Source organism: Bradyrhizobium arachidis (assembly GCF_024758505.1).
Lineage (GTDB): Bacteria > Pseudomonadota > Alphaproteobacteria > Rhizobiales > Xanthobacteraceae > Bradyrhizobium > Bradyrhizobium manausense_C.
In genome coordinates, this window is sequence record NZ_CP077970.1 from 6,650,555 (window position 1) to 6,765,027 (window position 114,473).

101 protein-coding genes and 1 pseudogene (2 of these 102 running past the window's edge) are annotated in these 114,473 nt (G+C 64.1%); 53 read left to right on the forward strand and 49 right to left on the reverse strand.

Annotation, left to right across the window (positions count from 1 at the left end):
• Positions 1–90 carry the 3' portion of a glycogen synthase GlgA gene (gene glgA, locus KUF59_RS30710; RefSeq protein ID WP_249139993.1) on the forward strand. The gene continues 1,299 nt to the left of window position 1, outside the view, so the window shows 90 of its 1,389 coding nt (coding positions 1,300–1,389); its start codon lies beyond the left edge, outside the window; the stop codon is at positions 88–90.
• A 24-nt stretch (positions 91–114) separates the two neighbouring features.
• Here the strand turns inward: glgA and KUF59_RS30715 are convergent, their stop codons facing one another.
• Both KUF59_RS30715 and KUF59_RS30720 read right to left on the reverse strand, forming a co-directional pair.
• Positions 115–1,053, reverse strand: a complete 939-nt coding sequence (locus tag KUF59_RS30715) for an oxygenase MpaB family protein (protein WP_212455927.1) — start codon at positions 1,051–1,053, stop codon at positions 115–117.
• A 66-nt stretch (positions 1,054–1,119) separates the two neighbouring features.
• Positions 1,120–2,271 (reverse strand): patatin-like phospholipase family protein, encoded by a 1,152-nt coding sequence (locus tag KUF59_RS30720; RefSeq protein WP_212455928.1) that lies wholly within the window; start codon positions 2,269–2,271, stop codon positions 1,120–1,122.
• Positions 2,272–2,453: 182 nt separating this feature from the next.
• On the opposite strand from KUF59_RS30720, the gene KUF59_RS30725 reads away from it, so the two are divergent.
• Both KUF59_RS30725 and KUF59_RS30730 read left to right on the forward strand, forming a co-directional pair.
• The gene (locus tag KUF59_RS30725; protein WP_212455929.1) at positions 2,454–3,341 is read left to right on the forward strand and encodes a LysR family transcriptional regulator; all 888 of its coding nucleotides are present in this window, start codon (positions 2,454–2,456) and stop codon (positions 3,339–3,341) included.
• Between the two features lie 255 nt (positions 3,342–3,596).
• On the forward strand, positions 3,597–3,827 hold the full coding sequence (locus KUF59_RS30730; protein WP_212455930.1) for a hypothetical protein: 231 nt from the start codon (positions 3,597–3,599) through the stop codon (positions 3,825–3,827).
• A 95-nt stretch (positions 3,828–3,922) separates the two neighbouring features.
• On the opposite strand, the gene KUF59_RS30735 is transcribed toward KUF59_RS30730, so the two are convergent.
• Positions 3,923–4,639 carry a peroxiredoxin-like family protein gene (locus KUF59_RS30735; protein WP_212455931.1) on the reverse strand — a complete coding sequence of 239 codons (717 nt, stop codon included), beginning with the start codon at positions 4,637–4,639 and terminating at the stop codon, positions 3,923–3,925.
• Between the two features lie 262 nt (positions 4,640–4,901).
• Here KUF59_RS30735 and KUF59_RS30740 point away from each other — a divergent pair, with 262 nt between their 5' ends.
• Together KUF59_RS30740 and KUF59_RS30745 are read left to right on the forward strand one after the other, a co-directional pair.
• Complete coding sequence (locus tag KUF59_RS30740; RefSeq protein ID WP_212455932.1) at positions 4,902–5,384, forward strand: cupin domain-containing protein; 483 nt, start codon at positions 4,902–4,904, stop codon at positions 5,382–5,384.
• Positions 5,385–5,505: 121 nt separating this feature from the next.
• Positions 5,506–6,714, forward strand: a complete 1,209-nt coding sequence (locus tag KUF59_RS30745) for an MFS transporter (protein WP_212455933.1) — start codon at positions 5,506–5,508, stop codon at positions 6,712–6,714.
• Here KUF59_RS30745 and ccoS read toward each other — a convergent pair.
• From ccoS to KUF59_RS30795, 10 genes and pseudogenes are all read right to left on the reverse strand, one after another.
• Positions 6,711–6,893 (reverse strand): cbb3-type cytochrome oxidase assembly protein CcoS, encoded by a 183-nt coding sequence (ccoS, locus tag KUF59_RS30750; RefSeq protein WP_212455934.1) that lies wholly within the window; start codon positions 6,891–6,893, stop codon positions 6,711–6,713. The two genes, KUF59_RS30745 and ccoS, sit on opposite strands and share 4 nt — an antisense overlap.
• Positions 6,893–9,079 carry a cation-translocating P-type ATPase gene (locus tag KUF59_RS30755; protein ID WP_212455935.1) on the reverse strand — a complete coding sequence of 729 codons (2,187 nt, stop codon included), beginning with the start codon at positions 9,077–9,079 and terminating at the stop codon, positions 6,893–6,895. Before KUF59_RS30755 ends, ccoS begins: the two co-directional genes overlap by 1 nt.
• A gap of 25 nt (positions 9,080–9,104) precedes the next feature.
• Positions 9,105–9,551: a FixH family protein gene (locus KUF59_RS30760; RefSeq protein ID WP_249140054.1), complete on the reverse strand. Its 447-nt coding sequence runs from the start codon at positions 9,549–9,551 to the stop codon at positions 9,105–9,107.
• 66 nt (positions 9,552–9,617) lie between these two features.
• Positions 9,618–11,084 (reverse strand): annotated as a pseudogene (ccoG, locus tag KUF59_RS30765) (cytochrome c oxidase accessory protein CcoG).
• Positions 11,085–11,190: 106 nt separating this feature from the next.
• Positions 11,191–12,063, reverse strand: a complete 873-nt coding sequence (ccoP, locus tag KUF59_RS30770) for a cytochrome-c oxidase, cbb3-type subunit III (protein WP_212455938.1) — start codon at positions 12,061–12,063, stop codon at positions 11,191–11,193.
• A gap of 6 nt (positions 12,064–12,069) precedes the next feature.
• Positions 12,070–12,234, reverse strand: a complete 165-nt coding sequence (locus KUF59_RS30775; protein WP_212455939.1) for a cbb3-type cytochrome oxidase subunit 3 — start codon at positions 12,232–12,234, stop codon at positions 12,070–12,072.
• A gap of 13 nt (positions 12,235–12,247) precedes the next feature.
• Entirely contained in the window at positions 12,248–12,982 is a 735-nt protein-coding gene (gene ccoO / locus KUF59_RS30780; protein ID WP_212455940.1) for a cytochrome-c oxidase, cbb3-type subunit II, read from the reverse strand.
• Between the two features lie 11 nt (positions 12,983–12,993).
• Positions 12,994–14,643, reverse strand: coding sequence for a cytochrome-c oxidase, cbb3-type subunit I (gene ccoN, locus KUF59_RS30785; protein ID WP_212455941.1), 1,650 nt, complete (start codon positions 14,641–14,643; stop codon positions 12,994–12,996).
• 165 nt (positions 14,644–14,808) lie between these two features.
• Positions 14,809–15,234 (reverse strand): CBS domain-containing protein, encoded by a 426-nt coding sequence (locus KUF59_RS30790; RefSeq protein ID WP_212455942.1) that lies wholly within the window; start codon positions 15,232–15,234, stop codon positions 14,809–14,811.
• Between the two features lie 37 nt (positions 15,235–15,271).
• Entirely contained in the window at positions 15,272–16,105 is an 834-nt protein-coding gene (locus KUF59_RS30795) for a universal stress protein (protein WP_212455943.1), read from the reverse strand.
• 216 nt (positions 16,106–16,321) lie between these two features.
• On the opposite strand from KUF59_RS30795, the gene fixL reads away from it, so the two are divergent.
• The 4 genes from fixL to KUF59_RS30815 all read left to right on the forward strand — a co-directional run bounded on the left by fixL (position 16,322) and on the right by KUF59_RS30815 (position 19,723).
• Entirely contained in the window at positions 16,322–17,830 is a 1,509-nt protein-coding gene (fixL, locus tag KUF59_RS30800) for a sensor protein FixL (RefSeq protein ID WP_212455944.1), read from the forward strand.
• Between the two features lie 3 nt (positions 17,831–17,833).
• Positions 17,834–18,451, forward strand: a complete 618-nt coding sequence (gene fixJ / locus KUF59_RS30805) for a response regulator FixJ (RefSeq protein ID WP_212455945.1) — start codon at positions 17,834–17,836, stop codon at positions 18,449–18,451.
• A 44-nt stretch (positions 18,452–18,495) separates the two neighbouring features.
• The gene (locus KUF59_RS30810; RefSeq protein ID WP_249139994.1) at positions 18,496–18,915 is read left to right on the forward strand and encodes a response regulator; all 420 of its coding nucleotides are present in this window, start codon (positions 18,496–18,498) and stop codon (positions 18,913–18,915) included.
• A 106-nt stretch (positions 18,916–19,021) separates the two neighbouring features.
• On the forward strand, positions 19,022–19,723 hold the full coding sequence (locus KUF59_RS30815) for a helix-turn-helix domain-containing protein (protein WP_212455946.1): 702 nt from the start codon (positions 19,022–19,024) through the stop codon (positions 19,721–19,723).
• A 71-nt stretch (positions 19,724–19,794) separates the two neighbouring features.
• Here the strand turns inward: KUF59_RS30815 and KUF59_RS30820 are convergent, their stop codons facing one another.
• The 4 genes from KUF59_RS30820 to KUF59_RS30835 form a co-directional block, all read right to left on the reverse strand.
• Entirely contained in the window at positions 19,795–21,075 is a 1,281-nt protein-coding gene (locus KUF59_RS30820) for an MFS transporter (RefSeq protein ID WP_249139995.1), read from the reverse strand.
• 33 nt (positions 21,076–21,108) lie between these two features.
• Positions 21,109–21,624 (reverse strand): PRC-barrel domain-containing protein, encoded by a 516-nt coding sequence (locus KUF59_RS30825; RefSeq protein WP_212455947.1) that lies wholly within the window; start codon positions 21,622–21,624, stop codon positions 21,109–21,111.
• 77 nt (positions 21,625–21,701) lie between these two features.
• Positions 21,702–23,906, reverse strand: coding sequence for an amylo-alpha-1,6-glucosidase (locus KUF59_RS30830; RefSeq protein ID WP_212455948.1), 2,205 nt, complete (start codon positions 23,904–23,906; stop codon positions 21,702–21,704).
• 133 nt (positions 23,907–24,039) lie between these two features.
• A complete protein-coding gene (locus KUF59_RS30835) occupies positions 24,040–25,803 on the reverse strand; it encodes an ABC transporter ATP-binding protein (protein ID WP_212455949.1) in 1,764 nt (587 codons plus the stop codon).
• 278 nt (positions 25,804–26,081) lie between these two features.
• Here KUF59_RS30835 and KUF59_RS30840 point away from each other — a divergent pair, with 278 nt between their 5' ends.
• Positions 26,082–27,152: a glycosyltransferase family 4 protein gene (locus tag KUF59_RS30840; RefSeq protein WP_212455950.1), complete on the forward strand. Its 1,071-nt coding sequence runs from the start codon at positions 26,082–26,084 to the stop codon at positions 27,150–27,152.
• A gap of 151 nt (positions 27,153–27,303) precedes the next feature.
• On the opposite strand, the gene KUF59_RS30845 is transcribed toward KUF59_RS30840, so the two are convergent.
• Together KUF59_RS30845 and KUF59_RS30850 are read right to left on the reverse strand one after the other, a co-directional pair.
• Positions 27,304–29,232: an alkyl/aryl-sulfatase gene (locus tag KUF59_RS30845; protein ID WP_258767305.1), complete on the reverse strand. Its 1,929-nt coding sequence runs from the start codon at positions 29,230–29,232 to the stop codon at positions 27,304–27,306.
• A 46-nt stretch (positions 29,233–29,278) separates the two neighbouring features.
• Positions 29,279–31,099, reverse strand: coding sequence for a flavin-containing monooxygenase (locus KUF59_RS30850; protein ID WP_212455952.1), 1,821 nt, complete (start codon positions 31,097–31,099; stop codon positions 29,279–29,281).
• Positions 31,100–31,254: 155 nt separating this feature from the next.
• On the opposite strand from KUF59_RS30850, the gene KUF59_RS30855 reads away from it, so the two are divergent.
• Positions 31,255–32,235: a Bug family tripartite tricarboxylate transporter substrate binding protein gene (locus KUF59_RS30855; RefSeq protein WP_212455953.1), complete on the forward strand. Its 981-nt coding sequence runs from the start codon at positions 31,255–31,257 to the stop codon at positions 32,233–32,235.
• A gap of 22 nt (positions 32,236–32,257) precedes the next feature.
• Here KUF59_RS30855 and KUF59_RS44540 read toward each other — a convergent pair whose 3' ends face one another.
• The 3 genes from KUF59_RS44540 to KUF59_RS30870 all read right to left on the reverse strand — a co-directional run bounded on the left by KUF59_RS44540 (position 32,258) and on the right by KUF59_RS30870 (position 36,389).
• A complete protein-coding gene (locus tag KUF59_RS44540; RefSeq protein WP_212455954.1) occupies positions 32,258–34,312 on the reverse strand; it encodes a TRAP transporter large permease in 2,055 nt (684 codons plus the stop codon).
• Positions 34,313–34,415: 103 nt separating this feature from the next.
• Entirely contained in the window at positions 34,416–35,417 is a 1,002-nt protein-coding gene (locus KUF59_RS30865; protein WP_212455955.1) for a DctP family TRAP transporter solute-binding subunit, read from the reverse strand.
• Between the two features lie 201 nt (positions 35,418–35,618).
• Entirely contained in the window at positions 35,619–36,389 is a 771-nt protein-coding gene (locus tag KUF59_RS30870; RefSeq protein ID WP_212456025.1) for a methyltransferase domain-containing protein, read from the reverse strand.
• Between the two features lie 134 nt (positions 36,390–36,523).
• Between KUF59_RS30870 and KUF59_RS30875 the strand changes: the two genes are divergently transcribed.
• The 6 genes from KUF59_RS30875 (at position 36,524) to KUF59_RS30900 (ending at position 44,031) form a co-directional block, all read left to right on the forward strand.
• Complete coding sequence (locus KUF59_RS30875) at positions 36,524–37,267, forward strand: SDR family NAD(P)-dependent oxidoreductase (protein ID WP_212455956.1); 744 nt, start codon at positions 36,524–36,526, stop codon at positions 37,265–37,267.
• A 142-nt stretch (positions 37,268–37,409) separates the two neighbouring features.
• Entirely contained in the window at positions 37,410–38,798 is a 1,389-nt protein-coding gene (locus KUF59_RS30880; protein ID WP_212455957.1) for an MFS transporter, read from the forward strand.
• A gap of 97 nt (positions 38,799–38,895) precedes the next feature.
• Positions 38,896–40,221: an ABC transporter substrate-binding protein gene (locus tag KUF59_RS30885; protein ID WP_212455958.1), complete on the forward strand. Its 1,326-nt coding sequence runs from the start codon at positions 38,896–38,898 to the stop codon at positions 40,219–40,221.
• Positions 40,218–41,156, forward strand: coding sequence for a carbohydrate ABC transporter permease (locus tag KUF59_RS30890; RefSeq protein WP_212455959.1), 939 nt, complete (start codon positions 40,218–40,220; stop codon positions 41,154–41,156). Before KUF59_RS30885 ends, KUF59_RS30890 begins: the two co-directional genes overlap by 4 nt.
• A complete protein-coding gene (locus KUF59_RS30895; protein WP_212455960.1) occupies positions 41,153–41,977 on the forward strand; it encodes a carbohydrate ABC transporter permease in 825 nt (274 codons plus the stop codon). The genes KUF59_RS30890 and KUF59_RS30895 overlap by 4 nt, the downstream gene beginning before the upstream one ends.
• A 122-nt stretch (positions 41,978–42,099) precedes the next feature.
• Positions 42,100–44,031: a S9 family peptidase gene (locus KUF59_RS30900; RefSeq protein ID WP_212455961.1), complete on the forward strand. Its 1,932-nt coding sequence runs from the start codon at positions 42,100–42,102 to the stop codon at positions 44,029–44,031.
• A 68-nt stretch (positions 44,032–44,099) separates the two neighbouring features.
• Here KUF59_RS30900 and KUF59_RS30905 read toward each other — a convergent pair whose 3' ends face one another.
• Complete coding sequence (locus KUF59_RS30905) at positions 44,100–44,804, reverse strand: cysteine hydrolase family protein (RefSeq protein WP_212455962.1); 705 nt, start codon at positions 44,802–44,804, stop codon at positions 44,100–44,102.
• 350 nt (positions 44,805–45,154) lie between these two features.
• Positions 45,155–46,108, reverse strand: a complete 954-nt coding sequence (locus KUF59_RS30910; RefSeq protein ID WP_212455963.1) for a hypothetical protein — start codon at positions 46,106–46,108, stop codon at positions 45,155–45,157.
• 182 nt (positions 46,109–46,290) lie between these two features.
• Between KUF59_RS30910 and KUF59_RS30915 the strand changes: the two genes are divergently transcribed.
• Positions 46,291–49,767 (forward strand): indolepyruvate ferredoxin oxidoreductase family protein, encoded by a 3,477-nt coding sequence (locus KUF59_RS30915; protein ID WP_212455964.1) that lies wholly within the window; start codon positions 46,291–46,293, stop codon positions 49,765–49,767.
• 251 nt (positions 49,768–50,018) lie between these two features.
• Here KUF59_RS30915 and KUF59_RS30920 read toward each other — a convergent pair whose 3' ends face one another.
• The 4 genes from KUF59_RS30920 to KUF59_RS30935 form a co-directional block, all read right to left on the reverse strand.
• Positions 50,019–51,746, reverse strand: coding sequence for an FAD-dependent oxidoreductase (locus tag KUF59_RS30920; RefSeq protein ID WP_212455965.1), 1,728 nt, complete (start codon positions 51,744–51,746; stop codon positions 50,019–50,021).
• Positions 51,747–51,805: 59 nt separating this feature from the next.
• A complete protein-coding gene (locus KUF59_RS30925) occupies positions 51,806–52,825 on the reverse strand; it encodes a S1C family serine protease (protein ID WP_212455966.1) in 1,020 nt (339 codons plus the stop codon).
• A 72-nt stretch (positions 52,826–52,897) separates the two neighbouring features.
• On the reverse strand, positions 52,898–53,344 hold the full coding sequence (locus KUF59_RS30930) for a hypothetical protein (protein WP_212455967.1): 447 nt from the start codon (positions 53,342–53,344) through the stop codon (positions 52,898–52,900).
• A 9-nt stretch (positions 53,345–53,353) separates the two neighbouring features.
• Positions 53,354–54,952, reverse strand: a complete 1,599-nt coding sequence (locus KUF59_RS30935) for a GMC family oxidoreductase (protein ID WP_212455968.1) — start codon at positions 54,950–54,952, stop codon at positions 53,354–53,356.
• 204 nt (positions 54,953–55,156) lie between these two features.
• On the opposite strand from KUF59_RS30935, the gene KUF59_RS30940 reads away from it, so the two are divergent.
• Entirely contained in the window at positions 55,157–55,924 is a 768-nt protein-coding gene (locus KUF59_RS30940) for a thermonuclease family protein (RefSeq protein WP_212455969.1), read from the forward strand.
• A gap of 15 nt (positions 55,925–55,939) precedes the next feature.
• On the opposite strand, the gene cyoD is transcribed toward KUF59_RS30940, so the two are convergent.
• Genes cyoD through KUF59_RS30960 form a run of 4 tightly spaced genes read right to left on the reverse strand, consistent with a single transcriptional unit; the run spans position 55,940 to position 59,778 of the window.
• Positions 55,940–56,323 carry a cytochrome o ubiquinol oxidase subunit IV gene (gene cyoD, locus KUF59_RS30945; RefSeq protein ID WP_212455970.1) on the reverse strand — a complete coding sequence of 128 codons (384 nt, stop codon included), beginning with the start codon at positions 56,321–56,323 and terminating at the stop codon, positions 55,940–55,942.
• Positions 56,320–56,961: a cytochrome (ubi)quinol oxidase subunit III gene (locus KUF59_RS30950; RefSeq protein ID WP_212455971.1), complete on the reverse strand. Its 642-nt coding sequence runs from the start codon at positions 56,959–56,961 to the stop codon at positions 56,320–56,322. Before KUF59_RS30950 ends, cyoD begins: the two co-directional genes overlap by 4 nt.
• Positions 56,961–58,961 carry a cytochrome o ubiquinol oxidase subunit I gene (cyoB, locus tag KUF59_RS30955; RefSeq protein WP_212455972.1) on the reverse strand — a complete coding sequence of 667 codons (2,001 nt, stop codon included), beginning with the start codon at positions 58,959–58,961 and terminating at the stop codon, positions 56,961–56,963. The genes KUF59_RS30950 and cyoB overlap by 1 nt, the downstream gene beginning before the upstream one ends.
• Positions 58,951–59,778 carry a cytochrome ubiquinol oxidase subunit II family protein gene (locus tag KUF59_RS30960; protein ID WP_212455973.1) on the reverse strand — a complete coding sequence of 276 codons (828 nt, stop codon included), beginning with the start codon at positions 59,776–59,778 and terminating at the stop codon, positions 58,951–58,953. The genes cyoB and KUF59_RS30960 overlap by 11 nt, the downstream gene beginning before the upstream one ends.
• Before the next feature lie 355 nt (positions 59,779–60,133).
• Between KUF59_RS30960 and KUF59_RS30965 the strand changes: the two genes are divergently transcribed.
• Positions 60,134–60,934, forward strand: a complete 801-nt coding sequence (locus KUF59_RS30965; protein WP_212455974.1) for an SDR family NAD(P)-dependent oxidoreductase — start codon at positions 60,134–60,136, stop codon at positions 60,932–60,934.
• Positions 60,935–61,345: 411 nt separating this feature from the next.
• On the opposite strand, the gene KUF59_RS30970 is transcribed toward KUF59_RS30965, so the two are convergent.
• Both KUF59_RS30970 and KUF59_RS30975 read right to left on the reverse strand, forming a co-directional pair.
• Positions 61,346–61,519, reverse strand: coding sequence for a hypothetical protein (locus KUF59_RS30970; RefSeq protein ID WP_212455975.1), 174 nt, complete (start codon positions 61,517–61,519; stop codon positions 61,346–61,348).
• A gap of 123 nt (positions 61,520–61,642) precedes the next feature.
• Positions 61,643–62,968, reverse strand: a complete 1,326-nt coding sequence (locus KUF59_RS30975) for a PQQ-dependent sugar dehydrogenase (RefSeq protein ID WP_212455976.1) — start codon at positions 62,966–62,968, stop codon at positions 61,643–61,645.
• 223 nt (positions 62,969–63,191) lie between these two features.
• Here KUF59_RS30975 and KUF59_RS30980 point away from each other — a divergent pair, with 223 nt between their 5' ends.
• The 5 genes from KUF59_RS30980 to KUF59_RS31000 all read left to right on the forward strand — a co-directional run bounded on the left by KUF59_RS30980 (position 63,192) and on the right by KUF59_RS31000 (position 69,608).
• The gene (locus tag KUF59_RS30980) at positions 63,192–64,382 is read left to right on the forward strand and encodes a urate hydroxylase PuuD (protein WP_212455977.1); all 1,191 of its coding nucleotides are present in this window, start codon (positions 63,192–63,194) and stop codon (positions 64,380–64,382) included.
• Positions 64,383–64,535: 153 nt separating this feature from the next.
• Entirely contained in the window at positions 64,536–66,152 is a 1,617-nt protein-coding gene (locus KUF59_RS30985) for an ABC transporter substrate-binding protein (RefSeq protein WP_212455978.1), read from the forward strand.
• A 24-nt stretch (positions 66,153–66,176) separates the two neighbouring features.
• Complete coding sequence (locus KUF59_RS30990; protein WP_212455979.1) at positions 66,177–67,154, forward strand: ABC transporter permease; 978 nt, start codon at positions 66,177–66,179, stop codon at positions 67,152–67,154.
• A 1-nt stretch (position 67,155) separates the two neighbouring features.
• Positions 67,156–67,986 (forward strand): ABC transporter permease, encoded by an 831-nt coding sequence (locus tag KUF59_RS30995; RefSeq protein ID WP_212455980.1) that lies wholly within the window; start codon positions 67,156–67,158, stop codon positions 67,984–67,986.
• Positions 67,983–69,608, forward strand: coding sequence for an ABC transporter ATP-binding protein (locus KUF59_RS31000; RefSeq protein ID WP_212455981.1), 1,626 nt, complete (start codon positions 67,983–67,985; stop codon positions 69,606–69,608). Before KUF59_RS30995 ends, KUF59_RS31000 begins: the two co-directional genes overlap by 4 nt.
• 8 nt (positions 69,609–69,616) lie before the next feature.
• On the opposite strand, the gene KUF59_RS31005 is transcribed toward KUF59_RS31000, so the two are convergent.
• Positions 69,617–70,984: an NAD(P)/FAD-dependent oxidoreductase gene (locus tag KUF59_RS31005; protein ID WP_212455982.1), complete on the reverse strand. Its 1,368-nt coding sequence runs from the start codon at positions 70,982–70,984 to the stop codon at positions 69,617–69,619.
• A 118-nt stretch (positions 70,985–71,102) separates the two neighbouring features.
• Between KUF59_RS31005 and KUF59_RS31010 the strand changes: the two genes are divergently transcribed.
• From KUF59_RS31010 to KUF59_RS31025, 4 genes are all read left to right on the forward strand, one after another.
• Positions 71,103–71,960 (forward strand): VOC family protein, encoded by an 858-nt coding sequence (locus KUF59_RS31010; RefSeq protein WP_212455983.1) that lies wholly within the window; start codon positions 71,103–71,105, stop codon positions 71,958–71,960.
• Between the two features lie 75 nt (positions 71,961–72,035).
• Complete coding sequence (locus KUF59_RS31015) at positions 72,036–72,311, forward strand: hypothetical protein (protein WP_212455984.1); 276 nt, start codon at positions 72,036–72,038, stop codon at positions 72,309–72,311.
• Between the two features lie 247 nt (positions 72,312–72,558).
• Positions 72,559–73,086, forward strand: a complete 528-nt coding sequence (locus tag KUF59_RS31020) for a hypothetical protein (protein ID WP_212455985.1) — start codon at positions 72,559–72,561, stop codon at positions 73,084–73,086.
• A gap of 207 nt (positions 73,087–73,293) precedes the next feature.
• The gene (locus KUF59_RS31025) at positions 73,294–74,259 is read left to right on the forward strand and encodes a lytic transglycosylase domain-containing protein (RefSeq protein ID WP_212455986.1); all 966 of its coding nucleotides are present in this window, start codon (positions 73,294–73,296) and stop codon (positions 74,257–74,259) included.
• Between the two features lie 13 nt (positions 74,260–74,272).
• Here KUF59_RS31025 and KUF59_RS31030 read toward each other — a convergent pair whose 3' ends face one another.
• Genes KUF59_RS31030 through KUF59_RS31040 form a run of 3 tightly spaced genes read right to left on the reverse strand, consistent with a single transcriptional unit; the run spans position 74,273 to position 77,229 of the window.
• A complete protein-coding gene (locus tag KUF59_RS31030; protein ID WP_212455987.1) occupies positions 74,273–74,656 on the reverse strand; it encodes a cupin domain-containing protein in 384 nt (127 codons plus the stop codon).
• Between the two features lie 23 nt (positions 74,657–74,679).
• Entirely contained in the window at positions 74,680–75,384 is a 705-nt protein-coding gene (locus KUF59_RS31035; protein ID WP_212455988.1) for an SDR family oxidoreductase, read from the reverse strand.
• A 45-nt stretch (positions 75,385–75,429) separates the two neighbouring features.
• Entirely contained in the window at positions 75,430–77,229 is a 1,800-nt protein-coding gene (locus tag KUF59_RS31040) for a thiamine pyrophosphate-binding protein (RefSeq protein ID WP_212455989.1), read from the reverse strand.
• A 228-nt stretch (positions 77,230–77,457) separates the two neighbouring features.
• On the opposite strand from KUF59_RS31040, the gene KUF59_RS31045 reads away from it, so the two are divergent.
• From KUF59_RS31045 to KUF59_RS44105, 6 genes are all read left to right on the forward strand, one after another.
• Positions 77,458–78,387: an IclR family transcriptional regulator gene (locus KUF59_RS31045; RefSeq protein ID WP_212455990.1), complete on the forward strand. Its 930-nt coding sequence runs from the start codon at positions 77,458–77,460 to the stop codon at positions 78,385–78,387.
• A gap of 134 nt (positions 78,388–78,521) precedes the next feature.
• On the forward strand, positions 78,522–79,766 hold the full coding sequence (locus KUF59_RS31050; protein ID WP_258767306.1) for an ABC transporter substrate-binding protein: 1,245 nt from the start codon (positions 78,522–78,524) through the stop codon (positions 79,764–79,766).
• Between the two features lie 33 nt (positions 79,767–79,799).
• A complete protein-coding gene (locus KUF59_RS31055; protein WP_212455992.1) occupies positions 79,800–80,675 on the forward strand; it encodes a branched-chain amino acid ABC transporter permease in 876 nt (291 codons plus the stop codon).
• Positions 80,672–83,212: a branched-chain amino acid ABC transporter ATP-binding protein/permease gene (locus KUF59_RS31060; protein WP_212455993.1), complete on the forward strand. Its 2,541-nt coding sequence runs from the start codon at positions 80,672–80,674 to the stop codon at positions 83,210–83,212. The genes KUF59_RS31055 and KUF59_RS31060 overlap by 4 nt, the downstream gene beginning before the upstream one ends.
• A 332-nt stretch (positions 83,213–83,544) precedes the next feature.
• Entirely contained in the window at positions 83,545–84,216 is a 672-nt protein-coding gene (locus KUF59_RS31065) for a hypothetical protein (protein ID WP_249139998.1), read from the forward strand.
• A 53-nt stretch (positions 84,217–84,269) separates the two neighbouring features.
• The gene (locus KUF59_RS44105; protein ID WP_283844232.1) at positions 84,270–84,479 is read left to right on the forward strand and encodes an HGGxSTG domain-containing protein; all 210 of its coding nucleotides are present in this window, start codon (positions 84,270–84,272) and stop codon (positions 84,477–84,479) included.
• Between the two features lie 209 nt (positions 84,480–84,688).
• Here the strand turns inward: KUF59_RS44105 and KUF59_RS31070 are convergent, their stop codons facing one another.
• On the reverse strand, positions 84,689–86,266 hold the full coding sequence (locus KUF59_RS31070) for a winged helix-turn-helix domain-containing tetratricopeptide repeat protein (RefSeq protein WP_212456030.1): 1,578 nt from the start codon (positions 86,264–86,266) through the stop codon (positions 84,689–84,691).
• A 140-nt stretch (positions 86,267–86,406) separates the two neighbouring features.
• Here KUF59_RS31070 and KUF59_RS31075 point away from each other — a divergent pair, with 140 nt between their 5' ends.
• The 5 genes from KUF59_RS31075 (at position 86,407) to KUF59_RS31095 (ending at position 90,820) form a co-directional block, all read left to right on the forward strand.
• A complete protein-coding gene (locus tag KUF59_RS31075; protein WP_212455994.1) occupies positions 86,407–87,156 on the forward strand; it encodes an SDR family oxidoreductase in 750 nt (249 codons plus the stop codon).
• A gap of 105 nt (positions 87,157–87,261) precedes the next feature.
• Positions 87,262–88,173: a helix-turn-helix domain-containing protein gene (locus KUF59_RS31080; RefSeq protein WP_249140000.1), complete on the forward strand. Its 912-nt coding sequence runs from the start codon at positions 87,262–87,264 to the stop codon at positions 88,171–88,173.
• 174 nt (positions 88,174–88,347) lie between these two features.
• A complete protein-coding gene (locus KUF59_RS31085) occupies positions 88,348–88,851 on the forward strand; it encodes a peptidase associated/transthyretin-like domain-containing protein (protein WP_212455995.1) in 504 nt (167 codons plus the stop codon).
• A gap of 20 nt (positions 88,852–88,871) precedes the next feature.
• Positions 88,872–89,501, forward strand: coding sequence for a ferric reductase-like transmembrane domain-containing protein (locus tag KUF59_RS31090; protein WP_212455996.1), 630 nt, complete (start codon positions 88,872–88,874; stop codon positions 89,499–89,501).
• Positions 89,502–89,851: 350 nt separating this feature from the next.
• Positions 89,852–90,820, forward strand: coding sequence for an IS110 family RNA-guided transposase (locus KUF59_RS31095; protein WP_212457421.1), 969 nt, complete (start codon positions 89,852–89,854; stop codon positions 90,818–90,820).
• A gap of 599 nt (positions 90,821–91,419) precedes the next feature.
• On the opposite strand, the gene KUF59_RS31100 is transcribed toward KUF59_RS31095, so the two are convergent.
• A complete protein-coding gene (locus tag KUF59_RS31100; protein ID WP_212462806.1) occupies positions 91,420–93,333 on the reverse strand; it encodes a winged helix-turn-helix domain-containing tetratricopeptide repeat protein in 1,914 nt (637 codons plus the stop codon).
• Positions 93,334–93,484: 151 nt separating this feature from the next.
• On the opposite strand from KUF59_RS31100, the gene KUF59_RS31105 reads away from it, so the two are divergent.
• The 5 genes from KUF59_RS31105 to KUF59_RS31125 all read left to right on the forward strand — a co-directional run bounded on the left by KUF59_RS31105 (position 93,485) and on the right by KUF59_RS31125 (position 97,565).
• Entirely contained in the window at positions 93,485–93,748 is a 264-nt protein-coding gene (locus KUF59_RS31105) for a DUF1127 domain-containing protein (protein WP_212462807.1), read from the forward strand.
• Positions 93,749–93,838: 90 nt separating this feature from the next.
• On the forward strand, positions 93,839–94,180 hold the full coding sequence (locus KUF59_RS31110; protein ID WP_212462808.1) for a cupin domain-containing protein: 342 nt from the start codon (positions 93,839–93,841) through the stop codon (positions 94,178–94,180).
• A gap of 350 nt (positions 94,181–94,530) precedes the next feature.
• A complete protein-coding gene (locus tag KUF59_RS31115; protein WP_212462809.1) occupies positions 94,531–95,787 on the forward strand; it encodes an MFS transporter in 1,257 nt (418 codons plus the stop codon).
• A gap of 30 nt (positions 95,788–95,817) precedes the next feature.
• Positions 95,818–97,023, forward strand: a complete 1,206-nt coding sequence (locus KUF59_RS31120) for a M20/M25/M40 family metallo-hydrolase (protein WP_212462810.1) — start codon at positions 95,818–95,820, stop codon at positions 97,021–97,023.
• Between the two features lie 5 nt (positions 97,024–97,028).
• Positions 97,029–97,565: a hypothetical protein gene (locus tag KUF59_RS31125; RefSeq protein ID WP_212462811.1), complete on the forward strand. Its 537-nt coding sequence runs from the start codon at positions 97,029–97,031 to the stop codon at positions 97,563–97,565.
• Between the two features lie 6 nt (positions 97,566–97,571).
• Here the strand turns inward: KUF59_RS31125 and KUF59_RS31130 are convergent, their stop codons facing one another.
• Together KUF59_RS31130 and KUF59_RS31135 are read right to left on the reverse strand one after the other, a co-directional pair.
• Positions 97,572–98,057, reverse strand: coding sequence for a VOC family protein (locus tag KUF59_RS31130; RefSeq protein WP_212462812.1), 486 nt, complete (start codon positions 98,055–98,057; stop codon positions 97,572–97,574).
• A 130-nt stretch (positions 98,058–98,187) separates the two neighbouring features.
• Complete coding sequence (locus KUF59_RS31135) at positions 98,188–99,171, reverse strand: Bug family tripartite tricarboxylate transporter substrate binding protein (RefSeq protein WP_212462813.1); 984 nt, start codon at positions 99,169–99,171, stop codon at positions 98,188–98,190.
• 191 nt (positions 99,172–99,362) lie between these two features.
• Between KUF59_RS31135 and KUF59_RS31140 the strand changes: the two genes are divergently transcribed.
• Positions 99,363–100,451: a mandelate racemase/muconate lactonizing enzyme family protein gene (locus KUF59_RS31140; protein ID WP_212462814.1), complete on the forward strand. Its 1,089-nt coding sequence runs from the start codon at positions 99,363–99,365 to the stop codon at positions 100,449–100,451.
• A gap of 104 nt (positions 100,452–100,555) precedes the next feature.
• Positions 100,556–101,704 carry an amidohydrolase gene (locus KUF59_RS31145; RefSeq protein WP_212462815.1) on the forward strand — a complete coding sequence of 383 codons (1,149 nt, stop codon included), beginning with the start codon at positions 100,556–100,558 and terminating at the stop codon, positions 101,702–101,704.
• Positions 101,705–101,904: 200 nt separating this feature from the next.
• Here KUF59_RS31145 and KUF59_RS31150 read toward each other — a convergent pair whose 3' ends face one another.
• The 3 genes from KUF59_RS31150 to KUF59_RS31160 all read right to left on the reverse strand — a co-directional run bounded on the left by KUF59_RS31150 (position 101,905) and on the right by KUF59_RS31160 (position 104,526).
• Positions 101,905–102,417, reverse strand: coding sequence for a phasin family protein (locus KUF59_RS31150; RefSeq protein ID WP_212462816.1), 513 nt, complete (start codon positions 102,415–102,417; stop codon positions 101,905–101,907).
• Between the two features lie 495 nt (positions 102,418–102,912).
• Complete coding sequence (locus tag KUF59_RS31155) at positions 102,913–104,103, reverse strand: extracellular catalytic domain type 1 short-chain-length polyhydroxyalkanoate depolymerase (RefSeq protein WP_212462817.1); 1,191 nt, start codon at positions 104,101–104,103, stop codon at positions 102,913–102,915.
• A gap of 3 nt (positions 104,104–104,106) precedes the next feature.
• Positions 104,107–104,526, reverse strand: coding sequence for a CopG family transcriptional regulator (locus KUF59_RS31160; RefSeq protein ID WP_212462818.1), 420 nt, complete (start codon positions 104,524–104,526; stop codon positions 104,107–104,109).
• Between the two features lie 256 nt (positions 104,527–104,782).
• Here KUF59_RS31160 and KUF59_RS31165 point away from each other — a divergent pair, with 256 nt between their 5' ends.
• Both KUF59_RS31165 and KUF59_RS31170 read left to right on the forward strand, forming a co-directional pair.
• Entirely contained in the window at positions 104,783–104,944 is a 162-nt protein-coding gene (locus KUF59_RS31165) for a hypothetical protein (protein WP_212462819.1), read from the forward strand.
• Positions 104,941–105,165, forward strand: a complete 225-nt coding sequence (locus KUF59_RS31170; protein WP_212462820.1) for a hypothetical protein — start codon at positions 104,941–104,943, stop codon at positions 105,163–105,165. Before KUF59_RS31165 ends, KUF59_RS31170 begins: the two co-directional genes overlap by 4 nt.
• A 266-nt stretch (positions 105,166–105,431) precedes the next feature.
• On the opposite strand, the gene KUF59_RS31175 is transcribed toward KUF59_RS31170, so the two are convergent.
• Positions 105,432–106,496, reverse strand: coding sequence for a HoxN/HupN/NixA family nickel/cobalt transporter (locus KUF59_RS31175; RefSeq protein ID WP_212462821.1), 1,065 nt, complete (start codon positions 106,494–106,496; stop codon positions 105,432–105,434).
• A gap of 191 nt (positions 106,497–106,687) precedes the next feature.
• On the opposite strand from KUF59_RS31175, the gene pdxR reads away from it, so the two are divergent.
• Together pdxR and KUF59_RS31185 are read left to right on the forward strand one after the other, a co-directional pair.
• The gene (gene pdxR, locus KUF59_RS31180; protein ID WP_408918041.1) at positions 106,688–108,160 is read left to right on the forward strand and encodes a MocR-like pyridoxine biosynthesis transcription factor PdxR; all 1,473 of its coding nucleotides are present in this window, start codon (positions 106,688–106,690) and stop codon (positions 108,158–108,160) included.
• A gap of 117 nt (positions 108,161–108,277) precedes the next feature.
• Positions 108,278–108,907 carry an FMN-binding negative transcriptional regulator gene (locus KUF59_RS31185; RefSeq protein WP_212462823.1) on the forward strand — a complete coding sequence of 210 codons (630 nt, stop codon included), beginning with the start codon at positions 108,278–108,280 and terminating at the stop codon, positions 108,905–108,907.
• A 12-nt stretch (positions 108,908–108,919) separates the two neighbouring features.
• On the opposite strand, the gene KUF59_RS31190 is transcribed toward KUF59_RS31185, so the two are convergent.
• A complete protein-coding gene (locus KUF59_RS31190) occupies positions 108,920–110,107 on the reverse strand; it encodes a CaiB/BaiF CoA transferase family protein (protein ID WP_212462824.1) in 1,188 nt (395 codons plus the stop codon).
• Between the two features lie 164 nt (positions 110,108–110,271).
• Here KUF59_RS31190 and KUF59_RS31195 point away from each other — a divergent pair, with 164 nt between their 5' ends.
• Both KUF59_RS31195 and greA read left to right on the forward strand, forming a co-directional pair.
• On the forward strand, positions 110,272–111,159 hold the full coding sequence (locus KUF59_RS31195) for a hypothetical protein (protein ID WP_212462825.1): 888 nt from the start codon (positions 110,272–110,274) through the stop codon (positions 111,157–111,159).
• A gap of 78 nt (positions 111,160–111,237) precedes the next feature.
• Positions 111,238–111,720, forward strand: a complete 483-nt coding sequence (greA, locus tag KUF59_RS31200; protein WP_212462826.1) for a transcription elongation factor GreA — start codon at positions 111,238–111,240, stop codon at positions 111,718–111,720.
• A gap of 25 nt (positions 111,721–111,745) precedes the next feature.
• On the opposite strand, the gene KUF59_RS31205 is transcribed toward greA, so the two are convergent.
• A complete protein-coding gene (locus KUF59_RS31205; protein ID WP_212462827.1) occupies positions 111,746–112,555 on the reverse strand; it encodes a Crp/Fnr family transcriptional regulator in 810 nt (269 codons plus the stop codon).
• Between the two features lie 340 nt (positions 112,556–112,895).
• Positions 112,896–114,473, reverse strand: the 3' portion of a protein-coding gene (locus KUF59_RS31210; protein ID WP_258767307.1) for an isocitrate lyase. Its footprint extends 60 nt past the window's final position; 1,578 of the gene's 1,638 nt are visible here — the last part of the coding sequence; the start codon falls outside the window, past its right edge; it ends in the stop codon at positions 112,896–112,898.

Consider the following 114,473-nt stretch of genomic DNA (forward strand, 5'->3'; position numbering starts at 1 on the left):
ATGCGCCGCAGCGCCATGGCGCGGTCGTTCAGCTGGACCATTTCAGCGTCCTGCTACAGCGCACTGTATCGGAAAATCGCGTCGGCGTGAGGCGGCTGAGCCCGTCACGACGGGTCATCCAATCGAAGACCGTCCGATCCAGGCCTTGTTGAGACATCGCGTCATCCAGCCGGGCTGCGGCCTGCCCTGGAGTCGCGCCTGCGCTTCCTGATAGGGACCGACATAACGCAGCCGATCAGGCAATCGGGGATACACGCGTCGTATCCATGTGAGCGCGCGGTCCGCCGCTCTGTCGTCGGCTTCGTCACAATCCAACCCAAAACCCGCGACCAGTTGCTTCGGCAACATCCGGGCCGTCAGCGCCTGGTACCATTTGGGCGGACGCAGCCAGGGCCGTCCGACGCCCCCGAGAATTTGTCCAGACACCTCGCGCGCCGCGGTGCCGACGGTCAAAACATCCGAGCGGACCATGGCTTCAGTGTACGCGCGAAATGATTGCCAATCCGCCGGCAGGTCGCCCGGGGTCAGCCCGAACATTGCTGCAAAAAGCCGGGATTCGGCCCAGTATCGCTCGCGATCGTCGGTCGAGAGCGGCGGAAAGACGAGATCGTGCGCCATCGCCGCGCTCTCGACGAGAGTGGCGTGAACCCAACGCAGCGCCGCGGCTTCGTTGGCACAATAGCGCGAATTCGCTTCAAACGACCCGATGGCGTCCGGCAAGCGGCCGACGATCGTGGCGTGACGCCGATGCAGCTTGCGGGAAGCCGTCAGCGCCTGATCGAGCGAGCCGAATACCATCGTAAACATGACGTCGAAGGTTCGATGGAAGCGACCGATCGGATCAGCGAGCGTCCTGGAGTGCTCGGCGATGGCCGTAGCGACCCACGGATGCGCCAGTTGAAGCAGCAGCGCGCGGCCGGCTCCGAGAAAAATCACGGCCTCTCGGTCAATTCGCCAGGTCAGCGAGGTCGGTCCAAAAATACCCGCCGTCGATCCAGCTGCCTTGCTCCTAATATGATCGAGTGCAGTCTCCAGGTCATTCTCGGAAATCACTTTACAACATCCGCTTGGGCCAATTGCGAAGATCCCGCGGATGAGCCGATGCTGGACTCCGCCGCGCTACTCCGCTGCGACTGGCAGGATATCAGGATTATCGTGCAGCACCACGCCGGAGAGCGGGTCGAACTCGCCTTCCCACGGCTTGCGTGCCAGCACGGACCGGGTGTGGGCGTAGCCGGCGTCCCAGCGCCGCATGATGCCGGAGGGGCTGAAGTCGATATCCTTGGTGTGGGTCTCGCGGTCGAGCTGCGGAGCAAGCAGCCGCACCACATGCATGCGCGTCGGGCAGCCATAGCTCATCAACTCGCGCACCGCCGGATTGCTCCGCTCGCTCTCGGGAAGCCGTGCCGCCAACTGGTTGATGACGTGACGCAGGCGATGCGCCTGCTGCTGGCGCGCGATCTGGCTCGCGATGCGGCTGGAATACTGCACGTCCTTGTGGCGGTTCAGCACCTCCGCCATCGTGGTCGGTTCGCTGCCGACGGGATTCCAGAGATGCACGGCGAAGATCAGCGAATTCTTACGCGGATTGTCATCGAACACCGCCTCGGTCGGCGTGTTGGAGAGAATGCCGCCGTCCCAATAAAGCTCGCCGTCGATACGCACGGCCGGAAACGCCGGCGGCAGCGCGCCGGAAGCCATGACGTGCTTCACCGTCAATTCGCCGTCGCGACTGTCGAAATAGCGCATCTGGCTGGTGCGCACATGCGCGGCGCCGACGGTGAGCCGCGGCGTGCAGCGATTGACGAGGTTGAAGTCGACGAGCTCGTTCAGCGTTTTCTCTAGCGGCGCAGTGGAATAGAAGCCCGCGTGATCGGCGCCGAGCGGAAAGGAATCGCCGGCATGCGCCAGCGGGTTGGGCCTGAAGAAGCCGGGAATGCCGTTGGTGACAGTCGACCAATAGCTGAGTTTTTCGTTGAAGCCGGGAAATGCGGTGCGCAAGTCCCAGATCGGATTCTGCTCCATCCGTTTCCAAAACTCTCTCAGGCGCGCGAGCCGGTCCCGCGGCTCGTTGCCCGCGATCAGGCTCGCATTGATGGCGCCGATCGAGGTTCCGATGATCCAGTCCGGCTCGATGCCGGCTTCGTGCAGCGCCTGGTAGACGCCGGCCTGGTAGGAGCCGAGCGCGCCGCCGCCCTGCAGCACCAGCACGACCTGGCCCGGCAGGTCTTTTGACCTGATCTTTTGCGTATTGCCCTGCATGCCGTTCATGTCTCGCTCCCGTCGAGCCTGTCTTTTCCCGAACCCTGGGGTTTCGCCAACTCTGAGCAATGGCCCGTCCGAACGGAAATGCCGGCTGGCTTCCGAAACGATACGCGCCCGCTATTGCGGTCGGGATGTCATTCCCCGCCCCGATCGGCTAGGTTCCGGCCAATCCTGCCGGGAGCCGATCCATGGAAATGCACCAGGTCCGCTACTTCCTTGCGGTCGCGCAACTCCTCAACTTCACCCGCGCCGCCGAGGAATGTAACGTGACGCAGCCCTCGCTGACGCGGGCGATCAAGCAGCTCGAGGCGGAGCTTGGCGGCGACCTGTTTCGCCGCGAGCGGCCGGCCGCGCAACTGACCGAGCTCGGCCAGCGCATGCATCCGCTGCTAAAGCAGTGCTATGAGGCCGCCGCCGGTGCGCGCTCGCTCGCCTCCTCCTTCAGAAGCGGCGAGATCGGCGCGCTGCGCATTGCGCTAACGCACGCGATCGATCTTGCGCTGCTGATTCCCCATCTCAACCAGATCCGGCGGCAGTTCAACCGGCTCGAATTCCGTTTCCTGCGCGGCACCAGCCGCGAGGTCGCCGAATATCTGAAGAAGGGCGAGGCCGAGCTCGGCATTGCCGCCGAGATCGACGAGGCCTGGGAGCGGCTCGACGTCTGGCCGCTGTTCACTGAGGGCTTTGAGCTCGTGGTCAGCAAGAGCCATCGGCTCTCAGGGCATGACACGATCGAGTTCGATGACCTGCGTGCGGAGCAATTCCTGAGCCGCGGCTACTGCGAGCATGCCGAGCGCATCTCGGCGAATCTGCGTGAGCACGGCATCGACGTCGACCACAGCCATGAGATTTCTTCGGAGCGCGACCTCATCGAGCTGGTGGAGGCCGACATCGGCGTCGCGATGGTGCCGCACACCTCGCCGATGCCGGATGGCGTGAAGCGAACCGCCGTCGCAGGGCTGGACGCCCGCCGCACCGTCAACCTCTACGGCGTCGCCGGCCGCCAGCGCACCGCAGTCGCCAACGCAGTGATGCGCATGCTGCGCGGCGCGGATTGGCGGGAAATTGCGGGCTAGCGGCGTCGCGAGTGAGACGCGCCGATCGAACTTGCGGATGCCTCATCCGTCGCTTCGCGCCACCTTGCGACGACAATCTCTAAGCAGATCCCGAGTGGCCACGGGTGGTCCCCTGTTCGACGACGCGTGGCGTTCGAAAAAACTGCGGTGACCAAAACGCAGGCAATGGGACCAAAGTACGATGACACGTCGACAGGCACCGATATGATGCGGTTCGTGTGCAATCGGGCCACGGAACCACAAGAGAGGCGATGCATGTTCGTAACCGTCGTTGCTATTCTCTGCCATCTCGCGGCAGCTGGTTGCGTCGAGGAAATTGTCACCGACAGCAACATGACGCCGGAGATCACGTTTCAGCAGTGCATGAAAGGTGCGCAAGCGCCCCTCGCAAAGTGGGTGAGCGAGCATCCGATCTACCACGCGAACTGGCGCGTCGATCGCTACAAATGCGTGCCGGGACACTATGAGATCAGGAGCAGGGCGTAAGACGCGGCAATGTAAGACGATTTGGCGGCGCTCGGCCCCTTCTCGCGCAAGAAGGGCAGACGGAAATGCATCGGCGCCGTCGATATCATGCAGAGCTAATTCTCCCTGCTCGCGCTCTCCAGCGCCTCGAGCAGGTGATCGATCTCCATGCGCTTGCGGAAATCAGGATCGACGAAGCGGGCCTTGACGAGGCCGTCGCGGCCGACGACGAACACGGCCGGTATCGGCAGCATCCAGCCGTCGTTGCCGTGAAACTTTGCCATGTCCTGATAGGACAACAACTGCTGGATCTCGGCGCCGAGCCAGATCGCCAGATTGAGTGACAGCGCATAGCCGTTGTCGAGATCGGTCAGCACCGGAAACGACGCGCCCGAATCGTCCCTGAACTTCTCGGTGTATTCCTGCGTCTCCGGCATGATCGCGACGATCTGTGCGCCCACCGCATTGATCCGGTCCTGCGCCTGGATCACCGCGCGGACGTTCAACCGGCAGTAAGGACACCAGTGCCCGCGAAAGAACATCACCGCGACCGGTCCGCGCTTCAGCAGCGAGGGCAGCGCGACCAGGTGCCCGCGATCGTCGGGCAGCACAAAGGGCGGCATGACCTCGCCCGGACGCGGCGCATTCTCGCCGCCGCCGTTCTGGCCCAGCCGCTCCACCAGGCGATCGACCGCATCGCCATAGGCTGGAAAGATCTCGCGGCCCGCGTCCGCATAGGCACGGAGCTGTTCGTTCAGCGGGCCCTCCATGTCGCGGCAGCGCTGAAAGGCAAGCTTGAGCCGCTCAGCATCGGCTGGTGATAGGGACGTCATCTTCCGCTCCGCCAACAAGAGTTCGCATTATTTTGACATTCAGGCCGCCCTGCAAGGGGGACCCTGCCATCCGACGACAGATCGTCCGGAAGCGGAAATGCCGATCCACAATCGGTTCGATAGCCATGGCCTATCGCCGGCGCGATAGCACGAGGCTATCACGTCGAGAGCGAGACGGCATTTCATTGCAGGGGCCATTTCAATCAGGCTGATCTCATAGCCGGCGACCCGCGAGGTCGCGGCCAACAGAGGAGATTAGTCCATGCCCACGAACTCCAAACTCTCGCGCGCAATCTGGCCCAGCCTTGCTCTCGCCGGGGCCATCGCGCTCACCGCGCAGCCAGCCCTTGCCGGCGAATGCCCGGCCGACAAGATGAAGCCGAACGCGCGCCAGATGGTCGACACCAAGCCGGTCGGCGTTACCGACGTCACGCTCGGCTCCATCAACCTCGAAAAGCAGCCGGCCAACATCAGGGATCGCGAGCTGCGCTTCCGCAAGCTGACCATCGAGCCCGGCGGCATCGTGCCCTGGCATAGCCATGACGACCGGCCGGCGCTGATCTTTGTGCAGCAGGGCGAGATCGTCGAATACGCCTCCAACTGCGTCGATCCGATCGTGCACAAGGCCGGCGATCTCAGGCCCGAAGTGTTCGGCACCTCGCACTGGTGGAAGAACCTCGGCAAGGAGACCGTGATCCTCTATGTCGGCGACGTCCGCAAGGATCCGCACGACCACAACATGTGACGAGTGCAGCCACCAATCTCAGCCCCGTCATTCCGGGGCGCGAAGCGAACCCGGAATCTCGAGATTCCGGGTTCGCTGCTAACGCACCGCCCCGGAATGACAACAAGCGTGGAGCCGTCCCATGACCGATCTGTCTGCACCCATGAAGCCGTCCGAGATGGCGATGCACGAACACTCGCCCGGTGTCGTCCTCCGTTCACTCGTGATCGGGCTGACCGCGTTCCTGACCGTCGTCGACCTGTTCGCGACGCAGGCGATCCTCCCGTCGCTGACCCGCCATTACGGCGTGAGCCCGGCGGCGATGGGCGTTGCGGTCAATGCCAGCACGTTTGGCATGGCGATATCGGGGCTCGTGGTCGGCTTCTTCAGCCCGCGCATCGATCGACGCCTCGGAATATTGCTCAGCCTCACGCTGCTTGCGATTCCGACGAGCCTGCTCGCGGTGGCGCCCAACCTCGCCGTCTTCACGGGCCTGCGCATCGCGCAAGGCCTGTGCATGGCGTCGGCCTTTGCGCTGACGCTCGCCCATCTCGGCGAGCAGTGCAGCGCAATGGACGCCGGCGGCGCCTTTGCCGCCTATATCACCGGCAACGTCGCCAGCAATCTGATCGGACGGCTGATCTCGGCCGCCGTCGCCGACAGTCTTGGACTGTCCTGGAATTTCTACTTCTTCGCAGCGCTCAATCTCGCCGGCGCGGTGCTGGTCTATTTCACCATCCATCGTGTCCAGCCGATGCATGCCATGACGCTCACGGCGTCTCCGCTCGACGCCATGCGCGCGCATTGGCGCAATCCCCGGCTGCGCGCCGCTTTCGGGATCGGCTTCTGCATCCTGTTCGCTTTCATCGGCACCTTCACCTTCGTCAATTTCGTGCTGGTGCGGCCCCCGCTGTCGCTGGGCGTGATGGACCTTGGCCTGGTCTATTTCGTCTTCCTGCCTTCGGTCGTCACCACCCTGTTCGCCGGCAAGGTCGCCGCGCGCATCGGAACACGGCCGACGATTTGGGGCGCGCTCACTGTTGCAGCCTTCGGCCTGCCGCTGATGCTGAGCTCGCATCTGGCGGAAGTGCTGACCGGTATGGTCCTGGTCGGCGTCGGCACCTTCTTCGCGCAGGCTGCCGCGACCGGCTTCGTCGGACAGGCTGCGGCGGAGAACCGCGGCGTCGCCAGCGGCACCTACCTCGCCTGTTATTTCTGCGGCGGGCTGGTCGGCACGGCCGTGCTCGGCCGTCTCTTCGACGCCTTCGGATGGACGGCGTGCGTTGCCGGCGTTGGCGCGGCGCTCGCGGCCGCCGCGTGGCTGACGTTCAGCCTGCGAGATATGCGCTAGCGCTTGGCCTGCGCGAGGTCGGCTTTCCTCTCCGGCGGCGGCTCGTCGTCTGCAATCGCCCGCCAGGCGGCGCCGTCGAGATCGTCATACTGGCCGCTCCGGAGCGACCAGAGGAAGGCGGCGAGGCCGGTGAGCCCCAAGGCCAGCGCCAGCGGAACCAGGATGACCAGGATTTCCATCAGATCCTCCGCGCGGCATTGCGCGCCCGCAGCGCGTTCAACATGACCAGGATGGACGAGCCGCTCATCGCGGCCGCCGCAATCAGCGGGGTGACGATACCACTGATCGCGATCGGCACGGCGAGGAAATTATAGCCGATCGCCAGCCACAGATTCTGCCGCATCAGATGCAGCGCCTTGCGCGAGAAATCGATCGCGACCACGACCGGGGCCAGAGGCTTGCCGAGGAAGACGAGATCGGCGGTCGCCTGGCTCAAATGCGCGGCCGAGATCGGCGACATCGAGACGTGCGCGGCAGCGAGTGAGGGCGCATCGTTCATGCCGTCCCCGACCATGAGCACCTTCATGCCCCGCGCCTTCAGCTCTTCGATCCGCGCGATCTTGTCGGCGGGCGTGACACCGGCGCGCCATTCCACGATGCCGAGCGCGCGAGCGGCCGCCGTCACCGCCGCCTCGCGATCGCCGGACAGGATCTCGACGCCGATCTTGCGGGCCTGCAAGGCAGCGATGACAGCCTTTGCGTCCGGACGCAGGCCCTGACGCACGGAAATGACAAATCTTTCGGCGCCCTTGCTGAAGGCCACGACGGAGGCCTCAGGGTCGAGCTCGGCATCCATGACCAAGTGCTCCGCGCCGCAGAAGGATGGCCTCCCCAAGCGAATCTCGACACCGTCGACCGTCGCACGCACGCCCTGCCCGGCCTCCTCGACCGCACTGAGGATCGGCGATTTCGCGCCGGCGGCTAGCGCGACTGCGGCCGCCACCGGATGATGGCTCGACAGCGCAAGCTGTCCCGCGAGCTTGAAGATATCGGCAGGAATCCCCGACGCGTTGACCACTTCGAGGTCGGGCAGCGTCAGCGTCCCCGTCTTGTCGAAGATGACGTGGTCGGCCTCCGCCAGCCGCTCGATGGCATCGCCGGAGTTGAGCAGCACGCCTGACTTGAACATCGCCCCAGAGGCGACGGTCTGCACCGTCGGGATCGCGAGCCCGAGCGCGCAGGGACAGGTGATGATGAGCACGGCGACGCCAGTGACGATCGCATCGTGCCAGCTCGCGCCCCAAAACACCCAGCCGAGAACGGTGAGGAGAGCTGCGGCATGCACAACCGGCGCATAAAGCCGCGACGCGCGGTCGGCGAGCCGCATATAGCGCGAACGCGCCTGCAATGCGTTGTCGAGCAGGCGCGTGATCTCGGCGAGCAGCGTGGCCTCGGAGGCCGCCGATACCCGCACCCGCAGTGTGCCCGATACATTCATCGAACCGGCGTAGACCGGCGTGCCCTGTTCGGCCGTGACGTAGAGAGTCTCGCCGGTGATCAGGCTCTGGTCGATCTCGGACCGCCCCTCGATCACCGTGCCGTCGACGGCGCAGCGCTCGCCCGGCCGCAGCAGCACGATGTCGCCGGGATGGATCGCTCCGACCGGCACCTGCGAGACCTCGTCAGGGCGGACGAATTTTGCCGCCGTCTCGGCCTTCAGCGCCGCGAGGTTGCCGGCAACCGCGCGAGTCCGCCGCCGCATGTTCTGGTCGAGGAAGCGACCGACCAGGAGGAACGTCAGCAGCATGATTGCGGCGTCGAAATAGGCGTGCTCGGCGTGGTGGATGGTCTCGACCACGGACATGCCGAGCGCCAGGATCACGCCGATCGAGATCGGCACGTCCATGTTGGTGGTCTTGTTCGACAACGCGCGCCAGGCGGAGCGGAAGAAGGGCTGGCCGGCATAGGCCGCCGCCGGCAGCGCGATCAGCGCCGACAGCCAGTGGAAGAAATCGCGCTGCTCGGGCAGCATGTCCGAGACGTTGCCCGACCACACCGGGATCGACAGCATCATCACATTCATAGTGGCGAAGGCAGCAACTCCGAGACAGCGCAAGAGGAAGCGCGATTCCTCGACCTCGGTTGCCTCCGCACTCGCCGTCTCGAACGGATAGGCCTTGTAGCCGAGCTCGGCGAGGCGATCGATGAAGCTGATAGGATCGAGCGTGCCCTCTTTCCATTCCAGTGCGACTCGGCGATTGGTCAGATTGACCCGCGCCAGCGTGACATCAGGCATGGCCGACAGGCCGCGTTCGATCTTCGCCATGCAGCCGGCGCAGTGAACGCCCTCGACCGCAAGATCGATGTGTTGCAGGCCTGGACCTGCCGCCTTGACGTAGTGTGAAAAATCCCGCGTGACCTGCATGACATGAACCTCAGTGACTTGGACCTCAGTTCAGGATCACACGGTTACGCGACTGGAACATGCGCTGCCCGCGCGCATCGGCTTCGATCACGAGATCCCACTGACCGGGCGCGACCGCGCTGGCGCTGCCGCGATAGATGCCAATGCCGACCTCCGAAAGCTCCACAGGCAGGTCGGCACGCTTGTCGATCGGCCGCTCCAGCGTTCCCTTGAAGGTCAGGCCGGTCATTGGCCGCCCGTTGGCGTCGCGCGCTTCGAGCTGGACGACGGCACCGCCGTCGCCCTGACGCTGGATGCGCGCCTCGACCTGCCATTTGCGCGCCGCCTGCTCGCGCGCCGCCATGATCTCCTTCTCATAGGCAAGGCTGGCACTATAGGCGCTGTCGACCTCGGTGCCGGGAAGCGTCGCGATGGCGAGCTTCATCATGGTGACGTTGACGCCAATCACGAGGCCGAAGAAGGCCACCAGCATCAAAAACACCTTGGCGCCGGTCAGCGGCTTCTGTGCAGCGGTTGCCATGGCAAACTCCTTGATGTCTCACGGCGCGACAAAATTGTCGGTGGCGGAAGCGACCTCGCCGAGCCCGATGTCGGTGACGTGGAAGCGAACCGGGATCGACTTCTCCGGATTGAGCTCGGCCGGCGCCGTCACGAGCAACCGCAACTCGCTGGTCTGGTCGCGGCCGATCACGATCATGGGCCGGTTGGGCGTCACCGAATCGACGCCGACGACGTGGACCGTCGCGTTCACGGGGCCGTCGACGTCGATCGCGATGACGCGGTCAAAACCGCTCTTGTTGAGCAGGCGGACGGTGTAGGCGTTGCGGATCGAGCCGTCGCTGAGCTTGACCGCGATCGGATTGCGGTCGTGCAGCACATTCACGTCGAGCAGGCTGCGCGTTGCCAGCGTGTACAGCATGATCCCGCCCACGACCGCAATCAGCGCGCTGTAGGCGACCGTACGGGCACGGACGATGCGGTAGATCGGCTCCTTGCCGGCCTGCCGACGCTCGATGTTGATGTCGTTGTCATAGCCGATCAGCCGGGTCGGCCGGCCGATCTTGGTCATCACGTTGTCGCAGGCGTCGATGCACAGGCCGCACTGGATGCAGCCCATCTGCGCGCCGTCGCGGATGTCGATGCCGGTCGGGCAGACGGCGACGCACTGGTAGCAATCGATGCAGTCGCCGACATGCTCGCCGAGCGCCCGCAGCTCGGCCGCCTTCTTGACCGAGGTGCGCTTCTCGCCGCGATCGTAGCGCTAGGTGACGTTGAGCGCCCATTCGTCGGTGAGCGCGGCCTGGATGCGCGTCCACGGGCACGTATAGGTGCAGACCTGCTCGCGCATGAAGCCGGCGAGCAGATAAGTGGTGGCGGTGAGAATGCAGATCCAGATATAGGCGATCATGGGCGCCTGGAACGTGACGAGCTCCTTCACCAGCGTCGGCGCATCGTTGAAATAGAGCACCCACGCGCCGCCGGTCCACCAGGCGATCAGGAGCCAGATCGAATGCTTGAGCACGATCTCGGAGATGCGCTCGAGCTTCATCGGGTCGGACGACTTGTCCTTCTTCATGCGCTCGCGCCGGTCGCCTTCGATCAGACGCTCGACGGCGTAGAACAGGTCGGTCCATACGGTCTGCGGACAGAGATAACCGCACCAGATGCGGCCGCCGATGGAGTTCATCAGGAACAGCGCGATCGCGGCAACGATCAAGAGGCCCGTGAAATAGTAGACCTCCTGCGGCCACAGCTCGATGAAGAAGAAATAGAAGCGGCTGTTGGGGAGGTCGATCAGCACTGCCTGGTTCGGGGCGCCGAGGCCGCGATTCCAGCGGACGAAGGGCAGGAAATAATAGACGCCGAGGCAGAACGCCATCAGCCCCCATTTGATGCGACGGAAAGTGCCCGAGACGCTCTGCGGGTAGACCTTCTTCTGGGCCACATAGAGTGGCCCGTAGTCGTCGTCCAGTTTGAGGTCGGTGGGGTTCACGGTCTTGTTCATCGCTGGATCCGTTGCGCGTGACCGAACCTAGAGCCAACTCGGAACGGCCGATTGATCCAGCTCAAGCGAGGGCAGGTTCCCCTGCCCTCGTTTGACGGCCGCTTGGCTACTTTCCACCGCCCAGCGAGTGGACGTAGACCGCCATCGCCTTGATGGTGGCGGGGTCGAGCCGGCCTTCCCAGGCGGGCATGACGCCGGAGCGGCCGTTGCTGATGGTCTCGACCAGAGCGGATTCGTCGGAGCCGTAGAGCCAGATCTTGTCGGTCAGGTTGGGGGCGCCCATCTCCTGGTTGCCCTTGCCGCCCTCGCCGTGACAGGACACGCAATTGTCGGCAAAGAGTTTTTCGCCCTTGGCCGCGTCAAAGCCCTGCCGCGTCGACAGCCCCGCCAGCGACCGGACGTGGTTGGCGACCGTCACGATCTCGTCGGCCTTGAGCACGCCGTCCTTGCCGAAAGCGAGCATCTGGCCTTCATGGGTCTTGGAGTGACCGGACCGCACGCCGTACTGGATGGTCTGCATGATCTGGTCGAGGGTTCCGCCCCACAGCCAGTCGTCGTCGTTCAGATTGGGGAAGCCCTTCGAGCCGGATGCTCCGCTGCCATGGCACGGCGCGCAATTGTCGCCGAACACGGTCCTGCCCTTGGCGCGCGCCAGTGCAAGCAGTGCCGGGTCCTTCTCGATATCGGCAAGCGAGGCCACCGCCAGCGTTGCCATCTTCTCGCCGCGGGCCTTTTCGAGATTGGCGAGTTCCACGGCGAGACTGGCGCGTGTCGAATAGCCGAGCACGCCGGACGTATAGCCGGAGATCAGCGGCCAGGCCGGATAGACGATCCAGTAGCCGATCGACCAGATGATGGTGAGGTAGAAGCTGATCACCCACCAGCGCGGCAGCGGCGTGTTGAGCTCCTTGATGCCGTCCCATTCGTGTCCGGTCGTAGACTTGCCGGTGACGGTATCGACTTCGCTATGATCGGTCATGATCTCTTACTCCTCCCGCAGCGGCAGGCGCGCCGCTTCGTCGAAAGCGGCCTTGTTGCGGGGCCATAATGCGTAGGCGATGATCGCGAGGAAGATCGCGACGAAGGCCGGCGTCCAGATGGTCGTCACGAGGTCGGACGCAAAATTGTGGACTGTCAGGATAGCTTTCATCGGTGATGCCTTCTCAGCGAAGATTGGCTTTCTCGTTGTAGAGCTTGAAGTCGACCAGCGTGCCGAGCATCTGCAAGTAGGCGATCAGCGCGTCCATCTCGGTCGGAATGCCCGGCTTGCCGTCGAAGTTGCGCACCGACGCCTTGGCGTAGCGCTTGGTGAATGCGTCGGTTCCGGCGTTGTCCGGATCGGCCTGGGCCTTCATGTCGGCGGCCGCATTGGCGATCTGGTCGTCGGTGTAGGGCGTCCCGACGGCCTTCAGCGTCCGCATGTGGTCGGCGATCGTAGCCGGATCGACCTCGGTTTCCTTGAGGAACGGATAGCCCGGCATCACCGACTGCGGAACGATGGCGCGCGGATTGGTCATGTGGGTGACGTGCCAGTCGTCGGAATATTTGGCGCCGACACGGGCAAGATCCGGTCCGGTCCGCTTCGAGCCCCACTGGAACGGATGGTCGTACATGCTCTCGGCGGCGAGCGAGAAATGGCCGTAACGCTCGACCTCGTCGCGCAGCGGGCGGATCATCTGCGAGTGGCAGAGATAGCAGCCCTCGCGGACGTAGATGTTGCGGCCCGCGAGCTCGAGCGGCGTGTAGGGCCTGACGCCATCGACGACCTCGATCGTGCTCTTCAGGTAGAACAGCGGCGTGATCTCGACGAGACCACCGATCGCGATCACCAGCAGGATGCCGACGATCAGGATGATCGAGTTCTTCTCGAAGATTTGGTGACGTGCCCAGAACGACATTGTTGAACTCCTCATTCCGCCGGCTGAAGAGCGACGGGCGCCTGGACTTCCGATTCGCCTGCGCGAACCGTCATCCAGAGATTGTAGGCCATGATCAGCGAGCCGATCAGGAACAGTCCGCCGCCGGCTGCACGGATGATGTAGAAGGGATGCATCGCCTCGACGGTCTCGATGAAGGAATATTCGAGGAAGCCGAGCGAGGTGTAGGCACGCCACATCAGGCCCTGCAGGATTCCGGACACCCACATCGCTGAGATGTAGAGAACGATGCCGAGCGTGGCGATCCAGAAGTGCCAGTTGACGAGCTTGAGGCTGTAGAGGCCCTTGCGGTTCCAGATCCACGGCACCAGGCAGTACAGCGCGCCGAAGGAGACGAAGCCGACCCAGCCGAGCGCGCCGGAGTGCACGTGGCCGATGGTCCAGTCGGTGTAGTGGCTGAGCGAGTTGACGACCTTGATCGACATCATCGGACCTTCGAAGGTCGACATGCCGTAGAAGGCGACGGAAACCACGAGCATGCGCAGCACGGGATCGGTGCGCAGCTTGTCCCAGGCGCCCGACAGCGTCATCAGACCGTTGATCATGCCGCCCCATGAGGGCATCCACAGCATGATCGAGAAAGTCATGCCCAGCGTCTGCGTCCAGTCCGGCAGCGCGGTGTAATGCAGGTGGTGCGGACCGGCCCAGATGTAGAGGAAGATCAGCGCCCAGAAGTGGATGATCGAGAGGCGGTAGGAGTAGATCGGCCGCTCGGCGCGCTTGGGGATGAAGTAGTACATGATGGCAAGGAAGCCGGCGGTCAGGAAGAAGCCGACCGCATTGTGGCCGTACCACCACTGGAACATCGCATCCTGGACGCCGCCCCATGCGATGTAGGATTTTGAGCCGAACACGGAGACGGGGAGTGCCGGATTGTTGCCGAGGTGCAGGACCGCGATCGTGACGATGAAGGCCAGATAGAACCAGTTCGCCACGAAGATGTGCGGTTCCTTGCGCTTGATGATCGTGACGAGGAAGACGAGCAGGTAGACCACCCAGACGATGGTCAGCCAGAGGTCCGAATACCATTCCGGCTCGGCATATTCCTTCGACTGGGTCACTCCGAGCAGATAACCGGTGCCGGCCATCAGGATGAAGTAGTTGTAGCCGATGACCACGAACCAGGGCGCGAGTTCGCCCGCGAGACGGGCGCGACACGATTTCTGCACCACGTAGAACGAGGAGGCGATCAGCACGTTGCCGCCGAAGGCGAAGATCACCGCCGACGTATGTAACGGCCGCAGGCGGCCGAAGCTGATCCAGGGCAGATCGAAATTCAGCGCCGGCCATGCAAGCTGCGAGGCGATGATCAGGCCGACCAGGAAGCCGGCGATACCCCAGAACATCGCCATGACGGACGAGAACTTGATCGGCCCCATATTGTAGTTGGGCCGGCCGTTGATCTCCTCCGGCGGCAGTGCCGCCGGACGCTCGAAATAGCGATTGATGATGCCGAACACCACGGCAACGCTTGCCGCGGCGCTCAGCGCGGCGTGGAACGCGAAGGGCGCGTCGAGCGCCTTGGCTGCAGCGATCACGCACAGGAAGGCGGTGACCGCGAACAACGCCGCAAGGCCGCTTTCACCGACGGTCATTGACTTGGACATGGAGGGCTGGCTCATGCGGATTCTCTCTGAAAGAACACGAGGCCAGAAACCACATTCGATCTCGCATTAAATTGATCAAGATCAACACAATCGAATTGCTTCAGCACAACGAGCGCCGGCGCGACGCGCGCAAGCGCAAATCCTCCGTGGAACCACGGAGTACCGACTTTGGAAGTAGAATCAGTCGCGCGCGGTCGCCTTCAGCGCGGTGATGACGTCCTCGCGCGCGACAATGCCGACCAGCCGCTGGCTCGCGTCGAGCACGATGATGCTCCTGATCCGGTGCTCGACCATGAGCTGGAGCACGCGGGTCAGTCGCGTGTCCGGGTGGACGTAGATGAATTCGGGCGTCATCACGTCGCCGACCTTGCGATTCATCAGGTCGAGATAGCGCGGCACCATCTGGCTCGGCGTGAAGGCAAAGCACCTCAGGATGTCGAACTTGGTGACGATGCCGACGATCTGCCCGTCTTCCTCGACCGGATAGCTGTTGAAGTCGTCGCGCTCGAACATCTCGCTGAGCTCGAGCATGTTGAGATCGCGCGCCACCGTCTTGACGTTGCGCGTCATGTAACCGTCGGTGGTCTGCTCAAGGAATCTATACACGGCGCATCCTCTTCGATTTTCTTCCGCCTGCCCCGCTTTAGTGCGACAGCAGCACGCAGCGCGCGGATTGGTTGATCAGATATTGCGTGACGCCGCCGAGGATCATCTCGCGGAAGCGTGAATGGCCGTAGGCACCGGCGACGATGAGGCCGGCCCCGACATCGCCGGCGACCTTTTCCAGTTGAGCGGCGGCCGTCACCCCCTGGCCGGCTTCCGATACCCGCGCCGTCGCCGTGACCCGCTGACGGGCGAGCCAGGCCACGACGTCGGTCACATCAGTCATCACGGCCGAGCGATCGTCGTCGCGCTCCACGATCTCGACAACTGTCACCTCCTTGGCCTTGCGCAGCAGCGGCAGCGCGTCAGCCACCGCCCGCCTCGCCTCCGGCGTATCCTTCCAGGCCACAAGTGCGCTGCGCAGATCGAGCCAGTTGACGCCGTCAGGCACGACAAGAACCGGACGGCCGGCCTGCATCACGAGGTCCTTGGAACTTGCGAGCGCGAACGCGTCGGAGAAGGCCGGGCTGCGTCCGCCGCCGACGATGATGTCGGCACAGCGCGCCTGCTCGAGGATGTGGCGCGCCGGAAAATCGATTGCGCCGCGCCATTCCACGTGGCCGCCGCGATTCCTTGTGGCGCCGCGGAATTGCGTCTCCAGCTCCGCAAGGCGTTTCTTGACGGACGTCTCGCCCTCGTCGATCAAGCGCTGGGCTGCCGCGCCGTCAGTGAAATACAATGGCGGGGCAAATTGTGCGGCTGCGACCCCGATGATTGCGGCCTCAAATCGCTCGGCGAGTTCGCCCGCGACCTGAAGGCGCGCCTCGTTGGGCTGGTCAACCGCCAAGCTGACCATCACGGTCGCGTATGTCATCCCGTCTCTCCGCAATCGAATTCCTGTGGAATTGTAGGCAGGCCGCCACGCGGCGGGATGAGATAGATCAAAGCGACGTGGCGCGCCGGTCGCCGGTCGCGTGTCGGGAATTCGTCAATGGAATCAGATATCGGAACTTGCCTCCAGCGCCCCCATGAGCGAAAATCGCGACGACCGAATTGACCCGAGCCCGCCAGGGAAGGATGGAGCATCGACTTGAGCCCGACGCGCGTGACCCATCCGGCTGACGATGGCCGCGGCGAGCATTTTCGGGTCCGAATCGAGGGATTTGGCGTCGGCACCTGGGACCTCGATCTCAGGACGCGCGGGCTGGAGTGGTCGGAAACGGCCAAGGCCCTGTTCGGCGTGGCCCGAGATCAGCCGGTCAGCTACGACCTCTTCCTCAACCGCCTGGAGACGAAGGACCGCGCGCGTCTCGAGCAGGCGATCGAACGTGTTGCCGAGCACGGCGGCGGACTCGACATCTCCTTTCGCGTATCCGGCGGCGGACAATGGATCCGGGCCCGCGCGGGCCTGATTCGCGACGACGCCGGCGCAGCCCGCCATCTCAGCGGCATATTCCTCGATGTCGGCGAGGAGAAGCAGGTCGAAGAAGCCCTGCGCACGCGCGAAAGCCATTTGCGCTCAATCCTGCAGACCATTCCGGACGCCATGATCGTCATCGACGGCCAAGGCATCATCCAGCTCTTCAGCACGGCCGCGGAGCGGCTGTTCGGCTATCCCGAGCGCGAGGCGATCGGCAAGAACGTCAGCATCCTGATGCCGGAGCCCGACAAGTCGCGTCACGACGGCTACATCGCCCGCTACCGGACGACGCGCGACCCGCACATCATCGGTATCGGCCGCATCGTCACCGGCAAACGCCGCGACGGCACGACCTTTCCGATGCATCTGTCGATCGGCGAGATGCAGTCAGGGGGCGAGCCCTATTTCACCGGTTTCGTGCGCGATCTCACCGAGCACCAGCAGACCCAGGCGCGTCTCCAGGAATTGCAGTCCGAGCTCGTCCACGTCTCGCGGCTGAGCGCCATGGGCGAGATGGCGTCCGCACTGGCGCATGAGCTGAACCAGCCGCTGGCGGCGATCAGCAACTACATGAATGGCTCGCGGCGGCTGCTCGCCGGCAGCGCGGATCCGAATGTCGCCAAGATCGAGAGCGCCATGGACCGCGCCGCCGAGCAGGCGGTGCGCGCCGGCCAGATCATCCGGCGGCTGCGCGACTTCGTGGCGCGCGGCGAGTCCGAGAAGCGGGTCGAGAGCCTGTCCAAGATGATCGAGGAGGCTGGCGCCCTGGGTCTCGCCGGCGCGCGCGAGCAGAACGTCCAGCTCCGCTTCAATCTCAATCCGGAGGCCGACCTCGTGCTGGCCGACCGCGTCCAGGTCCAGCAAGTCCTGGTCAATTTGTTCCGCAACGCGCTCGAGGCGATGGCGCAGTCGCCGCAACGCGAGCTCGTCGTGATCAACAGCCGGATTCCGGATGACATGATCGAAGTAGTGGTCTCCGACAGCGGGTCGGGCTTCCAGGACGACGTGATCCCCAATCTGTTTCAGACTTTCTTCACAACCAAAGAGACCGGCATGGGCGTGGGATTGTCGATCAGCCGCTCGATCATCGAGGCTCACGGCGGCCGCATGTGGGCCGAGAGCAACGCATCGGGCGGCGCGACATTCCGCTTCACCCTGCCAGCAGCCGACGAGAGCTGAGTGATGACGACCAAAGGGAATGTCTACGTTATCGATGACGACGAGGCCATGCGGGACTCGTTGCACTTCCTGCTGGACTCGTCCGGCTACAGCGTGCGGCTGTTCGAATCCGCGCAGAGCTTTCTCGATGCGCTACCCGGCCTCGTCTTCGGCTGTGTCGTCTCCGACGTGCGCATGCCCGGGCTCGACGGCATCGAGCTCCTGAAGCGCATCAAGGCGCAAGGCAGCCCGTTTCCGATCCTGATCATGACCGGTCACGGCGACGTGCCGCTCGCGGTCGAGGCGATGAAGCTCGGGGCAGTCGACTTCCTCGAAAAGCCGTTTGAGGACGACCGCCTGATCGCGATGATCGACGTGGCGATCCGCCAGGCTGAGCCGGTCGCCAAGAACGAGGCGATCGCTCAGGACATCGCTGCCCGCGTCGCCTCCTTGAGCCCCCGGGAGCGCCAAGTGATGGAGGGGCTGATCGCCGGCCTGTCCAACAAGCTGATCGCCCGTGAATACGACATCAGCCCGCGCACCATCGAGGTGTACCGGGCCAATGTCATGACCAAGATGCAGGCCAACAGCCTGTCGGAGCTGGTCCGGCTGGCGATGAGGGCCGGCATGCTCGGCGATTGAGGCAGGTCAAGAGGCCTCCCCTCGTCATGTGCTAGCAATTCGGCATGACTGCGATTTGCGTGCAACATGAGCGGCTGCCGATGGCGTCCTCTGCAAAGCCCACCGTCTATGTGGTCGACGACGATGCGGCTGTGCTTGGATCCCTGCGATTTCTGCTGGAAACCGACGGCTTTGCCGTGCGGACGTTCAAGAACGGGACGGCGCTGCTCAACGCCCCCGGCGTCCGCGACGCGGACTGCTATGTGGTCGACTACAAGATGCCCGACATCAACGGCATCGACCTGGTCGCGCGCCTGCGGCAATCCGACATCCGCACGCCCGTAATCCTGATCACCGGTTATCCCGACGAGCACATCTCGACCCGGGCCGCGGCGGCCGGGGTGAAAGACGTGATTTTGAAGCCACTTCTCGACGAGAACCTGATCAAGCTGATCCGCGGCGCCATCCACGACCAACGGTCCTGACGACCTACGGGTTTCTACGTAGGTAAACCTCCCTAAGATATCGAGCTAATTTTCAACCTCTGCAATCACGCGTAGCAATGGGCCATCAGAAACGGAGATGGCACACATGCTGACCCAGTCGCTCAACACAGAGGTGATCAACAAGCAGGTCACCGGCAAGATCGCCCCCGCCGCCTACCCCGTCTCTGACCAGTTTGGTGCGATCACCGGTCACGTCGGCCTGGTCGCCACCGAGTTCTCGTACCGGAAGGACGAGGAGATCTACGGTGAGGACGAGCCCGCCGAGTACGTCTATCAGGTCGTCACCGGCGCGGTGCGCAGCTACAAGCTCCTCTCCGACGGCCGTCGCCAGATCGGCGCCTTCCACCTTCCCGGCGACGTGTTCGGCCTCGAGTCCGGCCCCTCTCATCGTCTCGCCGCCGAAGCCATCATCGACACCAGCGTGCGTCTGGTGAAGCGCGCGAGCCTCGAGAAGGCCGCCGGTACCGACGTCCAGGTTGCCCGCAAGCTCTGGGCCATGACCGCGAACGAGCTGCGTCATGCCGAGGACCACATGCTCCTGCTCGGCCGCAAGACCGCCATGGAGCGAGTTGCAACCTTCCTGCTCGAAATGGACCGCCGCCTTGCGGTTGCCGGCATGATGGCGCTGCCGATGTGCCGCCGCGACATCGGCGACTATCTCGGGCTGACGCTGGAAACCGTCTCGCGCGCGCTGTCGCAGCTCCACACCCAGGGCATCCTCGGCTTCTCCGGTGCCCGCCAGATCGTGCTCCGCAATCGCCAGCGCCTGCACAATCTCGACGCCTGATTTCTTCCTACCTGCCACCTTCCTCGCCTGGCCGGCCGAACCCGTTTCGGCCGGCCGTTTTTCTTTATCCATCACTCCACTTTGCGCCGGGTCTCCGGCATCACCAGCAGGACAAGCAACAGGCCGGTCGCGGCAACACAGGCAAGCCCGACAAAAGCGGTGCTGCTGCCGAACTTGTCGCTGATAAAGCCGCCGAGCACGGTCGAGAGCGACGCGCCGATGCCGGTCGCGGTGCCGACGATACCCTGCGCCAGATTGAAATGGCCGCTGCCAAAGGCCACATCGGCCACGATCAGCGGGATCATCACCGCGAACACGGCCGCCGTGATGCCGTCGAACACCTGCACCAGCACCAGGAGATAAGGATCGCGCACCGTCGCGAACAGCAGGCCGCGAATCGCAAGCGCACCAAATCCGATCAGCAGCAGCGGCCGGCGGCCCCATTGCTGCGCCTTGCGCCCGACCGTCGGCGACATCAGGGCGACGATAGCCTGCGGCACGATGATGCAGCCGGCGATCAGCACCGTGGCCCACTGGCTCGACCGCGTCGTCACCACGCTCGCCATCAACGGCAGCATCGCCGCATTGGCGAGCTGCAGCAGCATCACGCTCGCTGCGAAGATCAACAGCGGCCGCTGCCGCACGAGATGCCAGATATTGGTATCGGCCTTGTCGGCCATTTCACGCGGCATCGCGCCATGGCTGCGCGCAATGTCGACCTCCTCCTCGCGGATGCGCGACAGCGCGATCAGGGTCGGGATTGCGAGCAGGAAGGTAACGAGGAATACCGAGCGGCTCGACAGCAGATAGCCGGCCGTTCCCATCACGGCGGCCGCGACGCCGTTGCCGAGTGAGGCGAATCGGGCGTTGCGGCCGAGCCGCTCGCCGATCGCGAGCGGTCCGACCAGGCCGAGGCTGATCGCGGCAATCGCCGGTCCGAGCACGCAGCTCGCCGCCGCATGCAGGGTCGCCGCCGCCACGACCACCGGAAAGATCGGCATGGCGGCATAGGCGAGCGCGACGCAGCCGATGGTCGCGACCGCCAGGCCCGCGACCAGCCGCTCGGATTTCGCGGCGTCGATGATCGCGCCGCCCGGCATCTGGCCGATCAGCCCGACGATGCCGCCGATCGACAGCACGAGGCCGATCTCGACCTGCGTCCATTTCTGCGTCGTCAGGTAAACCGCAATGAAAGGGCCGAAACCGGTCTGCACGTCGGCCAGGAAAAAAATGAACCAATCGAGCCCGCGCAGGCTCTGCCGCGACGGAGTCGGCGGTTCCCGCGGCTTGGAAGACAAAGGCTGGGCGCTGCGGCGTTCGCCGTGATGGTCCACCGGAGGAATCGGTTTCATGAACAAACTCACCGCCAGTCTGCTCCCCTCTCCTCAAGGCATGATCTGAAGGGGTTGCAGGGTGCCGGACGCGCCAAGCACCACGACGGGGGTGTCCTCCTTGTATTCGGGCGCGGCCGCGACCTGCGCCTTGGTCAGTTCGAGCGAGATGCTGTCCTTCTTGTTGGCGACCCTGCCGAAGTGCAGCGCGCCCCAGTCGACGACGATCTTGCGGCTGCCGACGCCGAGGAAGCCGCCGAAGTCGATGACCGCCGCCCGCACCTTGCCGTCGCGGTCGACGATGACATCGACGATACGCCCCATGGCCTCGTCGGCCGTGCTCCGCACGTCACGGCCGAGCACCCCATGGGCGTCGCTGGCACCGATGATGGTGACCGACGGCGGCGGCGCCGCCTCCTTCGGCACCGCCGGCACCTGGGGCGGCGGCGGCGGTGGCGGCGCATTCGGCTCGGTCTGCGCCGCCGGCGGATCGTCGGCGGCACGCAAGGCAACCGTCGTGATGCCCACGACGATCATCGCACTTAACAGCAACCGCCCGATGATACGCATGCGGCTTTCCTCCCGCTGTGACCTTGTTTGAGCATGATCTTTCCGGAAAACCGCTACACACTTTTCCGGATCATGCTCTAGCGCGTCAGCACAATCGACACCTGGATCTGGCCGCGCGTGCGCAGCACCTCCAGCGCCACGTCATCGCCGTGGCGGCGAACCCTGAGATCGACGCTGGACTCGCCGAGCCGCAAATCGTGCAACGCCACCTCGTACACGAACGCCGGCAAATGCGGATTGCGCAGGCGGATCTCGTTGCGGGCGACGTCGAACTCGATGCCGAGAGCTGCTTCCAGCAAGGTGAACGGCGTCGCGCTCGCCCAGGCCTGCGGCGCGCAGGCCACCGGATAGAGCGTCGGGCCGCGCCGCTTCTCGCGCCGGAAGCCGCAGAACAGTTCCGGCAAACGCCTCAGGTCCATATAGGACGCGGCATCGAACAGGCCCTTGAAGACATGGGCCACCGAATGCTTCAGCCCGTAGCGGGCGAGTCCCAGCGCGATCAGCGCGTTGTCGTGCGGCCAGATCGACCCGTCATGGTAAGACATCGGGTTGTAGCGGACCTCGCCGAGCGCCACGGTGCGGATGCCCCAGCCGGAGAAGAAATGCGGCCGCATCAGATCGGCCGCGACCTTTCGCGCCCGGTCTTCGCGGATCATGCCGGAGAACAGCAATTGTCCCGCATTCGACGTCCGGACCTTGCAGGGCCGCTTGGCGCCGTCGAGCGCAAGGGCATAGAAGCCGAGATCGTCGCACCAGAATGCCTGCTCGAACCGTTCGGCCAGGGCAGCAGCTTCGGTCATGAGCCGCGCCGCCTTGTCAGGCATGCGCAGCCGGAGCGCGCAACGTGCGGCCAACTGTTTTGCCGCGAAGACATAACCCTGCACTTCCGCAAGCGCGATATAGCCTTCAGCCAGCGCGCCATCGGCGTGGAAGATCGCGTCGTAAGAATCCTTCCAGCCCTGGTTGGCAAGCCCCTGCTCGGACGCACGTTGATATTCGACAAAGCCGTCGCCATCGGGATCGCCGGGACCGTCGATCCAGGACAGCGCCATTTCGATCGCCGGCCAAAGCTCGGTCAGCGTCGCCTCGTCGCCGGTACGCTCGAAATAGCGGCCGGCCAGCAGCACGAACAGCGCGGTCGAATCCACGCTGCCGTAATATTGCGCGAACGGCACTTCGCGCAGCGCCGCCATCTCGCCGCCGCGCATCTCGTGCAGGATCTTTCCGGGATTGGCGTCGGCGAGCGCGTCATTGCGCTTTGCCTGGAAATGCGCGAGCCGTCGCAGCACGCCCTTGGCGATCCGGGGGTCGATCCACAGCATCTGGAGCGCGGTGATCAGGCCATCGCGGCCGAACGTGGTCGAATACCAGGGGATGCCGGCATAGGGGTAGCGCCCCTGCGGCGTATCCGTCATCAGCATGTTGAGGTCGGCCATCGCCTGGCACAGCACCTCGTTGAAGATGTTGTTCGAGGTCTCGATGCTGGCGGCGCCCATGGTCGACTGGCGCATCTCACGGCGATGCGCCAATAGCCCTGCGAAGAACCGCGCGGGTTTTAGCGTCGGCGGCCGGTTGCAGGAGACCGCGACGAACAGCGATTTCGCCTGATGGGGCTCGAGCTCCAGCTGCCAGGTCGCGGCGTTGACCGACAGGCGGCTCGGGCGCGGATCAAAGTGCAACGCCGCCGCGCGCTCGGCTTCGTCCAGGCCGCGATACTCGAACACGACGTCGGTCGGTCCGTTCAGCCGGCTCGAGCCGGTGCCGCGACGCTTGCGTTTTTCGCCCCGCACCTCGAACAGATCGGCAAAATCACTGTCGAACAGCAGCGTCATGTCGAAGCTGGCGGGACGATCGCCGTGGTTCTGCACGCCGATGCGCTGATAGGCGGTGCCGCGCCACAGGAAGATCGTGCGCACGATGTGCAGCATATCTTTCTGCAGCACGATGCGCCCCTCGCGGTAGATGTCGGGATTGGTCAGATCGACGGTCAGCGCCGAGTTGTCGTCACGCAAATTGGAGCCGAGCAGCAACGGCTGGAGATCGTCGAGCACGAGCTCCAGCCGCGCCAGATAGCGGGTGTCGCAATGGAACAGGCCATCGGGGCCGCCGGCGGACGCGCCGATGTCGCCGTGACTGTCGAGCACGATGAAGGTGTCGTCGTGCTTGAGCGAGCGCCGCGGCCTGGCCGCGGGACCCGTCATGGGAATATAGAACGGCTGCTCGGCGACCACTTCCACGATCCGCGAGGCCACGGCGACCTGGGTTACGACTTCGGCTGACATGCGCTCATCCCCTGCGCTTGCTGTTTGCACATGATCTTTCGGAAAACGCTGCACACTCTGCGCTACGCGGCCCTCCGGTCCGGATCACGCGCCGTTGTCCAAAAACGCATTCGGTCGGGACGCAACTGACGAATTAAGCGGCGAACTTCGCGAGGCGGTTCATCTCCTGGGTCACCAGCTCGCGATAAGGACCATGGCTCTGCATCAGGCGGTCGGGCGATCCGTCCTCGATGACCTTGCCGGCCTTCAACACCAGCACCCGGTCGAAGTTGCGCAGCGTCGCCAACCGGTGTGCGATCGCAATCACGGTGCGGCCGCGCATCAGTCGCGACAGTGACTCGCGGATCGCCTCCTCCGACTCGCTGTCGAGCGCGGCGGTAGCCTCGTCGAGCAGCAGGATCGGCGCGTCCTTCAGGAAGGCACGCGCAATCGCGATACGCTGGCGCTGGCCGCCGGACAGCTTGACGCCGCGGTCGCCCACCATGGTGTCGAAGCCTTCTGGCAGGGCCTCGATGAAGTCGCAGCGCGCCGCAATCGCTGCCCGCAGCACCTCATTGTCAGTCGCACTGGGCCGACCATAGCGGATATTTTCCCGGATCGAGCGGTGGAACAGCGAAATGTCCTGCGGCACGACCGAGATGGCCTCGCGCAGGCTGAGCTGCGTGACCTTGGCAATGTCCTGGCCGTCGATGGTGATGCTGCCGTCGTCGACGTCGTAGAACCGTTGCAGCAGCGTGAACAGCGTGGACTTGCCGCCGCCGGACTGGCCGACCAGGCCGACGCGCTGGCCCGGCTGCAGCCGCAGGCTGAAGCGCTCAAAAATCGTCTCCGCGCCCGGATAGCCGAAGGTGACATTGTTAAAGGCAATCGCGGCACCGCTCTTGACCAGCGGCTCAGCCTCCGGATGGTCGCGCAATTCGTGCGGAACCAACAGCGTTGCAACCGCCTCCGTCAGCCGTGCGACGTGCTGGGTGACGTCGACCAGGGCGACGGCCAGATCGCGCGTGGCGTTGAGGATGGAAAGTCCGAGGGTGCAGACCAGCACGACGTCGCCGGTCGTCGCCTGCCCGCGCTGCCACAGCGTGATGGCCCAGGCGAGCAGCGCGATCGTCAGCAGCACGGTGACGCCGGCATGGGTCAGCCGCAGCTTCTCCAGATAGCGCAGGCTACGGCCACGGGCGGTCAATTCCCGGTTCACGGTCGCATCGAACCGCTCATGCTCATGGCTGATGCCGCAGAAAGCCCGCACCAGCGGCATGTTGCTGATGACATCGATCATTTCGCCGTCGACGACGGCAGCCTTGTCGGCGAAATCGTCGTGCAGCGGTTTTCCAGCGGCCGCGAGGCGGAACATTGCGATCACCATGCCGCCGGCGATCACGATCAGGCCTGCCGACATCTGGGGACTGACGGTTCCAATGAGCAGGATTGCCGCAATTGTGGCAATGCATGGCGGCAACACATTCCAGACGAACATGTTCTCGACCGTGAACACGGCATTGGATGTCGCGGTGATACGACTCGTCAGCATGCCGGGCATGCGATCGGAGAAATAGCTCGGCGCGTGCCCCGTCAGGTGGCGGAAGATGTCGCGGCGGAGATCGCCGGTGACACCGACAAAGGTGAAACTCGCTGTCCAACTCGCAATCCGCCACAGAAAGTTGTCGGCGGCGATGAGCGACATGAGGAAAATGAATGCCAGCCATACGCCGCCGCCATGCGCGGGGCCGCCGGACAAATTATCGACGAGATATTTGACGCCATATTGCGTGCCCACCGAACAGGCAACGGCGGCGACGACGGCGGTGAGGATCACCAGATGTGACGCGAGTCGCCGGCGGAGATAGCGTAAAACAAAGGCAAACGGCCGCCTCGCGTATCCTGAGAGTTGATCCATGTGGCTGCCACCCCGTCGTGAGAATTATCAGTGTTGCTGTTGGTCGATTGAACATCGACGGCTCCGGCTCGGTTCCGTCGCGGGCACATCACGACATGAGGATGCGGACGATCTGAGAAGAGGTGATGGCATGATCAAGACGCGCAGCTCGATGTGTCCAATAAGTAACGTTTGTTGAGAGGAACTTCGCAGATGCGGGAACGTTCCCTTACTTGGCATGCCGGTGCCGACAAGCGCTGGGGGTTTTCAACGCTCAAGCACACTAAGGAGATCGTGAGATGCGCATCGCGCAGGTAGCTCCGTTGACGGAGGCTGTTCCACCCAAGCTTTATGGCGGCACCGAGCGGGTGGTGCATTGGTTGACGGAGGAACTGGTGGCGCTCGGCCACGACGTCACGCTGTTCGCGAGCGGAGATTCCCGGACGTCGGCGAAGCTGGATGCGTTGTGGCCCAAGGCCTTGCGCCTCGACGGCGCGGTACGCGATCCCAACGCACTACATATGGTGATGCTCGAGCGCGTGCGGCAAAAATGTGACGACGAGGAGTTCGACTTCCTTCATTTCCATCTCGACTATTATCCGTGGTCGCTATTCTATCGCCAGCCGACGCCGTTCCTCACCACGCTGCATGGCCGGCTCGACCTCCCCGAACACCAGCCGGTGTTTGACACTTTTTCTAAAATCCCGGTGATCTCGATCTCGACGGCCCAGCGCCGGCCGGTGCCGCAGGCGAACTGGCTGCGCACCATCCATCACGGCTTGCCGGAGAATTTGCTGACGCCGCTACCGGCGAAGCAGGAGTATCTCGCCGTGCTCGGCCGGATCGCTCCGGAGAAAGGCGTCGATCGCGCCATCAAGATCGCTACACATTGCGGGATCCCGCTGAAGATCGCGGCCAAGGTCGATCGCGCCGACCAGGACTATTATGACGAGCTGATCAAACCGCTGATCGAGAACAATCCGCTGGTCGAGTATATCGGCGAGATCAGCGACCGGGAGAAGCCGGAGTTCTTGAGCGGCGCGCTCGGCTTACTGCTGCCGATCGACTGGCCGGAGCCGTTCGGCCTCGTCATGATCGAGGCCATGGCCTGCGGCACGCCGGTCATCGCATTCAACCGCGGCTCGGCGCCCGAGATCATCGACGAGGGCCTGACCGGCTTCGTCGTCGAGGACGTGCTCAGCGCCGCTGCAGCCGTCGGACGCCTGCCGCAACTCAGCCGCGCCGCGATCCGCAAGCAATTCGAGACGCGCTTCACGGCGCGGCGGATGGCGCTGGACTATCTCGCCGCCTATCGCAGCCTGATGGAGGAACAAGCGCCGCGGATCAAGCTGGTGAGCAGCGCGGAGTAGGAAGGTACGCCGCTTCCACGCTCTCCACTGTCATGCCCCGGCTCGACCGGGGCATCCAGTACGCCGCGGCTTCTCCGTATTCGATTGACGTCTCTGGGATACTGGATCGCCCGGTCAAGCCGGGCGATGACAGCCAGAGTGTGGATAAGGACTACGTCACCACCGCCCGCTTCGGTTCGACGATCTCGAACATCCGCGGGAATTCGTCCATCAGGCCCATCAGCTCGGCGAGCCGCATCGGGTTGCCCGACAGCTTGACCTTGCCGGCAGCGACGGCTTCCGGAAAGCTGGTCTGCTTGGCGATGACCTCGTCGAGCGTGGCGCGCGCCAGCGTGAAGCTAGCGTCGGCGTTCTCGGCTTGCATGCCTTCGGTATAGGTGAGCGCAGAGTTCTCAAGGTTGAGAACGAACGTCTCACCCGTATCGGAAAAACTCCAGTTCAGCACGATGCGCTTGCCTTCGGCCTTGGGGCCGTTGAGGCGGACCCCGAGCACGTCCCAGAGCTGCTCGGTGCGGAGCGCGGCGAGCGTCTCGCGCGGCATCGGCGGGCGCGGAGGCGTCTTCGGCATGCCCTGGCGCAGTTCCTGTGCGCCGAACAGATAGGCGTTGCGCCAGGTCGAGCTTTCCGCGGCGTAGCCGAGCTGCTCGAAGGTGTCCGCGAGCATCGAACGCGCCCCTTGATTGTCCGGCTCGGCGAAGACGAGATGGCTCAACGCCTGCGCCACGAAGCGGAATTCACCCTTGTCAAAGTCCTTGCGAGCGCGCGCGAGAATCGCGTCGGCGCCACCCATGTACTCGACATACTTCTTTCCGGACTCGACCGGCGGCAGCGGATCGAGATTGACGGGGTTGGCGTCATACCAGCCGAGATATTTTTGGTAGATTGCTTTCACATTGTGCCTGATATGGCCGTAATAGCCGCGGCCATGCCAGGCACCGTCAAGGCCCTTCGGCAGTTGGATCGTCTCAGCAATCTCGCTCGCGGTCAGGCCGTGGTTCATCAGGCGGATGGTCTGGTCGTGCGCGAACTTGTAGAGATCGCGCTGCTCGCGGATCATGGTGTCGATGCGCTCGCGGCCCCACACCGGCCAGTGATGCTGGCCGCACATCGCCTCCGCCTTGCCGCCCCAGAGCCGCAGCGCCTCGCCCAGATATTTTGACCAGGCCAGTGCATCGCGCACGTCGGCGCCGCGAAACGGCAGCAGATTGTGGAAATTATGCGTGCAGTTCTCGGCGAGATTCAAGACCTTGTAGCGCGGGAGGAAGAAGTGCATCTCCGCCGGCGCTTCCGAGTTTGGCGCCATCTGGAATTCGAATTCGACGCCGTCGATTGTGCGCCTGTCGCCGGTGGCGATGATCAGGTCGGTCGGCCGCAGCAGCGCCACCGATCCTGCCGCCATCGACTTGCCGAGCCCGCAATCGACCTGCCCGCGCGCGCCCTTGGCGAGGAACGGACCGAACTGATATTGCGCACGGCGCAGCATCGCCGGCCCCGCGATGATGTTCTCGGAGACGGCATGCTCCATGAACAAGTTCGGTGCGATGATCGGCACGCGGCCCGAAGCGAGCACATCTTCTTCCAGCACGCCGCGCGCGCCGCCCCAATGATCCGTATGCGTATGGGTGAAGATGACGGCCGCGACCGGGCGCAGGCCACGATGCTTGAAGTAGAGCTCCATCGCCGCGCGGGCGCCTTCGATCGAGGTCAGGGTGTCGACGACGATGACGCCGCTGTCGCCTTCGATCAGCGTCATATTGGCGATGTCGAGGCCGCGCACCTGATAGACGCCTGAGACAACCTCGAACAGGCCATGATTCATGTTGAGGCGCGACTGCCGCCACAGGCTCGGATTGACGGTGGGCGGCGCCTGTTCGGGGTTGAGGAAGCCGTAAGGTTCGAGGCTCCAGACCGTGCGCCCACCGGGATTGGTGATCTTTGCGTTCTCGATCGTGCCGAGGAAGCCGCGCGCGGCCTCGTCGAAATCTCTGACATCGGAGAACGGCAGGGCGTCCAGGACGGCCTTGTGCTGGGCGATGACGGAAGCGGATGCGTCCTTCGGCGTTTCGGTGGTCTCGGTCATGCTCTTCGCTCCCTCCCGTCAGATGATGTTCTTGTTCTTGGGTATTTCAGCGAAATGCCAGTCCGTCGAACCGGCCGCTGTCGCGCCATTCATCGATATATTTGAAATAGGCGTTTGGCCCGGCGGGATAGCCGACATTGAGCCGGGCTTGCGGGCCGGGTTCGCGTCCCTCGTTGTTGTAGTAGCCCGGCGTGCAGTCGGGCGAGCCGAGCATGCGGCCGGCGCCGGTGAGGAGCAGCTCGATCCAGCGGTCTTCGGCCTCCTTCGTCACCTCGACTTCGCCAAAACCGTTCTTGCGCGCGTGGCTGACCGTTAACGCGATGGTGCGGGCAGCATCGGTCAGATTGTGCGGCACATTGGAGATGAGGTTGGCGCCCTGGGCCGGCTGCACGAAGAATGCGTTGGGGAAGCCGTGGACGTGGATGCCGTGCTTGCTGCGCATACCCTCGGCCCAATAGTCCGACAGCTTCAGGCCACCTCGTCCCGTCAGATCGAAGCCGGCGCGCCGCTCATAGGCGGTGCCGACCTCGAAACCGGATGCGTAGATGATGCAGTCAAGTTGATATTCCTTCCCCGCGACGACGACGCCATTGTCCGTGATCTTCTCCACGCCCTTGCCGTCGGTGTCGACGAGATGCGCACCTGGCCTGTTGAACGCCTGAAGATAGGAGTCGTGGAAGCACGGTCGCTTGCAGAGCTGCCGGTACCAGGCTTTCAGCTTCGCCGCGGTATCGCGGTCGTGCACGATGGTGTCGACCCGGGCTCGGATCTCCTCCATCTTGCCGAAGTCGGCATCCTCGAAGGCCGCGAGCATGTTTTGCGGCGTCCTCTGCTCGCGGGGCAGCTCGATGATCTTGGCGCGAATGCGCCGGCCCAGATCAGTCCAGCCGTCCTGGACGAGATCGATCTCGGCGGTGCCGCCGGCCTGATTGGCCGTAAAATTCTCCAGCCAGCGCTGCTGCCAGCCTGTCGTCGCGATCCCTGAAAACCAGTCCGGATCGATCGGCGCGTTGTCGCGAACGTCGACCGATGATGGCGTGCGCTGGAAGACGTAGAGCTCCTTGCAGGCCTGCGCGAGATGCGGCACGCACTGCACGGAGGTCGCGCCCGTGCCGATGATGCCGACGCGCTTGTCCGCGAGCTTGTGCATCGGTTGACCCAAGGGATCGCCGCCCGTGTAATCGTAGTCCCAGCGGCTGGTGTGGAACGAGTGGCCCTCAAAGGATTCGATGCCGGGAATGCCCGGCAATTTTGGCACGTGCAGAGGTCCCGTCCCCATCCCGACGAACTGCGCCGTAAAGTCGTCGCCGCGATTGGTCCTGATCCTCCAGCGGGAGGCGGCCTGGTCCCAGTCGATGCCCGCGACCTCCGTGTGCAGCAGCGCGTTGTCGTAGAGGCCGAACTGCCGGCCGATGCGCTGGCAGTGCGCGAGGATTTCAGGCGCATGCGCATATTTCTCTGACGGCATGTGGCCGGTCTCTTCGAGCAGCGGCATGTAGACCATGGACGCCGTGTCGCATTGCGCGCCCGGATAGCGATTCCAGTACCAGGTGCCGCCAAAGTCCCCGGCCTTCTCGATGATCCGGACGTCGTCGATGCCGGCCTCCTTGAGCCGCGCCGCCGTCGCGAGTCCTGCAAAGCCGCCGCCGACGAAGGCAAAAGTGACGTGGTCAGTCTTCGGCGCGCGCGGCGTGACGGGCGTGTAGGGATCGTCGAGATAGTGGGTGAGTTGGCCCTTGATCTCGATATACTGGTCGTTGCCGTCGGGCCGCAGGCGTTTGTCGCGCTCCTCCCGGTACTTGTTGCGTAGCCACTCCTTGTCGATCGAAGCAGCCTGCGGGTCCCGGGATTGATCCGCCATCGTCATGGGGGAAGCCTTTCTGCGGCGTCTGTCGCGCCTTTCATTGTCGCTATAGGCCGCATCTAACCGCATCTTAACCCCGGTTCCAACCGGTCCCTTGTGTCCGGCGCGGCGCGCGGTACCATCGGGCCACAAAAATACGCCGCCCCCAGGAGGAAGGCATGGGCTGGAAGAGAGGCGCTCTCGGCATCGTCGCATGCCTTGTCGCGGAATTCGTAGTCGCGCCTGCTGCACGCGCGCAAAGCGATTATCCCAACCGTCCCATCCATATCGTGGTGCCCTACCCGGCCGGCGGCATCGTCGACATCGTCGCCCGCACCGTCACCGAGCAGATCGGCCGCGATCTCAAGCAATCGATTGTGGTGGAGGCCCGGCCCGGCGCCAACGGCAACATCGCAATGGCGGCCGCTGCGCGCAGCGCGGCCGACGGCTACACCTGGCTCATCACCGGACCCGCCGTGCTGGTCAATCCCACCCTCTACAAGGATGCCGGCTGGGAGCCGTTGCGCGACTTCACCTGCGTCGGACTCGCAGTCTGGAATGAGAGCGTGGCCGTGGTGCCCCCCTCGCTGAAGGTGAAGACGATCGCCGAGCTGGTGGCGCTGGCAAAGGCAAAACCCGGCGAGCTCAACTTTGGCAATCCCGGCGTCGGCACCTCGATTGATCTCACGGCGCAGAAATTCTTCCAGGCGGCAAATATCAAGCTCGCCAATGTCGGCTACAAAGGCCAGCCGCCGGCGCTGATCGACCTGATCACCAGCCAGATGCACTTTGAGATCGTCTCGTTGGCGCTGGCGCTTCCGCACATCAAGGACGGGACGGTGACGCCGCTCGCCGTATTCACCGACAAGCCCGTGCCCCAGCTTCCGAACGTGCCGACCATTGCGGAGGCCGGCTTTGCCGAAGCGGCCTATGTGCCCTGGTACGGCATCTACGTGCCGGCTGCGACACCTGCCCCGCTGGTCGACCGGATCCACCAGGCGATCAACAAGGCGCTGGACAATCCGGCCCTGCAGAAAAAGCTCGCGGTCGCCGACATTCCGGGCAAGCCGATGGCGCTCGGCGAACTCGCCACGCTGATGAAGAGCGATTACGACAAGCTTGCGGCGATCGTGAAGGCGAGCGGCATGGTCGGCCAGTAAGGCCGGACCACGCCGCCGTCGCTCAGCCTGAGTGCATGCCGAGCACGCGCGGCAACCACAACGTCAGGTCGGGCCAGTAGGTCACGACGACGAGGAAAGCGAGCATCGTCAGCAGCCACGGCATGACCGCCACCGCGAGCTCGGTGATGCGCATTCGCGCTATCATCGAGGCGACATATAAGTTCAAGCCTACAGGGGGGTGGCAAAGGCCAACCTCCATGTTGACGTCGATCACGATGCCGAAATGGACGAGATCGATGCCGAGCTTCTTGGCCGCCGGCGCTAGGATCGGCGCCATGATCAGGATGATCGAGTTCGGCTCCATGAAGTTGCCGGCGAGCAGCAGCAGGATGTTGACCACCAGCAGGAAGCCGACCCAGCCGAGATTCTGCGCCGCGATCCAGTCGGCCAGCGTCGCCGGCAGGTTCTCGTTGGAGAGCACGAAGGAGAACAGCACCGCGTTGGTGACGATGTAGAGCAGCATCGCACTGGTGTTGGCGGCGCGCAGGAGCACCCGCGGCACGTCCTTCAGACCTATGGCCTTGTAGACGAAGACCGAAATGAAGAACGAGTAGACCGCGGCCATCGCGGCGGCTTCGGTGGCCGTGAACAGGCCGCTATAGATGCCGCCGATGATGATGACGACCAGCATCAAGCCCCAGATGCTCTCGCGGAAGGTGCGCACCGTCTCGCTCCAGCTCGCCTTGGGCAGGCGCGGATAGTCGCGCTTGCGTGCGATCCACCAGGTGACGATGCACAGCATCGTGGTGAGCATCGTGCCGGGCAACAGGCCGGCGACGAACAGCGCGCCGATCGAGGTGTTGGTCGCGACCGCATAGACGATCTTCGGGATCGACGGCAGCATCAGGATGCCGAGCGAGCCGGCAACCGTGATGATGCCCGCGCCGAAGCGCATGGGGTAGCCGTGACGGACCATCTCCGGCAGCACGATCGCGCCGATGGCAGCAACGGTCGCGACGCTCGATCCGCACACCAGCGCGAACATCGCACAGGCGACGATGCCGGCGAGACCGAGGCCGCCATACCAGTGCCCGATCAGCGAGGTGGCAAAATTGATCATGCGGCGCGCGACGCCGCCGTGGGTCAGGAAGTTGCCGGCGAGGATAAAGAACGGGATCGCCATGATCTCAAAGCTCTCGATGCCCGTGAAGAGCTTCATCGAGACCGCTTCGATCGGCACCGTCGTCAGCGTGAACAGGAACGTCATCACGGTGAGGCCGAGCGCGATGGAGACCGGCACGCCGGTCAGCATCAGCGCGATCAGCAGCGCGAATACCGTGGCCGCGCGCAGCGCAGGCGGCAGCACGATGATGCCGGCCTTCTCGCCGAGACAGATCGCCAGGATCAGGATCGGCGCCAGGATCAGGATGACACCAAGCGGACTGACCTTGCGGGCGGCAGCCTTGGTGGCGGCGCCTGCGGGCTGCGGATGCAGCGCGGGCGAGCCGTCGGCCTGCACGCCCTCGACATGGCTTTCGTCGTGATGCGGCAACTGGCCGGTCCAGTAGTAGAACCACGCGACCTGGAGGAAGCGGTAGCACATCAGGCTGGAGCCGAGCGGGATCGCCGAATAGATGATCCACATCGGCGCTTCGAGGTCGTTCGACTGCTGACCGGTGTGGAACATGCCGCCCACGAAGGAGTAGCCGAAAGCCGCGATCATGCCGGTGAAGAACGCGCCACACAGCAGCGCAAACAGGATGACGTGCTTGCGGGAGTGCTCGGGCAGCCGGTTGACCAGGAGGTCGACGCCGACATGGATGCCGGTGCGCACGCCGTAGGCGGCGCCGAACTTCGCCATCCAGATGAACATGTAGATGCAAAGTTCCTGCGCCCAGGACACGTCGAGCGCGGCAAGCCAGGTGAACGTGGCGTTGGCGGGGACGGCGATGAAGGTCAATCCGCGCGCGGTCGCCCATCGCGCGATGTCGATCGAGAGGCCGGTCCCGTAGCGGTGCAGAACGGCGAAGAAGATCAGCGTCGTTGCGGCCGCGATGAGGGTGGCGATCAGCCATTCCTCAAGATGGTCGAGCACGCGATTGATCACACGAAGCACGAGAGTCCCCCCATTCTCAGACCGAAACGGCCGGGAGCGCGATCACTCCCGACCGTTTTTCTCGTTATGTGCCAGCGCCGGCGGTCCAGGACCAAGGCGCCGGTCAATTCATCTTGACGTCGAGTTCCTTGGCGACGAGGTCAAGAACCTCCTGCCCGACCCGGCCCTTCGCCCATTTGTAAGTCGGCTGCATCGCCTCCTGCCACGCCTTGCGGTCGGCATCGGTCAGATAGTGCAGCGTGGTCTTGCCCGACTTCTTGATCTCGGCGAGCGCGTCGTCGTTCTCCTTGCGCGCAATCGAGTTGGTGTAATCGGTCGCGTCCGTCATCGCCTTCTCGAGCTGGGTGCGGATATCAGGCGGCAGGCCCGACCAGAACTTCGAGTTGACGATCACGGCATATTGCAGATGCGCGTGATAGGAGACGGTGATGTCCTTCTGCACCTCGAAGAATTTTTGCGTCAGATAGTTCGAGGCGGTGTTCTCGCAACCGTCGACCACGCCGGTCTGCAGCGCCTGGTAGACTTCGGAGAATGCCATGATCTGCGGGATCGAGCCGACGAGGCGGAAATATTGGTCGGCGACCTTCGAGCCGGAGATCCTGAACTTCAGTCCCTGAAAATCCGTCGGCTTTGTCAGCGCGCGGTTGGAGGAGACCATGTGGAAGCCGTTGTCCCAGTAGGCGAGGCCCGTGATGCCCTTGGCCTCGAGCTTCTGGAACAGCCACTTGCCGACCGTGCCCTTCATGGCGTTGGAATAGGTCTCGTCGTCCTTGAACAGCCAGGGCAGGTCGAGCGCCTCGAACTCCTTCACTCCGAGCGGCGCGAACTTCGCGGTCGAAGGCGCGAGCATTTGCACGGAGCCGAGCTGCAGCGCCTCGATCTCCTCCTTGTCCTTATAGAGAGACGAGTTCGGGTAGACCTCGACCTTGACCTTGCCGTCGGTGTACTTCTCGGCGAGCTCCTTGAACTTGAGCGCGCCCTTGCCCTTCGGCGTATCATTGGCGACGACGTGGCTGAATTTGATGACGATCGGGCTTTGAGCCATGACGGACGCGGGAGCCAGCACAATGGCGGCCGCCGCAACCGCAAGAAGCAGTTTGCGCATCAGATAACCTCCCAACAACCTGGAAACCGGTTCTTTTTTCTTACGTTTCCGGTCTCAGTAGTGGCAGCAAACCGCCACTCGAACAACTAGACCTAAGCCGAACTTGGCGCGGGTCTAAATCGTCTTGATCAGCTTTGTATACGCAATGCCCGGCCCGCTCCAGTCCCGGAACGCGCGGCCCGCGCGGATCGGTCCGCTCGGTTAACTCCTGCGCTGGGCGACGATGAACAGCCGCCGGAACGGGAACAGGGTCTGCCCCGCCGCATTCTTCGGATATGCTTTTGCAACGCGCTCGCCATAGGCGGCCTCGAAGGCGGCCTTCTCTTCGCCCTGCAACACGTCGAGATAGCGGGTCAGCCAGGTGCCCTTGGTCCATTCCTTGACCGGGTTTTCACCCTCAAGGACCTGGAGATATTCGGTCTCCCAGATGTCGATATTTTGGGAAAGGGATGAAAGAAGGTCGTGATAGAAGGCCGGCCCTTCGACCGGCGGCGGAGTCACGAGATGCGCGACCTTCGATCGCCAGGGTCCGTTCAGCGCAGTCTCGCCGATCAGCACATGCGAGGGCGCGGTGAAATTGCGTGGCATCTGCACCGCAAGCATGCCGCCGGAGGCGACCCTGTCCATCAGCAACGGGAAGAGTGCCGCGTGATTGGGCAGCCAGTGCAGCGCGGCATTGGAATAGATCAGGTCATATTGCTGTGCGGGATGCCACTGGCCGAGGTCCTCGTGCACCCATTCCACGTCGGGCGCAGCTTTCCGGCCCGCTGCAACCATCTCGGCCGATCCCTCCACGCCGGTCACATCCGCGCTCGGCCAGCGCTCCTTGATGAGCTTGGTGACATTGCCGGCGCCTGCGCCGAGGTCGGCGATGGTGTGCACGGCGAAATCCGGAATCCGCATGAGGAGATCGACCGCCGGACGCAGCCGGTGACCGGAGAATTTCAGATATTGCTGCGGATCCCAGACCATCATCGCGCCTTTTCTTTTTCGTGTTTCCTTCGTTGCCCGCCTTGGTTACCACTGCTCGTCCCGGTCGGGCAATTCATCCGATCGGGACAGGGCTGGAAACCAGTAGCAACACGACACAAGAAAAAGAGAGCGTCATGGACCTCGGGCTCAAATCGAAAACCGCCGTAGTGACGGGTGCAAGCATCGGCATCGGTCGCGCCATCGCGAAGGGACTGGCCGCCGAAGGCGTACGTGTCGTGGCTGTGGCCCGACGCAAGGAATTGCTGGACCAGTTGGTGCAGGAGATCGGCGGCAACGCAGTCACACCGTTCGAGCAGGACGTGATGGCAAAGGATTCGGCCGAGAGGCTCTCGGCCTTCGCGCTGAAGGAGCTCGGCCATGTCGACATCCTCATCAACAATGCCGGCGGCAGCCGGCCGCTGCCGGTCGATGCGCCCGACAGCAAATGGGACGAGGCGATCGCCCTCAACTTCACGAGCTACCGCCGTATCGCGCATGCGCTGTTGCCGCAGATGGTGGCGCGCAACTGGGGCCGCATCGTCAACATCACCGGCAAGTCGGAGCCGGAAGGACTGAACGCCGCGTTTGCCGCGAAAGCTGCCGTGCACGCCTGGGCAAAGGGCCTGTCGCGCGAGATCGGCAAGCACGGCATCACCATCAACTGCATTCCGCCGGGCCGCATCATGAGCGAGCAGATCCGCCGCAACTATCCGCCGGACTATCGCGAGCGGTTCGCCGAGGAGGAAATCCCGGTCGGCTATTGGGGCGAGCCGGAAGACCTCGCGGCGCTCGCGGTGTTCCTGTGCTCGCCGGTGGCGCGCTACATCACGGGCACGGTGATTCCGGTGGACGGCGGGTTGCGGCGATATCAGTTCTGAACCGCGCAAATCACGACCGCGTCACCCCACCGCTCACCGCATGGACATCATGCGTCCCGGCGTCTGCAGCAGAACGACGGGGCGTAGTACATCCGGGACATCCTACCGCCGACATCGGCTCTCCCGGAGACACGCGCAGGCAATGACCATCACGTTACCTGCGTCCGCACGCGAGCCCGAGCATTCCATCACCGACGGCCTGCCGGCCGAGCGCCGGCCCTGGGCGGTCGGCGCGATCTTCACCGCGCTCGCGATGGCCTCGCTCGACACCGCGATCGCCAACATCGCCCTGCCCGCGATGGCCGCTGACCTCCACGTCACCCCGGAGCAGGTGATCTGGGTGGTCAACGTCTATCAGATAGCCGTCGTCGCAACGCTGCTGCCGCTTGGCGCGCTCGGCGAGATCGTCGGCCACCAGCGCATCTATCTCGGCGGGCTCATCCTGTTCACGATCGCCTCGCTGTTCTGCGCCGTGGCGTGGTCGTTGCCGAGTCTCCTGATCGCGCGCACGCTGCAGGGCCTGGGCGCCAGCGGCGTCATGGCCGTGAACATCGCGCTCGTGCGCTTCGTCTATCCCTCGCGCATGCTCGGCCGCGGGCTCGGCCACAACGCACTCGTCGTCGCGACTGCGCTCACTTTCGGCCCGACGATCGCTTCCGCCATCCTGTCGGTCGGAAGCTGGCCGTGGCTGTTTGCGATCAACCTGCCGTTCGGATTGGTCGCGATCGGCATCGGCTTTGCGACCCTGCCGAAGACGCCGCGCGCCGGGCACAGATTCGATTTCCTCGGTGCGGTACTGGCCGCGATCTGCCTCAGCCTGTTCATCACCGGGATCGGCAGCGCCGCGCACATGCTCTCGCCGCTTCTCGTCGGCATCGAGCTGATCGTGGCGCTCGTCCTCGGCGTTGCGCTGGCGCGCCGGCACGCCGACCATCCGGCGCCGATGCTTCCGATCGACCTGTTCGCCCGGCCGATGTTCGCACTGTCGGCAGCGACCGCGGTGTGTGCGTTTACCGCGCAAGGCCTCGCCTTCGTCGCTCTGCCGTTCTACCTCGAAGAAGTTTTGCAGCGCTCGCAGGTGGAGACCGGCTTCTTCATGACGCCATGGCCGCTGGTGGTCGGCATCATGGCGCCGATCGCCGGTCACCTCTCGGACCGGCATCCCGTCGGCGTGCTCGGCGGCATCGGCTGCGTCGCGCTCGGCGCGGGGATGGCGCTGCTCGCAACGCTGCCCGACCATCCCGGAACGGTCGACATCATCTGGCGCATGATGGTGTGCGGGATCGGCTTCGGCTTCTACCAGGCGCCCAACATGCGCGCCCTGATGTCGAGCGCGCCGCCGCACCGATCCGGCAGCGCTAGCGGCATCGTCGCGACCGCCCGCCTGACCGGACAAACAATGGGCGCAGCGCTCGCCGCGCTCTGCTTTGCGCTGTCCGGGCACGACGGTGCCACCCTGGCGCTGGCGCTCGGCGCGGGGTTTGCCACGCTCGGCAGCGTGCTGAGTTTTCTGCGATTGACGGTGAAGTAGTGCCGAAGTCGCGGCGCAACGCATATTCGGACTAGTCAGGCGGCGCGCGGACGCTAGTATCCCATCCTAACAAACGAGTCACAGGGAGAGAGACACAGTGGCGAACCATCACATTTCGCGCCGCACGCTTTTGGCCGGTACCGCGGCCGCCGGCGCGCTCGGCCTGACCGGATTTCCGGCGCGCGCCGAAGTCAACTGGAAGAAATACGCCGGGACCAAGCTGGAAGTGATCCTGGCCAAGGGTCCGCGCGGCGATAATCTGCAAAAAAACATCAAGGAATTCACCGATCTGACCGGCATCCAGGTCGAATCCGAGCAGATTCCGGAGCAGCAGCAGCGGCAGAAGTGCGTGATCGAACTCACCTCGGGCCGGCCGAGCTTCGACGTCGTGCATATGAGCTATCACGTGCAGAAGCGGCAATTCGAGAAGGCCGGCTGGCTTGCCGACCTGACACCTTACATGAAGGACCCGACGCTGACCGCGCCGGATCTCGTGGAGAGCGATTTCTCGGCCGCCGGCCTGCAATATTGCAAGAACGACAAGGGCCAGATGCTGTCCCTGCCGTGGTCTGTGGACTATTTCATCCTCTACTACAACAAGGAGTTGTTCCAGAAGAAGGGCGTCGCCGTCCCCAAGACGTTCGACGAGATGGTTGCGGCCGCCGAGAAGCTGACCGACACCAAGGACGGGACCTATGGCTTCGTCGGACGCGGCCTGCGCAACGCCAACATGACGTTGTGGACGAACTTCTTCCTCAACTACGGCGGCGAATTCCTCGACGCCAAGGGCAACATCCTGACCGACGGTCCGGAGGCAGTCGAGGCGACGAAGCTCTACCAGACGTTGCTGACGAAGGTCGCCCCGCCCGGCGTCGCCGGCTTCAACTGGATGGAGTCGATGGCCTCGTTCACGCAGGGGCGTTCGGCGATGTGGATCGACGGCGTCGGCTGGGCGCCGCCGCTGGAGGATCCGGCCGCCTCGCGTGTGGTCGGCAAGGTCGGCTACACCGTCGTGCCCGCCGGACCGAAGGGGCAATATTCGGCCACCTATGGCGACGGCCTCGGCATTACGGCGGCGAGCAAGAACAAGGAAGCAGCCTATCTGCTTTGCCAGTGGGCTGTCTCGAAGAAGCAAGGTGCCCGGCTGTTGCAGGCCGGCGGCGGCGTGCCGTTCCGCAACTCGATCCTGAACGATGCCGAGGTCCAGAGCGGCGTGAAGATGCCCAAGGAGTGGCTGCAATCGGTGATCGACTCCGCCAAGATCAGCAAGCTGGGCCTGCCGGTGATCATCCCGGTCGCCGAATTCCGCGATCTCGTCGGCGCCGCAGTCACCTCGACCCTTGCCGGCAGCGATCCCGCCGCCGAGTTGAAGAAGGCCCACGAGCAGTTCCGGCCGATCCTGGAGCGTAGCGAAAAAGCGTGAGTGCGTTGACACAATCGACTCCGGCCGCGGCACAATCAGGTGCTGCGCCGGAGAAGGAATTGCGGCCGCCGTCATATTGGCCGTTCGTGGTGCCGGCGCTGGTCGTCGTGCTCGCCATCATCATCTTCCCGTGGGCCTTCACGATCTGGATGAGCCTGAACGAATGGAAGGTCGGCTCGCCCACGACGTTCGTCGGGCTCGCCAATTACCTGCGGATGCCAACCGATCCACGCTTCGTCGAAGCGGTCTGGCACACCATCCTCTACACCGCACTTTCCGTGTTGCTGCCGCTGATCCTGGGCACGCTTGCGGCCGTGGTGTTTCACCAGAAGTTCGCCGGGCGCGGCTTCCTGCGCGGCGTCTTCATCATGCCGATGATGGCCACGCCGGTGGCGATCGCGCTGGTCTGGACCATGATGTTCCACCCGCAGCTCGGCGTGCTCAATTATCTGTTGTCGCTGGTCGGCATACCCGCGCAGCTCTGGGTCTTTCACCCTGGAACGGTGATTCCATCGCTGGTGCTGGTCGAGACCTGGCAATGGACGCCACTCGTGATGCTGATCGTGCTCGGCGGACTTGCCGCGATTCCGACCGAGCCCTATGAGAGCGCCCAGATCGACGGCGCCAATGTCTGGCAGGTCTTCCGCTTCATCACGTTGCCGCTGATCATGCCCTTCCTATTCATTGCCGGCATGATCCGCATGATCGACGCGGTGAAGAGTTTCGACATCATCTTCGCGATCACGCAAGGCGGACCAGGCTCGGCGTCGGAGACCATCAACCTCTATCTCTACAGTGTCGCCTTCATCTATTACGACCTCGGCTACGGTTCGGCGATCGCGGTCGTGTTCTTCCTCCTCATCGTCGCACTCGCTGCCCTTATGCTCTACATGCGCCAGCGCATGGTGTGGACCGAGATCGCGAGCAACGCATGACCCCACGTCAGATCCTTGGCCAAATCGGCCTGTGGCTTTCGGTGCTCGTCATCGTGTCGCCGGCGATCCTGTTCTTCCTCTGGATGCTCTCGCTGTCGCTCAAATTCGAGGTCGACAACGCCGCCTACCCGCCGGTGTTCTTCCCCGAGCATATCGCCTGGAAGAACTATACCGACGTGCTCGCCTCCAACCGTTTCCTGACCTATTTCTTCAACAGCCTGATCGTGACGGGCAGCGCGACCGCGCTTGCGCTGATGGTCGGGGTTCCCGCAGGCTACGGGATCGCGCGGATGGCTGCGCACAAATCCGCGATCGTGATCCTGATCGCCCGCATCACGCCGGGACTGTCCTATCTGATCCCGCTATTTCTCCTGTTCCAGTGGCTGGGATTGCTTGGCACGCTGGTGCCGCAGATCATCATCCATTTGGTAGTGACGGTGCCGATCGTGATCTGGATCATGATCGGTTATTTCGAGACCACGCCGCTGGAATTGGAGGAGGCGGCCCTGATCGACGGCGCCACGCGCTGGCAGGTCTTCCGGCACGTCGCGTTGCCGATCGCCAAGCCCGGGATCGCGGTTGCCTTCATCCTGGCCATAATCTTCTCCTGGAATAACTTTGTCTTCGGCATCGTGCTGGCCGGACGCGAGACGCGTACCCTGCCTGTTGCCGTCTACAACATGATCTCGTTCGACCAGCTGAGCTGGGGACCGCTTGCGGCCGCCGCCCTCATCGTCACCTTCCCGGTGCTGCTGCTGACGGTGCTCGCCCAACGACAGATCGTCGCCGGGCTCACGGCGGGCGCCGTCAAGGGCGGGTAGCACGAGATCGCTTCCATCGGCGCGGCGACCGTTTCTACGTCGGGTTGACCGCATGTCTGCGCACTCGTATGCTACAATTCGTAGCGCGACCATCCGTAGCGAAAAACGCCGGAGCTCCCGAGATGTCAGCTCGTCCCCTGATCCCGCGCCGGAAGCTGTTTGGCAATCCGACCTACGTTGGAGCAAAGTTATCGCCGGATGGCCAAATGCTGTCCTGGCTTGCGCCCGTGGACGGCGTACTGAACGTATGGGTGGCCCCAGCCGACAGCATTGCGGCGCGACAGCCGATTACGCGCACCCGAGGAAGACCGATCAACTGGCAGGATTGGACGCCGGACGGTCGCTACATCATGTTTCTCAACGATGAGAACGGGGACGAAAACCTGCACCTGTTCGTCGTCGATCCCCGCAGTTCGGACCTCCGCGATCTCACGCCGTTCGCCAATGTCCGTGCGATGCCGACCCACTGGTCGCATGTCGTCCCCGACAAGATCGCGATAAGTCTCAACGATCGCGACCCGCGGTGGCACGATGTCTTCCTGCTCGACCTCGCGACCGGCGAACGCTCGCTGGTCTGGGAAAACCACCAGGAGTTCGATTTCGTCGGGCTCGACTGGCAATTGAAGCCGCGCCACGCCCGTGGCAATGCGCCTGACGGAGGTTCGCGCATGTGGCGTCTCGAGGATGGCAAGGCAACGCATTGGCGTGATGTCTCATTCGAGGCCTATACGAACACGCGGCCCTGGATGTTTGACGCCACGGGCAACTACCTGCACATGAGCTCAAGCCTGGAGCACGACAAATCCGCGCTGGTGCGGATGAATTGGTCGACCGGCGACGAGCGCGTGTTGTTCAAGAGCGAGCGCGCCGACGTGACCGGCGCCATATTCAACGCCCGGACATTCGAGCCGGAAGCGGTCTGCATCGATCCCGGCCGGCAGGAATGGATGGCCTTGACGCCTGCGGTTGCAGCCGAGCTTGACTTGATCGAGGCACAGCTTCCGGGTCGCGCGTTTTACGTCGAGAGCCAGAGTGACGATGGTCGTCGTTGGATCGTCATGAGTCACACTCCGGAACAGCCGGCCACGTATCATCTGCTTGATCGCGACAAGCTGACCCTCACGGAGCTGTTCACGGCGCGCCCCGAACTCAGGGAGTATCGGCTGGCGCCGATGCAGACTGTGCAGGGCAAGTCGCGCGACGGTCTCACCCTCGTCTCCTACCTGACCCTACCGGCGGACATCGATGGCGACCGCCCGCCGCGGCCACTGCCGATGGTCCTCATCGTCCACGGCGGTCCGTGGGGTCGCGACGCCTACGGCTATCGCAGGGATCACCAGTGGCTGGCCGATCGCGGCTATGCCGTGCTTTCGGTCAACTATCGGGGATCGACGGGCTTCGGGAAAGCGTTCGTTGCCGCAAGCGAAAAAGAGCATGCGCGAAAGATGCATGACGACCTCATCGACATGGTCGATTGGGCGATCACCGAGGGAATCGCGCAAAGGGACAAGGTCGCGATCTTCGGCGTGTCCTACGGCGGACTGGCCTCCTTCGTCGGCGCAACCTTCACGCCGGAGGTGTTCTGTTGTTCGGTGCCGGTGGTCGGCATTTCCAATCTGCAAACGCTGCTGGAATCGATGCCGCCCTATTGGGCCGGTTTCGCGGAATTCATGTATCGGAGCTACGGCGATCCGCGCACCGAGGAAGGCCGCAAGCTGCTAGCCGAGCGATCACCGATCAACAAGGTCGACAACATCAGGAAGCCCATGCTGATCTTTCATGGCGCCAACGACGTTCGGTGCAAGATCGCCGAGAGTGACACCATTGTCGCCGCCATGCAGGCCAAAAACATTCCGGTGACCTACATCGTCTATCCCGACGAGGGACACGGATTCCAAAAGCCGCCCAATCAACTCTCCTACATCGCAATTGCCGAGGCATTCTTTGCACGGCATCTGGGCGGTGCATGCGAACCCGTTGGCGAGGATTTCTTGGGATCGAGTCACGAGGTTCGCGCCGGGGCCGATATCCTGTCCGACCTGGGCGTGGCCTGACAAGAAACTTCGGCAGAGAAGAGCCGGCGGGCGACGCAACGTCAGCCGGTCGCGATCAACCTCGGCCCCTAGGCTGATGTGGTCGAAATCTTCAACGCCTCCAGTACAGCGGCTGAGCTCGCGACCCAGCCGAAGATTCCGCCCTGGGCCTTGATCATCTTCAGGCCCATCTCGTGAAACTCGGGGAAGTAGGATGCGCAGCCGTCCGCGATGACGACGCAGCGATAGCCTCGGTCGTTGGCCTCGCGCACAGTGGTGTTGACGCACACCTCTGTGGTGACGCCGCACACCAGGAGATTTTCGATGCCGTACTTCTCGAGCACGTCGCTGAGTTCGGTGGCGTAGAACGCGCCCTTGCCGGGCTTGTCGATCACGATCTCGCTGTCGAGCGGATAGAGCTCGGGGATGATGTCATGCCCCGCCTCGCCACGGATCAGGATCCGCCCCATCGGTCCGGGATCGCCGATGCGCAAGGACGGCGCGCCGCGCTCGACCTTTGCCGGCGGCGCGTCGGAGAGATCAGGCAGATGCCCCTCGCGCGTGTGGACGACCAGCATGCCGGTGTCGCGCGCCGCAGCGAGCACCGCAGCAATCGGCTTCACCGCACGCGCAAGCTGGCTGACGTCGTTCCCGAGCGTCTCGCCGAAGCCGCCCGGCTCCATGAAGTCGCGCTGCATGTCGATGATGACGAGCGCGGTCGTCGACCAGTCGACCTTGATCGGCTCGGGCTCGGCGACGATGGAGCCTGAAGTCGGCTTGCTCGAGTTCAACATGACCCACGCCCCCCGCGAGAACATTCTTTGTATGGCTCTGCAAGCGCCGTGCCATTGTGTACAATGGCTGACGGCGCCGCAGTGCATAGAAATCTTCTGCGCGCTCAGGATGTTACGCAGAGAGCTGACAGCTGTTCGTCCCCCGCGTACCGGCTTTGCGACGGGTATCTGCACAAAGGATGAGCGATCGCGACACGCTCACTAGCCGTCATTCCGGGGCGACGCGAAGCGTCGAACCCGGAATCCATTCCGCCTCGTGTCTTGCCGCCCGAAGGATTCTCAGATGCGCAATTGCGCATCATAGCTCGCGACTTCGTCTCGCCCCGGAATGACGAGCGGTGAATGCGTGGCTAGCCCGATGCGCGGCCGTAGAGCTGCCGATACTCCTCCTGATACGGCGCGTAAGAATCCTTCATGGTCGCCATGTTGAGCAGCATGGTCGCGACCAGCGTGTTGGCCTTGTCGAAGACGCGCGTCTTCGCCCAGGCGCTTTCGGTGCGGCGGCTGCCGGAGAGCGCAACCACCTTGCGCTCAACCTCGTAGTCCTGATCGACGAACAGCGGCCCCTTCACCAGGCGGATCTCCTGGTCGGCGAACAGGCCGACGGCCGGCCCCTTGGTCGGCAGCGGCTCATCCTTTGAGCGGTACTGGAAGAGCACGCTCAGCATCTCCATCGGAATGATCGCCCTGCCCCAAGGATTGTCGGAGGAGGAATAGTACGGCGAGTTCTCGGTGATGACGGCGAGCTTTTGTCGCAGGGAGAACGGATAGAGGTCGCCCATGTTCTGGTCGAAGGCCATGCGCACGGTCTGGCGCTTGCCGGTCTGGCCAAGCTTCACGTCGCGCAGGATTACGGGATCAGCGAGCGGCTTGAGTTCGCCAAGGCGCGCTTCGAGCGCGGTCGGCGCCGCGGGATCGCCGACCGAGGCGGTGCCGCGCAGCACCTCGGTGCCGTCGCGCTTCACCATCTGGATCGCGCATTGGCGCGCACCGCTTGCAGGTTTTGACAGGATCGCCTGAACCTCCTCGCCTTCGTAGCAGACGGCGCGGTAATGCGCGGAGAGACAGCCGCTCTCGAACCAGGCCTGGCCCCACAATCGCGCACCGAGCGGCGCGAACTGGCTGAAATGCGTCGGACCCTCGATGGTGCCGCCCTTGAAGCCGAGCTTTTGTGCCGTCGCGTCGTCATGAATGGAGGCGTGCGCGTCGTAGGTCTGCGCCTGCAGCATCTGGCGCGGCTGACGCCACGGGCCAACAAAGGCCTCCGCCGTTTCGGTGATCTCAGTGTCGAACGCTTTAGACATCGGGGCCTCCTCAGAACAAGCCATGACTAGCAGGACCGACACGGATGCGGCCAGCGATATTGACTTCGCCGACCCATGCTTTTGACTGCGGACCTCTGCTTCGTGCGCCGTCGCCTCCTCCCGCGGCGCACTTCCCCGCCGGAACAACACGCCCCAGCCGGAACAACAAGAAGGATCGCGAGATGACGCTGATGCAGGTCGAGCTGGAGGACAAATACCGGCTCGAAGCCAAGCGGATCTACCTTTCCGGCACCCAGGCCCTGGTTCGACTTCCCATGTTGCAGCGCGAACGCGACCGACTGCAAAATCTCAACACCGGCGGCTTCATCTCCGGCTATCGCGGCTCGCCGCTCGGCATGTACGACCACGCGCTGTGGCGCGCAAAGTCACACCTCGCACAGCACGACATCGCCTTCGTCCCCGGCCTGAACGAGGATCTGGCTGCGACCGCTGTGTGGGGCAGCCAACAGGTCGGCCTGTTTCCGGGCGCCAAGGTCGATGGCGTGTTCGGTATCTGGTACGGCAAGGGCCCCGGCGTCGACCGCTCCGTCGACGCGCTGAAGCATGCCAACGCGGCCGGCACCTCGCGTCATGGCGGCGTGCTGGCGCTCGCAGGCGACGACCATGGCTGCCAGTCCTCGACACTGGCGCATCAGAGCGAGCAGGTGTTCGCCGCGGCCTTGATCCCCGTGATCAACCCGTCGACGCTGCAGGATTATCTCGATCTCGGTCTCTACGGCTTTGCGCTGTCGCGCTTCTCCGGCTGCTGGGTCGGCTTCAAGGCGATTGGCGAGACGGTGGAAAGCTCGGCATCGATCTACAGCGACCCCGCGCGAATCCAGATCAAGATCCCCGATGATTTCGAGATGCCGCCTGATGGACTCAACATCCGCTGGCCCGATCCGCCGCTGGAGGCGGAGAAGCGCCTGTTCGGTCCGAAGATGGCAGCGGTGCAGGCCTTTGCGCGCGCCAACCAGCTCGATCGCATCATGCTGGATTCAAAACCCGCGCGGCTCGGCATCGTCGCCACCGGAAAAGCCTATCTCGACTTGCGCCAGGCGCTGGCCGACCTCGGCATCAGCGAAAAGGATGCGCAGGATCTTGGTCTGCGCATCTACAAGGTGGCGCTGACCTGGCCGCTGGAGGAAAGCGGGGCGCGGCGCTTTGCCGAAGGCCTGCAGGACGTGCTCGTGGTCGAGGAGAAGCGCGGCTTCATCGAAGACCAGTTGATGCGCATCCTCTACAACATGGACGCCTCAAAGCGTCCCTCGATCGCCGGCAAGCGCGACGAGAGCGGCGCGACGCTGCTGCCGAGCGAAGGCGAATTGACGCCGACCTTGGTTGCCGCCGCACTGGTCGCACGGCTGCGCCGTCTCGGCCATCAGAGCCCGCTGCTCGAACAGCGGCTGGCACGCCTCGAAGCTTTTGAAAAACCCTTCACGGCGTCGGCGCCGATCAAACTGTCGCGGACGCCGTTCTTCTGCTCGGGCTGCCCACACAACACCTCGACCCGCGTGCCCGAGGGCAGCCGCGCGATGGCCGGCATCGGCTGCCATGGCATGGCGCTGAGCATGCCAGCCCGGCGCACCGACTTGATCTCGCATATGGGCGCGGAAGGCGTGAGCTGGATCGGACAGGCGCCGTTCACCAGCGAACAGCACATTTTCCAGAATCTCGGCGACGGCACCTACACCCATTCCGGCCTGCTCGCCTTGCGTGCCGCCGCGGCCGCCGGCATCAGCATCACCTACAAGATCCTCTATAATGACGCAGTCGCGATGACCGGCGGCCAGCCGGCCGAAGGCAGTTTTAACGTCGCGCAGATCGCGCATCAGGTCTGGGCCGAAGGCGTCAAGCGGCTTGCGATCGTCTCCGACGATCCCGAAAAGTATCCCGCCGGCAATTACTTCCCGCAAGGCGCGAGCGTCCACCACCGCCGCGAGCTCGATGCCGTGCAGCGCGAGATGCGCGACATCAAGGGCCTCACCGTCATCATCTACGACCAGACCTGCGCCGCCGAGAAGCGCCGCCGCCGCAAGCGCGGGCTTTATCCCGATCCGCAAAAGCGCGCCTTCGTCAACGAGCTCGTCTGCGAGGGCTGCGGCGATTGCTCGCAAGCTTCCAACTGCGTATCCGTGCAGCCGCTGGAAACCGAGTTCGGCCGCAAGCGGCAGATCGACCAGTCGAACTGCAACAAGGACTTTTCCTGCGTCGAAGGTTTTTGCCCGAGCTTCGTCACCGTTCACGGCGGCACGCTGAAGCGGATCAAGACCTCGGCGGTCGACTCCGGCCAGTTGTTCGCGGATCTGCCGCTGCCGCCGGCCCGCACCCTCGACGGTCCCTACAACATCCTGGTCACCGGCATCGGCGGCACCGGCGTTATCACGATCGGCGCGCTGCTCGGCATGGCGGCCCACGTTGATGGCAAGGGTTGCTCGGCGCTCGACTTCACCGGCCTGTCGCAAAAGAACGGCGCCGTCATGAGCCATGTGCGCATCGCGCCGCAGCCGGAGGACATTTCGGCAGTCCGTATCACCACCGGCGGCGCCGACGTCATCCTCGGCTGCGACATGATCGTGTCAGCAGGCCCGACGGCGCTGAGCCGCGCTGAACGCGGCGTCACCAAGGCCTATATCAACGCTGACCTTCAGCCGACCGCGAGTTTTGTGCAAAACCCCGATCTCGATTTCGAGGCGGGCGCGATGCAGGACGTACTGCGCGAGGCCATCGGCGACAAGAACCTCGACATCGTCGATGCCACCGGCATTGCTGCTAGCCTGATGGGCGACAGCATCGCGACAAACCCCTTCATGCTCGGCTTCGCCTTCCAGAAGGGCGCGATCCCGTTGTCGCTGGATGCGCTGCTCCGCGCCATCGAGATCAACGGCGCGGCGATCGAGATGAACAAGCTCGCCTTCACCTGGGGCCGGCTCGCCGCACACGACATGTCGCGCGTGCGTAGCGTGCTCCAGTTCAAGAGCCGGGCGTCCGCGCCGGCTAGGTCGCTCGACGAGATCATCGCGACGCGCGCGGAGTTTCTCACGAACTATCAGGACAAGGCCTATGCCGACCGCTACCTTGCGGCGGTCGCCAAGGTCCGCAAGGCCGAGAGCGCGGCCCTGCCCTCGTCCACGGAGCTTACCGAAGCGGTCGCGAAAAACCTGTTCAAGCTGATGGCCTACAAGGACGAGTACGAGGTCGCGCGGCTCTACACCGACGGCAGCTTTGCCAAAAAGCTGTCGGAAAAATTCGACGGCGATTTTTCGCTGAAATTCAACCTGGCACCGCCGATCTTCGCAAAGCGCGATGCAGCTACCGGTCGCCTGCAGAAGCAGGAGTTCGGCGGCTGGATGATCCACGTCTTCCGCGTGCTGGCAAAGCTGAAATTCCTGCGCGGCTGCGCGTTCGATCCGTTCGGACGCACCGAGGAGCGCAGGAACGAGCGGAAGCTGATCGAGGATTATTTTGACATGATCGACCAGCGGATCACGGGCCTGACGGCTGCGCAGATCCCGCTACTGTCGCGGCTTGCGCGCGTGCCGGAAGCGATCCGCGGTTTTGGCCACGTCAAGGAAGGTAACATCAAGCAGGCGATGGCCGAGACGGCGCGACTGGAAGCGGATCTGGACAACAGTCGCTTTGCGGCGGCTGCGGAGTAGCCGTTAGGCGAGAGCTTTTTGCCCTGCGTCATTGCGAGCGCAGCAGCAATCCAGACCACCTCCGCGGAAAGATTCTGGATTGCTTCGCTGCGCTCGCAATGACGAGATTGTGGAACGAGCATACCGCATTCTCACTGTCGTCGCCCGGCTTGACCGGGCGACCCAGTACGCCGCCGCGGTGGTGATGAATCTCGCTGTCTCTGGAATACTGGATGCCCCGCCTTCGCGGGGCATGACAGCGGAGAGGATGGCTAAACCGGCGTTCTCATGGCGACTGGCACCGCAGCCGACGTGCCCTCCGCCATATGCCGCCCAGCGATGTATCCGAACGTCAGCGCCGGCCCCAGCGTGATGCCCGGCCCCGGATAATTCCCGTTCATGATCGAGCCCATGTCGTTGCCGCTGGCATAGAGGCCCGCGACCGGCGTGCCGTCCTCGCGCAGCACGCGCGCCTGCGCGTCCACCCTCACGCCGATGGCGGTGCCGAGATCGGCGGGATAGATGCGCAACGCGAAAAACGGCGCGCGCAGGATCGGTGCGACACAGGGGTTTGGCTTGCGGCCGATATCGCCGAGATGGCGCTGGTAGATGGTGCTGCCGCGGCCGAATTCGGGATCCTGACCGTTCGTCGCATTGGCATTGTAGTCGGCGACCGTCGCGGCGAGCGAGGACGGGGCAACGCCGATCTTCTCGGCCAGTTGCGCGATGCTGGGGGCCTTGATCAACTCGCCGCTCCTGACATAGCGCCGGACATTCCAGGTGAAGGGCCTTATACGGCCGAGACCATAGGTCCACAGGAAATCGCGGTCGCAGATCAGATGGAAGGGACGATCGGGCTCGCCATTGCCGTCGCGGAGCATGCCGAGCACGAACTCATGATAGGACAGCGCCTCGTTGACGAAGCGCCGGCCGGCCGCATTGACGGCGATGATGCCCGGCTTGGCGCGGTCGGTCACCGTGTGCGGGAACACGCCGCGGCTGCCGTCGTCGCGCCGGAACAGCGAGGCCGGAACCCAATAAGCGGAGCTTGTCGCGTCAGTGTTGAGCGCGGCGCCGCTTGCGGTCGCAAGGCGCAGGCCGTCGCCGGTGCCGGCAGCGCTTGTCGCCGACACGAATCCTGCAGCCGGAGGAAAGAAGCGCTTGCGCAAGGGCGCATCGTGCGAGAAGCCGCCGGTCGCGAGCACCACACCGCGGCGCGCCGCGATGGTGCGGTCGCGCGAACCGTGGCGGATCGTCACGCCGCTGACGCGGCCGCCTTCGACGACGAGGTCCACGACGTCGGCGCTGAAGAGCATCTCGACCCGCCGCGCCAGCAGCGAGGCATAGAGCCGGGCGGCGAGCGCATTGCCGAGATGCAGCGTCGTGCCGCGCGGGGCGCGCAGGCGCTGCAGGGCATATTGCGAGAGCAGCCGCACCGAGCGCAACGTCGAGCGAAACGATTTTCCGATCCGGCGCAGATGCGGGATGTCGAGCCGGTTCACCATCATGCCGCCGAACAGCGTGAATTCGGGCAGCGGCGGCCGCAGCCGCGCGAAGCCTGGACCGAGCCTGGTGCCGTCAAACGCCACCGGCTCCAGCACGCGACCGCCCGTGGTGGCGCCAAGCCGCTCCGGATAATAATCGGGATAGGCCTTCACCGGCTGCAGCCGGACTTCGGTGTTGGCTTCGAGATACGCGATCGCCTCGGGGCCGCGTGCAAGGAAGGCGGCGCGCAGGCTGGCATTGGCTGTTTCGGGGACGGTGCTCGCGAGATATTGGACGGCATCCGTGACGCTATCGGAAAGCCCTACCTCTTTCATCTTGCCGTTGGCGGGAATCCAGACCATGCCGCCCGACCACGCGGTGGTGCCGCCGACGAACGCGGTCTTCTCGATCACGAGCACACGCAGGCCTTCGACGGCAGCGACGGCCGCCGCCGTCATGCCGCCCGCGCCGGCGCCGATCACGACGACGTCGTAGCTCTCCTGCGCCGGCATCATGCGGCAAACGTCCCTGAACGAGGCATGGCACCGTCATACCTCGCCCGGACAACGGAATGCTAGCGGGCCGGCTTGCGCTCGATCGGATCGATGTCGATCGCCCGTAGGCGGCCGAGCCGCAGCACGTCCATAGCGAGGCGCCGGCCGATGCGGTCGCGGTCGAGCACGCGGATCAAATCGTCGACACCGTTGATCTCGACGCCGTCGAGCCTGATGACGACGTCGCCGGGCAACAGCCCGGCCTTCGCCGCAGGCCCGTCCGGCTCGATCTGGGCGAGCAGCGCGCCCATCTTGTTCTCGACACCGGCCAGCACCGCGTGCCGCCGCGGGATCGGCGCGGTCTGCCCGGCGACGCCGATATAGGCGCGGCGGACATAGCCATGGCGGATGATCTCCGACAGCACGAATTGCGCCGTGTTGCTCGCAACCGCAAAACAGATGCCCTGCGCACCACTGATGATCGCCGTGTTGATGCCGATCACCTCGGAATGCGACGACACCAGGGGTCCGCCGGAATTGCCGGGGTTGAGCGCAGCATCGGTCTGGATCACGTCCTCGATGGTCCGCCCGCTCACCGAGCGGATGGAGCGTCCGAGCGCGGAGACCACACCGGCGGTGACCGTGGACTCGAACCCCAAGGGATTGCCGATCGCGATCACGAGCTGGCCGCGACGCAGGCCCTTGGAGTTGCCAAGCGCAGCATAGCGGAGGTCGCGAACGCCATTGGCGCGCAGCAGCGCAAGGTCGGTGTCGGGATCGACGCCGAGCACCCGGGCGTCGCCGACATTGCCCTCGATATCCCTGAGCCTGATCTCCTTGGAGGTACCGACCACATGGCTGTTGGTCAAAACCAGCCCATCCGGCGAGATCACGATGCCGGAGCCGAGCCCGCCGCGTTCGCGGCCGTTCGGCACCTTTGGCCCGGTCTCGACGCGCACCACGGCCGGGCCGACGCGCTCCGTCACGCCGATCACGGCGTTGGAATAGGCGTCGAGCAGGTGCTGGTCGTCAACGGGGGTGGCTTGGACGGGTTGCGGCGGCAGGCTGCCGCCGCTGATATCTGACGTAAGATCTAACATGGCGAATTTCCTTCGCGCGTCAGATGGATACGCCGAACTTATAATGCAACGCGGCCGCTCTTCACGAAGCGCTTAACTGACCTGACGTAGCTTCCGAACTCGCGCCTTGACGGGATCGAGCAGCGACCAATCGCCGTCCTGGAGCGCGTACCCCTGGGGGAATGGCGCGCGCAACTCGAGCCCGAGCGAGCGCAGCACGCGGTCGTCGCGGTAGTAGCATTGCAGCACGACGCGGACGAGAGTCGCGGCCGCAGCGCCGCTCGACGCGCGGAACTGCTCGATAACCCCGTCGCGCGCGGCGGGCTCGATATCCGCGAGCGGCATGCCGGCGAGCCGGGCGAGATGGTCGAGTGCCTCGGCGACCAACTTCGCATCACGGCCAAGGGTAGCAAGAATGTCGGCCTGAATGGCATCGTCATCCGCGCCCGGCACGCGATACTCCTCGCTCGCCGGGATGATCATGGCGGCGACGGTGCGCAAATCCTGACGCTGCCGCGGCGTAAGCGTGATCTCGGGCATGAAAATCCCCTAGTCGAAGAGATTGGCGAGGCGCTGCTTCATCTGGTCGGCGACGTAGAGCGCGATGGCCTGGATGGTCGAGGTCGGATTGACGCCGCCCGAGGTGACGAAGACGCTGCCGTCGACGATGAAGAGATTCTTCACGTCATGCGAGCGGCCCCATTCGTTGACGACGGAGCGTTCGGGGTCGGTGCCCATGCGCGCGGTGCCGAGCAGATGCCAGCCGCCCCAGGGAATCGGGCTGTTGACGCAGATGTCGGTGGCCCCTGCGGTCTCTAACACCTCGCGGCCGCGCGCCAGCGCGTGCTCCATCATCTTCCGGCTGTTTTCGCTGATGGTGTAGTCGATCCTGGGCGCGGGAATGCCGTGGCTGTCCTTCAGGACGGGATCGAGCGTGACGCGATTGTGCTCCTCCGGCAGATCCTCGCAGATCGCGGAGAAGCCAATACGATGGCCGTTGAGCTTGCGGAACACGCGGTGATGGTCCGGTCCCCATGGCAGAATGCCCTTCTGCTCGCTCACGACCGCCTCGAACACCGGCCCTGCGCCGCGAACGAACTGGACGCCGTAGCCGCGGACGAAGCCGCGCGACAGGTCCGTGTCATACCATTCCTTGCTCCACAGGCAGGTCGGTGGTGCGCGATTGGAGTCGGTCGGCTCCTTCACATAGCCGTAGATCTGCGCGTAGGGGTGGAACATCAGGTTCTTGCCGACCAGGCCCGACGAATTGGCAAGCCCGTTCGGGAAGCGGCCGGATGCCGAGTTGAGCAGCAGCCGCGGCGTGCCGACGCCGTTGCAGGCGATGATGACGACATGCGCCGGCTGAAACTGCTCGACGCCGTCCTTGTCGTAGTAGACGACGCCCGAGGCCATGCCATTGTCGTCGGTCGTGATCTCACGCACCCGGCAATGGGTACGCAATTCGACGCCGGCGCGGATCGCCTGCGGCCAATAGGTGATGTCGGTCGATGACTTTGCACCCTGTGCGCAGGCCGGCGTGCAATGGCCGAGATTGATGCAGCGCGCCCTGCCCTCGTAGTCCATCGTCGCGACCGTCGTATCCGAGGGCCACCAGTGCCAGCCGAGCTTGTTCATGGCCCTGCCGATCAGCGGGCCGGACAGCCCAAGCGGCTGCGGCGGCATCGGCGGATGGGTCAGCGGCGACAGCGGATCGCCTGATAGTCCTGACGTCCCCATGATGCGGTCGTTCTCTTCGAAGAACGGCACCAGCATGTCATAGTCGATCGGCCAGTCGTCGGCGACGCCGTCGAGCGTCTTCACCCTGAAATCGGACGGATGCAGCCGCGGCCAATGCGCGGTGTACATCACCGTGGAGCCGCCGACCGCGTTGTAGTTGACGACCTTGATCGGCGAATTGTCGTCGTTGATCGGATAGTCCTCGGGCCGGCCGCGCACGTTCGGGCTGGTCGCCCACTCGCCGTAGAACTTGGCTTCCCAGTCGCGACCGGTGCTTGGATATTCCGCCGGGTTCATCCAGCCGCCCTGCTCGAGACACAGGATGTGCATCTTGGTCTCGGCCAACGACCACGCGACGGCGGCGCCTGATGCGCCCGCGCCGATGATCAGGACGTCCACGGGGTCGTTCATGCCGGTACTTCCTCCCGCCCTCGCCGCTTCCCGGGCGATTCGGCCACTCTCGGTCTGCTTGCAGCGCCAAACGATAGGGGCAGAGCGGCGGGCGAGTAAAGCCGCCCGCCGAGAATGTCGCACTTCGCTGAGCGCAGACCATTGGTCTTGCCATATCCGGATGCTAGGAACGGGGCGAAAAGTACAAATCGATAGCGAGACCGCATGTCCTTCAGAAATTTCCTTGCCGCAGTCGTTCTGGTCGTCGCGGGATGTCTCGCTTCGGCCGGCCCGAGCCAGGCCGTGACCGGGACCGCCACGGTCCGCGATGCAAACTCCATCCAGATCGCCGACGTCACCTACCGGCTCGACGGCGTCGATGCGCCGGAACTCGACCAGGTCTGCATCGACGACCACGCCGACCCCTGGACCTGCGGCCTCGAGGCCCGTGACCAGCTCACCAAGCTGATCAAGGGGCGCTCGGTGCGCTGCGACGACGTCGGGCCCGAGAAGAACTTTGGCAAGCGGCACCGCGCCATCTGCACCGCCGACGGCGACAAGACCACGCTGAATGAGCAATTGATCCGGCTCGGCTACGCGATCGCCCGCGAGCCGGTGAAGGTGAACGTGAAGCCGGCCGCCGCCGAGGCCAAGACGGGATCAGTCGGCATCTGGAAGGGTTGCTTTGTTGCGCCGCAAGAATTCCGCACCGGCAAAAAGGACGGCCCGCTGCTCGGCACCGCCTGCCGCGCCGACCGCGACAAGGAAATCCGCGCCGCGCTGTTTCCGGAGGAGCTGACGATGCCACCGAGCTGCAGCATCAAGGGCAAGCTCGCGGTGCGTGCCCGCGTCACCGGCAATATCGGCATCTATCATTTGCGGGGCTGCCCGAGCTATGCGGGTACGACCAAGCCGGACCGCTGGTTCTGCTCCGAGGACGACGCCCAGGCCGCGGGCTTCCGCAAGGCCTACAACTGCCGCCGGCCGAAGTAAGCGCCCTCGCCCCGCTCACTGCATCCTCATGATCTGATCCATCGGCGGCATGTTCGCGTTCAGATGCGACATGATCCAGACCGAGCCGCCGACCACCAGGAACACGATCAACAGGCCGAAGGCCAGCGCCAGGATGTTATTGGTGTTGTCGGGCCCGGTCGTGATGTGCAGGAAGAACACGAGGTGCACGCCCATCTGCGCGATCGCGAGCACGATCAGCGCGACGGGGATCGAGGGCTGCCAGACCAGCGTGGTGCCCGCGATGAAGAACGACGTCGCGGTCAGAAGCAGCGCAAGTGCAAGGCCGATGACGTAGCCGAGCACGCGGGCGCCGACATTGTGTTCGCCCTCATCGCCCGGCGCGAAGCCAAGGTCGCCATGGTCGGACAGTTCGCTCATGGGGCACTCCCGAGCAGATAGACGACGGAAAACACCGCGACCCAGATGATGTCGAGCGCGTGCCAGAACAGCGCAAAACACAGCATGCGGCGCATGATGTCGGCGCGAAAGCCCTTGGCGAAGACCTGGGCCATCATGGTGAGCAGCCACAGGATGCCGGCGGTGACATGCAGGCCGTGGCAGCCGACCAGGGTGAAGAACGCCGTGAGGAAGGCGCTGCGCGTGGGACCTGCGCCTCGCGCGACGAGGTCGGCGAATTCGCGAAACTCGATGGCGAGGAAAATCAGCCCGAGCAGGCAGGTCGCGGCCATCGCGAGATAGAACCAAAACCTGTTGCGGACGTCGGCGGCGATGCTCGCCATACCGCAGGTGAAGCTCGAGACCAGCAGGCAGACCGTCTCGATCGCGACGTTGCGCTGGTCGAACAGCTCCGCGCCCTTCGGGCCGCCAGCGGTCTGGCCGAGCAGCACCGCGTAGGCCGCGAAGAAGCAGGAGAACATCACGATGTCGGAGAGCAGGAAGATCCAGAAGCCGAAGCCGGTGACGACGCGCTTCGGCGCCGGCCCGGGATGCTCGATCACGACGCCGATGTGATGGGGATCGCCATGCGCGTGGCCGGCCGTCGCAGCTATCGCCATCACACGGACCCCGCGAGGCTGACGAGATTGCGCCGTTCCTCGATATTGGCGCGGTCGATGCGCGCGACGTCGGCGGCCGGAATGACGTATTCGTCATGGTCGCGCCAGGCGAACACGACAAAGGTCGCCCACGCGCCGATGAGGCCCAGAATCACCATCCACCAGATGTGCCAGATCAGCGCAAAGCCCATGATGGTGGCGAAGAACGCGCAGACGAACCCGGTTGGCGAATTCCGGGGCATCTCGATGTCCCGATACTCCGGCTCGGCGTGCGCGAACTGCTCCTGCCTGGCCTTCGCCTTCATCTCCCAGTATGCGTCCTCACCGCGCACATCGGGATGAAAGGCGAAGTTGAAGACCGGCGGCGGCGATGACGTTGCCCATTCCAGCGAGCGTCCATCCCAGGGATCGCCGGTGCGGTCACGCAACGCCTCGCGATTGCGGATGCTGACGACGAGCTGCACGACCTGACAGACCACCGCCACGGTCAGGATCGCCATGCCGATCACGGCCACGATCATCCAGGGCCGCCATACCGCGACATCGTAGTGCTGCATGCGCCGCGTCATGCCGAGCATGCCTGCCGCATAAAGCGGGACGAAGGTGACGTAGAAGCCGATGAAGGTGCACCAGAACGCGGCCTTGCCCCAGCGCTCGTCCAGGCGAAAGCCGAACGCCTTGGGAAACCAGTAGGTGAAGCCGGCAAAGGCGCCGAACAGCACGCCGCCGATGATGACGTTGTGGAAGTGCGCCACCAAGAACATGCTGTTGTGCAGGATGAAGTCAGCCGGCGGCACCGCGACCAGGACGCCGGTGAGGCCGCCGATGATGAAGGTGACCATGAAGCCGACCGACCACAGCATCGGCGTCGCGAAGCGAATGCGGCCGCCATACATCGTGAACAGCCAATTGTAGATCTTCACGCCGGTCGGCACCGCGATGATCATGCTGGCGATGCCGAAGATGGCGTTGACGTCGGGGCCCGCGCCCATGGTGAAGAAGTGATGCAGCCACACCATGAATGAGATGACGCAGATCGCCATGGTCGCGAGCACCATGGAACGGTAGCCGAACAGCGGCTTGCCGGAGAAGGTCGACACCACCTCGGAGAAGATGCCGAAGGCCGGCAGAACGAGGATGTAGACCTCCGGATGTCCCCACGCCCAGATCAGGTTCATGAACATCATGACGTTGCCGCCGGCCTCATTGGTGAAGAAATGGAAGCCGAGGTAGCGATCGAGCAGCAGCATCGCGAGGGTGGCGGTGAGGATCGGGAATGCGGCGACGATCAGGAGGTTTGAGGCGAGCGTAGTCCAGCAGAACATCGGCATGCGCAGATAGTTCATGCCCTTGGTGCGCAGCTTCAGAACCGTCGTGACCAGATTGATGCCGGCGACAAGTGTGCCGACGCCGGATATCTGCAGCGACCAGGCGTAGTAGTCGACGCCGACACCCGGCGAGTACACCAATCCCGAGAGCGGCGGAAAGGCGAGCCAGCCGGTGCGCGCGAACTCGCCAATAACGAGCGAGAGATTGACGAGCAGCGCGCCGGTCGCCGTCAGCCAAAAACCCACCGAATTCAGCGTCGGGAAGGCAACGTCGCGCACGCCGAGTTGCAGGGGCACGACCAGGTTCATCAGCCCGATCACGAACGGCATCGCCACGAAGAAGATCATGATGGTGCCGTGGGCGGAGAAGATCTGGTTGTAGTGCTCGGGCGGCAGGTAACCCTGCGACTGGTAGGCGATCGCCTGCTGGATCCGCATCAAAATCGCGTCGCTGCCGCCGCGCAGGAACATCACGGACGCCAGCAGCACATACATGACGCCGATCCGCTTGTGATCGACGCTGGTGATCCACTCGCGCCAGAGATAGGGCAGATGCCCCTTCACCACGACCCAGATCAGCACCGCCAACAAGGCCACGATCACGACGCCGCCCGCGATCAGCGGGATCGGCTGGTCGAACGGGATCGCCGACCAGGTGAGCTTACCGAGCACTGTGGCCTCCGCTATGCGGCGCATCGGAGGCGACCTGCGGGCCAGGCCCGGGCGGGATATGCTGGGTCGCAATCAGGTCGAACAGGCGGGGATCCTCGAGCCGGTAGACCGGCCTGCCCTTCTCGATCCCCTGCTGCATCAGCTTCTTGTAGCTCTCCTCGTTCAGCACCGCATCGCTCTTCGCGGTCGCCGCGACCCAGTCCGGAAAGGCGAGCTGCGAGATCACGTTGACGTCGAACATCATGTCGGGAAAGCCGTCGCCGGAGAAATGAGCCGAGAGGCCCTGCAGCTTGCCTTCATTGTCCGCGCGCAGGTTGAGCTTCGTCACCATGCCGTTCATGGTGTAGATCATGCTGCCGAGCTGCGGGATGAAGAACACGTTCATCACGCTCGACGACGTCAGCTGGAAGTTCAGCTCGGCACCGGCCGGCGCGGTCAGCGTATTCACCGTGGCAATGCGCTGGTCCGGATAGATGAACAGCCATTTCCAGTCGAGCGACACGGCCTGGATGCGGACCGGGCTGCCGGTCCCCGGCACGGGAGCGGCCGGATCGAGCTGATGCGAGCCGATCCAGGCGACACCGCCGAGCAGGATCACCGTCAGTGCCGGAATCGACCACACCACCAGCTCGACGCGGCCGGAATAGACGAAATTTGGCTGATAGCGCGCCCGCGAATTGCCCTCGCGAAACCAGAAGGCGAATCCGAGGATCGCGACGATGGTCGGCACCACGATCGCCAGCATGATGGCGACGGAATCGACGAGAATGGTGCTGTTGGCGGCTGCGACAGGTCCCTGCGGATCGAGGAGATTCATCGGCGAGCCACTGATGGTTGAGAAACCCCGAGGGAGAGCGTAACGCGAAAGAGTCCCCGCGACAAACGCAGTCATGTGAAGGCGGTTCCCGAATTCGCAGATCTGTCGTCCACCGCGTCCGCGGCGGCATGCAATTCCATGCGATGTCAATGACATGCGCGCGGAGCGATCCGTCCTTCTCTCCCGCGGCCTCCATTGCTATCGTCGGGAAAAATCGGGATGAAACGACATGCAGGGCCCCGAAGACGGGCCGGCCTCGCTGGCAAGATCGCGCTCATCAGCGGCGCCACCATGAAGATCGACAACGAGCCTTACTATGAAGAGGTACTGTAGCAGTACCCGGGAGTGAGCTGACATGCGCTTGAAGGACAAGGTCGCCATCGTGGTCGGGGCCGGACAGAGCCCCGGCGAAGGCATGGGCAATGGGCGCGCCACCGCGCTGACCTTCGCGCGCGAGGGCGCAAAAGTGCTGTGCGTCGATCATCATCTGGAGTCGGCGCAGGAGACGGTCGCGATGATCGCCGCCAACAAGGGCACGGCTGCGGCCTTCAGGGCGGACGTGACCAAGGCCGCCGACATCAAGGCCATGGTCGCGGATGCGCAAGCGCGCTGGGACCGGATCGACATCCTCCATAACAATGTCGGCGTTAGCTTGTCCGGCGGCGATGCCGAACTTCTGCAACTGACCGAAGAAGCTTTTGACCGCGTCGTCGCCATCAACCTGAAGAGCTGCATCCTCGCCGCCAAGGAAGTGATCCCGATCATGCGCGCCCAGAAGAGCGGCGCGATCATCAACATCTCCTCGATGGCGGCGATCACGACTTATCCTTACGTCGCCTACAAGGCGACGAAGTCGGCGATGATCGCCTTCACCGAGCAGCTCGCCTACCAGAATGCCGAGCACGGCATCCGCGCCAATGTCATTTTGCCGGGCCTGATGAACACGCCGATGGCCGTCGATACCCGCGCCCGCGAGTGGCACAAGACCCGCGCCGAGGTCGAAGCCGAGCGCGACAGCAAGGTGCCACTGCGCAGGAAGATGGGCACGGGATGGGACGTCGCGAATGCGGCGCTGTTTTTGGCGTCGGATGAAGCGAACTTCATTACGGGCGTGACGCTGCCGGTGGATGGAGGAGCGAGCGTGAGGAGGGGCTGACGAACTCAATGCGTCGATCTTACCCTCCCCTGGAGGGGGACGGTCGGCTCACATTGAGCGCAGCGAAAATGTGAGACGGGGTGGGGTGATTCTCCTCACGAACAGTGTTCGACGCGGAGGGACCGTCACCCCACCCCGCTCGCGCTCCGCGCGATCGACCCTCCCCCTCCAGGGTAGGGCTATCGCATGTGAAAAAAAGAGCAAGCACCGTCGGCACTTGCGACGATGCATCGCTTGAACGATGCAACGTCCCTTCGCTCTTCGATTCCGTTTTGTTCTCGATACGATTCCACTGCTTCTCCTGTGGCGCGAGCGCACGGTTGAGCCAAGCCGTGGGAGAGACTCAGGAATTTCCACATGCGATAGCCCTGCCCTCCAGGGGAGGGTGAGTCCCCCCGAGATCACCAGCCATCAAACCATCTCGCACCAGTCCCGATCAGCCGCGCGATTGCGCCGCAAATCCGCTTCCAGCTCTTCGACGATGCCGTGCAGCAGGCACGCGGCGAGCGGGTCGGTGACCTCCCGCTCGAGAAGCCGGTAGCGTGCGATCCGGACTTCCTGCTCTCTCAATTGCTGTTCCGTCATGCGCGGCCTCCGGCAAATCGACGCGGAGGCAGCGGTATTGTTTCGTTACAATTTTCGAATCATTTTCTATGGTTTCTCGCCAGTTAATAAATGGCCAGCGTGAGCCTTTATCGACTGCGACACCTACCGCGACACCCGCCAGATCGTGCCGTTGCCGTCTTCCGAGATCAGCAACGCGCCATCCTTGGCGACGGCGACACCAACCGGGCGTCCCCAGACCTCGGTGTCGTTGACGACGAAGCCGGTGACAAAATCCTCGTACTCACCGGTAGGCTTGCCGTCCTTCATCCTGACGCGGATGACCTTGTAGCCGGTACGCTTGGACCTGTTCCAGGAGCCATGCTCGGCGGCGAAGGCATCGCCGCGGTATTCGGCCGGAAAGTTGTTGCCCCGGTAGAAGGTCATGCCGAGCGAAGCCGAGTGCGACTGGATCAGCACGTCGGGAATGGTGACCTTGTCCTTCAGGTCCGGCCGCGCGCCGGCGTGGCGCGGATCCTCGTTGTCGCCGATATAGTACCACGGCCAGCCGTAGAACGCGCCTTCGCGGACGCTGGTGACGTAGTCGGGCACGAGATCGTCGCCGAGGCCGTCGCGCTCGTTGGTCGAGCACCACGGTAGTCCGCTCTGCGGCTCGATGGCGAGGCCGACGCAGTTGCGGATGCCGGTCGCATAAAGCTTCCGCTCCTTTCCCTCCGGCGTGAAGGAGAGCACGGCGGCGCGCCCCGCCTCATAGCCCCAGGCCGCGCCGAGCGGCTGCGCGCGCGCCCAAGCTTCCAGCCCGCCGGGCGGCTTGCCCATGCCTTCGGCGACATTGCCGGCCGAGCCGACCGAGACCAGCATGCGCTTGTTGTCCGGCGTGAAGACGATGTCGCGCGTGGAATGACCGGAGCCCTGCGACAGGTTCGTCACGACGATCTCCGGCTTGGCCGACGCCTTGAGATCGCCGGCGCGATAGGGAAAGCGCACGACGCTCTCGGAGTTCGCGACATAGAGCCATTGCGGATTGTCGCCGTTCGGGAAAAAGGCGATGCCGAAGGGCCGACTGAGGCCACTGGCAAAGGTCTCGTCGCTTGCGACCTTTCCGCCGCCTTCGCCCGGGCGCAGCGCGCGGATGCGCCCCGATCGGGTCTCGGCCACGAAGACGTCGCCGTTCGGCGCGACGCGGACGATGCGCGGACCCGACAGGCCTTCCGCGAACAGCTCGATTTTGAATCCCGGCGGCACAAGCGGCGCGCTGCCGGCCGGCCGCGCCACGACGCGCGAGGCATTGGCCACCGACGGCGACGCACCGGGCTTTGGAAGATCCTGCGGCCGGATCAACCTGACCGTGCCAGGCTTGTCGGCCTGCCAATTGCCGAAGGCATCCTTGCCTTGCAGCACGGTGTCTGCCCACGCGTTCGAATCCGCCGTGATCAGCAAGATCGCCGCGCATCCAAGATGTGTCTTCACGGTCTCCTCCCGGCCTGCCCTTTTCGACCAACCCCGTCAGGTCCAATCGTTCAGCGATCGCGCGATGCCGAATCGAACGTCAGCCTATGCCCGCAGGATGTGCATCACCTAGTGTCATCCTGCTGGAAAATCCTCGTGATCGGTGCGACACATTGTAGGGGCGCGACCGCGGACAGCGGTCATCAAAGCTGCGGCATCAGGAGCTGCGACTGACGGGGTCATCATGTGGGGATCCATCGTATCGGAATGGGCGAGCCTGATCCTGCGCTGGCTGCATGTGGTGGCCGCGATCGCCTGGATCGGCAGCTCGTTCTATTTCATAGCCCTCGATCTGAGCCTGAAGCCGAAGAGTGACCTGCCCGATGGCGTGCAGGGCGAGGCCTGGCAGGTCCATGGCGGCGGCTTCTACCGCATCATGAAGTATCTGGTGGCGCCCGCCCAGATGCCGGAGGAGCTCACCTGGTTCAAATGGGAGGCGTACACCACCTGGCTGTCCGGCTTCGCGCTGATGGTGGTGGTCTATTATCTCGAGGCCGACTTGTTCCTGGTCGACAAGTCCATCCTCGATCTCACGCCGCTTCAGGCCGGGCTGTTCAGCTTCTGCAGCCTCGCGCTGGCCTGGCTGCTCTATGAGGCCGCCTGCCGTAGCGGGCTTGCGCAACGCGAGCTTGGCTTTGCGATCGGCGGCTACATCTTCCTGGTCGGGCTCACTTTCGCCTTCACGCATGTGCTGAGCGGACGCGGCGCCTTCAACCAGATCGGGGCGATCATCGGGACCATCATGGTCGCGAACGTCTTCACGCTGATCATCCCCAACCAGAAGAAGATCGTCGCAGCGCTGGTCGCGGGGCAATCGCCCGATCCAAAGCTCGGCAAGGCCAGCAAGGAGCGTTCGGTCCACAACAACTATCTGACGCTGCCCGTCGTCGTGCTGATGATCAGCAACCACTATCCCCTGCTCTATGCCACCCGCTTCAACTGGATCATTGTCGCGATCATTCTGGCGCTCGGGCCGGTGATCCGGCACTTCTTCAACGAACGGCATGCCGGGCGCAAATCGCCGTGGTGGGTGTGGGGCGTTGCCGCTGCCGGCATGGTCGCGATCGGCTTTCTCTCCGCTGCCGGCCCGCGCGAGGCGAAGACAGCAGCGGTCGCGACGCCGACACTCGCCAATGTCGAGGAGATCGTGATGTCCCGCTGCAGCATGTGCCATGCGGCAGAGCCGGTCTGGGCCGGCATCGTCACCGCGCCGAAGGGCATCGTGCTCGACAGCACCGATCACATCCGGCGCAACATGAGGTTGATCGGACGCGTCGCTGCATGGTCAAGCGCGATGCCGCCGGGGAACATCACGGAGATGACCGGCGAGGAGCGCGCGATCCTCGCGACCTATATTGCACAGAGCGATCGCTGATCGTCACGAGCCGCGACGCGCCTGCTCGACCTTTTGCGGAAGGATTTTGCGCAAATCCAGCCGATTTCAAAATGACTTGAGCGCCTGTCCGGCGTAGATAGGGAACCGTTCGGCCGTGTAACCCGGCCCAAGAAAGTCGATTGGAGAAGTCGAATGGATTTGACACGCCTGGAAATCAACCGCCGCACCGCCCTGCTGACGTCGGCCGCGATCGCCGCCAATGTCATCAACCCGATGCGGGCGTTTGCGCAGGAAACCCCGAAGAAAGGCGGCGTGTTCAACGTCCATTACGGCGCCGAGCAGCGCCAGCTCAATCCGAGCATCCAGGCTTCCACCGGCGTCTACATCATCAGCGGCAAGATCCAGGAAAGCCTGGTCGACCTCGATGCCGACGGCAAGCCGGTCGGCGTGCTCGCCGAGAGCTGGGAGTCCTCGACCGACGGCAAGACCATCGCCTTCAAGCTGCGCAAGGGCGTCACCTGGCACGACGGAAAACCTTTCACATCAGCGGATGTCGAGTTCACCGCGATGAACATGTGGAAGAAGATCCTCAATTACGGCTCGACGCTCCAGCTCTTCCTCACTGCCGTCGATACGCCCGATCCGCAGACTGCGGTGTTCCGCTACGAGCGGCCGATGCCGCTCAACCTGTTGCTGCGGGCGTTGCCCGACCTCGGCTACATCTCGGCAAAGCATCTCTACGAGAACGGCGACATCAGGCAGAACCCGACCAACCTTGCGCCGGTCGGCACCGGCCCGTTCAAATTCGTCAAATACGAGCGCGGCCAGTACATCATCGCCGACCGCAACCCGGACTATTGGCGGTCGAACGCGCCCTATCTCGATCGCATCGTCTGGAAGGTGATCACCGACCGCGCTGCTGCGGCGGCGCAGCTCGAGGCCGGTGAGTTGCAGTACTGCCCCTTCTCGAGCCTGACGATCTCCGACATGGCGCGGCTGGGCAAGGACAAGCGCTTCGTCGCCACGACCAAGGGCAATGAAGGCAACGCCCGCACCAACACGATCGAGTTCAACTTCCGCCGCAAGGAACTGTCCGACATCCGCGTGCGCCGCGCGATCGCGCACGCGATCGACGTGCCCTTCTTCATCGAGAATTTTTTGGGTGATTTCGCAAAACTCGGCACCGGGCCGATCCCGTCGACCTCGACCGACTTCTATCCCGGTGCGGGCACGCCGCAATATCCCTACGACAAGGCCAAGGCGGCGGCATTGCTGGACGAAGCCGGCTTCAAGGCCGGCCCCGGCGGCGCGCGCTTCTCACTCAAGCTGTTGCCCGCGCCATGGGGCGAAGACATTTCTCTGTGGTCGACCTTCATCCAGCAGTCGCTGAAGGATGTCGGCATCACGGTGGAGATCGTCCGCAATGACGGCGGCGGCTTCCTCAAGCAGGTCTATGACGAGCACGCCTTCGATCTCGCCACCGGCTGGCACCAGTACCGCAACGACCCCGCGGTCTCGACCACGGTGTGGTACCGCTCCGGCCAGCCCAAGGGCGCGCCCTGGACCAACCAATGGGGCTGGGAGGACAAGCAGGTCGACACCACCATCGACAACGCCCTGACCGAGCTCGACGCCGCCAAGCGCAAGGCGCTCTACGCGGAGTTCGTCAAGGAGGTGAACACCGAGCTGCCGGTCTGGATGCCGATCGAGCAGATTTTCGTCACCGTGATCTCGGCCAAGGCTCGCAACCACTCCAACACCCCGCGCTGGGGTTCGTCGAGCTGGCACGATCTTTGGCTTTCCGCGTGAAGCGTTTTTCGTCAAGATGATGCCATGCGCATCCTGAGCCTTGCGGGGCGGCGGCTCGCCGCCTCGATCCCGACCCTGTTCCTGATCCTGATCGGCGTCTTCCTGCTGCTGCAATTCGCGCCGGGGGACACCGTCGACGCGTTGATGGCCCAGATGGGCGGCGGCGATGCCGCAACCGCCCGTGACTTGCGAAAATTCTACGGGCTCGATGTGTCGGTCCCGATGCAGCTCGCCAATTACCTCTGGCATCTGGTGCAGCTCGATCTCGGCTTCTCCTCGATCTACGGCAAGCCGGTCGCGACCGTGATCCTGGAGCGGCTGCCGCCGACGATTCTGCTGATGACGGCGTCGCTCTCCTTCGCCTTCTTCTTCGGCCTCGTGTTCGGGGTGATTGCCTCGCGCGCCGTCAACAAATGGCCGGATACGCTGATCTCGACGCTCGGCCTGATCTTCTATGCCACGCCCTCGTTCTGGTTCGGCCTGATGGCGATCGTGGTGTTCTCGATCTATTTGCAATGGCTGCCCGCCGGCGGCTTTGAGGATATCGGCCAGGTCCAGAGCGGTTTTTGGCGCGTGATCGATATCGCACGGCACCTGATCCTGCCGACACTGACGCTGGGCCTGATCTTCCTCGCCATCTACTTGCGCATCATGCGCGCCTCGATGCTCGAGGTGCTCAATCTCGACTATGTCCGCACCGCGCGCGCAAAGGGCCTGGACGAGACGCGCGTCGTCACGGGCCATGTGCTGCGCAACGCACTGCTGCCGATGGTGACGCTGATCGGCCTCCAGGCCGGTACCATGCTCGGCGGCTCGGTCGTGGTGGAAAGCGTGTTCTCGCTGCCCGGCCTCGGGCGGCTCGCTTATGAATCCGTGGTCCAGCGCGACCTCAACACCCTGCTCGGTATCGTCTTCGTCTCCGCGCTGCTCGTGATAACAGTCAACTTCGTCGTCGACCTCCTCTACGCGCGGCTCGATCCCCGCATTTCGGCGGAGGGCTGAGATGGACGCCGCAAAGCGCTACTTCCGCAGCCCCGCCGCCGTGATCGGCCTCGTGCTGCTGCTGGTCGTGATCGCGATGGCGCTCAGCGCCGGCATCCTTTTCCCGCGCGATCCGCTCGCGCTCGCGGGACGGCCGCTGGTCTGGCCGTTCACAAATCCGCGCTTTCCGCTCGGTACCGACAATTCCGGCCGCGACATCGCCGCCCAGATTTTTTACGGCTCGCGCATTTCGCTGCTGATCGGCGGCGTCGCGACCGCGATCGCGATTGCGATCGGCACGTTGATCGGCGCCTTCGCCGGCTACTATGGTGGCTGGGTCGACAATATCCTCATGCGCATCACTGAGGCCTTCCAGACGCTGCCGAATTTCGTGCTGCTCCTGGTGTTCGTTGCCGTGTTCGGCTCGACGCTGACGACGGTGACCATTGCCATAGGAGTGGTGTGCTGGCCGGCCCCGGCACGGCTGACCCGCGCGGAATTCCTGTCGCTGCGCAACCGCGAATTCGTGCAGGCCGGCCGCACGCTCGGCATGAGGGACCTCCAGCTCATCCTCGGCGAGATCCTGCCCAACGCACTGCCGCCCGTGATCGTCTATGCCAGCGTGCTGATGGCGCTCTCGATCCTCCTGGAAAGCGCGCTCGCCTTCCTGCGCCTCTCCGATCCCAACGTCGCCTCCTGGGGCAATCTCATCGGCCTCGGGCGCGACGTGCTGCGCGTGCAGTGGTACGTCTCGGCGATTCCCGGTATCGCCATCCTCGTCACCGTGCTCGCGGTCTCCCTGGTCGGCCAGGGCCTGAACGATGCGCTCAATCCGAGGCTGAAGAGCCGATGAGTGAGGCCCCGATCCTGTCGCTCGAAGGTCTGAGCGTCCGCCTGCCCAAGGGTGCCGATCGCACACACGCACTCGACGATGTCTCTCTGTCGATCGCCTCCAACGAAATCCTCTGCGTCGTCGGCGAATCCGGCTCCGGCAAGTCGATGATGGCCAATGCCGTCATGCGGCTGCTGCCGAACGAGGTCAAAATCGAGACCGGCCGGATGATGTTCGATGGCCGCGACCTCTGCGCCGCGACACCGGCCGACATGCGCGAGGTGCGCGGCGCCGGCATCGCCATGATCTTCCAGGAGCCGATGACCGCGCTCAATCCGTTGCGCACGATCGGCGACCAGGTGGCCGAGATGTTCTCGGTGCACACAAAACTCTCCAAGGCCGAGATCAACGCCCGCGTCCTGGCCCTGCTGGCCGACGTCCGCATCCCCGATCCCAAGACGGCGGCAAAGGCCTATCCGCACGAGCTCTCCGGCGGCCAGCGCCAGCGCGCCATGATCGCCATGGCGCTCGCGCTCGATCCAAAGCTGCTGATCGCGGACGAGCCGACCACCGCGCTCGACGTCACGACGCAGGCGCAGATTTTAAAACTGATCCGCGACCTCCAGCAGCGCAAGAAGACCGCCGTCCTGTTCATCACCCACGATTTTGGCGTCGTCGCCGAGATCGCCGACCGCGTCGTGGTGATGCAGCACGGCAAGATCGTCGAGCAAGGCACGGCAGACGAGGTGCTAAAGCACCCGACGCACGCCTACACAAAACAGCTCATCGCCGCCGTGCCGCCGCTGAAGGCTCCGCCGCCGCGGCCGCTGTCGCCGGACAACATCCTCACCATCACCAATGTCTCCAAGACCTATCGCACCGGCGGGTTTCTCCGCCGTGGCGCGCGTGTTACGGCCGCAGTCAAGGACGCGACGCTCCATCTGCCGCGCGGCGCGACGCTCGGCATTGTCGGCGAATCCGGCTCCGGCAAGTCGACGCTGGCGCGCTGCATCGTGCGGCTGATCGACCCCGACAACGGCGCGATCCTGCTCGACGGCAAGGATTGGGCGAAAATGCCGCGCGACGAGGTGCGCCGCGAGACGCAGCACATCCAGATGGTGTTTCAGGATCCCTTTGCTTCGCTCAATCCGCGGCGCAAGGCGGCCGAGCTGGTCGCGCAGGGCCCGATCGTCCATGGCACGCAGCGTGCTGTCGCGATTGCAGAAGCCAAAAAGCTGTTCGAACTGGTCGGACTCGATCCCTCCGCCGGCGACCGCTTTCCGCATGAATTCTCCGGCGGCCAGCGCCAGCGCATCGGGCTCGCGCGGGCGCTCGCCCTGAAGCCGGACGTCTTGGTCGCGGACGAGCCGGTGTCGGCACTCGACGTTTCCGTGCAGGCACAGGTGCTAAAACTGCTCGGCGAGCTGCGCGAGCGGCTTGGCCTCTCCATCGTCTTCATCACCCACGATCTACGCGTTGCCGCGCAGGTCTGCGACCTCGTCGCCGTGATGAAGGAAGGCGAGATCGTCGAGCACGGGCTGGTCGCCGACGTGTTCGGCCGGCCCCAGCATCCCTACACGCAGGCGCTCATCGCCGCCGTGCCCGGCGGTGAGTTTGCCCGGGAGCACGATGCGGCGGGATGAGGTTCCTGCTACCGCGAGCGGCGCGAAGCAAGGAAATACTCCGCCCATCGCAGCAACTCGAAGCGGTCGCCCTTGACCAGCTCCTGCGCATCGCGTTGCCGGTAAAGCACCAGCATCCAGGGTGCGATCTTGCGCAACAGGCCATGGGCCACATACGTCACCGGCTCCGTGAAAGGCAGCGCCAGCTGGTTTTCCGGCACGCCCTGCACGGCCCGCGCCAATTCGCGGCCGAGCGGCATCGTCAGCGCCACGGCGCGACCGTTACAGCCGGTCCAGCCATAGGCGTTCGGGCCGAGACGATGGATGCGCGGCAGGAAGTCCGCAGTCATGCCGACATAGCCGTTCCAGACATAATCGAACGAGACATCGCCGATCTGCGGCCACAGCCGCTGCAGCCGCTCGGTCACGCGCGCCTTGATGCGCTCGACCTTGTTACCGGGACCAAGCACCGCACCGCCGGTGATGAGCCGGTTGCGCGCGTCGTAACGCGCGAAATAGAGTTCACCATGGGTATCCGACATCGCCTGCCGTCCCGGGATGATGGTCTTGCGGACGTTGTCGGACAGAGGCTGCGTCGACATCTGCCATGACAGCACCGGCATTACTTCGTGCGCAATTTCGGGCACCAGCGACTGCGCGAACTCGCCGCTATAGGCGTTGGTCGCCATGACCAGCGCGCGGCCGGAAATCTCGCCCTTGTCAGTCTTGACCAGCCAACGATCGCCGCGGCGCTCGAAGCTTGTGGCCGGCGAGCGCGCATAGATGCGCGCGCCGAGGCCGAGCACGGTGCGCGCCAGCCCACGCGCCAGAGCGAGCGGATTGATGTGACCGCCGGTCCTGTTCCAGAAGCCGCCATACCAGGCGTCCGAGCCGAGCATGTCGCGCATCTGCTCGCGCGACATGAGCTCGACCGGCGCGCCGAATTTCGACCATTGCTGCACGCGCCGTTCCGCGATTTTGATGCGCCCAGGCGAATGCACCGGCTGAACCCATCCGGCCTGCTCCCCCTCGGCGTCGATGTTGTAGCGCCGCGTCAGGTCGAACAGATAGGACGCGCTGTCGCGCAGCAGGCCGACAAAGCGTTCTCCGGCCGCGCCGTGCCGCGCAATGATATCCTCCGGATCCGGCCGGGACAGCGTCGGGATCACCTGGCCGTTGTTGCGGCCCGAGGCGCCCCAACCTGGCTCCGCGGCCTCGACGATCGCGACATCGACGCCGGCTTCACGCAAATGCAGCGCCGTCGACAAACCCGTGAAACCGCCGCCGACCACGACCACGTCGGCGGTCTGCGCACCGACGAGCTCCGGCAATTCTGGCCCCTGCGGCGTCACGGCCGCCCACAGCGAATCCGGCCAGTTCACGGGTGAAGTCTGCATCATCATTCTTCCCAGTCGTCATGAGATAGCGCATCTGCGACAGCCGCAGTTGACACCGGCTTGCAGGTGCGTTGTCGTATCTCACAGCTTAATCCATCCATTCATGCCGGGGAAAGAGATGGCACTCAAGAACGTCATTGGCATCGACCACGCCGTGGTCATGGTGAAGGACCTCGACAAGGCCGCAGACAACTACAAACGGCTCGGCTTCACGGTCTCGCCGCGCGGCACCCACAGCGCGCATATGGGATCAGGCAACTACACCATCATGTTCGATCCGGACTACATGGAATTGCTCGGTGTGCTTGCTGCGACAGAACATAATGCTCCGGCGCGCGCCTTTCTCGAAAAGCGCGGCGAAGGCATCGAGCGCATTGCGTTTACGGCGGTCGATTCCACAGCCGGCGCCGAGGAAATCCGCGCCAAGGGCTTTCCGCCGGTCGGGCCGGTCGATTTCGAACGTCCGGTGACACTGCCTGATGGCACTGTGTCGGCCGCCAAATTCCGCGTCTTCCAGTGGCCGGTCGCGGAGGCGCCGGGCGGCGTGCGCATCTTCGCCTGCCAACACAAGACGCGCGAGACGGTATGGATCCCCGAACTGATGACGCACGCCAATGCCGCGAAGCGGCTGAAGCAGGTGCTGATCGCATCGCCCGAGCCCGCGAAAGACGCCGCGCATCTGTCGCGCCTGATCGACCGCGAAACGAAAGCCGAAGCCGACGGCGCTGTCACGGTGCCCTCCGGCGGCGACCGCGCGGACTTCGTCTTCCTGACACGCGACCAGCTCGGCAAGCGTTATTCCGGCGTATCGCTCGACGGCATTCCGGAACGAGGCGGTGCGGCGCTGGTGCTCGTCAGCGGCGATCTCGCGGCCACCGAGAAGGCGCTCGGCGCGGCCGCCGTGCGCAGCGGGTCCGCAATCTGCGTGCCGCCGGCAAAGGCCAACGGCACCCTGCTGGCCTTCATTGCAGCGTAGTTGAGCTAATTCTTTAACAAGCTTTTACCCCGGCGGCTCTAGATTGGAGCCGATCAAGCCACCGGGGCCAAAGTCATGTTTAGGGAAGGCACGCCGATCGCGTATGACGCGCCGGCCGAACTGAAGAAGTGGCCCTCGCTCAAAGGCGAGCGGCTTAGGGATCGCGGCCCGCCCTATATGGTCTACAACGGCACGCTCGCCGATTGCGTCCGCGAGCTCCTTGCAAAGCCCATCAAGGGCATCTCGCTTTATGACATCATGACTAGGCCGCAGGCCGCGTTCGAGGAAGGCGTGCTCTCACCGGGCGATGCCGCCGAGATCGCGATGCGTAGGGATTTTCCGAAGGACTGATTGCACGCCTGTCGCTTCCCAGGCGCTTCGCGCTGCCAAAGACCATGACGTCGCCATGATCTTTGGGAGCGATCACGGGGTATGTAGACCTCCGGTTGCCAATCGTGGCCCGTAGCAGTAGCCTCTCCGGCAGGGAGGCATCGCAGTTCGCGCTCAGATGCAGAGCGTTGACCCGTCACTGAGCTGCCCATTGCGAAGAGCTTCCTCCAGCTGCCGGTCATGCGACCGCTTCAACGGAGGACGAAATATGTCGATCCCGAGCAAGTTCGAACGCAGCCTCCTTAGCCACGACGAATACGAGACGATCTCCCTCACGCATCATCCCGCAATCTATGATGTCGAGCCCACCAAGCTTGCGGACATGCAATCACGCCTGCGCAAGATGCGCGACAAGGAGCAAACACTCGGCCGGCAGAAGCGGCGCGAGACGCGCGGAAAGCGCGAAGCGCGCGGCGCGAGCTTCCCTGGAACCGCTGAACGACCGTCGCAGCGCAAGCAGGTCTTTGCCGCAGCACTGAAGCGGGTCAACCGGGAACTCCGGCGTCTTCACAATCTGGAAACCCGCACCGCCCATGTAGACGCGGCGCGAAAGGCTCTCGCTTTGCGTCGAGCCGCGAACTTCATTCCCTACCCGTCTGCGGGATCTGCCGGCAACGAAGGCATGGTGCCGCGCCCGAGCATGCGCCGAAGAAAGATCGTCACCGGCGCAAGAATCGGACGCGTGTCGCAGGCAACGAAAGTCGCACAAGCAAGAAGCGATACGCGAGGTGCTTGAGCTTGCGCCGATATCCCCGAAAGACTGTCGGGCTCGCGAACGCCTCGCAACTGAATCCGTAGTAGTGCGGGGCTATTCGCAGGAATCATCTGCCGTTCCATGAGGGAACAGCAAAGATCGCAGCTTCGCCGCAATCGACTCACTAAAAAGTCTCCATCACAGGTGCATTAGCCGACTGTTTACCAACAGTTAAGGCCTGCCCGGAAAATGCGATTTGTCGTCGCGGCGCTTGCCGCGTTTCTTGTTCTGATGCTCGATCTCGACGGCCCGTCCGATCAGGTCTCGATCACCTCATCCCAACTCTCCCACAGCCCTATATCGCAAGCCTTTCTGAACGCCATTTCCTTGAAGGACATGGCGCGCTTCGAAAGCGCGGAGGCTAGCGAGGAGCCCAGCGCATCATCGCAGGACGAACAGCGCGATGACGTTTCGCAAGCGACAGAACCCGAGGCTGAGCCTGCACAGGTATCTGCCCAGGAGACGTTCTGCCACGCCTTGCGCGAAGCCGCCGAGACAAGCGGAATCCCCGTGCCGTTCTTTGCGCGCCTGCTGTGGCAGGAGAGCCGCTTCCGCTCCGACGAAGTCAGCCACGCCGGTGCACAGGGCGTCGCGCAATTCATGCCGGAGACCGCCGCGGAAGTCGGGCTCGACGATCCCTTCGACCCCATGAAGGCATTACCGGCGTCCGCAAAATTGCTGAGCAAGCTGCGCGACGATTTCGGCAATCTCGGCCTTGCCGCGGCCGCCTACAACGCCGGGAGCGGCCGCATCCAGAAATGGCTGGCGAGGCAAAGCGAGTTGCCGCGCGAAACGCGCGACTATGTGCGGATCATCACGGGCACCAAGGCCGAAGACTGGACCGTGGAGTCCGACACCCTCGCGATTCGCGTCGACCTGCCCCGCGAAGCCCCGTGCGAGGGCGTCGGCGGCCTCTCCAAAACGCGGGACGTGACGTTCGTCCGGGCGTTCATCACACCGTCCATGACGGCGATCATCCGCAAGGCCGAGGCCATGCAACTGGCGACACGGTTGACGGCCAACCGCGCACGCAAGCGGCTCGTGCTGTTGCTGAAGAAGGGCAAGGCGCGCAGCATGATCGCGGCTCGCGCCGCCGGAAAGGGCGCGAAGAGCCGCCCCATCCATCTTGCCTCGCGCGCGCGCTCGTCCGGTTAACGCGACGCGATCCTCACACTGGCTTCTCGTCGTCCGTCACCGGCGATGTCACGACGAGGAAGACGAGATCGACGAGCCCGGAATTCGAGATCGCATGCTCGACGCCGGGCGGCAGGAAGATCACGTCGTGCTTGCGCACGACATGGTTCTTCCCCGCGATCTCCATCAGCCCCTCACCTTCGAGCACGTGATAAACCTGCTCCTGCACCTTGTGATGGTGGCGCGCGACATAGGCCATCGGCTGGTACATCGAGATGCGATAGTCGATGTGCCGTGAGCCGGAGTTCTCCGGCATCACCAGCGGCTTCGAAAGCGCCCCGCCAAAGTGGTTGGGAAATTCGCGCCAGGGCACTTCGGCGATGTTGCGGATGAAGGCGCCGTTGCTTTCTTGAGCCATGATCGAGCTCCGTTGCGTTTGCATCAGTTCACGAGCGCGCCGCCGTCGATATAGGCGATCGATCCCGTCGCAAATCCATTGGCCATGAAACTCACGATTTGCTGTGCGATATCCTCACCCGCGCCGACGCGCCGGACCGGCAACGAGGCCGCGATCCTGTCCAGCATCTCGCGTCGTGCCGCCTCCGGCATTGCGGCGCGGATCGGGGTATCGATCACGCCGGGCGACACGGCGTTGACGCGTACCGGCGCCAGATCGAGTGCCAGCGCGCGCGCAAGCGACTCCAGCGCGCCGTTCGCCGCGCTGATGATGGCCGAGTTCGGCCGCGGTCGCACGCTGAGAAAACCCGTGACCAGCGTCAGCGAGCCGCCCGGGCGGATATCGGCCTCGCGCGCTACGCGCCAGGCGCCCCAGAATTTCCCTTCCATTGTCGCCCGCACGTCATCCATCGCCACCGTCTTGAACGGTCCCGTCTTGAGCTGGGCCGCGGTCAGCACGACGTGATCGACTGGTCCGATGCGGCGAAACAGGTCCGCAACGCTCTGATCGCTGGTGACGTCGGCCGGAATCGCGATCACGTTCAGCCGCTCAGCCACCGCATCGAGCTTCGCCGCGTTGCGCGAGGCGATGATCACGTCGGCGCCCTGCTTCTTCGCGAGTTCAGCCGTTGCAAGGCCAATGCCGGATGAGCCTCCGACCACGACGACTTTCTTGCCAGCAAGCATCATCTTGTATTCCCCGAGCTCATATCCGTTGATTTGGGCGAGCCAGTCTCAGCCCGGTTGAAAGCGCGTGCCGATGCTGGCCTTGCTCTGGCCGAGGCCCGGCAATTCCCACACGCCGGCACCGGCGGGATTGACATCAGCGGCAATGTCGACGTCGATCAGATACGGCTTGTTGGCGGCGATACCCTTCCGAATCGCCTCGCCGATGTCGCCGGCGCGATCGACCCGCACGCCCTCGACGCCGCAGGAGCGCGCCATCGCCGCGAAATCCGGATTGTACCGCTCGCCTGTCTCCGGGTGCTTGAAATCGGTCGCAAGTTCGCGCCCGCCGAGATAGCCGCGCTGCAGGCCGCGGATCGACGCATAGGCGTAGTTGTTCCAGACCACCCAGACCACAGGCAGATTGTATTCGACCGCGGTGCCCAGCACGTTGGCGTGCATGAAGAACGCGCCATCACCGCACACCGACACGCAGGGACGATCGGGCGCTGCGAATTTCGCGCCCATCACGCCGGCGACGCCAAAGCCCATCGGACCAAAGCCCATCGAGCCGATCAGCGAGTCCGGCCGCTTCGGCTTGCAGAAGCCGAGCAGCCAGTTGTGGTGCACGCCGATGTCGGAGACGAGGATGGTGTCCTCCGGCAGCGCCTTGTCGATCTCGACGGCGGCGCGCTGCGGATTGATCGGCGTGGAGTCGTCGGAAAAGCCTGGTGCGACGAACTTGTCCCACTCCTTGCGGTAACCATCGATCTGCGCCAGCCACTTCTTGCGCGCGTCTTCCTTCTTGCCGAGGCTGTCGCGGCGATCGAGTTCGGCATGAACCTGGCGCAGGAAGGTGCGGACATCGGCCATCAGGCCGAGCGCGACCGGATAGTTGCGGCCGATTTCCTCGGGATCGATATCGACGTGGATCAGTCTCGTCGGCGGGATAGTGAAGGAATAGCCGGGAATCCACGAGCTCGAGGTGCGATCGTCGAAGCGCACGCCGAGCGCGAGCAGCACATCGGCCTGCCGTGTCGCGTGGTTGGCCTGATAGTGTCCGGCGCGCGCGACAAGCCCGAGCGCGAGCGGATGGTTGACGTCGAGCGCGCCGAGGCCGGAGGCCGATGCCGCAACCGGGATCTGCAGCCGCTCGGCGAGCCGCCGCAACTCTTCGGCCGCGCCGCCGTAACGCACGCCCTGCCCGACCAGCATCACCGGTCGCTCGGCCGCGAGCAGCATGTCGACCGCCTTCACGACGCCTTCGGGATCGGCGCCGCAGCGGCTGGAAATGTTCGCATTCCATTCGATCGCCTTCGGCGCTTCCTCCGCGGCCGGTTCCATGAAGACGTCGAAGGGCACGTCGACTACGACCGGCCCGGGCCGTCCCGTGATCATGGTCTTCCAGGCTTGCCGCACCGCGAGCGGCACCATCTCGCCGCGCGTCGGCTGAAACACTTTTTTGCAGATCGAGCGCACGGTCGAGGGGAAGTCGGCCTGGTAGTGCCGGTACATCTCCTGGAACGCGCCGCGATTGAACTGGCTGGTCGGCACGTTGCCAGTGATCGCCATGAACGGCACGGAATCGAGATAGGCGTTGGCGAGCGAGATCGGCAGGTTCGCCGAGCCCGGACCGCAGGATGTGAAGGTCGCGGTCGGCCGGCCGGAGACGCGATAGTAGACGTCGGCCATGAAGCCGGCGACGCTCTCATGGTGCACGGAGATGGTCTTGATATCGGACGAACGCTCGTACAGCGCGTCGATGAGCTGGATATTGCCGTGGCCGCACAGGCCGAACACCTGCGGCACCTTCTCCTGGATCAGATAGTCGACAATGACCTGCGCGCCATTGAGCATGTTTCGCGACATCAACTCGTCTCCCTGCGGCCCGGCGACTTCTTATGCGCCGATGCGAAAGAGCGCGGCAGGTCGCCAATTGAGCCGCGGGCACCCTATTTCTCATAATGCTGTACGTCAATTTATATTGTGATACGCTATCTCGAAGACTTTGCGCAAAGAGCGACTCCTGCGGCGCGCCCTGCGCATGATACGTTCAACAGCTCACGCCACGCGGATTCGCCACAGGGGGCCTTTTCCTTGAGATCGCGCACCAAGACCAAGACAAGCGACAAGCCGAGTGAGAAGACCGGAGAGAAGCCGGCGGCCGCACGCAAAGCCGCGATCGCCGAACTTGTCCCGCAAGCCGGTCAGGACGATGACCCCGAGGATCGGCAGCGCGGCGGCGGCGTCCAGTCGCTCGGCCGTGCTTTCTCCATTCTCGAAGAGGTGGCGCGGCATCGCGAGGGCATCGGTCTTGCCGAACTCAGCAAGCTCGTCGGCCTGCATAATTCGACGACCTTTCACCTCGCGAAGACGCTGGTGTCACTCGGCTATCTCCGCCAGGAGAAAGACAACAAGCGCTACCGCGTCGGCCGGCCACTGTTTGCACTTGCGGCCAGCGCGCTCGACGAGATCGAGATGGTGAATGTCGCGACCCCTGTGCTCGAGGATCTCTCGCGCGAGACCGGCGAAAGCGGCCATTTTGCGGTGCGCATGGGCGATGCCGTCGTCGTCATCGCGCGCACCAGCGGACCCGGTGCGTTTCAACTGACCGACCGCGTCGGCGTGGTGCGTCCCGCCCATTGCACAGCGCTGGGCAAGATCATCCTGGCTTCGCTTCGCCCCGAACAACTCAAGCGCTTCATCGATCGCGCCGAGCTAAAGCCGTCGACGCCAAAATCCATCACCGATGCCGGCGTGTTGACGCGCGAGATCGCCGAGGTGCAACGCACCGGCGTAGCCTTCGACGATGGCGAGTTCAATCCCGAAGTCCGCTGCGTCGCGGTGCCCGTCACCGATTTCACCGGCAAGGTGATCGGCGCGCTCGGCATTTCCGGCCCGATCTGGCGGCTGTCGAACCAGGCACTGCATGCAAGCGCGCAGGTCGTGCAGGCCGCGGCAAACCGCCTCTCCGCCGAATTCGGCGCCAAGCCCGTCGCCTCCAAGGCAGTTGCGAAAAAGGTCTGAGCCGCACGCAAGCGGCGATTTTGCCGGTTGACACCGGCAATGGCGTTCGGGATTATCCTCCAGCATTAGAAAAGTGCCTCTCACAATATCGCATATTGAAGAGAGACCACGATGCACCCGGGAGGAAACACTAGATGACCCGCACCAGCCGACGAACTTTGTTGAAGGGGGGCGCGGCTTTCGCCGGCGCTTCAGCGCTCGGATTTCCCGCGATCGTCAGCGCACAGGCGGAGAAGATCCGGATCGGGCATCTGACGCCGCTCACCGGATTTCTCGGCGTGATCGGCTCTTACGCGCAGCTTGGGGTGAAGCTTGCCGCGGAGGAGATCAATGCGGCCGGCGGCATCATGGGCAAGCAGATCGACCTGTTGTCGGAAGACTCGATCAACCCGGCGACCGCCGCGACCAAGGCGCAGCGCATGATCGAGCAGGATGGCGCGGTCGTGCTGCTCGGCGAGATCTCGTCGGCGTCCTCGCTGACCATCATGCAGGTCGCCGAGCGCAACAAGAAGGTGTTCTTCTCGACCGGCGCACGCTCCGACGCGCTGCGCGGCAAGAATTGCAACAAATACTCGTTCCACTGCGACATCCCGAACACGGTGATGGTCAACGCGGTCGGCACGGCGCTGTCGCAGAAGGGCATGGTGAAGGGCAAAAAATTCTTCACGCTGACTGCCGACTACATCTTCGGTCATGACCTCCTGAAGGCCGCAAAAGCCTTCTTCGGCACGCATGATGCGACGCTGATCGGCGATGAGTTGATCGCGACTGACGTGACCGATTTCAGCCCGTATCTGCTCAAAGTGCGGCAGGCGAAACCCGATGTCGTGTGCTGCAACCTCGCCGGCAACCAGGTCACCAACCTCGTCAAGCAGTATGCGGAGTTCGGCTTCCCCTATCCGCTGGTCGGCTTCAACCTCAACACCGGCGACGCCTGGGCGGCGGGTGCCGGCAATCTCAGCGGCACCTGGCCGACGGTCTGGTATCACACGTTGGACAATCCGGCCTCGAAAGCGTTCGTCGCCGCCTTCACCAAAAAATACGGAAAGCCGCCGGAGAACCACGCCTGGATCGACTACGTCACGCTGAAACTCTTGGCCGAAGCGATCAACACGACGAAATCGACCGACAGCGGCGAGCTGATCGGCTATTTCGAGAAGCAGGCGCAGTTCGACATTGGCAAGGCGCGAAAGGCCTATTTCCGCTCCTGGGATCACCAGCTCGTGCAGGAGGCCTATCCCTTCACAGTGAAGCCAAAAGACCAGATGAAGGACCAATGGGACATGCTGGTGCTCGGTGACGCCGTGCCCGTTCCGAACGAACCGCTGGAGTCGATCTATCCGACGAGGGAACAGAACCCCTGCGAGATGAAGGCCTGAAGCCGCGCCTTTCGCGCGGGTAACGGACCCCAGATGCAATTCGCGTTCTTGCTGGAACAGGTGGTGAATGGCCTCGTGCTCGGCGGCTATTACCTCCTCATCGCGCTCGGGCTGTCGCTGATCTTCTCGGTCGGCGGCATCGTCAACCTCGCGCATGGCGCCTTCTACGCGCTCGGGGCCTATGTCTTCGTCGAGATCGTCCGCTATACGGGCTTTGGTGCTGCGGTCATCGTCTCGCCGATCGCGGTCGCCCTGCTCGGCATCCTCTTTGAGCGCTTCATCCTGCGCCGCTTCTACACCGCCGATCCGATTTTGAGCCTGCTCGTCACTTTCGGGCTGGCAATGGTCGCAGAACAAGCGATCCGCATGATCTGGGGCGCGGCGCCGGTGTCGGCCGAGATCCCGCAAAGTTTGCGCGGCTCGATCTTCGTCGGCGATTTCCTGTTCTCGCGCTATCGCCTGCTGATCCTGGCGGTCGTCGCCGCCGTGCTGGTCGGGGTCTGGCTGCTGCTGCACAAGACCTCATTCGGACGCGTGGTGCGCGCCGGCATCCAGCGGCCCGACATGGTCGCAGCACTCGGCATCCGCCTGCAGCCCTACATGACCGCGATCGTGATGCTCGGTGTCGGCATGGCCGCGCTCGGCGGCGCGTTCTTCGCACCGATCACGACGGTGCACCCCGCGATGGGCGCCGACATCATGACGGTCGCCTTCGTCGTCGTCGTGATCGGCGGGCTCGGCAGCTTTTGGGGCGTGATCATCGCCGCGCTCCTCGTCGGCGTCATCAGAGGCATTGCCATCCATTTCGAGCCGGCGGCCGGCGAAGCCTCGATCTACATTTTGATGTTTCTGGTGCTGCTGGTGCGCCCGCGCGGCCTGCTCGGCGAACGCATCGAGAAATTTGAATGAAACGCGCCTCCGCTATCGACAAGCTCAAGCCGCTGCTGATCGCGGCGGCAGCGGTGATCGCCCTGCCCTTCGTGCTGCGCGCGCTCGGCTTGTCCTTGAACACCGGGACCTGGGTGGTCGGGCTTGCGATCGCAACCATGGGGCTCAATCTCTGCATTGGCTATACCGGCCTCGTCTCCTTCGGCCACAGCACCTGGTTCGGCGTCGGCGCCTATGCGGCGGGCTTGATCCAGCTCCGCTATTTTCCGGGCCAAATCTGGCTGCCGCTGCTGCTCTCGACCGTCGTGGTCGCGGCGAGCTCGACCGTGATCGGCATGCTGATCCTGCGCCGTCGCGGCGTCTATTTTTCGCTGCTGACGCTGGCGCTGGCCGCGCTCGTCTACACCACCGCGTTCCGCTGGACGAGCCTGACCGGCGGCGAAGACGGCCTCGGCGGGTTGAAGCGCGGCCATGTCGGACCGTTCGATCTGGACAATGCGCTCGCCTACTACGTCGTCGTCGCGGTGATCGCGCTCGCCGTGCTCTATGTGCTGCTGCGGCTGGTGCGCGCGCCGTTCGGCCATGTGCTGGTCGCGATCCGCGAGAACCAGCTCCGCGCGACGTTTCAGGGCTATCCGGTCGAGCGCTACAAGCTCGCGGTGTTCGTGATCTCGGCGGTCGTGACCGGGATCGCCGGCGCGCTGATCGGCTTCCTCAACTATCTGGTCTCGGCCGAGGCCGTCTCGGTGCCGTTCGCCGGCGAGCTGCTCGCGATGGTCGTGATCGGCGGCATGCGCAGCATGCTGGGGCCCGCGCTGGGGGCGCTGTTCTTCATCCTGTTCCGCGAGCTGTTCTCGATCTGGACGTCGAACTGGCTGTTCTGGTTCGGAATCACCTTTGTTGCCTTCGTGATGTACTCGCCAAATGGGCTCGTCGGCATCGGCGCGCTGGTCATGCGCCGCTTCCGCCCTGCGCCGGAAGAAACGGCGGCCATGAGCCGGCGCAAGATCTATGAGGGCCTGCCGTTGCCTGCCTTCCTGCGGCCGAAGGCGCTGACGGGCACCGTGCTCGAGGTCAGCGGCGTCTCAAAAAAGTTCGGCGGCATCCGCGCCGTGCACGATGCGAGCATCACGGTCGGTGCAGGCGAGATCCACGCGCTGATCGGGCCGAACGGCGCCGGCAAGACCACGCTGTTCAACCTCGTCTCCGGCCTCTACCCGCCCGACCAGGGCACGATCCGCCTCAACGGCAAGAGCATTGCGGGCGTGCCGTCGGACCTGATCTGCCACCAGGGGCTGGCGCGCTCGTTCCAGATCACCAACCTGTTTCGCGGGCTTACCATCTACGAGAATTTGCGGCTGTCGCTGCAGGCGCGCCGGGCGATGCGCTTCAACATCTGGAACGATATCGACGCCTATAGCGAGATCCACGCCGAGACCGCCGAACTGGTCAAATTCCTTGGCCTCGAAGGCATCGAGGAGATCGAGGGCGGCGAGCTGTCCTATGGCGGGCAGCGGCTGGTCGATCTCGGCATTGCGCTCGGCTCGAAACCGCAGGTGTTGCTGCTCGACGAACCGCTCGCGGGGCTGGCTGCTGCCGAGCGCGAGCGCGTCTCCAACCTCGTCAAGAACATCGCGGCCAATATTCCGGTACTGATCGTCGAGCACGACATCGACCGCGTGCTCGGCTTCTCGCAAACCGTCACCGTGATGAACCAGGGCGAGGTGCTGATGTCGGACTGCCCGAAGGCGGTGCGATCAGACATCCGCGTGCAGGAGATCTATACCGGCAAGGGCATCCCCGCTGTCGAGCATCAGCGCAGCGCGGAGCAGGCGGCGACGGCTGCCGAGGTCTTGCGCTTCGAGCACGTCAACACCTTCTACGGCAAAAGCCACATCCTCAACGACGCCTCGCTCGACGTCCGCGACGGCGAGATCGTCGCGCTGCTCGGCCGCAACGGCGCCGGCAAGTCGACGCTCCTCAAGACGATTGCCGGCCTGGTGCCTGCGCAATCGGGCCAGATCGACTATCGCGGCACGAACATCGCGCAGCTCGCAGCGCCGGATATCGCGCGCCGCGGCATCGGCTATGTGCCGCAGGGCCGCGGCCTGTTCGCGGGCATGACGGTGCGGGAGAACCTCGCGCTCGGCCGGCTCGCCCGCAAGACCGACGGCAGCGACGGCGTGGTCTGGGACGAGGAGCGCATCCTCAACACCTTTCCGCGGCTGAAGGAGCGCATGAACGTCGCGGCCGATTATCTCTCCGGCGGCGAGCAGCAGATGGTTGCGGTCGCGCGTGCGATGTCGGGCAATGTCCGCCTGCTGCTGCTCGACGAGCCGTTTGAGGGCCTCGCGCCGGCCGTGACGCTCGAGCTGTTCAAAGTGTTCGACCAGCTCCGGCGGCACATGTCGATCGTGATCGTCGAGCACAATCTCGACCTCGTGCTCGCGCTTGCCGACCGCGTCTTCGCGCTGGAGCGCGGCGCGGTGTTCCACCAGGGCCCAGCCGCGCCGCTGCTCACCGACCTCAACTACCGCAAGCAGATCCTCTGGCTGTAGCGACGGCCGCGGGCTCTCCGGCCAAAGCATCGAAACAACCCCATGCACAGTAGCCAATGAGGCGGCGCGCAAAGTTTTGCGGATTTTGCGAATTCCACTTGACACGTCGGGCAAATCGGGTGCATTCTGCCAGCATCGCACGATCCGTATGGCGCTTCCCGCGTCACGGTGATCGCTTGATGCGATCGCACGCGAAAATCCACATCGATAGTTGACGTTACGCCGGTTCGCTGCAGCACGCGGTTCGCCTTGGGTGGTTGTGCCCTGGCGATCGCCGCCTCGCGCCTGCACGGCCAAACCCCAAGGACAAAACACATGGAAAGGACACCGACATGACCACAGCTTCCGTCCTCAACGCCGCGGCTGCGACGACCCTGCCCGATCGAACCACGGCAAGTGAGGTCCCGCAGATCAGATTTTCGTCGCGCGGATTTGCGATCGACCATCCGGATGCGGAGGCCGGCGAGCGGCTGATGATGGAGGCGCTCGGGGTCCCTGACCGCGAAGCGATGCATGGCATCCTCACGCAGTTGGTCAAGGCCAGCGTCAAAGGGCGAAAGCCCGACAAGACCGACCTCGCCATGATGATTTCGATGGTGAAGAGCATCCAACCGAGGGATGCCATCGAGGCCATGCTGGTGGCGCAGATGGTCTGCGTGCACGTCACGGCGATGCGAAGCGCCTATCGCCTCGCAGGCGCCGACGAGATCGCGCCGCAAGACAGCGCCGCGCGCGCCTTGAGCCGGCTGGTCCGCACGTTCCCGGCCCAGGTCGAGGCGCTCACGCGTTACAGGAACAACGGCGAGCCCGCCATCACCGTGCAAAACCTGTCGGTGCAGGACGGCGGCAAGGCCATCGTCGGCAATGTCACGCAGCATGCGCGCGTGATCGTTGCGGAGACGAGCGCGCGCGCCGCGCTGACGGATGCAGGACATATCCCGATGTCCGTTGCCCGCGACCGGGAGCACGAAGCAGCGCACGCAGGTCGAGACGACCATGCATGAGCACGCATACGCGCAACACCGGCCCAATGCGGGCGAGCCCGCGCTGCGGTGCCATGACCCGTAGCGGCGGCGCGTGCTGCGCACCGGCCACGCACGGCAAGACGCGCTGCCGGATGCACGGCGGCGCCGAGGGATCGGGAGCGCCGAAGGGAAACCGGAATGCAAGGAAGCACGGGCTGTTCACGAAGCGCGGCCGCGCGGAGCAAAGGCAGATCCGGGACTTGCTGGGAGAGGCGCGGAGGTTGCTGCGGGAGTTGAAGTGATCTGGAGAGCTGGTCCGATTGTCGAACAAGGCGTCCGCTCAACCTTCGACGGCGGACAGCAGGCGATGAAATACGCGTGCGAACATCTAATGGCCGCAATTGGCGGCCTCTCGCAAGCAGCGAGCACCTTGTCTGTCTCGCCTCCGGAAAATCAGTTCATGCGCGATTCGGACGGCAACACGTGCCTCGAGGGCGCACCGACGTGCCCCTCACTCGGGTAAGCCCGCCAGCCGCAAGCCGTTTGTGAGACTGGCGCGATGCTCCGGCCGCCGGATCGGTATCCAACCCCCAAGCTTGGAAATACGAAACGCTGGATCAAGCTTGCGCACATGATCCGCTGCATCCCTCGCCTGCTCCATTCGGCCGGCCAGCGCATGACATGCGGCGATGACGAGCACGACGAACACGAAGCTCGGTAACTGCCGGAAAGATTGTTCGGCCCAGGACAAGGCCAGGTCGAAACGTCCGGCAAACATGTGCGACATGGCCATGCCGGCCTGCATCCGATACATCTCTGGATCCAGCGGGCTGAAGCGCATTGCTCGGGTAAAGAACTCGATTGCGGCGTCGGGATCGCCGCGCTCGGCCCTGAGAAAACCTCCCAGAAACCAGGCCGCGGCCAGGTTCGGGTTGAGCAACAGTGCCTTGTCGAGCAGTGCGACGGCGCCGTCCAAATCGTCGGCAAGATGGGCCAGCGTATGTCCGGCCCGCGTCAGCGCGACGGCATCATCCTTGCCCAACTCCACCGCCAGACGGGCCAAGCGGATGCCGTCGGCGAACTCCGCCGACTGATCGGTCATCCATCCGTTGATCTTGCGCCAGCAATGACACCAGGCCGCCATGGCATGGGCCGAGGCAAACTCGGGATCAAGCGCGATGGCCTTGTGAAACAGTGGCAACGCCTCGTCGATCGCTTCCCGCGTTCCACGATGCAAATGTGGCATGGCGCGCAGATAGTGATCGTAGGCGCTCAGATTGCCGGTCGGCTTCCGCCGCGCGCGCTCGATCTCCGCGCGTTCGAGCTGGGAGGCGATCGCGCCGACAATGCTGGTTGCGATCTGATCCTGCAGCTCGAAGATGTCGTCGAGCGTTCCTTCGAATCGCTCGGCCCAGAGATGGGTACCCGTTGCGGCGTCCACGAGCTGTCCCGTGATGCGCACCCGGCTTTCGGATTTGCGCACGCTGCCTTCGACGACGTAGCGCACGCCGAGCTCGCGCCCGACCTGCTTCTCGTCAACAGTCCGGCCCTTGTAGGTGAAGCTCGAATTGCGGGCGATCACGAACAGCCAGCGGATGCGCGACAGCGCGGTGATGATGTCTTCCACAACGCCGTCAGAAAAATAGTCCTGCTCAGCGTCGCCGCCGAGGTTTCGAAACGGAAGCACCGCAATCGAGGGAGAATCCGGCAGCGACAGGATCGGCCCGGGCTCTTCGATCGCAATGTTCGACTGTGCAGCCGCCGCGCGGGCGGGCGGCTCGTCCTCCCGGACCTCTCCGACAAAGCGCATGCCTTTGCGCGAAACCGTCCGGATCAAGCGCTGCTCCTTGCCGGTATCCCCGATCGCCTTGCGCACCGCGTTGACGTGGCTGGTCAGCGTCGATTCGGAGACAATCCGGCCGCCCCAGACGGCCGCCAGCAAATCGTCACGCGTCACCACCTGATCCCTGTTGCGAACCAGATAAAGCAGCAGATCGAAGACTTTGGGCCCGATCGCGACGAGCTGTGAACCGCAGGAGAGCTCCCGCCGCTCAGCGTCCAGGCAATAATTTTCAAATAAGAAACGCACGTCCACGCTCCGCTTGGACGAAAATCCAAGGAAAATTAAGGGCCGATTCAGGCCGGCTGCAAGGCTTTCCCGTCCGCATGCGCGCATCCTCGCTTCATCAACAAGGCCAGCGTTGGCCGGGAAAAGCGAGGAGAATCATCATGAAGATCGTCATCATTGGCGGGACCGGCCTGATCGGAACGAAACTTGCCGCTCTGCTCCGTGAAAAGGGCCACGATGTCCTTCAGGCATCCCCCCGCACGGGCGTCAACGCCATCACCGGCGAAGGCCTCGATCAGGCGCTTTCGGGCGCGGACGTCGTCGTGGACGTCGCAAATTCACCGTCCTTCGAGGACCGCGCGGTCCTGGCGTTCTTCGAAACGTCGAGCCGCAATCTCCTCGCGGCCGAGGCCGCCGCCAAAGTGCGGCACCACGTCGCGCTGTCCATCGTCGGGACCGACCGCCTTCCGGAGTGCGGCTACTTCCGCGCCAAGCTTGCGCAAGAGAATCTGATCCGGCGTTCGACAATTCCCTACACGATCCTGCGCGCCACCCAATTCTTCGAATTCGTCGGCGGCATCGTCGACACCTCCACCGACGGACAGATCGCCCGGCTGTCGCCTGCCCTGTTTCAGCCGGTGGCCTCGGACGATGTCGCTGCCGCACTCGCCGACGTGACGCTTGCCGATCCCATCAACGGGATGACGGAGCTCGCCGGCCCGGAGCAACTGAGCCTCGACGAATTCGGCAGGAAATACCTGGCCACGACCAAGGATCCGCGCAAGGTCGTTGCCGATATCCACGCCCGCTATTTCGGAGCGGAGCTAGACGATCGATCGCTCACACCGGGCGACCGTCCACGGCTTGGCGCCATCCGCTTTGAGGATTGGCTCGCCGCGCTTCGCAAGTAACGCGCGCGGCTGTTGGCGGCCCTCATCGGGCCGTCATGCCGCCTCTCATACAAGCCCTTGTCCATGACCAAACCTGTCTTGCACGATCCTCCGCAAGAGGAGACGATGGCCGCGTCCAAGTCGCGCCCGGTCGCTCCACCTGCGGCTGATCGGCCTCTCGCCGACGCAGAAATGGCCCGCGTGCTCGGGACCGAGCCGTTCCGCATGGCCCTGGACTCATCCGGCGCCGGGATCGCACACTGGAAACACGACCCACTGCACGACGTCGTCGAGCCCATGACCCACCATGTGATCATGGCCTATAACGGCTCGGTGCAACGCATGGAGCGGCGCTCGGGACGATTTGCTGCGACGGGAACGTTTCGTCCCGGGGTCGTGATCGTCATTCCCGAGGGATCGAGCTCCAGATGGGATATTCCAAAACCTGTCGATGTCGTTCAGCTCTATCTTCCGCACAGAACGCTCGTGCGCGTGGCCGACGAAGCCGACACCGCCAAACCGATCGATCTCCTGGAGAGGACGGCACATCCCGATCCCATCACGTCCCGCTTGCTGTTGAGCGCCGCGGATGTCCTCGAAGGCAATGGGGCTCTGGATTCGCTGTTCAGGCAGCAATTAACTGACCTTCTGGCGACGCGTCTGCTGGCCGCGCATGCCGGCGCGCCGGCCACAGGCCAGCCGGTTGTCGGTGGACTGGCACCGAAGGTACTGATGCGCGCCATCGAGCGCCTGCACTCCGACAGCGATGCTGACGTCTCGCTTGCGGCGCTCGCTGCGGATGCTGGCCTGTCGCGCTTCCACTTCTGCCGGGCTTTCAAGGAAAGCACCGGGCTCTCGCCCCATGCCTGGCTGCGCCAGCACCGGCTCGAGCAGGCGATGCAAATGCTGCGCGACACAGACGCGTCGGTCGTGACGATCTCCGCCGCGCTTGGCTACGCCTCCCAGACCGCATTCGCCGCGGCATTCAAACGGCTGACCGGCGATACCCCGACCGATTGGCGCCGGCGCGCGCGGTAGCAGCAACAGCGCTGGAGCAGCAGCGCATCCGGTTCGCGCCGGTCCAGCGGCTGGCCCGCCGTTCACGACACTGTCATTGCCGCCTGCCGACCTCTTCCCCCCGACTGGGCGTTCCCCACCTGTTGTTGTTGTTGTAGTCTCGCAAGCAAATGCCCCATCCCAGGAGGGATTGAGATGACAACCATCCTCTTCAACCGCCGCAACCTCCTTGCCGTCGGCGGCTCCGCCCTCGCATCGGGCGTTTTGACGACGGGGGTTGCCGGGTTCCTGTTGCCCGCGCGCGCGGACGGCCTTGCGCCGACCGAGTCGATGTCGGGCGGGGCGAACAACTACCGCAAGGGTGCGCCGACCGTGGAGCGGATCGGCAAGGGCGGCTTCTGGATGAGCGGCACCGTGCGCCGCGCCGGCGACGGGGCGCCACTGGCCGGACAGCGCATCCAGATCTGGGCGCACACAGTCGAAGGACAGGAGCACGAGCCGCAGAGCCATGGCGCCACGCTCACTGACAAGGACGGCAAGTTCCGGCTCGAGATGCCGCAGATCATTCCCATCTTCGGCCAGCCGCACGGTCACCTCGCCTATGACAGTGGCGAGTTCAAAACCGTATTCCTGCGGCCGGTGATGAAAAGCGCGAAAGAGACCAGCCTCGAGGCGCACTTCGTGCTTCAGCCGGCCTGATCGGATCGGGACCTGAGGGAATGAGATCGGCCCGGACGATCCTGATCTGGGCCGCCCTCGCAGTTGCCATTGGCGTGCCGATCGCCGCTGCCACGATGAGCCCGCAGCTCGCATGGCGCGGCCCGGTCTACATCCTGGCCGGATTTGCAGGGATTATTGCCCTCGGTCTCGTGCTCGTTCAGCCTCTGCTGATTGGCGGATACTTGCCGGGACTGCAGGCTTATCGTGGACGGCGTGCGCATCACTGGATCGGAGGCGCACTGGTCGTGGCTGTCGTGATCCATGTCGCCGGCCTTTGGGTCACCAGTCCGCCCGACATGATTGACGCCCTTCTCTTCGCATCGCCGACGCCCTTCTCTCCCTTTGGCGTGACCGCGATGTGGGCCATCTTCACTGTTGCGCTTTTGGCCGCACTCCGCCGGCGATTGGGACTGCGACCGCGAACGTGGCGCTTCGTTCACATGCCGCTCGCGATCGTCATCGTCGCAGGGAGTGTGGTCCATTGCCTGCTGATCGAGGGGACGATGGAGACGGTCTCGAAGGTTGCGCTTTGCGCGCTTGTCCTCGCGGCAGCCATAAAAGTGATGGCTGACCTGCAGGTGTGGAGAAAGCGAAGGACGTTGCGCGGAGAGAGCATCGCGCGACAGTAACCGAGCGAAACTGATCGCGATAACGATCTTCGGAACGTGTTCCGACCTGGGTCAAAGGCTCGTAGGATGGGTTGAGCCCTTTGCGAAACCCATCGTCGTCGCCAATGAATTGATGGGTTTCGCAAGAGCTCTACCCATCCTTGTATTAGCCCGATCGCTTATATTGAGCCGTTCCGTGAGGAATGGCCCAGCCCGGGTGGCCGCCCGAGCTGGGCCGCCGTTCGATCGGATCGGTACCCATCGAAGCCTTGAGGGCTGTCTGACGTAGCGAGATCGCGACCGGCACTTCATCGGGACCCGAATGGTTGAACGAACTTTAGGTTCGCATAACAAGGGAGGGATCGACGAAGATGGTCAAGCATATCACGATCTGTGCCGGTATCGATACCGGCAAACGGAAGCTTGATGTGGCGATCGAAGGCCGCCGCGAGCCGCTGCAGGTGGAGAACACGTCGGAAGGTCACGAGGCTTTGTCGGCGTGGCTGCGACAGCATCGCGTCAAACGCATTGGCATCGAGGCGAGCGGCGGTTACGAACAGCCGGTCGTCGCCGAACTGCGGCGCAAGCGGTTTGTGGTTGTGGTGTTCCAGCCGGCCCAGGTCCGGGCTTATGCCAAATTCCACTTGCAGCGGGCCAAGAACGATAAGATCGATGCCGCTCTTATCGCAGCCTGCACCGCAGCGGTGCGGAAGATCCATGCCGCTCCCGATCCTCGGTTGCTGCCGTTCGCCGAGCAACTGACCATGATCGATCAGATCGGCGAGGATATCGCGCGCCTCAAGAACAGGATCGAGAGCTGCCGCAATGTGAGGATTAACCAGCTCTGGCACGAGGATATCGCTCGCCTGGAGCAACGTGAGAAGGCCGCACTCAAGGCTCTGGTCGCCTCGATCTGCAAGCATCCCGACCTTGCCAGGAGGCTCGCGCTGATCAACAGCGTCGCCGGCATCGGGCTGCCGACCGCCGTTGCCATCCTGGTGCGTCTGCCTGAGATCGGCCGGATCACGCGGGAGCAAGCTGTCGCTCTCGCCGGCCTTGCGCCCTATGACGACGACAGCGGCGACCAGGTCGGTGTTCGGCATATCGAGGGCGGACGAAAGCGGCTGCGTCGCGCTCTTTATACCGCTTCACTGGCTGCATCGTTTCGATGGAATCCGCAGCTCATCCAGCTCTACCGGAGGCTGACCGCAGCCGGAAAGGAACACAAGCGCGCGCTCGTTGCCTGCGCCAGGAAGATGCTCATCTTCGCCAACACGGTGGTAGCTCGCGGCACGCCATGGTGCGGCGAACCGCCGGCGGGATCATTCTCTGTTTCTTAGTTCGACCGGGACGCGTTTCTTCGTCCCGACCTACGGCCCCTCACGACGTCGCGCGCAGCGTCCGTCAAGGATGGCCGTCGTTTGCCCCAACTTCACGCGATCTGCCGCCAGGCCACGCCTTGACGGACGCGAGCACGGCGTCATCATGACAGACGCCGACGACTAAACGGCGTAAAGCACAGCCGCCATTTAATGGTTGCTGCTATCCGAGGCGACCTCAATCGTCCCAAACAGTCTCTCCACACAAACATCGAAACAGGCGAAGCGTCCTGCCGGTGCGCGAATCGAGGATCTCGATGAAGCGATGAAGCTTGGCGGCGCATCTCGCGCAAGATACCTGCTCGCTTCCCCGGGCGTCGTTGCCCGCGGGCTTGGCGACATCAGCGCAATCCATGGTTCCATCCCCGGTTGCGTGCGCCCCCAGCCGCCAAGGTGGGGCGGGTTATGACATGCCAGCCACCTCGCCGCGTTATCCTGTGTTACTTTTGCGCGTTACGAACGCGGTGGAACTCGGGGCCCTGAGCTCTCCCGGTGCGTTCGGAGTGCGCAAGCCGTGATCGCCGCACATCCACGTCGCGTCGATGTCGAAGGCGCATGCCTCATTGCTCCGGCACGCCCGCCTTCCTCAGCCCATCCAGAATGTCCTCGACGCCGCGGCGATATTCCGGGTCGGTCGAGGTGCCGTAGGCGAATTGGCGATAGAGCTGCACCGAGAAATTGGGGCGCCTCTTGCTCAACTCCGTGTACACCTGCCGGGCCTCCTCGAGTCGTCCGGCCGAGCCATAGGCCGAAATCAGGCTGACCTGCGCGTGCCAGAAGGAGCCGTTGAGGCCGACCGCGCGCCTGCATTGCTCGACGGCTTCCTCGTACTCGCGAAGATGCAGGCGCACACTGCACAGCTCCCACACCCAAAGGAATGCAGCAGGGTCTCGCGGACTAGTGCGAATGGCGAGCTCGGCCGGCCGGGCCGCTTCGCGCGGCCGCCCTAACATCATGAGGGCAAACGCCTTGCCCGCATTGGCGACGTGGAAATTCGCACGGATTTCGAGCGCGGTATTGAATTCTGCCAATGCCTGCGCCGGCCGGTCAAACAGGAGAAGGTTTCCCTTGACGGTGTGAGCCCTGTAGCTTCCCGGACTCCTGGAAAGGGCCTTGTCGATGAGCTCATTCGCCTGCGTCGTGTCGGCGAAAGGGTACACCGACCATCCGAGGAACAGTTCAGTCACGATGCATCCCGCCTTCCCGATCATGGCCTCGACGTTGTCAGGGTCGAGTTGCAGCGCCTTGTCGAAGAGCTCCCTGGCTTGCGCCGTGCTGGTCTGGGACAATTCCCCGAGCTGCCTTGCCAGACCGCGCATGGCGAAGTCGGCCGACGCCGGATTCTTCGAGCGCTCCACCTCGCTGCGGCGGGATTCGGCCTGGAACAGTTGAAGGGCAAGCGAGCGGGACAACCGCGCCGTGATCTGGTCCTGCAATTGGGAAAGGCTTGCACGGCTGCCATCGAAGCGATCGGACCAGATATCGCCGCCGGTCTGAAGATCTGACAGCGACACGTTGACCCGAACCTGATCGCCATTGCGTTGTACGGCGCCCTGGATCGCCCAGCGTATGCCGAGATCGGTTCCCAGCTTCTTCAGATCGACCGGCTTGTTCTTGAAGGTAAAGGCCGTCTCGCGTCCGATGACGAAAGCGTCGGGCGCCTGTCCGAGATCGGTCGTCAGATCCGTCGTCACGGCGTCGGCGAGGTAGTCCTGCTCCGGATCATTGTTGAGATTGGCGAAGGGCAGGACGATGAAGGAGAGGCGCGGGGCGATCGCGGGCTTGGGCGCCGGTTGCCCCTCGACGACCTTCTGACCTTCCCGCAAGACGTCGGTACGAACCGTCTTCCAGACGTTCCAATAGCCGACGAGTCCGCCTGCAATGGCCCCGATCGCGGCGAACGATGCCAGCGCTCCGCCAACGAGCTTCACACGACCTCTGAGGTAGCCGGACCATCTGCCGGACGGCCGCGTCTCCGATACCTTCCCTGAGGCACCGCTATCCGATGTCGTTGTCCCTGCCCTTACATCGGCAAACGAGTTCCGGTCGGCGGCACCGTTCGGTGTCGGGGACAGTGGCGCGTCAACCAAGACCTTCCCGGCAACCTCAGCTGCGGGATCCGGCAAATCTGCCGGGCTGGCAGCGCGCGCTGCGGGGGCCCGCTCCTCGGTATGCACGGTGCCGACGAAACGAAAGCCCCGTCGCGGAAACGTCTTGATCAGACGCTGCTCCTCGCCGCTGTCGCCAATGGCACGTCGGACGGCGTTGAGGCGTGTCGTCAACGCCGCATCGGATACGATCCTGCCATTCCAGATGGCGTTGACGAGGTCGTCCTTGCTGACGACGCAATCCCTGCTGCGGATCAAATATTCGAGCAGATCGAACACCTGCGGCGGCGTGAGCACAACCTCAGGCCCGCGCCGAAGCTCGCGCCGGTCCGTGTCCAACGCATATTCCTCGAAGAAATAGCGCACGGCACCCTTCCCCAGGCTCGCTTCACGACCGCGGCAGGAGCTGCCCGGCAAGAATAAGCGTTCGGTAAGGAAAATGTAAGCCGGAGATCAAGCGCGTCCCATCACACCGTGGCACCGTCAAACCATTGAAGCCGTCAGCGGAGTGATTGCCATGAGCACGACCTTTGACACACGCGGGCTGCGACGGACGGTCGCTTCACCCACACTCGTCATTCTCTTCAGGACTTTTTTGCTTTTCAGGACTTTTTTGGCTGGATTTCGGGAATGGCGCGAGCACCGCAGACTATACTCCGCCTTGTCGAACCTCAGTGACCGGGAGCTGATCGACATCGGCACCACGCGCGGTGAGATCGACTATGTCGCCTCGCACCGGGATACCGATCCCCGAGGGGCTCGCGCGGTGGATCAGATCTGAGACCTGCCGCCGGTGGGCTTGGCAAGTGGACTTGGCAAGTGGACTTGGCAAGCCGGGTAGCGAAGGCCATCTAGACCGGAGAGAACGATCATGCAGACCATGGACAATCTTCGGTCGCCCAACGAGCGTACCTATGGCCTGGAGCATGTGGCCGTTGGAGTGGACGTGCGGGTGTCAACCTTGAGCCTTGTGGGCGACGAATGCGTCCCTTGGCACTGGCATACGCGTACGAGCGATATCTTCTTCTGCCTTGAAGGCACGGCGGTTGTGGAAACTCACAATCCCGGCAACGCGAGACTCGTCAATGTCGGCGAACGGTATGACGTTCCGCCGGGCGTTCCGCATCGTGTCACACCGCTTGGAGGCAAGAGATGTCGGTTCGTCCTGGTGCAGGGTGTCGGCAAGGCGGATTTTCATCCGGGACGGCCATGACGTCCGCACTGAAAGTAATTCAATCTCTGTGACCTAGATCATAGGTTGTGCCGCTAGAGCGGGCTAAATTCGAAGGTACCGGTTGAGCGTTAGCTCGCTTTGCCGCGCCCCCACGGGCGTTTCCTCCCTAGACTTCGCCGATCGCTTCGATCAAGCGGAGCGATCGGCGCCTTCATCGATCATGGCCCTGTGGCCGAGACGGCGAAGTGCCCTTAAAGCGCGATGCTTTCCGGACATCTCGGAACGCCCGGAACGTCGCGTTCCGGAATGACGGGGCTGTCTTTCCCGCAGTTGGCACCTGCCATCCGATCGTGTAACGCCAGCGAAAAGCTTGTCGGGACGGGACGCTCATGGGTACCGCTGCCAGTGATGAAGCGGGCGTTGGCACCCGCGCGCTGATCTTTGCGCTCGTCGCGCTCGCCTGCGGGCACATGCTGTCGACCTTGCTGCGCACGATCCCGGCGGTCAGCCTCGACCTGATGGCGGCGGATTTCCGCGTCAAGCCGCAGGCGCTGGCGAGCCTCACCTCGGTCTATCATTTCGCCTTTGCCGCAGCCCAGATCCCGGTCGGCGCCGCGATGGATCGCTTTGGCGTACGCCCGGTGTCGCTCAGCCTGCTCGTCGGAACCGTTGTCGGCGCGATCGCGTCGGGCTTTGCGACGGGGCCCGAGAGCTTTGCGGTCGGGCAACTGCTCCTGGGCGTAGCGACCTCGGGCATGCTGATGTGCCCGATGACGCTGGCTGCCAAGCAATTGTCGGCGGCGCGGTTCGGCCTGTGGTCGGGCGCGATCCTCTCGATCGGCAATATCGGCATGCTGCTGTCGTCGTCACCGCTCGCCTTCGTGGTCGATCATCATGGCTGGCGCGCCGGGTTCTGGATCTCCGCCGTCGCCGGCATCCTGGTGGCGCTCGCCGTGTTCGCGCTGGTGCCGAGCCAGCCGGCCGAACACAAGGACGATTCCTCGCCGCTGTCGCAGATGATCGAGGTGCTCAGGCTCGGCCTGTCGCGTCCGTTGCGCGGCCTGATTGCGCTCGCGCTGGTGTCGCTTGCCACCTCGCTGGTGCTGCGGGGCCTGTGGGGCGGCCCGTGGCTGATGGAGATCAAGGGATTGTCGCGGGTGGAGGCCGGCAACCAGCTCGGCGCCTTCACCATTGCGATGATCGTCGGCCCGCTGTGCATCGGCATGGTCGACCGAAAGCTCGGCCGCCGCCGCGAGCTGGTTGCGGCCTCGCATCTGACCGGCGCGATTCTGCTGGCGCTGATGGCGCTCGGCGCGCCAAACTATCCGGTTGCTTGGCTGTTCGGCGTATCCGTGATGCCGTCGCAATATGATCTCGTGTTGTTCGTTCTCATCGGGCTCGCAACCGCGGCGCAGCCGCTGATTTTTGGCATGTCGCGGCAACTGGTCGATGCGGCGACGGCGGGCAAGGCGCTCGCCGCGGTCAATCTGGCGTTCTTCCTCGGCGCAGCCCTGATGCAGTCGGTCACCGGCGCGGTGGCGGCGCTCGCCGGCCTTCCGGCGGTGCTGCTGTTCATGGCGACAGCGCTGCTGGCCGGCTCGCTGATCTTTTTGATCTATACGTCGCCGCAGTCGGCGATAGACTAGGTCGGAATGCCCTCAGCAAAGGAAGAGTTGATGCCCGTCGACACCAAGGCCGCCACCGATCGTCTCATGCGTTTCCTCGCCGTCGAGGGCGTCACCGGGAAGGAGGCGGCGATCGGGCGCGAACTCGCCGCAGCGCTCCGGGAGGCCGGCGTGCCCGCGGACGCGATCCGCCTCGACGACGCCAACACCCGCATTCCCTTAGCCACCGAGACCGGCAATCTCATCGTCGACCTGCCCGGCCGCGGCGCGCTGCACAACCAGCCGCGGATCATGTTCATGACCCACATGGACACCGTGCCGCTCTGCGCCGGCGCCAAGCCAAAACTTTCCGGGCGCAAGATCGTCAACGACGCCAAAACCGCGCTCGGCGGCGACAACCGCTGCGGCTGCGGCGTGCTGGTGACGCTGGCGGCGGAGCTCGAAAAGCAGAAGCTTGATCATCCGCCGATCACGCTGTTGTTCTGCGTGCGCGAGGAGAGCGGGCTCTACGGCGCGCGCCACGTCAAGCTCGACGAGCTCGGCTCGCCCAAGATGGCCTTCAACTATGACGGCGGCTCGGCCTCGAATGTCACCATCGGCGCGGTCGGCGCCGATCGCTGGACCGTCGAAATCTTCGGCCGCGCCTCGCATGCCGGCGTGGCACCCGAGCGCGGCATCTCCTCGACCATGATCCTGGCGCTGGCGCTCGCCGAGGTGAAGGCCGGCGGCTGGTTCGGCAAGGTGGTGAAGGGCAAGGGCGCGAGCGCGCGGCAGGGCACGAGCAATGTGGGCCCCGTCACCGGCGGCGAGGGCCGCCCCGCGGGCGACGCCACCAATGTCGTCACCGACTATGTGCATGTGCGCGGCGAGAGCCGCAGCCATGACGGAAAATTCTTCAGGGAGATCACGAAGGCCTACAAGGCGGCGTTCGAGAAGGCGGCCAAGCGCGTCACGAACGCGCAAGGCAAATCCGGCCGCGTGAAATTCAAGGCCGAGACCGACTATTATCCGTTCCGCATGAAGGAGAACCTGCCCGTCGTCAAACGCGCAATCGAAGCCGTGTCCGCGGTCGGCGGAGCACCGGTGTTGCGCGCCGCCAATGGCGGGCTCGATGCCAACTGGATGGTCCGCCACGGCATTCCGACCGTCACCTTTGGCGCGGGACAGAACGAGGTGCACACGATCGACGAATGGATCAATCTCGGCGAATACGACCGCGCCTGCGCCCTCGCCGTGCAGCTCGCGACGATGCGGTGATCGGCATGATCAGGTTCGCGGTGGCGGGACTGGCGATGCTCGCGTGCGCGGGCGCAGTCGCTGCGGAAGAGGACAACAGCGCCTTGCTGGTCGATCTCTTCGCCAAAATCTGCGCGCCCAAGCCCGCCCTGCCGAGCCAGGTCGAGCGGGTCGCAACGAGCCTGGGTTTCGTCAGCGACGGCGGCCCGATCACGGCCGAGATGGAACGCGGACCCAAGATCGACATTCTCTACATGGCAAAACTGATCAGGCGTGGCGAGCGGATTGGCAGCATGAGCGCCTATTTCGCCGGCCCCGACGACGGCCCGAGCGTGACATGCACGGTGACGGCCACAGGCGTGTCGGCCGACGCGCTGCCCGGCCTGATCGAAAAATCATTGAAGGCCCGTGAGCGGGCCGACAAGCCGTCCAACGACGAAAATCATCGCCTGGCGAGTTGGCGTGTCGGCACGGGAAGCGGCGACACGCTCGACATGTCGGTGTGGCGAACGTCGCCGCGCCGCGCCTCGATCAGCATCGGCTATGTCGGCTACAAGCGGTGAGCGGGATCAGCCGCGCCGCGCCGCTTCGATCACGGCGACGTCGATCTTCTTCATGTTCATCATCGCAGCGAATGCGCGCTTGGCCTCAGCGCCGCCGGCCGCGACGGCTTCGGTCAGCACGCGCGGCGTGATCTGCCAGGACACGCCCCATTTGTCCTTGCACCAGCCGCATGCGCTTTCCTGGCCCCCATTGCCGACGATGGCGTTCCAGTAGCGGTCGGTCTCTTCCTGGTCGTCGGTGGCGATCTGGAACGAGAAGGCTTCGTTGTGCTTGAACAGGGGGCCGCCGTTGAGGCCGACACAGGCTACACCGGCAACCGTGAATTCGACGACGAGCACATCCCCTTCCTTGCCGGACGGATAGTCGCCGGGCGCGCGGTGGACTGCAGTCACCTTGCTGTCGGGAAACGTCGCGGCGTAGAAGCGGGCCGCAGCCTCGGCGTCCTTGTCGTACCAGACGCAGATCGTGTTCTTCGGTGTAGTCCCGGCCATCGACAGGTCCTTTCAGCTCGTTGCTAGTTGAACTCTCCTGGAGCAAAGGACGGGCGAACGGCGCGCGTTCCGACATCACCGACAAATTATTTTGAACCCCGCCACTCGCAGGATGGGCCGGGCTCCCGCCTCATTCCGCCTTGATGTTGGCGGCCGCCACGACGGCGGCGAGTTCCCGGGTCTCCTTCTCGATCCTGGCCGCGTAGTCGGCCGCACCGAGCACGGATACGACGCCCTGCGTCTCCAGCCGTTCCTTCAGCGCCGGATCGGTCGCAACCGCCACGATCTCCCGATGCAGCGTCTCGGCGATCGGCGCGGGGGTGGCCTTCGGCAACAGGAAGCCGACCCAGAACGAGATGTCGAAACCGGGATAGCCGGCCTCCGCGACCGTCGGCACATCGGGCAGCGACGGCAGTCGCGCTGCCGAGGACACCGCAAGCGCCCGCAGCTTGCCGGCCTTCACCAGCGGCACCGCCGACAGCGGATCGAACACCGCCAAGGTCTCCTGCGCGAGGATGCCGACTTCGGCGGCGGAGCCGCCGCGATAGGGCACGTGGATCATCTTGATGCCGGCCTTCTGGCTGAGGAGCTCCATGGCGAGATGCGCGAGGTTGCCGTTGCCGCCGGAACCATAGGCGAGCTCGCCAGGCGCGGCCTTCGCCGCGGCGACGAGATCGGCCACCGTTTTGATGTTGGCGGTCTTTGGATTCTCCGGATTGACCACCAGCACCAGCGGCGCCGACACCACCGTGGTGAGCGGCGCGAAATCACGCTGCACGTCGTAGCGCGCATCCTTGAACAGCGTCGGATTGAGCGTGATCGCAGAGGAGTTACTGGCAAGGATGGTATGGCCGTCGGGCTCGGCGCGCGCAGCCGCTTCGGCCGCGATCATGCCGTTGGCGCCGGCGCGGTTCTCGACCACGAAGGGCTGGCCGAGTTTGGCCTGGAGGCGGTCCGCAACGATGCGCGCCACGACGTCGACCGGGCCGCCGGCGCTGAACCCCACGAGGATCTTGACCGGATGGTTCGGATATTTTTGCGCGACGGCAAAGGACGGCAGCAGCGCGAGGGACAATCCCACGGTCACGGAGAGTGAGCGAACCATTCTTTGCATGTCGTGCTCCATCCCTGAGAGATCGCTCGTCATCTGCGTGACGATGCGAGGGTTCGAAATCAATATCGAACGCGACGGATTACGCAATCGCGTTTCCATGCGCGTATCGTCACGCCAATTCCGCCACACGGCACGTTGCCCTGCTCGCGCGTTCGGCCTAACCTGCAAAGAAAAGACGGGATGGAAACAACATGGCGCGCATCAAGACGACCGAGACCGGACTCTACCGGATCCCCCTCCCCGTCACGCTCTCCGACAGCACGCATGGCGAGATCAAGGCGTTTGAGCTCATCACCTGCCGCGTGCGCGATGCCGACGGCGCGGAAGGCGTGGGCTACACGTACACGGTCGGCCGCAATGGCGGCGCGATCGCCGATATCTTGACGCGCGAGATCCCGGAACTGGTCGAGGGCCGCGAGGCCGACGACAGCGAAGCGATCTGGCATCACATCTGGTGGGCTCTGCATTATGGCGGACGCGGCGGGGCGGCCGTGCTCGCGCTCTCCGCGCTCGACATCGCGTTGTGGGATCTCAAAGCGCGTCGCGCCAATCTGCCGCTGTTCCGCCTGCTTGGCGGCTTCGATGCCCGCGTGCCCTGCTATGCCGGCGGCATCGACCTCGATCTGTCGATCGAGGCGCTGCTGAAGCAGACCGACGACAATCTCGCAAAGGGTTTTCGCGCCATCAAGATGAAGGTCGGCCGTCCCGACCTCGCCGCCGACGTCGCGCGCGTCGCGGCGATGCGCAAACATCTCGGCGAGGGTTTTGCGCTGATGGCGGACGCCAACATGAAATGGACGGTGGAGGAAGCGATCCGCGCCGCCCGCGCGCTCCAGCCGTTCGATCTCACCTGGCTGGAAGAACCGATCATTCCCGACGACGTCGCCGGCCACGCTCGCATTATGTCCGCCGGCGGCGTGCCGATCGCGGCGGGCGAGAATTTGCGCTCGATCTGGGAGTTCAAGAACTACATCACGGCGGGTGCGGTGTCCTATCCCGAGCCCGACGTCACCAATTGCGGCGGCGTCACCGCCTTCATGAAGATCGCGCGGCTTGCGGAAGCCTTCAACCTGCCGGTGACGAGCCATGGCGCGCACGACATCACCGTGCACCTGCTCGCCGCCTGCCCAAACCGCTCCTACCTCGAGGCCCACGGCTTTGGGCTCGACCGCTATATCGAGCATCCGCTGGTGCTCGACGAGGGGCTCGCCCTGGCGCCGCCGCGGCCCGGCCACGGCATTAGCTTCGACTGGGAGGGGCTGGCACAGCTCAGCCCTTAAGCGAAGCGTCTTGCTGCACGCGAGCTATTCCCGCGTGCCGGGTGACGGCTGCGGAAATTCCGCTAGTGTGGCACCAGCCGGCATCTTCCCGAGAGACGCGAACCGTGACACCAGACCTGCACCAAAAGCTGACCGCGTGGCGCCAGCATCTGCATGCCCACCCCGAACTGTCCCTGCAGGAAAAGGCGACATCCGCGTTTGTGCAGGCGCGATTGACCGAACTCGGCATTCCCTTCACGGCCAACGTCGGCGGCCATGGCATCGTGGCGACGCTGTCGCGCGGGACTGCGCAAGGCCGCGTCGGCCTGCGCGCCGACATGGATGCCTTGCCAATCACTGAGGAGACCGGGCTCGCCTACGCCTCGCGCAATCCCGGCATCATGCATGCCTGCGGGCATGATGGGCACACGGCCTCGCTGCTCGGCGCTGCCGCACTGCTGGCCGCCGACACGAGCTGGAGCGGCACCGTCGATCTCGTCTTCCAGCCGGCCGAGGAAGGTCTTGGCGGCGCGAAGGCGATGGTCGCCGACGGCCTGTTCGAGCGGTTTCCGATGACGCAGATCTTTGGCTTCCACAACTGGCCCGGACTCGAGGCCGGCGCGATCGCGGTGCATGACGGCGTCGTCATGGCGGCCGGCGGGCGGGTGACGCTGACGATCGACGGACATCCCGGCCACGCCGGCATGCCGCATCTGACGCGCGATCCCGTGGTCGCGGCCGGACATCTCATCGTCGCGCTGCAATCGATCGTCTCGCGCAGCGTCGACCCGCTCGATACCGCCGTGCTGTCGCTGTGCACGATCGAGGGCGGCACCGTGCCGAACCAGATCGCCTCCCGCGTGACGATCCGCGGCACGCTGCGCAACCACCGCGGTCCGGTCAGGGACACGCTGACCGAAGGCATCGAGCGGATCTGCGCGGGGGTCGCAACCAGTTTTGGCGTCAGCATCTCATCCGAAGTCACTCCCGGCGTCGGGGTTCTCGCCAACACGCCGCGCGAAGCGGGCCTCGCGCGGATGGCCGCGGAAAAGGTCGAGGCACCGCTGCGCCGCGACCTCGCGCCCAGCATGGCCGGCGAGGATTTCGCCTTCTACCTGCAGCATCGTCCCGGCGCCTTCGTCTGGATCGGCAATGGCGAATTGCGTGAAGGCGCCGAGCTGCACGGCCCGCGCTACGACTTCAACGACGCGATCCTGCCCACTGCCTCCACCTGGATGGCGGAAGTCGCCAAGACCGCGCTGACGGCGAATTAGCGATCGGGCGTGCGATCAAGGGCGTGTACTCATTAAGACCTCAGTTCGGCGGCACCGAGCCCGCTAAGGGCCGATGGCCGATGCTGATTCCCCTCCCTCGTTGTGAGCCGCGCTTCCCAGCCGAAAGCAAGCAACCGTGATCGGCGCGTGCGTGATCCGCGTTTGGGTCCATGCTTTGCTGCAAGCGGGTACGCTTGCAGTTATCGTCCCGGCAGCGCCGTGAGCTCTCGGAGCGGCTTGATGTGCCAGAACGGATATGCCGCCAATTCTTTCGAATGCTGCCCGAACATATCAACCCGTCTGCTTGTAAACTCCGTAATGACGCCGAAAAATTCAGCTGGTGACCTGATCGTCGCAAGTCTCAGGCCGAATTCAAAAGCAAATTGCACGTTGGCCCGGGCTATCTCTAGAAGCTTCGCTTGATACGCCTGCATGTTTGCCGTCGCTAAAGCAAAGCCTTTCGTTGGATCGCTATCCGTCATTCTCTGACTGGGGTCATCTGGCAAGGCATCCACCCGAGGCTCAATGATGGGAACCTCGTGTTTAGGATCATCATGAAGCTTAAGAGGCGGTTCAATCGAGACTGCCGCAACAGAGCGAAGAAGATCCTTTTTCGGGCTTCTAACAATGGCCGGCTTGTTCCGTTGGGCCCGCGCGGCCATTTTCGGATTGCGGGCGCGCTTTGGGGCTGTTGCCGGTTTGCGTTTGCTCATCTGACGCTCCAAGATAATGCGGGTGCGACCACAACGATCTTTTCTGAAAGGACAACAGGCCTTGTGATGTGGCGTTCCAAACCCGCGCGTTGTTGCCGCATGAACTGAGATCAATCGCACGTTCTGCGATGTCGACGATGATGTTAGGTAGCAACTCCAACCAACAAACGTCTAGCTGGCGATCTTCCAGACCTATGCTCAACGGCGTCAGTCTGAGAACAATCAGCCTTCCGTTCGTTGTGTTCGCCAAAGACCGCTTCAAGTTGCGGCGACTACGCAAGCGTTCATTTCGAGCTTCGAGGATGGGCGCTCAAAGGTATTAGATCTCTCGCAAAAATCTGCGGCTCCTTTCGAGTTGAAAGCCTGAAAGGTGACTTCATCCTGCACGCACATGGCGCGCGCCGCGCTGGCAGTAGAGGCCGGCTTCGGCGACGCCAAGCTGCCGGAAGCTCGGCGACGTGCTCGAGGACAATTTGAGCGCCCTGTGAAGCCAGACTACCCACCGAGCGAATGCTCGAGGAAGAAGCGCAGCATTTCCCTCGTCGCATCCGGCCCTTGCGGATCAGTGTAGGACCCGGCGGGGCTGCCGCCTGACCACGCGTGTCCGGCGCCATCGATGTTCCAGTGTTCGGAGATCGCCCGACCGGCCCCGTCGATCAGGACGGTGCGAGTATAGGCATGGCCGTGGGGTACGCGTCCGCGAAGTACCTTCGTCGTCGGCCTCGTTGCCCTGGCGGACTGCTCGATAATCTGATCGCCATTCTTTGGATGCACCGTAGCGTCGCGATCACCATGGAAAACGATGGTCGGCACAGAAGTTTTGCCATCCGCAATTGCCTTGGAGCCGCCTCCCTGCCGCATGGCGACGAACGCGGAGGGAAGATCGCTCGCGGCCCCGCACGCGAGGCCTGAATGAATACCGACGGCCGCGTACAGGTCGCTATACGTCGCGCCCATGATGGCGGCAGCGGCCCCGCCGGCCGACAGACCCGCGACGTATACGCGCTTCGGATCGATCGCATGGTCGCGCATAATCTGGCGGGTAATGCCGGCGATCATCGAGGGCTCGCCCCCGCCGCGGCGCTGGTCGCCGGTGCGAAACCAGTTCCAGCACTTCGACTGGTTGGCTCCGCTCGGCTGCTCAGGATAGACCACGAAGCAATTCTGCTCTTCCGCCAGGAAGTTCATCCGGGTGCCGGCCGCGAAATCGTCCGGCGACTGGGTGCAGCCATGCAGCATGACGATCAGGGGAAGCCGTTGTCCCTGACAGCGGCTTGGGATGAACAGCTTGTAGGTCCGGCTTCCCGCGGCGTTACTGAAGGTACCGGCGACAAACCGTGTGCCCTCGGGCACGATGTCCGATGGGGACAGAGGAGCGCGCGTGATCGGACTTCGCAGGCCGAGCCCGGAAGAATTCCGCAGGCCGTCGAGCGGTAAGGAGCGTCTGCGTCCCTGAGCAGAGCGGGCCGGCGAGATCTGCGGAGCTTCCCGCTCGTCGACGACGTCTGCCGTGGCGTCGATGGTAGGCGGATCGAGCCGCGGGAGCCGAGCCTGAGCGGCGCTGCGAGACTGCGGTCTTGGAGCACTACCGCCCTGGAGCATGCGCTGCAGGAGCGCGGTGGCCTCGACCAGTTGGCCGGCACGCGTGAGGCGGGTTGCTTCGCGGACTATGTCTTGATTCAGCATCGTTCACCTCGTTCTGTCGGCGAGAGCGGCCTTGACCGCGGGAGTGGCGTGAAGGGCCCCCAGCACCGAGACCGACGCGATTGTGGCGCGAGCCAATTCGGGAGTGACGTCCTGGGCGATGGTGGCTAAGCCCAAAACATTGATCTGCAGCATCTCGCCGGCGCGCCGCGCCGCTTCGAGATCCTCGCGAGTGTAGTTGCGCAGCCCGAGGTCCAGGTTCTTCCGGGCCGTGGATTGTCTGACGACCTCTCCGTGGCGCTCGAGCTGGTTCCGGATTGCTGTCCGGATGAAATCGGTCCGGTTCGAATAGAACCCTTCCTGCACCATGAGATCGACATGACCGAGGTCGACATAGCCAAGGTTGATCGTGATCTTCTCGGTGTCGGGGGCCTTGGGTCGCAGCTCGCGCACATTATCGGCCATAGCTAACATCCATTCTTACCATCCCCCTGGATGGTCCATGGATGTTATCTAGATGCTCCCGGGCGCCTGTCAAGGGATGGAAAATCTGCGCGTCACCTGACCACCGGCGCGTGGATATCCCTTGATAAAATCTAGGTTCGGCATGTCCCGCGAATGAATGTGGGCGCCCAATGGGCCAAACCCCAAAACAAAAGCAAGCCGCCAGGAATAGAGACTGTAAGGCGGAACAACACTGTGGCCTCGAAATTAAGCCCCCATGGGAGCTGTAAAGGACATCCGCAAGCAGGCTGAGGTGGCCGAAAAGGCAGCCGCACGCACTGCTGACGCCTTTGTGGCAAATCAGATGAAGACCTTGGCCGAGGCATTCCGGGCCCAGGCCGATACCATGAAGAAGAACAAAAAGAAGAAGAAGAAATGAGTTTCACCGTCAAAGGCATGTGCAAGCACGGCGAGCTGGCGCACCGGAGGAAGACCGCCGAAGCGGCCCTTACGAAGGCCAGGGAGCTTGCCAAGCTAGGCTGCTACGACGTCCATATCATTACCCCGGAAGGCCGGGACTACGCCTCGTCCGAGTTCGGAGACCTTCCACGATCCCGCGTCGCATGGCGGCCTATTCAGAAAACCAACACCCACCCGTGAGCCGGGCCTCGGCAATTTCGGGACGACCCCGCTGTTCGCCACCGGGTCGGTCGCCCGTCTCGATGGCTCGCGCGCCGGACTAAACAATGAAATCGCGGGTAAATGACCGCCGTGTTTTCAATTGCCGGGTCGCGAAACGCTACGACAAACTTGCCGCCAACTAGACGATGCTGGTCGGCTGCGAGCGGAACGCGTTGTCCTCCGTCAGCGGGCTAGAGGCGCCAAGTGCGAAGGCCTGGCCGCATGGCTGGCCACGCCCCGCAATCCTAGACCACCTCGACCGCATCGCCGCACTTCAAGACGTTCGCCTCAGCGCGGTCAGGCCTGAACGCAGCACGATAAACCAGATAGGATACAAGCCAGGCGATCGCGAGCAGCGCGATCACCGCAAAACCAAAATTGGCGAGGGACTCGTTGAGGTGATCGACCAGTGTCCAGAGCCCGCCGGACAGCCCGAGCTGCTCGCCGATCAGGCCGAGCGCCTCGACGCCGCCGATGAACAGCGCGACCGCGACGGAGGCGCCGGTGATGGTGAGGTTGTACCAGAGTTTTCGCATGGGATCGACGAAGGCCCAGCGATAGGCGCTGACCATCAGCGCGGAATCCGCGGTGTCGACCAGCGCCATGCCGGCGGTGAACAGCGCCGGAAAGACCAGCACATGCGTCAGCGACAGGCCGCGCGCAGCTTCGGTCGCGGAAATGCTGAGCAGGCCGATCTCGGTCGCGGTGTCGAAACCGAGCCCGAACAGAAAGCCCAGCGGATACATGTGCCAGGATTTTGTCACCATGCGGAACATCGGCGCGAGCAGACGCGCCAGGAAGCCGCGGCCGGCCAGCAGCGCGTCGAGCTGTTCGGCATCGTGGCCGCCAGTGTCGCGCACCGCGCACATGGTGCGCCACAGGCTGATGAAAATGACGAGATTGAGCACGGCGATCAGCAGCAGGAAGATCGCGGAGACCGAGGTGCCGATCAGCCCGCCGATGCTTTTGAAGAGGCTGTCGCCGCCAAAGCTCACCGCGCTAACGGCCAGCAGCACAGTCGCGATAACGACGACCGTGGAATGGCCGAGCGCGAAATAAAGGCCCGCGCTTCGCGGCGCATCGCCGGCATGCATCAGCTTGCGCACGACGTTGTCGATCGCCGCGATATGATCGGCGTCCACGGCGTGGCGCAGGCCGAACACCCAGGCGAGCCCCGCGGTCGCCATGACAGCGGGCCGGTCGGCGAACACGGCGAAGGCCCACGCCCAGGCGGCGACATTGGCGGCAATGAGCCCGCCGAACAGCAGGACCGTGCCGGGCTCAACCGCCCGCAAAGCCCTATTGATCACGCGCCCTAGTCCGTCCACCGAAGTCACCCCAAGTATGATGTTTATCAAAAACTATCATACTGGGGTTGGCAAGGGGCAAGACAAGGGCCCTGCGTCCGGCCATCAAACAGGTCCACCGCTTGGCTTTCCGCCGGGGAAGTCGCAGACTGGCCTGCAAGATCGATCGGTTTTGCGAGCTTTTGATGGTCCAGATGAAGACGTCCCGCGGACACCCTGCCCGGCACATGGGCGCACGCCAGATCTACGAAGCGCTCCGGGACCAGATCCTGGGCCGCGTCTATGGCGCCGACGGCCTGCTGCCGTCATCCCGCGCGCTCGCCCACGAACTCGGCGTATCGCGCTCGACCGTGACGGTCGCCTACGAGCAGCTCGTTGCCGAAGGTTTCATCGACATGCGGCACGGCGCGCGGCCGCGCGTCGCGCGCGCGGTGACCGATGTGGGACGCGCGGGTACTGCGTCGCGCGCGTCGTCGCGGCGGCCGCGGCTGTCGGCCTATGGCGAGCGGGTGCGGCAGGCCGCGCCGCGCGCAGAGCCGCCAGCGCGCAACCCCATCGCAAACTTTCGCTATGGCGATCTCTCGCCGTCGGATTTTCCCGTGCTGGCGTGGAAGCGCGCCGTGGTTGCTGCGATGACGCGGCGGCGCGAGAAGCTGAGCTATGACGAGCCCTGCGGCTCGCTTCGGCTGCGCACGGCGTTGCAAGCCTATCTCTGGCGTTCGCGGACCGTGCGATGCGACGTCGACCAGATCGTCGTCGTCAACGGCTCGCAGCAGGGGCTCGATCTCTGCGCGCGGCTGCTGCTCGATTCCAGTGACCGGTTCGTCATGGAAGATCCCGGCTACCTGATGGCGCGACGCGTGTTCTCGGCCACGGGAGCTTCTGCGGTGCCGATCCCGGTCGACACGGACGGACTGGAGACGGAGCGACTTGCAAAGACCGAAGCGCGGCTTGCCTATGTGACGCCGTCGCATCAGTTTCCGATGGGCGGCGTGCTGCCGATCGCGCGCCGGCACCAATTGCTCGCCTGGGCAAGACGGTTCGACGCCTATGTGATCGAGGACGATTACGACAGCGAGTACCGCTACGATACAAAACCCGTCCCGCCGCTGCATGCGCTCGAAGGCAGCGACAACGTGATCTATCTCGGCACCATCTCCAAGACGCTCTCGCCCACGCTGCGGATCGGATATCTGGTGGTGCCATCCGGACTGCAATCCGTGTTCAGCGCGGCCAAGCAAATCATGGACCGGCACACACCGCTGGCCGAGCAGGACGCACTCGCGACGATGCTCGAGAGCGGCGGCTATGACAGCCATGTCAGGCGCGTTCGGCGACGCAACGGTGAGCGCCGGCAGACCCTGCTCGACGCCCTGCACCGCAGATTTGGCGAGCGCATCAGGATCGAAGGCGCCGCGGCCGGCTTGCATGTGGTGGTCTGGTTTCGCGACCTGCCGCAAACTTGCGAAGCGGCGTTGATCGAAGCTGCCCGCGCTAGAGGCGCCGGCATCTATCCCGTCTCGGCGCTGTTCGATCAACGGCGTTCGCCGCGCCGGCCTGACGGCGTCGGGCTCATCATGGGTTACGCCGCACTGGAGGCGCGCCAGATCGAACGCGGCTGCCAGCTTTTGGCGCAGGCCGTGGATCAGGTACGGCCGAGGCGATAGACGCACCGCGCCGGCGCCCTAACTGGACTAGTTAAATCTTCACGAACTGGCCGTTCTCGGCAGGCCAGATTGCGGCTATCCCTGAGCCGAGAACGCAGATCCGCCGGGAGACCTTCGATGTATACGCCCCCCGCCTTCAGGGACGACGATGTCAAAAACATCCGCGCGACCATTCGCGCCGCACGCCTGGCCAATCTCGTCACCGCCACGGCGGACGGACCGCTGGCGACACCCCTGCCGCTGTTCCTCGACGAGAGCGAGGGCGAGCACGGCGTGCTGTACGGGCACATGGCAAGGGCCAATTCGCACTGGCGTGCGTCGCCGATCGGCGAGGCGCTCGCCATCTTCATGGGGCCGGAAGCCTATGTGACGCCGTCGTGGTACGCGACCAAGCAGGAGACCGGAAAGGTCGTGCCGACCTGGAACTACATCGCGGTCCACGCCTACGGCCCGGTCGAGTTCTTCGAGGACAGCGAGCGCCTGCTCGACGCGGTGACGCGCCTGACCAACCTCCACGAAGGAGCGCGCGCGACACCCTGGGCCGTCAGCGACGCGCCGGCAGATTTCATCGCCGCGCAGTTGCGCGGCATCGTCGGCGTGCGCATCCCCGTCACCCGGTTCGAGGGCAAGCGCAAGATGAGCCAAAACCGTCCCGAAGCTGATCGCGTCAGAGTCGCGGCCGGCCTTGCCGCGAGCGAAGAGCCGCGAGATCAGGAAGTGGCGCGGCTCATTCCGACGCAGGTTTGAGACGCGAACGCGCTAGATGATGCCGCTCCGCCGGAGCGCCGCAATCGCAGCCCCGTCATAGCCGAGGTCGGCGAGGACACGATCGGTGTTCTCGCCGAGCGTCGGCGGGCGCGCTGCGATCTCGCCCGGCGTTTCCGACAGGCGCACGGCGGCCCGCGACACCGGCGCAGGTTTTGGCAGGCCCGGATAGTCGACGTCCTGCATGAAACCGGCGGCACGAATATGCGGATGGTCCAGCGCCTGTTGCGGGCTCAGCACGGGCCCGGTTGGAATCATCGCCTTGCCCAGCGTATCGACGGCCTCCTGCGTGGTGCGCTCGGCGCACCAGCGCGCCATCCGCTCGCTGATGATGGGGCCGTTGTTGCCGCGGCTGATGTCGTCGGCAAAGCGCAGATCGTTCAGCCACTGCTCTTCCTCGCCCATGAGCTTCGCCCAGCGCTTGAACAGCGGATGACCGGTGACCTGGCACAGCACCCAGCCGTCTTTGGTACGGTAGATGTCGGCTGGTGCTGCAGTCTGGCCGAGATTGCCCGATGGCACGCGATTGACATTGATGACCGCCTGCTCGATCAGCGTCGCGTTGGTGAACGACAATGCGGTTGCCAGCAACGCGCCTTCGACGATCTGCCCGCGCCCGGACTTGCCGCGCTCGATCAGCGCGGCGAGCGTGCCGAACGCGCAGTGCAGCGCGGTTCCGAAATCGACCCAGTTCACCGCGGCCCGGTACGGCGGATTTCCCTCGCCGGTCATGTACACCGACCCAGACATGACCTGCCCGACACCGTCAAACCCGACGCGGTCGGACCACGGCCCCGGTCCGCCGAATGCAGTCGCCGTCGTCAGGATGATGTCGGGCTTGATCGCCTTCAATGAGTCATAGTCGAGTTTCATCGCGCGCAGGGTCTGCGGCGGCAGGTTGGCGACGACCACGTCCGCGGTCGCAATCAGGCGGCGCATCACCTCCTGCCCCTCGGGCTTCATCGGATCGAGCGTGATGCACTTCTTGTTGCGGTTGACCTGCAGGAACAGCGCGCCCTCGCCGCCTTCGCCGACCGGCGCCACGAAGCGATCCTCGCTGCCATCGCGCTTTTCCACGCGAATGACTTCGGCGCCGAATTCAGCCAGCAATGTCGCGCAATACGGCCCCGCGATATAGCGCCCGAAATCCAGGACGCGCACGCCTTCCAGAACTCCCCCCATCGGTCTCTTTCCCTGATGTTTTTTGCCAGATTACAGAGAATGGTTGCCGCGGCAAGGCGGCCGACAGCATGCCTCAGCCCACAGAAGTGATCGGGCCGGAGGGTTCGACGAGCCCGCGTTCTGCTCTATTATGTCACGTCCGTCCCGCACCCAGAGCCGCATCCATGTCCCAACAGTTCGATCGTTCCGCCGAGGATCTCGGCAACGCCGTCCATTTCGAGCACGTCAACGTGCAGGTCCCGGATCAGCGCCTGGCGACCTTATTTTACGTGGCGGGACTTGGCCTCACCCGCGATCCCTATCTGATGGTCTCCGACACCAACATGTGGATCAACGCCGGACGGAGCCAGTTTCATCTGCCGAGCGGCAGGCCGCAGGTGGTGCGCGGTCATGTCGGGCTGGTGATCGCAGGCCGCGAGGCGCTGCTGCAGCGGCTGGCGTCGGTCGCCAAAAAACTCGAGGGCACGGCGTTCGCGTTCGCCGAGCACAACGACCATGTCGAGGCGACCTGCCCGTGGGGCAACCGGCTGCGCTGCTACGAGCCGGACGCGGCGCGCTTCGGGCGCATCACGCTCGGCATCCCCTATGTCGAATTCGAGGTGCCGGCCGGGACCGCACCCGCGATCTGCGCCTTCTATCCCGAAATCATGGGCATGCCCGCGAACTTGCGGAACGGCGACGGCAGGGTCGCTGCCGTGAAGACGGGGCGCGACCAGCACCTCTTGTTCCGCGAGAGCGATCGGCCCCAGCCCGACTATGACGGCCACCACGTGCAGATGTACATCACCGACTTCTCCGGCCCATACCGCCGGCTCCTGGCGCGCAATTTGATCTCCCGCGAGGACAATCAGTACCAGTACCGGTTCTGCGACATCGTCGATCTCGACAGCGGCAAGCCTCTCTTCACGGTCGAGCACGAGGTGCGCAGCGCCACCCACCCGATGTTCATGCGGCCGATGGTCAATCGCAATCCGGCACTGAACAACCGCAACTACGCCTTCGGTCACGATCAATCGCAGTGGGCGATGGGACCGGATCAATACGAGGGATAGGTGAGCCTTGCACTGGCTGCCGCGGCCGCTATCTGACAAGGACCAGGGCGCGCCGCGCCTCGCCAGGAGTTCCACAGTTTGAGCGTTGCATTCACCAAGGAAGAAAGTGCCGAAACCGCGGCCGAGACGATGTTGCCGGATCGCCCGATCTCGTCTCATCAAAACCTCGTCACGGCGGCAGGCCTGAAAGCCCTGGAAGCTCAGCTCAAGCAGGCGCAGGAGGCCTACGATCTCGCGCAGAAGATCGAGGACGTGAACGAACGGCGCCGGGAGGGCGCGCTGCCGCTGCGCGATATCAGATATCTTGCAGCGCGGCTGCGAACGGCGCAGGTGGTTCCGGATCCGATCGCGAGCGATACCGTCAGTTTTGGAAGCACGGTCACCTTCAAGCGCGATGATGGACGCGTCCAGACCTATCGCATCGTTGGCGAGGACGAAGCCGACCCGAAGCAGGGCATGATCTCCTTCGTGTCGCCGATCGCCCGGTCATTGCTGGGCAAGGCGATCGGCGACGTGATCGAAACCTCCGGTCAGGACATCGAAATCGTCGCGATCGCGTAGCGACGCCCGCGAAGCGGCTCTGGATTCAGCGCCCGCTTCGGTTGGAGGCGGCGATGGAGTTTTCCTCTGATAGCGCTAGGCCAGGCTGCGGCGCCGACAATTCCTCGCAATACATCCGATCGATCTTGCGCTGCATGAGGGCATAACAATCGCATGCGACGCGCTCGAGCCGCGCCCGGTCGATTTCGACGAACCCGCGCCGGTCGGTCGGGACGGCGCCGGCCGCGCGCAGCTTGCTCATCGTCAGAGTCACTGTCGTCCGCCGCACCCCAAGCAACTGCGCAAGCGCCTCCTGCGTCACCGGAAGGCGGTCATCGGGAACGCGGTCGTGGATCTGCAGCAGCCACCGCGCCATGCGGCCGTCCACGAGGTGCAGCGCGTTACAGGCGGCAACGTGCTGGAGCTGCAACATCAGCGCGCGGACGTGGACCTGCACGACATTCCTGATGGCCGCGCTTCGCGCATAGGCGGCCCGAAACTTGGCGGCGGAGATCTGCGATGCCGTTCCGGCCACGCGAGCAACCGCGGTCACGGATGAAAGCGCCGGGCCGAGCACGGAGAACGAGGCCAAAGCGCCCTCTCGTCCCATCAAGGTGGTTGCGACCGTTTGCCCATCCGGCATATCGAGCATAAAGGCGATTGCGCCGCTGTGGGGAAAGTAGACCGGGTCGAGCTCGTCGCCTGACCGCACCAGGACTGCATCGGCTTCGAACGAGACCTTCTGGAGGTGAGGCGTGAGCAAATCGAGATCCGCCTGCGGCAACGCCGCCAGCAGCCGGTTGCCGATGCCAGCGCGCTGGACGGTCGCGATGCTGTCTGGTGAACGAGCAGTCAATGAACGACCGTATCCGTTTGTTTGATCCACTGCGATAATCCGAAATGCGAATTGCCGACCAGAACCATCCAAACAGAGCCGTCAGGCGAGATCAAGCACGGACAATTGCGGTACCCAACCGCAGATTTTCGCCGAGCAAACAGGATCTTGAATAAGTCATACAATTAACGACGTCTTGCACCCAGCGGTGCCGCCGAGATGGTCGACCGGTGACGCTTGCGACAGCGCGTTGAGCGCCCTGGGCCCGTCGCATCATGACCCTGATCAAAATGGACGGGGCGATCTCGACGACGTCACCGCCGTTGAGATCGCCCCGCAAGAATTCAGATGATCGGATCGGTTAGCCGAACTGGTTCATCGTGTTGTGGGCGCCGCCCGCCTTCAGGGCGGCCTCGCCGGCGAAGTACTCCTTGTGATCGTCGCCGATGTCGGAGCCGGCCATGTTCTGATGCTTGACGCAGGCGATGCCCTGACGGATCTCCGCGCGCTGCACGTTCTTGACGTAGCCGAGCATGCCCTGCTCGCCAAAATATTCCCTGGCGAGGTTGTCGGTCGACAGCGCGGCCGTGTGGTAGGTCGGCAGCGTGATCAAATGGTGGAAGATGCCGGCGCGCTTGGCCGAATCCGCCTGGAAGGTCCTGATGCGTTCGTCGGCTTCCTTCGCCAGCGGCGTGTCGTCGTACTCCGCCTTCATCAGCTCGGCACGGTTGTACTTGGACACGTCCTGGCCGGCTTCCTTCATCGCGTCGTAGACCTGCCAACGGAAGTTGAGCGTCCAGTTGAAGGACGGCGAGTTGTTGTAGGCGAGCTTCGCGTTCGGGATCACCTTGCGGATGCGATCGACCATGCTGGCGATCTGCTCGATATGCGGCTTCTCGGTCTCGATCCACAAGAGGTCCGCGCCGTTCTGCAGCGAGGTGATGCAGTCGAGCACGCAGCGGTCCGCGCCGGTGCCGGGGCGGAACTGGTAGAGGTTGGAGGGCAGCCGCTTCGGACGCATCATCTTGCCGTTCTGGTTGATGATGACGTCGCCGTTCTTGGCATTCGCCGCCGTCACTTCCTCGCAATCCAGGAAGCTGTTGTACTGGTCGCCGAGGTCGCCGGGCTTGTGGCTCACGGCGATCTGCTGCGTCAGGCCGGCGCCGAGCGAGTCGGTGCGGGTCACGACGATGCCGTCTTCGACGCCGAGCTCGAGGAAGGCGTGGCGGCAGGCGCGGATTTTTGCCAGGAAGACGTCGTGCGGCACGGTGACCTTGCCGTCCTGGTGGCCGCACTGCTTCTCGTCGGAGACCTGGTTCTCGATCTGCAGCGCGCAGGCGCCCGCTTCGATCATCTTCTTGGCGAGCAGATAGGTCGCCTCGGCGTTGCCGAAGCCGGCATCGATGTCGGCGATGACAGGCACGACGTGGGTCTTGAAGTTGTCGATCTTCGCGATCAGTTCCTTCTCCCTGACCTTGTCGCCTTCCTTGCGGGCGGCATCGAGGCTGCGGAAGATGTCGTTGAGCTCACGGGAATCCGCCTGACGCAGGAAGGTGTAGAGCTCCTCGATCAGGGCCGGCACCGAGGTCTTCTCGTGCATCGACTGGTCGGGCAGCGGGCCGAACTCGGAGCGCAGCGCGGCGATCATCCAGCCCGAGAGATACAGATAGCGGCGATCGGTCGTGCCAAAATGCTTCTTGACCGAGATCAGCTTCTGCTGGGCGATGAAGCCGTGCCAGCAGCCGAGCGACTGGGTGTACTTGGTCGGGTCGTTGTCATAGGCGGCCATGTCGGCACGCATCAGCGCCGCGGTGTAGCGGGCCACGTCGAGGCCGGTCTTGAAGCGGTTCTGCAGCCGCATGCGCGCCACGGCTTCGGCGGTCACGCCGTTCCAGGTGGGCTTGTCCTTGAGGAGGGCTTCAGCCGCCTCAATCTCGCT

Coding starts and splice junctions, on each gene's coding strand:
- KUF59_RS30725 (WP_212455929.1), top strand. CDS start 2,454: ATGGAAATGCACCAGGTCCGCTACTTCCTTGCGGTCGCGCAACTCCTC.
- KUF59_RS30720 (WP_212455928.1), bottom strand. CDS start 2,271: ATGAACGGCATGCAGGGCAATACGCAAAAGATCAGGTCAAAAGACCTG.
- KUF59_RS31010 (WP_212455983.1), top strand. CDS start 71,103: ATGGCACTCAAGAACGTCATTGGCATCGACCACGCCGTGGTCATGGTG.
- KUF59_RS31185 (WP_212462823.1), top strand. CDS start 108,278: ATGTATACGCCCCCCGCCTTCAGGGACGACGATGTCAAAAACATCCGC.
- ccoP (WP_212455938.1), bottom strand. CDS start 12,063: ATGACCGATCATAGCGAAGTCGATACCGTCACCGGCAAGTCTACGACC.
- KUF59_RS31155 (WP_212462817.1), bottom strand. CDS start 104,103: ATGCTGAATCAAGACATAGTCCGCGAAGCAACCCGCCTCACGCGTGCC.
- KUF59_RS30985 (WP_212455978.1), top strand. CDS start 64,536: ATGGATTTGACACGCCTGGAAATCAACCGCCGCACCGCCCTGCTGACG.
- KUF59_RS30775 (WP_212455939.1), bottom strand. CDS start 12,234: ATGAAAGCTATCCTGACAGTCCACAATTTTGCGTCCGACCTCGTGACG.
- KUF59_RS30940 (WP_212455969.1), top strand. CDS start 55,157: ATGTCCTTCAGAAATTTCCTTGCCGCAGTCGTTCTGGTCGTCGCGGGA.
- KUF59_RS30960 (WP_212455973.1), bottom strand. CDS start 59,778: ATGAATCTCCTCGATCCGCAGGGACCTGTCGCAGCCGCCAACAGCACC.
- KUF59_RS31000 (WP_212455981.1), top strand. CDS start 67,983: ATGAGTGAGGCCCCGATCCTGTCGCTCGAAGGTCTGAGCGTCCGCCTG.
- KUF59_RS31025 (WP_212455986.1), top strand. CDS start 73,294: ATGCGATTTGTCGTCGCGGCGCTTGCCGCGTTTCTTGTTCTGATGCTC.
- KUF59_RS31015 (WP_212455984.1), top strand. CDS start 72,036: ATGTTTAGGGAAGGCACGCCGATCGCGTATGACGCGCCGGCCGAACTG.
- KUF59_RS30820 (WP_249139995.1), bottom strand. CDS start 21,075: ATGAAACCGATTCCTCCGGTGGACCATCACGGCGAACGCCGCAGCGCC.
- pdxR (WP_408918041.1), top strand. CDS start 106,688: ATGAAGACGTCCCGCGGACACCCTGCCCGGCACATGGGCGCACGCCAG.
- KUF59_RS31140 (WP_212462814.1), top strand. CDS start 99,363: ATGGCGCGCATCAAGACGACCGAGACCGGACTCTACCGGATCCCCCTC.
- KUF59_RS31090 (WP_212455996.1), top strand. CDS start 88,872: ATGAGATCGGCCCGGACGATCCTGATCTGGGCCGCCCTCGCAGTTGCC.
- cyoD (WP_212455970.1), bottom strand. CDS start 56,323: ATGAGCGAACTGTCCGACCATGGCGACCTTGGCTTCGCGCCGGGCGAT.
- KUF59_RS30795 (WP_212455943.1), bottom strand. CDS start 16,105: ATGACATACGCGACCGTGATGGTCAGCTTGGCGGTTGACCAGCCCAAC.
- KUF59_RS31060 (WP_212455993.1), top strand. CDS start 80,672: ATGAAACGCGCCTCCGCTATCGACAAGCTCAAGCCGCTGCTGATCGCG.
- KUF59_RS30755 (WP_212455935.1), bottom strand. CDS start 9,079: ATGCAGGTCACGCGGGATTTTTCACACTACGTCAAGGCGGCAGGTCCA.
- KUF59_RS30900 (WP_212455961.1), top strand. CDS start 42,100: ATGTCAGCTCGTCCCCTGATCCCGCGCCGGAAGCTGTTTGGCAATCCG.
- KUF59_RS31020 (WP_212455985.1), top strand. CDS start 72,559: ATGTCGATCCCGAGCAAGTTCGAACGCAGCCTCCTTAGCCACGACGAA.
- KUF59_RS31110 (WP_212462808.1), top strand. CDS start 93,839: ATGCAGACCATGGACAATCTTCGGTCGCCCAACGAGCGTACCTATGGC.
- KUF59_RS30925 (WP_212455966.1), bottom strand. CDS start 52,825: ATGTTAGATCTTACGTCAGATATCAGCGGCGGCAGCCTGCCGCCGCAA.
- KUF59_RS30895 (WP_212455960.1), top strand. CDS start 41,153: ATGACCCCACGTCAGATCCTTGGCCAAATCGGCCTGTGGCTTTCGGTG.
- KUF59_RS30965 (WP_212455974.1), top strand. CDS start 60,134: ATGCGCTTGAAGGACAAGGTCGCCATCGTGGTCGGGGCCGGACAGAGC.
- KUF59_RS30855 (WP_212455953.1), top strand. CDS start 31,255: ATGGGCTGGAAGAGAGGCGCTCTCGGCATCGTCGCATGCCTTGTCGCG.
- KUF59_RS31030 (WP_212455987.1), bottom strand. CDS start 74,656: ATGGCTCAAGAAAGCAACGGCGCCTTCATCCGCAACATCGCCGAAGTG.
- KUF59_RS31190 (WP_212462824.1), bottom strand. CDS start 110,107: ATGGGGGGAGTTCTGGAAGGCGTGCGCGTCCTGGATTTCGGGCGCTAT.
- KUF59_RS30875 (WP_212455956.1), top strand. CDS start 36,524: ATGGACCTCGGGCTCAAATCGAAAACCGCCGTAGTGACGGGTGCAAGC.
- KUF59_RS30840 (WP_212455950.1), top strand. CDS start 26,082: ATGCGCATCGCGCAGGTAGCTCCGTTGACGGAGGCTGTTCCACCCAAG.
- KUF59_RS31040 (WP_212455989.1), bottom strand. CDS start 77,229: ATGTCGCGAAACATGCTCAATGGCGCGCAGGTCATTGTCGACTATCTG.
- KUF59_RS30970 (WP_212455975.1), bottom strand. CDS start 61,519: ATGACGGAACAGCAATTGAGAGAGCAGGAAGTCCGGATCGCACGCTAC.
- KUF59_RS30935 (WP_212455968.1), bottom strand. CDS start 54,952: ATGAACGACCCCGTGGACGTCCTGATCATCGGCGCGGGCGCATCAGGC.
- KUF59_RS31055 (WP_212455992.1), top strand. CDS start 79,800: ATGCAATTCGCGTTCTTGCTGGAACAGGTGGTGAATGGCCTCGTGCTC.
- KUF59_RS30740 (WP_212455932.1), top strand. CDS start 4,902: ATGCCCACGAACTCCAAACTCTCGCGCGCAATCTGGCCCAGCCTTGCT.
- KUF59_RS30990 (WP_212455979.1), top strand. CDS start 66,177: ATGCGCATCCTGAGCCTTGCGGGGCGGCGGCTCGCCGCCTCGATCCCG.
- KUF59_RS31050 (WP_258767306.1), top strand. CDS start 78,522: ATGACCCGCACCAGCCGACGAACTTTGTTGAAGGGGGGCGCGGCTTTC.
- ccoS (WP_212455934.1), bottom strand. CDS start 6,893: ATGGAAATCCTGGTCATCCTGGTTCCGCTGGCGCTGGCCTTGGGGCTC.
- KUF59_RS31170 (WP_212462820.1), top strand. CDS start 104,941: ATGAGTTTCACCGTCAAAGGCATGTGCAAGCACGGCGAGCTGGCGCAC.
- KUF59_RS30865 (WP_212455955.1), bottom strand. CDS start 35,417: ATGCGCAAACTGCTTCTTGCGGTTGCGGCGGCCGCCATTGTGCTGGCT.
- KUF59_RS30980 (WP_212455977.1), top strand. CDS start 63,192: ATGTGGGGATCCATCGTATCGGAATGGGCGAGCCTGATCCTGCGCTGG.
- KUF59_RS30920 (WP_212455965.1), bottom strand. CDS start 51,746: ATGATGCCGGCGCAGGAGAGCTACGACGTCGTCGTGATCGGCGCCGGC.
- KUF59_RS30850 (WP_212455952.1), bottom strand. CDS start 31,099: ATGACGATGGCGGATCAATCCCGGGACCCGCAGGCTGCTTCGATCGAC.
- KUF59_RS31065 (WP_249139998.1), top strand. CDS start 83,545: ATGACCACAGCTTCCGTCCTCAACGCCGCGGCTGCGACGACCCTGCCC.
- KUF59_RS31105 (WP_212462807.1), top strand. CDS start 93,485: ATGAGCACGACCTTTGACACACGCGGGCTGCGACGGACGGTCGCTTCA.
- KUF59_RS31080 (WP_249140000.1), top strand. CDS start 87,262: ATGGCCGCGTCCAAGTCGCGCCCGGTCGCTCCACCTGCGGCTGATCGG.
- KUF59_RS30910 (WP_212455963.1), bottom strand. CDS start 46,108: ATGTCTAAAGCGTTCGACACTGAGATCACCGAAACGGCGGAGGCCTTT.
- KUF59_RS31135 (WP_212462813.1), bottom strand. CDS start 99,171: ATGCAAAGAATGGTTCGCTCACTCTCCGTGACCGTGGGATTGTCCCTC.
- KUF59_RS30915 (WP_212455964.1), top strand. CDS start 46,291: ATGACGCTGATGCAGGTCGAGCTGGAGGACAAATACCGGCTCGAAGCC.
- KUF59_RS31160 (WP_212462818.1), bottom strand. CDS start 104,526: ATGGCCGATAATGTGCGCGAGCTGCGACCCAAGGCCCCCGACACCGAG.
- KUF59_RS30825 (WP_212455947.1), bottom strand. CDS start 21,624: ATGCGTATCATCGGGCGGTTGCTGTTAAGTGCGATGATCGTCGTGGGC.
- KUF59_RS31095 (WP_212457421.1), top strand. CDS start 89,852: ATGGTCAAGCATATCACGATCTGTGCCGGTATCGATACCGGCAAACGG.
- KUF59_RS31125 (WP_212462811.1), top strand. CDS start 97,029: ATGATCAGGTTCGCGGTGGCGGGACTGGCGATGCTCGCGTGCGCGGGC.
- KUF59_RS30950 (WP_212455971.1), bottom strand. CDS start 56,961: ATGGCGATAGCTGCGACGGCCGGCCACGCGCATGGCGATCCCCATCAC.
- KUF59_RS30870 (WP_212456025.1), bottom strand. CDS start 36,389: ATGGTCTGGGATCCGCAGCAATATCTGAAATTCTCCGGTCACCGGCTG.
- KUF59_RS30930 (WP_212455967.1), bottom strand. CDS start 53,344: ATGCCCGAGATCACGCTTACGCCGCGGCAGCGTCAGGATTTGCGCACC.
- ccoN (WP_212455941.1), bottom strand. CDS start 14,643: ATGAGCCAGCCCTCCATGTCCAAGTCAATGACCGTCGGTGAAAGCGGC.
- KUF59_RS31115 (WP_212462809.1), top strand. CDS start 94,531: ATGGGTACCGCTGCCAGTGATGAAGCGGGCGTTGGCACCCGCGCGCTG.
- KUF59_RS30835 (WP_212455949.1), bottom strand. CDS start 25,803: ATGGATCAACTCTCAGGATACGCGAGGCGGCCGTTTGCCTTTGTTTTA.
- KUF59_RS30905 (WP_212455962.1), bottom strand. CDS start 44,804: ATGTTGAACTCGAGCAAGCCGACTTCAGGCTCCATCGTCGCCGAGCCC.
- KUF59_RS30830 (WP_212455948.1), bottom strand. CDS start 23,906: ATGTCAGCCGAAGTCGTAACCCAGGTCGCCGTGGCCTCGCGGATCGTG.
- KUF59_RS31075 (WP_212455994.1), top strand. CDS start 86,407: ATGAAGATCGTCATCATTGGCGGGACCGGCCTGATCGGAACGAAACTT.
- KUF59_RS31130 (WP_212462812.1), bottom strand. CDS start 98,057: ATGGCCGGGACTACACCGAAGAACACGATCTGCGTCTGGTACGACAAG.
- KUF59_RS30810 (WP_249139994.1), top strand. CDS start 18,496: ATGACTGCGATTTGCGTGCAACATGAGCGGCTGCCGATGGCGTCCTCT.
- KUF59_RS31035 (WP_212455988.1), bottom strand. CDS start 75,384: ATGATGCTTGCTGGCAAGAAAGTCGTCGTGGTCGGAGGCTCATCCGGC.
- KUF59_RS30760 (WP_249140054.1), bottom strand. CDS start 9,551: ATGCTGGTGGCCTTCTTCGGCCTCGTGATTGGCGTCAACGTCACCATG.
- KUF59_RS31150 (WP_212462816.1), bottom strand. CDS start 102,417: ATGAGCAAACGCAAACCGGCAACAGCCCCAAAGCGCGCCCGCAATCCG.
- KUF59_RS30880 (WP_212455957.1), top strand. CDS start 37,410: ATGACCATCACGTTACCTGCGTCCGCACGCGAGCCCGAGCATTCCATC.
- fixJ (WP_212455945.1), top strand. CDS start 17,834: ATGACGACCAAAGGGAATGTCTACGTTATCGATGACGACGAGGCCATG.
- KUF59_RS44105 (WP_283844232.1), top strand. CDS start 84,270: ATGACCCGTAGCGGCGGCGCGTGCTGCGCACCGGCCACGCACGGCAAG.
- ccoO (WP_212455940.1), bottom strand. CDS start 12,982: ATGTCGTTCTGGGCACGTCACCAAATCTTCGAGAAGAACTCGATCATC.
- KUF59_RS30995 (WP_212455980.1), top strand. CDS start 67,156: ATGGACGCCGCAAAGCGCTACTTCCGCAGCCCCGCCGCCGTGATCGGC.
- KUF59_RS31165 (WP_212462819.1), top strand. CDS start 104,783: ATGGGAGCTGTAAAGGACATCCGCAAGCAGGCTGAGGTGGCCGAAAAG.
- KUF59_RS31085 (WP_212455995.1), top strand. CDS start 88,348: ATGACAACCATCCTCTTCAACCGCCGCAACCTCCTTGCCGTCGGCGGC.
- KUF59_RS30730 (WP_212455930.1), top strand. CDS start 3,597: ATGTTCGTAACCGTCGTTGCTATTCTCTGCCATCTCGCGGCAGCTGGT.
- KUF59_RS30815 (WP_212455946.1), top strand. CDS start 19,022: ATGCTGACCCAGTCGCTCAACACAGAGGTGATCAACAAGCAGGTCACC.
- KUF59_RS31005 (WP_212455982.1), bottom strand. CDS start 70,984: ATGCAGACTTCACCCGTGAACTGGCCGGATTCGCTGTGGGCGGCCGTG.
- KUF59_RS30745 (WP_212455933.1), top strand. CDS start 5,506: ATGACCGATCTGTCTGCACCCATGAAGCCGTCCGAGATGGCGATGCAC.
- KUF59_RS31195 (WP_212462825.1), top strand. CDS start 110,272: ATGTCCCAACAGTTCGATCGTTCCGCCGAGGATCTCGGCAACGCCGTC.
- KUF59_RS30845 (WP_258767305.1), bottom strand. CDS start 29,232: ATGACCGAGACCACCGAAACGCCGAAGGACGCATCCGCTTCCGTCATC.
- KUF59_RS31120 (WP_212462810.1), top strand. CDS start 95,818: ATGCCCGTCGACACCAAGGCCGCCACCGATCGTCTCATGCGTTTCCTC.
- KUF59_RS30735 (WP_212455931.1), bottom strand. CDS start 4,639: ATGACGTCCCTATCACCAGCCGATGCTGAGCGGCTCAAGCTTGCCTTT.